This is a genomic window from Pseudomonas sp. SST3 (genome assembly GCF_003325755.1).
The window spans coordinates 55,766-166,920 of the sequence record NZ_QORI02000003.1 but is presented as its reverse complement, the minus strand read 5'-3'; the positions used below and the strand labels follow the sequence as shown (position 1 = coordinate 166,920).

The window sequence follows — 111,155 nt, the reverse complement described above, 5'->3', positions numbered from 1 at the left end:
CTGAGAAATATCGCCCTAGGTTTAGCGCGAAGCCATTGCTTTCAAGCTCAGCGATACTCAGAAGCACAGCAGTGCCGTCAACAGGTTCACGTCGCGAGTACTGCTCCTGGATCTGTCGGATACCTGCTTGCGTGAGCGTGTTGAGGCTTTTTTCAGATGTGTAGAGCTTGCTGCCATCTACAAGCAGTACCGAGAGGCTTTGTCGTGACGACTTGAAGACAAGGATCGCGAGCGGACGTACGTCACTGCGATAAAGTTTTGGCGGGAGATAAATCACAGCGTCCAGTAGATTGGCCTGAATGATGCCCCGTCTGATTTCAGCATCTTTACCCGCTCGCAGCAGTGCGGCCTGATCTACAACTGCAATTGCCAAGCCGTGGTCTGGGCGCATACACGCGAGCATGTGCTGTATGAACGGCCACTCACCTTTCCCTTTCGAGGCTACACCGTATCTGAACCGACCAAATGGATCCCTAACGCCAAGCTCTGGATCCCATGCCTCGGCACCACCTGACAGGTCAGAAACTACTGAATCAAAAGCCTGAAGACTTACCCCATCAACAGGTGGCGACTTCAAGGCGTCTGAGTTCGGGATTTTTCCAATCGATCAACCATACGGTCAGTGTGTTCTCACCTACTTCCGGCTTGATCTTCACTCCATAGCGCAGCAGCTCGTAAACCGCCTTGTTGCGGTCGTATAGCCCCTTCCCGGCGTCATTCGCGACTTTGTGCAACTCAAAAATTGCCCGGCTGGCCAGATGGGCCTCAATGCCTTGCTCAAACAACCAGCCTCGCAGCTGCTCTGCCTCGATATTGGCGTTGTTTGGGCGCTCGGCCCAGTCGCCCAAGTAGGCATAGCCTAGCTGTTGCTGGAAAAGCGCGACCAAGCGTTGCTGTGTTTTTTTTTCGATTTGGCCGACCGTAACAGTGCTCATCTATTTGCTTCCTTGTTGCTTCCAGCATGATAGGCCGACTTCGTCATGTACCCGGCTCCATCACTTCGGATTAAAGTCATCAGACGGTGCCAGCGGAATTAGGTAGATACTCTTTCAGGCGCTCAGGTGACCAGACTCGATTTACTAGTGCTTCAACCAGCTCACGGCGCTCAATCTGCTCCGCGCTTCCGAACGTGGCGTAGGCTTTGAAAGGTACCAGGCCAAGGCCTTCCCCGAGAAAGCACCGCTATACGCACAGCAGAACTTCTACGCCGCTACTCTCACCGATACGGCATACAAGAATCAGCCGAAGTTCGATGCTTTCCGCAAGGCGCAGCAGCTAAGGAAGAAGTGCCAGAGTCGTTTGATGACAGATTCTTTGACCGTGTTGCCTGGCAAGTCGGCGAGACCTCACAGTTGCTTGGCGATGCACTCCGCAAAAAGCTAGGGATCTACACGCTGGAGACCGGCTCGCTAGCCGCCCATCATGAGTATTTCCGTACGATTGCACGCGGATTAGCTGAGGAAGACTCGCTAAGACCAATGCTGCTGGAGATGCTCCTTCAAACGCTTGAAGCTGATGGCTCTTATGAGGGGACAAGGCCTTGCCCTGAGGAGCTAATCCAAGTGATCGCAGGCATCAGCCAGCAGGCTGGAGGGCGCTCTTACTACGACCCCCTCACCGCACTCAGTCCGGCGAGCTGCACAAAGCCATGAAGATGATTCTGCCCAATGCGGTGTTTATCGGCTTTACCGGTACGCCACTGCTCAAGGCCGACAAGCAGAAGAGCATCGAGGTGTTTGGCCGCTACATTCACACCTACAAATTCAACGAAGCCGTGGCTGATGGCGTGGTGCTAGACCTGCGCTACGAGGCTCGCGACATTGACCAGAACATCACCTCCCAGAAGAAGATTGATCAGTGGTTCGATGCCGAAACCAAGGCGTTGAATGATCTGGCCAAGGCTCAGCTTAAACAGCGCTGGGGCACCATGCAGAAGGTGCTGTCGAGCCAGTCGCGGCTTGAGAAGATCGTCGCCGATATCATGCTGGATATGGCCATCAAGCCGCGCTTAGCCGATGGCCGAGGCAACGCAATGCTGGTGACAAGCAGCATCTTCGAGGCCTGCAAGTGCTATGAGCTCTTCAGCAAACTGGGTATGGGTGATAAATGCGCCATCGTCACCAGCTATAAGCCATCTCCCGCTGACATCAAAGGCGAAGCAACCGGCCAAGGGCTGACCGAGAAGCTGCGCCAGTATGAAATTTACAATCAGATGCTGGGCGACAAAGACCCGGAAACTTTCGAGAAAGAGGTTAAGCAGCGCTTTATCAAAGAGCCGGGGCAGATGCGCCTGCTTATCGTGGTGGACAAGCTGCTGACCGGTTTCGACGCGCCGTCCGCTACCTACTTGTATATAGATAAACAAATGCGCGACCACGGTCTGTTTCAGGCTATCTGCCGGGTCAATCGCCTGCCGTGCTGGATAGCCGGCAGGATGACTGGCGTAGCAATGCCATGAAGATCAAGCGCGTACGTCTGGCGATCAAGCATGTGCTGGATCAGTGGGGTAAGGACGCCGCTGGGGCCTCGGGTGACAGTTCTGCAGGGCAGGACAACGAGCGGCTGGATGCCTTGCTGGAACTGGTCAAGCATCAGCATGAATACTGAGTCGCGCAACATTACGGTAAGCGGTTTGACAGTAGAGGTCGTCCGCAAGCCGATCAAAAACCTGCACTTGGGTGTGTACCCGCCGCAAGGGCGCATACGCGTGGCAGCTCCACTGGCCGTAGATGACGAAGCTGTACGTCTGGCCGTGGTGGGTAAGCTGGGATGGATCAAGCGGCAGCGGGCAAAATTCCAAGCCCAGCCCAGGCAATCCCAACGGCGCATGGTCAGTGGCGAAAGCCATTACTTCCTGGGGCAGCGCTATCGCCTGCGCGTTCACGAAACTACAGGTGCGCTGCGCATCGCCCTGCGCGGCAAAGCCACCATGGATCTGTTTGCTCGCCCCAATACCAGTACAGAGCGTCGCACAAAGGTTCTGCACGACTTCTACCGTGCAGAGCTGAGGCGCCTGCTGCCGGAGTTACTGGAAAAATGGCAGGCGAAGCTAGGGGTTGAAGTGCGCACGTGGGGCATCAAGCGGATGAAGACCAAATGGGGCACCTGCAACATCGAAGCCCGCCGTATCTGGCTCAATCTAGAGCTGGCTAAGAAGCCTGTGCAGTGTCTGGAATACATCCTGGTGCACGAGCTGACGCATCTGCTGGAACGCCATCACAACGAGCATTTTACCGGGTTGCTGGATCGCCATTTGCCGCAATGGCGAACGCTACGTGAGGAGCTAAATGGATCGGTTCTTACAGATTACTAGACGGATAGCTGTGCAGAATCTCTTATATGGACAGCTATTCTTGCCCTTTAATTAGTGGCAAGAAATAAATAGCATGACGTTGCGGTGTAACCAGAGGCTAGGAGAGGCCGAGCAATTGACAGGTATCATCAAGTTTCTATTATCTTCCGGAATCAGTTCGACGCAAATAACAAACAGGTCGACGCCCTATAGTTTGTATAAGCTATTTAAAGCCAAAGATAGTCAATGTCGTAGTGGATTTAGAGCTTTTGTAGATGAAGTTGCAGGCAGGCAGCCACTCCTTACGCCAGGATGTATTGTTGCATGTGATCTTATGGGAGGTATTGCTGATCACTCAGGGATCTATATTGGGAGGCGTAGAATAATTGAAAAGGACGGCACGGGACAAATAAAAAGAGTCTCGCTGCATGATTTCATGAGCTCGTCGCCGTTGCGCTCGGGAATTAACTTATTTGTAGCCTGTAGAAATGGAAAGCCGATTCGCAGGACTGAAATTAGTAAGCGAGCAAAGGAAATGGAGGGTGCAGGTCGAAAATACGACCTCTTAATAGACAACTGCCATAAGCTGACAGCTTACTGTGCCACCGGGAAAGTTGGCGAAAAAGATAATATATGGACTTTTGAAAGACTAGTCGATGCTCTTGAGGAAGAGTTTGGTGCAATTGAATGGAAGTCTGTTAGCTATAGAAATATATAGATGGCCTGCTTTATAGTCTTCTGGCTCAGCCCTCATTCCTTATAGCTGACAGCGAATAGACAGAGATAATAAGTGCGTCTTTGGAATTATCCGTTAGCATCTTTAATCAGCGCGTCATCAAAAAAACTCGGAGAAGAGCACAATGAGTGACAGTCTTCAATACGACGACTTCGACATTCGAAGATCAAGCAAGGCTTACATTGAGGCTGAAGAGCATTATATAGTTATTCATAACGGAACTGTGTATCTCCGTGTCGTTGGCCAAGAGGGCGCATACGCCGTCATGACAGCCACATCTGGTGAGGATATGGCCCCCGGCGCTGCCTACAGCGATCAGCAAGCTCTGAACGACGCCGCACGCGGGGTAGCGAAACTAGTTGGCTGCGTTCCAGAGCTCAAATATGATTATCACCATCGCCCCTACGTAAAAATTTGCGAATGCGAGTACTTGTCTGACGTATATCGTGCCGCTGCCGGACTTTTTCAGCTGTTGGCGGCGAGTCAGTCACAATCAAATCGGGTCTCAGCCACCCCTAGCAACCATGCTTGATATACGGACGTAATTCGCACACTTTTTAGATGGTTTCTCCACCGTCGGGTGCTTTCAGCCACATCGGGGGGCAATGTCTATCGCGTCAAGCGTCTGCTTCCGGCCGACAGTCGCCTATCTAATACACAGCTCGAAAATTATGGCCGTCAGCTTGTCTTAGCAACCGTGGCAGAACCCCAGTGACGATGCACTCGAAAAGGTACATTCCAGCAAGGCGTAGCCCTGAACTTAGGTAAACACACCATCCTGGAGCCGTCCTATTAGATCTAGGACTAAACGAAGCTCTGCATGGTTATTTGTCATATTCATGGGCTTGCGGCCATTCAGCGCCTTGGCAGGTTTGTTTAGCCAGTCAGTCGCGCTTTGCTCATCACCGGCAAATAGATCTGTTGCTGCCTTTCTGAGCTCTATCTCTATCTCTAGCGCTGATCTAACCATCATGAATCCCGCCTTAAGCATTTCCATCAGACAATGCAGCGCAAACGATAGCTAACGAGGTAGCACAACTCAGCTGAAAGTAGCACCGCTCAGCACCGTCAGCAGTGGCCATCGATCATGGATCCACTCATATTCGGCAGGTGGCGTCGTAGTCACGACATATACCCTTCGCTGCTCCCCTTCGCCAATGACCAGGCACTCTAGCGCGTATCCCGCCGGCACATCGAACCAGTGCGATGTCCGATTCTTCTCTCCCGGCCGACCTTCCTTCTCCATATACCTCTGTACCATGCCGAACCCACGGCGGGGTCTGTATTTCTCCCAGCCGCCAGATTGCACGGTGCTGAGCTTTGCCCAGCCGCCCTGTGGGCCGGTTCCTGGCTCCTCCTTTCTCCGTCCCCAATGAATCCAATCGAGCTGGCCGCTTTCCTCAAGCAGCACCGGCATGGCTGCCTTCGGATTGGGAAAATAGATCTTCCAGACCTTATCGGCCTCACGGGCCTCTACGCCTCCGCACATGCTTATTACCTCACACTGCTAACGCTGCCTTATGTTCTAGACTCTGCTCGCCAGGAAGGCATTCCCTCTCGAATGGAGTTCGAAGATGCGGTATCTCCCATACATCGCGATTGCCCTCGCTTCCTCTCTGCTCTCTGCTTCCGCCACGCTCTGGTACGCAGCGCCGATAACTGCCGAATCCTTTCACTCCGTCACACGTCCTCCGCTGAAGGTTGAGCATCAAGACGGGATCCTGCTGATTTGGGGGGGCTGGGAAACTACGAAGGGATACCAAGCCCCAGGTATCAACGCAGTAGAGATCCGTTGTGATACAGCCAGCTCCCGCTGCATCGAAGCCTATGCCTCGATCTTGCATCACACCGAGGGAGAGGATCTCGAAGCGCAGGTATTCGACTACGTGGTGCAAAACTGGACAGAAACCGAAATGCTTGCGGTGGCCGGGCAAGCGATGGGGTGTTTAGATCGGCGATTGATCGTTGATTTGGTTGCTCAGCAGGCTCGCCTGGAATGGAGTCCCAGCGCGGAAGCGGGCTGCGAAGGCGACATAGGTGCCGCTGTCCTAGGTGGAGACCCGTTGTAGATCCAGCCGCTTGTCCACCCTGATTGACCTCTCACAACGCTTCGCGAATACTGTTTACATATACAGTATTCTTTGGATGTTGCGATGTCATCTCTTTCGATACTGGCCCGGTGCGAACGTCTGCGCGAGCGTCTTCTCACCGATGTGGCCAACGGTCTGCGTATCACTGGCTTTCAGTCACCCGCCGAAGACGAAAAGGAGGATGGGCTTTCTCTCGACCTCCTCACCGGCCTGGGGGCGCCCCACGTTTGGGCTGTGCAAGTGCTGGACGATAGTTTGGTCGGCTTCGGCATATTCCGTGGTGATCGGCTGATCGTGAACCGTGCGGCCACTCACCTGGACGAAAGGCTGGTGGTGGTAGACCTTGCTGGAGACTACCGCGTGCGCCTTGTTCAGCGTGACTTGTTGGGGGGCCGCTGGCTGAAGGCAGCCGATCCTATCGTCCCGGACGTGCAGCTGGACGGCGAAGAGATCATCGAGGTTTGGGGTGTCGTGACCTGGGTGGTGAGTCGTGTGGCGATATGAGCGTACCGCCGAGAGTATTCGCGCTTATAGATTGCAACTCGTTTTACTGCAGCTGTGAGCGCATCTGTCAGCCGGAACTCAAACGTAAGCCAGTCGTAGTGCTATCCAACAATGACGGCTGCGTAATTGCTCGCACAGCCGAAGCCAAGGAGCTTGGTATTGGCATGGGTGCCCCCTACTACCAAGTGCGCGAGCAGATGCGCCGACAAGGAGTGGTGGCACGCTCCAGTAACTACACCCTCTATGCAGACATCAGCAATCGGGTAATGCGTGTGATGGCTGAGATGCTGCCAGGCATTGAGGTTTACTCTATCGATGAGGCTTGGGGCGACATGACCGGAGTTGCCGATCCAGCTGAGCTAGGCCGAAGCATTCGCAACCGTCTAGCCCATGAAATTGGGATGCCGGTCGGAGTAGGCATCAGCACCACCAAGACCTTGGCCAAGCTCGCGAATTGGGCAGCGAAGAAATGGAAGGCCACTGGTGGAGTGCTCGATCTGACCGACCCTGTCCGTCAAGAGAAATTGCTCCGGTTGGCGCCGGTGTCAGAGGTGTGGGGCGTGGGGCACCGCTCGGCTGCCAAGCTATCAGCTCTGAACATTTCTACCGCTTGGGAACTGGCTCAGTTCGATATCGGCACATTGCGAAAGTCCTTCGGTGTGACCATGGAGCGCACGGCGCGTGAACTTCGTGGTGTGAGCTGTATTGGCTTCAATGACGGCCCCCCGCCTAAGGAAGCCATCTGCTCGAGCAAGATGTTTGGAGCGCGTCAGAAAGATTTGCCGCCGATTCGGGAAGCACTAGCTGCCTACGTGGCTCGAGCAGCCGAAAAGCTGCGCGCCCAGAACTCGCTGTGTAGCACTATCCAAGTAGGGCTCCAGACCCAGCTGGCTGATCGCAATGGGCCACGTTACGCTGATGCCATCACCTTGGCCCTACCCACCCCAACAGACGATACCCGCGAAATTTTGGCTATGGCCCAGCGGGGCTTAGGGCAGATCTACCGTCCCGGCTACCTATTCTCCAAGTGTTCCATCTTGCTCATGAATTTAAGTCAACGCGGCGAGCTGACACCGGATCTATTTGCACCCAAACCACGCGATGGTGCCGAGCGGCTGATGGCAGTTATTGACCAGATTAACCGGAGAGAAGGAAGAGATACTGTGCGTATTGGGCGAGTGCCTGCGACGCCAGTTTGGGCTATGCGTCGGGAAATGCTAAGCCAGCGGTACACCACACGCTGGGATGAAATTATTGGTGTGCGAGGCTAGGTCATCGAGCTGGGGATCGGGCATAGACACTTCTCTTTCGAGCTTGTCGCCTCCCTTGCGATGGTGGCTGCCGGCTTGTCACTGGCCGTTCGCCAAACACGTCCAGGCCCTGCCGGTTCAGAAGAGCCTGACCAAGCCTCACCACAACGTCAGACATGGAATTCGCCTCACTTGCATAACTCGGTCTCATCCGGCTCATGCCGGGTAAATTCCTTTTGCTCACGGTCGTGATTGCTCAGAGTTTGTCTCCGTCAAGCATTGGATACCCCGCTGTTGCCGACTCGCTGCCCTGACGGATCATTAAAATGTTGCTCATCAAGCTCGCCACTATCGGCGCCATCAAGACTCGACTCTGTCCAAGTACGCAGTTCTACCAACGCAGGCAGCTTGTCCAATGCACCGGTGGGTTCAATACCAAGCTCCGCCAAGCGCTGGAGCAACTCGTCAAATATTTCTTCCTTATGCATGCTCCAGGACGAAGCGAAGCATCGCCAGAACGTCCATCCTGCGCGCTCGAGGATTCGCTGACGATTCATATCTGCTTCCCAACGATCCGGCCCATGGAAGGCGTCACCATCGCACTCGATAGCCAACCTATTATCGTTAGCGCCCTCTACCACCATATCGAGACGAAACGCACCGCTCTTCACTTGAGGGATAACGCGGAAACCGCGCTCGACAAGTCGGCTAAATACCTGCTCTTCAAAACCAGACTCACAAAGCTTTATCAATCCGTCCGGTTCAACCTGTTGATCGATGAGAGGCTTGCTGAAGTACTCCAGCAATGTGCACCGAAGGTCTTTAGGCGACAAATGCTCTAATGTCACAGACCGCACCAGATACATGCGGTCACGTGCGCGGCTCGCTGCCACGTTGAATCGTTGCTCCGCGCCAACACCCGACAACGGATGGCAGTTCTCTTGATCCGCTACCAGAGAGATGAAGATGATGTCGCGTTCGCTCCCCTGAAACGTACCCGCGTCTCCACATAAAAACTCACGGGCATGGAGCTCGGTGGCCGAACAACGTTCGCGCACGAGTGTGTCGATGTGCTTCGCTTGCTCCATGCCACCGAGCAGGGTTACCACACCGATTGTTCGATTTGCGTATTTCTCGTCGCTGATCAAAGCCTGAATTTCTTCAGCAATAGCCTGCGCTTCGAGCGCATTGCATCCTTTTTTGTTGCGAACCCCATCTTTCACATAGATGTCTACCAGCGGCGGTTCAAGCCTCTCGGACGGGCGAGGAATTCGCAGGGGCTGGATCGCCCCGTTATAGAACCGATTGGAGTAGGTGATGATTGGGGGCACACATCGGAAGTGCTCACGTAGCATGACCATCTGACCGGCAAATACTCTTGCCGCCAAGTCATACAGGGACTTGTCCGGCGTCATATCAGCGCCATAGGGTTGATCGCTTAAGTAGCGACTACGAAGCTCCCCGATACGCTTGCTCGATTTAAACCCGCCGTCTGGGGATACTTGTTTGTCATCCCCAACCACCAGTACCTTTTTGGCCCGGACGATGGCAGGAAGAGCCCATAGATCAGATTGGCTCGCCTCATCGACGATCACCAAATCGAAAGCACCAATATCTGCGGGCATCGATTCGGATACTTTGGCGTGACTCATGATCCAGCACGGTACGGCACCAGCCGCGTCCTGCATGCACTGCTGAGCGTCCCGACGATACCTTTCGGCATTCGGCCCTGTACCTTGACCAATCTTGCGCACTGCAGTCGAGTAACCAGCCAATGCCTGAAGTACCATCGGACTCGCGTTACTTTTGGTCGACAACCAAGCAGCACGGCTAACTACGTCCCGATACATCCTCGCTAGCCCCGACTCCAAATCGCTACGTTTGGCATTGAGCGCTACGAGCTCATGACGGGCCTCAATAGTTTCTAAGTGAGATCGGATTCGCGCATGCTGCCAAGCCTCCTTCCACGAAGACGGCATAGCGGTATCTTCCCCGCCATCTGGCACGGTTTCGGTCAGCACTCTTTGTGCTATTTTCTCGCCGCCAGCCATCCTCAACTGCTCTGCGCCGGCACGAACTTGGTTAGATAAATCAGCCAACCCTTCGATGCGATGCAGCTCAGCAAGAAGGTCGCTGTACGAAGTGACTAGTTGCTGAGTTTCCTGCTCCACATTACCCAGCTGCGCCTGAATGAAGGTGCGGAATTTCGCAGTGATCGGCCCGCCATGGTTCGCTATCTTAGCTTGGAGTATCGCCAGCGATGACATGGCCATATTCAAATCCAAACGCATCAGATGGTGGCGCACTTGATCACGAAACGCCTTTAACTCGGGCAGTTTCATCTGATGTAAGTGTGGTGGCTCATCCTTGAAAACGTGGCTGCAGAGCCCCATGACACGGTCGTTCAATCGGCTACACAGCTCGATAGCAATCTGCACAGTGGTGATAGTCAACTCAAGGTGGCGGAGATGAGCGATACCGCCTTGAAGTTTCGGAATATCCAGCAGCTCTGCAACCGGATTCCAACGAGATGTAAAGGTCTTCACATCTTGATGGAGCTGAAGGTATTCCGAGACAACGCCCCAATGCTCCGCAGTTTTGGGCGCAGAACCGTTTATTCTTATCAGACTGATGTTTGCTTTGGCTTCAGACGCTCCAAAGCTCATCAGGCCAAACGGCTTGCCAGATTTTGCTGCCCGTCCGATTGCTGTCGCAGTCTTCTCGCAATCTAACCCGGCCTGGGGAAACTCAACACTGTTTTCCAGCAGCTCCTTACGACGTTGCACCAGTTGCTGGGCACCGACAAGCATACTGGTCAGCACTGCCACCTCACTGTCGAAGCGCTTGCTGAATATCTTCGTTCGTAATTGAGATGACCATGCCACTTCGCTCTCGCCACCTTCGTGAAGCGCAACAAGCCCTTCCAGGCATGTATCAAGCTCAGCGTCCAATGCCCTTGCGGCAGCTAACACCGTATCGTCGTTCGATCTCAAAGCAAGGATGCCACCTTGATCAAAAGTTTGATCAAGAGCTTTCAGTTGGCAGAGTGAAGCGTGTAGTTTTCCGAGCTCTTCAATAGTTGGCAGCTGCGTAGAATCAGGAATGCTTGCAGTCACGTATACAAGGTCATCACCAAGTTCTCGGCGAGCCTCGCGGAGGGCTTTCCCGATTTCAGCATCAAAAGGCGCAGCGTGCTCGTCGGCTAGTGAGAGCTCATCATCAAACCAGTGATATTCGCTTCCACTTTCCATCAACAAGTTAGCAAGCTGCTCCGCTCGATACCGGACGCCATCTACTTGGATCTCGGTCAGCTGTTCGAGCGCAATCTCATTGACTCGACGATCGAGGCGTACGAGCTCGGAATGTGCAAGGTCTATTGACTGGTGCAGACGTTGAATTTCTGCGCGCGCCAAGGCGGGGGAGATTTGCGAGACCTGGTGCTGGATCGCCTCTATGGATCCTTGAAATTGTCGAATGCCTTCGCGGTCGTTAGTGAGTAGCGCCACCGTTAACGGTCGTACTTCTGCTGGGATTTTGGCCTGCAAGACCTTCAATGCTTGCTCACCGCGCGAGGTCACCAGAACCCGCTTACCTGTTGCTAGGTAGTGACAGATGATATTTGCGATAGTGTGCGTCTTCCCAGTTCCAGGAGGGCCCTGAACGGCTACGCCAGCTGAATGCTCAAGGCGCTGAACGATGGTCACCTGTTCATCGTTATAGGGAAGCGGAAAATAGAGCTCTTTAGGTTCGACCGTGGATCCACCCGTGCTTCGGCTAGACAACCCCCGAAAGATCACACTCTCACAGTCCACAGCGAAAGGGGACGGCGGAGTGACGAGTGCCAGAGGGCCTATTGGTATTTCTGCACAGACTTGGAGATTTTCACGAATCCTACGTAAATCGTTGATCAGCCAATTACTTGGCTTTGGCCGGGAGAACATGACCCAAGTGTCAGTGACCTGAAAAACCTCGCCTGCCTCGGGAATAGCTTGGCCAGAGGCCATGCACTGGATGTACTGACCGCGACTATCCAAATTACGAGCGGCAAGCTTCAGCACATCAGAGAAGCTGGAGGGCATAAACGGATTCATAGGTGAATCCGCGTTAAGTGTCAGATGGTCTCGAATGGATTTCTCACATTTACTCGCGCCAGGTATGCCCGCATTGACCATCGCATCGAATTCGATCTGCGGATGCGTGGCACGCGGACGCACCTCAAGAGCCATCGTTGACTCATTGAGACTAATGTCGGTGGCTTGAGTCAGCAAAGGGTAGTGAAAAGGTTGAGGGCCTTGGTCGATAGTGAGCATCCACGTACTAACACCAACCCCCCATACCAACTCGCGGGCAGCCTTACCTGTCTCCATCTCTTGCATGAGCGCAAAGAGATCGCCGTACAGGTCGATAGTCTTGCGACGGGGCTTCTCAACCTCAGCCCACAAATCCCACTGCACAAGGTACTCCGCAAGAGCTGCTCCAGCAGCATCACGGACTAGCTTCTCAACCTGCGCAGGTCTTCTTCGGGATCGCTATCTTTGCGCTCGCTAATACGCTGAAGCAGCGCTTGCTCGTTGATGGCCGGTGCTTTTCTTGGATTTTCGCTGAGCTTAATAAGCTCGTGATATTCCCCTTCAGAAGGCCTGGGGCTGCGAGTTTCCTCCAAGCGATCAATCTGAAGCCAGATACTATCCCCTGGGAGTTGTTGATCGAAGTGCAGCCCTGGAAGCACTGAGAGAAAATCGGGCGTGAAGACCTCATTTTTCGGGCTTGAAAGCTGATAGCGAGAAGGCTCTAGCTCCTTCAGGCTCTCTTCCGCATAGTCGAACAATCGGCAGAGGAGCTGGCTAGGCGTCCGTTGCATGTCACTCTCCCCTCTAGACTTAACGCGCGGGCACTACGCGCTAGATGATCTTGATAAGAATGCCACATCGGCCCGAGGCTGGCTGCCCCTAAAGACGTTTCATTTCCAGATGGGACAGACAACCGGGATCGGTAACCTGTTCGCGGATCTCTTCCGGATCAATGGACATCCTTCCACCCTCATGGACATGGAGCGTCTTGAGCGAGTTTACGGCGGCTATGAAATCTCGCTCCTGCTGCTGCACCCATGCCGGGCGTTTATCGGGGAAGAGCCGAAGCGATAGCCTTCTGATCCAAGACATCTGTACCTCCTCATGAGACGTTCTCCCTAGCGGGCTTCGGTAGACCGCCGGTGAGAATAGCAACCGTCGTATCTTAAGGGGACTTGGTTTTGAATAGAGCCTGTATCGCCGCGAGCTTTTCGTCGGTGGATCTACCGTCATTTGCTTCGACAATGCTCTGGATAGACTGGAGGGTAGCGGACGCATCTGGTTCTGCTTTCAGGATGTCTTGTATCTCAGCATCTTGTGTGAGGTGAATGTAAGTCGAGAGCGTACTCTTGGATGCGTGATATGAGTCCTTGCGAGCAATGGACATTGCTACATCTAGAATATTGGCCTTCGACATTTTTGAAAGCTTACTGATGTTCGTTGCGACCAATATAGTGAAGTAGCGGTGACGAAAATTATGGTAGGAAATGCCTTCAAGGAACTCTGCGTATTTTGAAGAGTTGATAACTGCCTTATAATAGGAGTTGAAGGTGCTTCGCGCCAAAGGGTATCCAGTTTCCTCACTGACGAAGATTTTGTCGTGAAGCTCGCTGTGAGGATGTTTAGTTCGAGTAAGTATAATGAATTTGTAAATTTCTAAAAGCTCTCCCTTGGGTATTTTAACTTGGCGTAAGCATCCCTTGTACTTGCCTTTTAAAACTGGGATGTTCCTTACGAGGTCATTATTCTTGAATGCATTAATAATTGAGCTTGCTGGGATGTTGATGACCTCTTCTATGCGGCTGCCAGTGTGTTCAAGTAAAGTGGCAAGAATGTACCATCTATCAATTATATACTGGTTGGAACTGTATTCATAAACGGCATCGTGCCATGCGTTTATCTCATTGTTTCGGATGAAGCTTACCGGCTCAGTCGGAGTGTCCTTTAGCTCATCTATGCATGGGTGGGTCAGAAATCGTAGTGGTGTTCGTCTGTTAAGTCTATAGTAATCTTCTGTGGCGTTTATTTGAAAGTTGTGCGCGCTAGGGTTGGTAGTAAGTAAGTTATGGAATTTATTCTCATTTTGTGTGTGCTCTAACAGGGCTAGTATGCGCCTTATGGTTCTTTTGATAGTGGTTGAATTTGCCGTTTTAGAGTCTTGTTTGTGCCTGACGAAATCGTACAGGGTCTCGTCAGTGACATCGAAAATAGTTAATTTGTGAAGTTCTATGTATTCCTGGAAGACATTTAGAGTGTGAGCATAGCTAAACACTGTTTTAACTGCGGGGCGGGCCCCATAACTATTGGCGCCGCCGCCAAAACTTGTAATAAAGCTATTGAGCTCCCAGCAAAAGTTTCCACGGGAATCAAATAGCATCGGAAGAGGCGGTGGCGTGGTGTGGCCGTGATTGAAAAGGAAGTCAAGGCGCGGAGCGTTCGCTACATGTATCATGGCTTCACCAAGCTGAGACGGGCTCTATCAAGTGCCTGAGTGTGGCTTCTTAGAACCTGCTGATATCTGAGATCCTGGCGAGTGTGCTCGTCCACTCTCGCAGTAAGTTGCATATACGCCCTATACATTTCAGCCAAAGTGTTCGTGAGATAGTCGATTTGACCTTTCAGAGTTGAGATTTCTTCTTGCTGTGAGCGCTGGGTTATTCGCTTTTGAGGTGGGGGCGGTACAGTGGCGGGAGTTTGATTGTTATATGCCTCTAGAGCGGCTGCCAGCTGGTCTGAGTATTCGATGTTGTAGGGTTCTCGCGATGTATTGTAAGAGCAGGAGGTGACTTCGAGCTCGGTGTCTTCCCAGGCGAGTGCCGCCTTGAATGGTATACCCCTCTTGCTCTTAAGTGCGTCCAGAGAAGGCAGTCTTTTATGATCTTCAATGGCTTTTCTTATCAGCAAGACTTTAGTCAGCAGGCTTTGTGTTTTGGCCTGCTTCTCCTGGAGCTTGGCTGCTGAGGTTTCACCCTTTGAATATCGGCTCATATTATTTGCTCGCGTAAATAAAGACTTTCTGATTGTTGATGATTTGAATTTTTATTTCCCGAAGGCTTGCCAATTCTTGAAGATGTTCAGACAGCAAAGTATGGTCACCAAGTTTGACTTCGAGCTCGCGCTCGGCAAAATCTTTCTCCAGATCTTCGTCGAGTAATACGTCTTTGCCAACATGACCCTCAAGGAAATCTGTTAAGAACTCTAGTGTGTCTCGCTCCCAATCAGGCTGATTTGCGATATTGGCGTAGTAAAGCGTCACGCTAGGTTCGATATGGCCCATCATCCACCGCAACGACTCAATTTCAGTGCTTCCGCTTAGGTAGAAGAAAAAGGCAGCGAAGAAACGCCTGAACTGATGGGGGCGCGCATACCACCTGGTTTCGCCTATTTTGGGTACTTGAATCCAATCAGAATATTGATCCAGTTTTTTACGGAGAGTCACCTCATTTCGGTCTTTCCCTTTATTTGCACCGGAGGGCCAGATGGAGGTCATGTTCGGGTGGCGACCCTCCATGAACTCAATGTACTCGTAAATGAAGTCCCAAATGACTTTAGGAATTGGGCGCTTGATCGTTTCAAGTTCATGGCTGTCACTGGTTTTTGGGATCTTAAGTTTTAAATCCCATAAGCCATCCAGCTTTGAAACTGTAAGACAGTTCGCATCAAGCAAGGCAGCACTCAATGCTCGGCATGCCGAAAAAGTGTGAATAAGGATGCGTGTTGTGATGGCGTAGAAGTCGATTAGCTCGTCAGTAGAGATGTGGTCGCGCATTACCGAGTTGCAATCTATTCCACCTCTGGTGCTGCCGCATTTACCATAGGTTTTGATATTGAGATGTCGCAGTGCCTTGGGGATTGCTACGGCTTCAAAAGTTTGTTTCTTGAAGATGTGTACATTTGATCTTATGGTGCTTGCAGCATATTTTGCGATGATTTCCTTGTTGTAGTAGTCATCGAGCTTTTGGATGTACTTGCGAATGTGTGGAGCATAGTCTCGATGGAAGACAATCGCGTTGCTAATGTAGTGGAAAGCTATGTTTGCAGGCATTAAGGGAGTTTGGTTTTTTTCGACAAAGCTCCCGGAGACGCTATTAAGTGCATCCGAAATTAAATGTGCTCCCACCTCGAAGCGGTGGGCTTGATGCTCTTTGGTGGCATGCAAGTAGGTTAAGTTTGTGCACTTGTTTTGAATTGTGGATATGCTGAGGTTGTCTGTTTTGTTATCCTCATCTGCAGTATAGGTGCAGGCGAACTCTCGGCAGTTGTCAGTGTTGCTTTTCAGTTTTTGAATTATAATTTTTTTAGTGATTGATGGGATCTGCATTTCTGAGATTAGAGGAACAATGTTACCGAAACCTCTAGATGCTGGGCCTAGTTTTGAGTGAAGTTCGGCGATATTTATGCCCATGAGCGTTAAGTCGTGAGCTTCCAGGAAGGTTTTGATATCTTCCAGCGTGATATCAGCCAAGGTGACGATCTTAGGAGCCTGGGCTGAGCGATGCCTCGCCTCATAAACATGGTCGGCAATTTCGAAAGCCGTTCTCACGAAGTGGACGAGAGCATGGGGGCGTCTTGACTTTGAGCTTTCGACCAGGGCAATAGCTGAAGCCTGTAAGTCCCGGATAAACAAATTCCACACGAGGTCTGCTGTGGAGGACTCGTCGAATAACTCATAGTCGAAGCTGATTTTTACATATTTAGCAGTGCTTGGTTTATCAGATGCAGAGACTTTTGTGCCGGTTTTAGGGACGTACCATTCCATTTCCGAGGAGGAAGGGTGAATCCAATTAGGGAGTACAGTTTGTGAAGCTGCTGCCGATGGCGTGAGGTTTTTTATTTTTTCATTATTCATGAGCGTTCACCTCAAGCAGATCGAAATTCATTAGCTTGGGAGGAGTGTCCGCAAGTAGCTTGATCATCTTTCGGCTACCTTCATCTTCGATCTTTGTGATGATTTTTTTGCAGGTTGAAATGAGTTCTTCTTTTGTCCCGTGTTTCGCGTAGGAGACGATAAGCTCGATGCCTTCTGGCGAGCAAAGGAAAGTAAGTTTTTGCTCTGGGTTATTAGTTTCTGATTTTTGGCTGATAGCCCTTAGATATTGTACAGCCTCAATTAACTGGCTCTTGGCGCGCTCGTAAGGCCAGCCTTTGTCATCGCTGGCAGGCGCTGTCAACTCTGCCGTGATGAGTAACTGGATGTTTTGATGGTCGCGGAGCCTCTTTCGGTAAACGAACTCTTGAATCGAAGGTGGGATATAGTTTCTCAATGCTGTCAGCAGAGAGTTACCCAGGTAAATCGTAGTTTCGAGAGTATCGCCACCACTTTCAATCCATTTCAACAGCCCGCGTGAGACTCTGATTTTTGGCATTGATGGCTCTGCCTTGCCCACCCACTCTGGCAGGGAGTCTATGATGGATTTGAAGGCGAGCTTCCTTCTGGTGTCCAAAATCCTGTATACCTCTTCCTCTCCAGCTCGAGTTTTACTCGATCCATCAAGTACGAATAAATAGTTGGATTTCAGTGCTTGGGCATGTCGCTCGCGCATTTGCAGGAGCATGCACAGAACTGTGTTAGCATCCAGAGTTTCTGCGCCATCTCGATCTGCTTTAGGAGCGTGCCGCTCTATCAATTTATTAGCTCTGGGCTTGAGCGTCGTAATTGTAACTCCACCATCTTCCCTGATGGTTACGAACTGTCCTTCTTTTGTTTTTTTGACTTTTGCATTGGCAAGGTCAGAGACGTTTATGCCAAGTTCATCAATGATGATGCACATTGCGGCGACCGCGAATTCGTCGGTTATTCCTAAGTGCTGCCTGACTTCATAAGCTGACCATGAATTTACATGATGAGCCCCAGGGAAAGAACGACGTGTATACAGCCCGTTCTGCTCTTCGGCCAGATACGCTACCGTATTAATAAAGCCTTTTGGGTGGCTTTTCGAAAAGAAACTAATACGCTGGCCACTTCTGAATGCTTTCTGTGTAGGGTCGAGATTGTCATCTGTCAGTCGCATGGCGTTCAGGTCGCTACTTAGGATCATGTCCTTAGTCTGCTTGAACTTGGTATATCCTTCAGTGACTATGCTTTGGCAACGCGTCAAAATCACTGATCTGTGCTTTTCGATTTGGTCTGAGATGTCGTTCAAAGCATCATCCATTGATGCGGCTTCAATGGCATGTTTTAGTGTCAAGTATCCGAGGATGTTGCATTCTTTTTCTGAGAATACATCTGACGAGTCTGGTATGGGCGGCAGAAGGGTGTTGCTCGGCAGCTTTTTTGCTTTTTGAAGTTTGTTTAAGTACAGGTGTACCGCACTGTAATCAGAGATAACAGTTACTTCTTTTACAGTTTTCCCGGTCTTTTCAGAAGTGGCATTACGTCGGTTTGACAGGAATTGACGACATGCATTTGTAATGACAACCGGTTTTCGGTGCCATTCTGGATCGAGTCCATGCGCAAGCATGAAAAAGTCGCGGATGTGCGGCGCCCGCCGACGCGGAGGATGCTGCTCTACGTAGGCGAGGATGTCCTTGGAGCAGCAGCTTCTGATACCATCAACGAAATTTTCTGATGTCCTGCTCATCTCGCGCCTATCTGAAATAGGTTCAGGTAGGGATCTTAGAGAGAAATCGAGCTTCCGCAAGGGTGAAAGGTATGAGCGGCATGGTTTTGCAGCGCTTTGGTTTCGTAGGCACCTGCCTATGTGAACCCGTGTCCGTACTGCTTCCCGTCCAGGCGCGTCTGATGTCGCAAGCGCTGCGTAAGATCACCGGTAATATCAAGAATGCTAACTGCCTGGTGATCTTCATTAACCAGATCCGTATGAAGATCGGCGTGATGTTCGGCAGCCCCGAAACCACCACTGGCGGTAACGCGTTGAAATTCTACGCCTCGGTTCGTCTCGACATCCGCCGTACCGGTGCGGTGAAGGAAGGCGACGAAGTGGTCGGCAGCGAAACCCGCGTCAAGGTCGTCAAGAACAAGGTGGCGCCGCCGTTCCGTCAGGCCGAATTCCAGATTCTCTATGGCAAGGGCATCTACCGCAATGGCGAGGTTATCGACCTCGGTGTGCAGCAGGGCTTGGTCGAAAAGTCTGGCGCCTGGTACGCCTACAAAGGCAGCAAGATCGGTCAGGGCAAGGCTAATGCCGCCAAATATCTGGAAGAGAACCCAGAAATCGGCCGCGAGATCGAACAGCAGATTCGCGACAAGTTGCTGGTAGTTGCGCCGAACACCAAGGCAAACCCGGTTGCTGAAGACCTGGTCGAAGCCGATCTCTGATTCATATGCCGGTTGTGCTCGATAGTCCCGCTGCCGTGCGGCGGGCAGCCATGGATCTTCTGGCCCGTCGCGAGCACGGGCGCATTGAGCTGAGCCGTAAGTTGCGCTTGCGCGGTGCGCCAGCCGAGTTGATCGAGCCGGCGCTGGATCGTCTGGCCGAGGAGGGGCTTCTTAGCGAGGCCCGCTACCTCGAGAGCTTCGTGCGTATGCGCGCCAATGCGGGCTACGGCCCGTTGCGAATCCGCGAGGAGCTGGCTCAACGAGGATTGGCCCGTGAGGTTATCGAGCAGGCCCTGCGCGACAGTGGTTTTGATTGGAATGCGCAACTCCATGAGGTATGGCTGCGTAAGTTCGGAGAATTGCCGGGTGACCAGCGAGAAAAGGCCCGTCAGGGTCGCTTTCTGAGTTACCGAGGCTATCCCCTGGAAATGATCGGAAGGCTATTGCGAGGTGGCTCGTTCGATTAGCCTCCCGCAGGCACAGTTTCTACTGACTTCTCCTTTAGGCTCGCCAGTTGCACTGGGAGTTGATGAAGTCGGTCAGCTCGCGTAGACGACCATGGTCACGGCCGTTGAAAACGAAGCTAAGCCGGGGTAGCGATTGCAGTTCCGGCTCGTCCAGTTCCATTTCGCAGCAGGCTTGTTGTTCGAACTGGCCTTTCAGACAGAGATCGGAAAACTCATCATTCAAGTAAGCAAGAGCGTCCTCTGTCAGGCCATGGTTCATGCGCATGACGAAGCGATCTTTTAGCCACCGGCTTGAATGGAAGTTGCTATAGAAATTGTCGATCTCAGCTGCAGCATCCTCTGCATTATCTACCAGTCGCATCAAGCGCATATCGGTCGGCAGAATGTAGCGATTACCCTCTAGCTGGTGACGCATAAAGCTTAGCGCGTCTTTCCAGAACGAGCCGTTGGGCTCATCCAGCAGCACGACCGGCACCAGCGGGCTCTTTCCGGTCTGTATCAGCGTCAGTACCTCCAGCGTCTCATCCAAGGTTCCGAAACCGCCCGGGCAAAGCACCAGTGCGTCAGCTTCCTTAATGAAGAACAGCTTGCGTACGAAGAAGAAGTGAAAGGATAACAGGTGGTCGGTACCGTCCACCGTGGGATTGGCATGCTGTTCGAAGGGCAGGGTGATGTTCAGTCCGAGGCTGTTATCCGTACCGGCGCCTTCGTGTGCGGCGGCCATGATGCCGCCGCCAGCGCCTGTAATAACCATCAGGTCATAACGGGCCAGTGTTTCGCCGAGCTCCCGTGCAAGTGCATAAAGGGGGTGCTCGATAGGCGTTCGGGCCGAACCGAAGACAGTGACCTTGCGGCGGCGCTTGAACTGGTCGAGCCGGCTGAAGGCATGCTCCATCTCTCGCATCGTCTGCAGCAGGATCTTCGCATCCCAGCGGCTTCGGTCGGCCTGTGCCATGCGTAGAGTGGTGACAAGCATTTCCCTGTACAACGGCAGGTTCTGGCTGGCGGGTGGGACGGCTAGCGCCACCAGCTCGTCAATTTTTTTCGACAGCTCAGTGCCGCTGGTCTTGAAATGTCGCGACAGGTAATCATCCGGTTCGAAAGGCATACACGTCTCCCTTGTAATGGAACCTGAAGTGCCGCCCGGCGCCGCGCGTGCATTGTTCGGCCGGGTCTGGTGCGAACTGTTTTCGCCCCGGCACTCAAGCCTAACATTAGTTCATGAACATGCCGGAATGCGGCGCTACGCGTCCTAGAACAGATTCGGTCGGAAGATCGAGTGCGATCCGGTCACCTAGGCGCAGGCCGAGCAGCTCGCAAAAGATGGCGCAATCATTGTGGCTGAACGGGTCGGAACCAGCACGATCCTTTGGATTGCAAACGGTAGCTATCAGCTGACTGAAATGCAGCGCACCGCCGCTCGTTTGGATGAGGCTGATGTCGCCTATCGTCTGGTTTATATGCAGGAGCCGGGGCGGTTCCGGGCGCCGCGCGATCAATGGGAAGTAGATGCGCTTGCGGCGGATGGTGGCCGAGCGGCTATTTCCCGAGCGGATGGAAATGCGCGTGTTGCTTACCCACATGCGGCCTGAGGTGGCGCGCGGCCACCTTTGGCCTATCTTGCCGGGCGTGCGGCGCAACGCGGACCTGGGCTATCGCAATCGCGGGGGCACCCTGGGTGAAGCTGGCATGCAGTTCGCGAATCGGGCGTCCTGGGCCAATGTGCTCGCGGCGTGCGCGCGGCTGCTCAACCTGCCGCGAACGGCGCTCCTCAAACCTGACGAAGCGGCTGCGGTGGCGGGCAAGGGAGACCCGCGTGTGTTGCGCTAGGAGGAGTCGTCGGAGGTAGCACTGCTGCTGCCTTGGCGAGAGCAAGCCAGGTTCAGCAGTCGCTGGAGCGATACCGTTCGGTGGTGATTGGCTTCTTGCTTTGATATTCGCTGAACTCGAAGCGCAACACCGCTCCCTGGTTCATCAGCTGACGCAGGCCCTCGTTACTGCAAACACTTGCAGCCAGCTGGGTGCGGACTTGCTGTGGGTTGTCCCGCATCTGTGCGGCATGGCGGGGCTGTACGCTCAGGTGGTTGACCAGCTCGTTGCCGTCGACGCTGTAGCCTTCGTCTAGGAGGTCTGAATTGATTGCGCGCGGGGTGCCGACGCTGCTTTCGCGGGCGACCTTTTCGAGCAGCTGGCCGAGCGCTTGATCCTGTGCAGAAGCGGTATGGGCGAATGGCAGGGCGAGGCAAAGCGTGAATAGAGTGGTCAAACGGTGCATGGTGATCTCCTGGTGACTGCCGTCGTTCGACCGATGTCCGTCTGCACGGTTCAGCGGCGCCATCGATTACAGCCGGGCTGGTAGACTGCCGCCCCACCCGAATCGGTCGAAATCCTAATGCCACATGCCGTAGCCCGTTTGCGCGAGGCGCGCCTGGCTCGTAGCGCCAAGCCTTTTATTGCGCGGGGTTCGCGTACGCCCCGCTGCGTACGCTGTCGCATCACGACCAGCCACTGTCTCTGCGATTGGCTTCCGCGCGTGCGGTCCAGCAGCGCGGTGTGCCTGATCATGCACGACATCGAGCCGTTGAAACCGAGCAACACCGGGTGGTTAATTGCCGACGTCGTGACTGACACGTACGCTTTCACCTGGCAGCGGACTGGCGTGGATCCGGCCTTGCTGGAGCTGCTCGCTGATTCTCGATATCAGCCGTTCGTGGTATTCCCGGGCGAGTATGCCGAGCCGGACCGGGTGGTGTCGGGAGTCGAGACGGTTGCAGGCAAGCGCCCATTGTTCATATTGCTCGATGCGACCTGGACCGAAGCGCGAAAGATGTTTCGCAAGAGCCCTTATCTGAATCACATACCGGTGTTGAGTCTGCATGCTGAGGTGTTGTCACGTTATCGCCTGCGTCGCTCCACGCGTAGCGAGCACCTGTGCACCGCCGAGGTCGCTGCGCTGTGCCTGGGATTGGCAGGCGATGACAAGGCGGCGGAGGCGCTCGATACCTGGCTCGATGCATTCACCGATCACTATCTGGCTGCCAAACAGCACCGTACGCCGGATCCCGAAGACGTTACCCACCGCGCGCTAGCGTCGCACTGTCGCCGCTAGCTAAAAGTTTCAGTCAGTGCATGGCCGTTTGCCGAACCTCGGCGCCGGCTATTACTGGCGGTGTCTTGCGTGGCCAGAGCTGCGCGGCGAGCATGCCGACGAACATCAGCGCGCAACCAAAGTAGCCGCGCAGGCTGAGACTTTCTTCGAGAAACAGCGCGCCGGCAATAGCGGCAAATACCGCTTCGAGCGAGAGGATGATGGCCGCATGGGAGGCGATCGCATGCTTCTGCGCAACGACCTGCAAGGTGTAGCCCACGCCAACCGCGAACATGCCGCCATAGATCAATGCCGGAGCCGCCAGCCAGATACTGTTTAGACTGGCTTCTTCAAACAGACCGGCCAGCACCAGGCTAACCATCGCGCAGGTGACAAACTGCAGAAACGCCAGGCGAATGGCGTCGTGGCGGCCAACGAAGAAGCTCACCAGCAATACATGCACGCCCCATACGAAGGCGCCGGCCAGCTGTATCCAGTCTCCGGAGGCAACCTGGAAGTTCTCGTCGATACTGAGGAGGGCCATACCAAACACCGCCAGAATCGCTCCCAGCCAGGTGCCCATTCCGGTTTTCTGGCCAATAATCAACCCCAGCAGGGGCACGACTATCACGTAGAGACCCGTGATGAATCCGGAGTTGGTGACGCTAGTGAAAAGAAGGCCGACCTGCTGCAGGTTGATCCCCAAGGTCAGCGCAAGCCCCATGCTGAGGCCCCCGAGCAGCAAGCCTCGCTGCAGGAAAGGTTCATGTCGGGCCGCACCGCGGCCTTGGTATAGGACCAGCGGCAGCAGCACGATCGCACCCAATGCGAAGCGCAGACCGGTGAAGAGGAACGGGCCGATGTTATCCATCCCGACTCGCTGAGCGACGAATGCGCTTCCCCAGATCATCGCCGTGATAAGCATCAGAAAATCGGCTCGGAGGGCTTGGTTACGCATGTTCGGGCTCACGTGAGAAAGCCGCAGACTTTGCATCAAAGCGATGTATTTCGCCACTGATTCACGTTCGGCTCGCCGGTATGCCTGATTAAATGCGGAACGGGAATCGAATTTCCAGTGGTGGCGCGATATCATCACCCCGGTCCATCCCCGAGCAATATCCGGGTTCATGTCGGCCTGATGTCGGCAACCGGCTTCAGGCCGGTGAAGCGCCAATAAAAACTATAGGTCTGCCATGGCTGCTTACGAAATCCTTATCGCCGATGATCATCCGCTGTTTCGCAGTGCCCTTCAGCAAGCGTTAACGCTTGGTCTGGGCGACGACCTGCGGCTTTCCGAAGCGGCGAGCATCGCTGAACTGGAAGCCCAGCTGACGCGAACCTCTGACTGGGATCTGGTATTGCTCGATCTGAACATGCCAGGCGCTTACGGCTTCTCGGGCCTCGTGCTGCTTCGTGGGCAGTACCCTCAGTTGCCGGTGGTGATGATTTCCGCCCAGGAAGATGCGGCAGTAGTCGCCCGTTCACGCGAGTTTGGCGCCAGCGGCTTCATTCCAAAGTCCAGCTCGTTGGAAACCATTCAGCAAGCGGTGCGAGTTGTGCTGGACGGCGACGTCTGGTGGCCCAGTAATATTCAGGATGTCGCCCATGTCAGCCCGGAAGCCAAGGCGGCCAGCGAAGGCCTTGCCAGCCTCACGCCCCAGCAGTTCCGGGTGCTGACCATGGTATGTGACGGCTTGCTGAACAAGCAGATTGCTTACGAACTCAGCGTTTCCGAGGCGACCATCAAAGCTCACGTCACCGCGATCTTCCGCAAGCTGGGCGTCCGTACCCGAACCCAGGCGGCTTTGCTGCTGCAACAGATGGGGTCGATTCCGAGCAACTGACGAAGGCGTCGCGCGCTGGATAGGTGAAAAGCGATACCAGATTGCTTCATGCGTCTGTTCGGCCAGGCGTTTCCCTTCGATGTGGCCGATCACGCACGCTGATCAGGCGATAGTCGGCAGCACGATCTCATCACTGCGCCGGATTCCCGCGGTCAACGCGCGGCATTGCTCGATGAACTCGCGCATTGCCGCGGTCTGGTACTTCAGCGAATGCCAGATGAAGTAAAACTGTCGGGCCAGATCCAGCTCAGGGGTTTCCACAGCAATCAGGCTGCCACGGCGAAACGCATCGCGCAGCGCAAGTCGCGAAATGCAGCCGATTCCCAAGCCCGACTCGACGGCTCGCTTGATCGCTTCGGTATGTGCCAGTTCGAGTCGGATGTTCAATTTTGCCGGATGGTGGCGCATGGCGTGGTCGAAAGTAAGGCGCGTCCCAGAACCCTGCTCGCGGAGAATCCAGGCTTCGCGTGAAAGCTCATCCAGGCTCACTTCGGCACGTCCCGCCAGGGCATGCTGGGGCGCGCAGAACACTACCAGTTCATCCTCCACCCACGGCAGCACCTCGATATCGGGGTGCTGACAATCGCCTTCGATCAAACCTAGATCAAGTTCATGCTGTGCGACCTGCTGGACAATATGTGCCGTGTTCTGCACGTGCAGCTTTACCCGACATTCAGGATGCCGCTGCATGAAGCTGCCAATCAGCAGCGTGGCCAGATAATTGCCAATCGTCAGCGTTGCCCCGACATTGAGTGAGCCGAAGCCGGTCTTGCCAGCCAGTAGATCCTCGATGGCCTTGGCCTGATCGAGCAGGCTCACCGCTTGCGGCAGAAGCTGGCGGCCCAGCGCGTTCAGCCACAAGCGCTTGCCGGCGCGGTCGAATAACTGGCAGCCAGACTGCCTTTCCAGTTCAGCTAATGAGGTGCTGGTGGCCGATTGCGATAACGCCAGGCTCTCGGCGGCACGAGAAACGCTTTCCTGGCGGGCGACCGAGACGAATACCTGAAGTTGTCGGAGCGTAAAATGCATATCTATATAACCGATAAGATATATCGTTAATATTGGTTTAACGAATACTAACGGTGTCGGTAGACTTTCGTAAATTATCGAAGCGCCCATCGCGCTAGAAGGGGAATCCGTACATGAGCAACCTGAACGTCGAGCGAGTCCTCAGTGTGCATCACTGGAACGACACGTTGTTCAGTTTCAAAACCACCCGGAATCCAGGGTTGCGCTTTGAAAATGGCCAGTTCGTGATGATTGGCCTGGAGGTAGAAGGCCGGCCGTTGATGCGTGCCTACAGCATCGCCAGCCCCAACTACGAAGAGCACCTGGAATTCTTCAGCATCAAAGTACCGGACGGCCCGCTGACGTCGCGCCTGCAGCACCTGAAAGAAGGTGACTCGCTGATGATCAGCCGCAAGCCTACCGGCACGCTGGTGTTGGACGATCTACTTCCCGCCAAGCATCTCTACCTGTTGAGCACGGGTACCGGTCTGGCGCCGTTCATGAGCGTGATTCAGGACCCCGAAACCTACGAGCGTTTCGAGAAGGTAATCCTGATCCATGGCGTGCGATACGTGAACGAGGTTGCCTACCGGGAATTCATCACCGAGCATCTCCCACAGAACGAGTTCTTCGGCGAAGCGCTTAAAGAAAAGCTGATCTACTACCCGACCGTGACCCGCGAGCCGTTCGAAAACCAGGGGCGTTTGACCGATCTGATGCGTAGCGGCAAGCTGTTCCGTGACATCGGCCTGCCGCCAATTAATCCCGAGGACGATCGTGCAATGATCTGTGGTAGCCCGAGCATGCTGGCCGAAACCAGCGAAGTCCTGGATAGCTTCGGCCTCAAGGCATCGCCGCGTATGGGTGATCCGGGGCACTATCTGATCGAGCGCGCGTTCGTCGAGAAATAAGCGCTCAATGACGCAAATAAAGGCCGGCCGGTGCGATGCACGTGCCGGCTTTTTTATTCGCAAGCACTACAGATAGGCGGCGCAGCATTTTTTGAATTTCTGTTCGCTGCCGCACGGGCAGGGATCGTTACGGCCGGCTTTGAGCGGGACGGTCGGATCGATGAAGTACCACTTGCCGTCATGCTGAACGAAAGCCGAGCGCTCATGCTGAGCATGTTCGCCGGCCAGGTCGTGCCAGCGAGCGGTGAAACTTACCCGCGCATGTTCCGGCTGGCCGCCGATAAGCTGACTTTCTTCAACTTCGAGTCCCAGCCAGGTGCTGCCAGCGCTCCAGTCGCTCATCGACTGGAGGTCCAGCGACCCCTGCTGGGCGGGCAGTGTCGTGGCTTTCAGGTAGTCGATGAGCCCGAGCACATAAGCGCTGTAGCGCGATCGCATAAGCCGTTCCGCGCTGGGGGCCGATAGTCCGCGGTGATAGCGTCCACAGCATTCACCGAGCATATCGCCGCTACCGCAGGGGCAATTGGCGTCGCGTTGAGAATCATCGGTCATCATTTACTACCACCAATATTTGCCAAACATCTGCGGATTGGCCCAGAACTTCGCGTTTAACCAATCCGGAACCTGCTTGTAATCAAGCAGGTCGTAGGTGAGGAGGGTCAGGGTCTGCCCGTCCCGTTCGAAGCGGCCGCTGACCTGCAGCGCGAGGGCAAAGAAGTCGGACATCCGCCAGTCGCATGCATTCAAATCAACCAAAACCGCGACACGGCTGGCATTGAGATTACGGATGCCGCCGAGCAGTTGTAGGCCGTCCTGTTTGGGTAGATATTCCAGGCAATCGGCGATGAGTGCCAGGTCATACCGGCGACCGGCCAGTTCTTCGGTTAGAAACGCGGCCGGGGCGCGTTCGACGTAGCTATTTTCGTGACTGCGGCTAAACGCTTCGACTGCAGGCATATCGCTACGGCCGACATGCAGCAGCCGCGTCGGAGCATGGTGTTCGAGCAGTGCGGCCAATGCCTGTTGCGGCGTTTGTGATGAGCTGGATACGGTCAATCCGAGGATCCTCGATGTCAGGCGTTACAGATCGCAGGGCGGCAGCTTACGCGATCTGTCAAAGCGTAAAGACTAGCGCGGTGGCACATGCCGTCCTAGTCTCGTTACAACTGGAGTCGCTTATGCCGTCTGCATGGCGCTCTGGCCGATCCCAAACTAGGAGGTTCAACCAATGAGTAGCTTACGGACAGCAGTACCCGTGATTGTAATGACCACCTTCCTGGCTGGCTGCGCAGGGGTGCAGAAGCAGGATTGGCCCAGCTGTGCGGCTGTCGGCGGCGTCACCGGTGCTGCGCTGGGTGCGATAGAAAGCAGTACCTATGCAGGATATGGGGCCCTTATCGGTGGCGGTATGGCGGCAGCTTATTGCTGGGCCAACGGCACCGAGCAGGAGACCGTCGCGATGGTTGAAACCGTCGAGCCGACTCCAACACCGGTCACCGAGCCCGAGCCTGTGGCCGAGCCCGTTCGTGTGGAGCTGGACGTCAAGTTCGACTTCGATCGTGCTGAAGTCAAACAGGACAGCATGGACGATATCCGAGACCTGGCAGACTTCATGAAACAGTATGGTCAAACCTCGACCGTCGTCGAAGGGCATACCGACTCAGTGGGTACCGACGCGTATAACCAGCGCCTGTCCGAGCGCCGCGCGAACGCCGTACGCGACGTACTGGTCAATCAGCATGGTCTGGACAGCAGCCGGGTCGATGCGGTTGGCTACGGTGAATCCCGTCCGGTTGCCGATAACTCCACAGACGCAGGTCGCGCCATCAACCGTCGTGTAGAGGCTGAGGTTGAAGCGCGCCCCTGAAGCGACATTGCAATAAATAAAGGAGCCGGGCATCTCGCCCGGCTTTTTCATGGATGATCAGTCAGTTCGACTCGCCGCCAGGTCAGAACAATGGACGCGCGCTGGCCAGCGCCACGACCAGAAGCCCCAGTAGCAGATTGATGCCCACCAGTCGACGGATCTTTCCCAGGGCCGCGCCACCTTCCGGCCAGTTCTGTGCGGCGATGGCGCGCTTGAGCTCTGGCAGTTGCAGCAGTTGGATACGCAGGAACAGCGCCAGCATCACCAGGAACAGGCCAGTCATGATGTGCACATAACGGGGCGCTCCCTCCAGCCCGTCGAAGCGCATATGCCACATGCCGATACCGCTGATCGGCAAAACCAGTACCGTGACCCACACCCATTTGAAAAAACGGCGAAACACCTCGGTCCATAATTTTAGTCGCTCGGGCGCCTGTAGCTCGGACACGGCGGCGGGGCGCAGCACCATCCAGGCGAAGAACATGCCTCCGACCCAGATCACGGCGGCCAGAACATGGAGCAGATAGGGCAGGGCAAAAGCGGTCATGGGGAAATCTCCGGTGGCGATTGAGGAAACGCGCGCTATCATAGCCACCCACTCGAAATACTGAAAATATATACAGCTCCGCGCCCATGCTCAGCACCGAACTCAAGTCCCAGATTCAGGGCGCCTACTCCCGCTTTCTCGAAGCCAAAGGGCTTAAGCCCCGCTACGGTCAACGTCTGATGATCGCCGAAGTGGCGAAGGTCCTCGGCGCGATCAAGACCGATGACGAAGGTCGTCGGGATGGCGAGCCGGCAGTCGTTGCGGTCGAGGCTGGGACCGGTACCGGCAAGACGGTCGCCTATAGTCTGGCGGCCATTCCTACCGCGAAGGCCGCAGGCAAGCGTTTGGTGATCGCGACCGCGACTGTCGCGCTGCAGGAGCAAATCGTGCACAAGGACCTGCCGGACCTGATGCGCAACAGTGGCCTGAGTTTTTCATTCGCCCTGGCTAAGGGCCGTGGCCGGTACCTGTGCCTCTCCAAACTGGACGTGCTGCTGCAAGAAGGCCAGGCGCAAAGCGCCACCGCCCAGTTGTTCGAGGAAGAGGGCTTTCGCATCGACGTGGACGAGCGCAGCGAGAAGCTGTTCGGCAGCATGATCGAGAAGCTGGCCGGCAACCGTTGGGATGGTGACCGCGACAGCTGGCCGGAAGAACTTGCCGATCCCGATTGGGCCCGCCTGACCACCGATCACAGCCAGTGCACCGGTCGTCACTGTCCCAACTTCCAGCAGTGCGCCTTCTACAAGGCACGTGAAGGCATGACCAAGGTCGACGTCATCGTTACTAACCACGACATGGTGCTCGCCGACTTGGCGCTGGGTGGAGGTGCGGTGCTGCCGGACCCGCGTGACACGCTTTATGTCTTCGATGAAGGTCATCATCTGCCAGACAAGGCGATCGGCCATTTCGCCCATTTCACCCGTCTGCGCTCTACGGCCGACTGGCTTGCCCAAGTTGAGAAAAACCTGACCAAGCTGCTCGCTCAGCATCCACTACCGGGCGATCTCGGTCGCTTGATCGAAGCGGTACCTGAAATTGCCCGTGACCTGCGCAGCCAGCAGCAATTCATGTTCAGCGCCTGCGAGCAGCTCGCCGATTTCAGGGCCGGCGAAGACATGGAGGGCCGCGAGCGGCCACGGCACCGTTTTGTCGGCGGCGTGGTACCTGAACATCTGATCGAGCTAGGCCTCGAGCTGAAAAAAGGCTTCGCCAAGCTAAACGATCTGTTCACCCGCCTGACCGAGTTGCTGAAAGAAGCGATGGATGGCGAGACGGGTGTCGGTATTGCCAGTCATCAGGCGGAAGAATGGTACCCGTTGTTTGGCAGCCTGCTGACCCGGGCTCAGGGCAACTGGGAGTTGTGGACGGCCTTTACCGTGGACGATCCGCAGGACAGCCCGCCAATGGCGCGCTGGCTGACGCTGGCCGAAGGCGGCGCGCTGTTCGATATCGAGGTCAATGCCAGTCCGATTCTCGCGGCCGAAACCTTGCGGCGCAATCTGTGGAATGTCTGCTACGGCGCGCTGGTCACCTCGGCCACGCTCACCGCGCTGAACAGCTTCGATCGCTATCGCATGCGCGCCGGGCTGCCGCGCTGCGCCGTGACTGCGGTAGTGCCTAGCCCGTTTCATCATGCCGACGCCGGTGTGCTGCGCGTACCCGATCTCAAGGCCGATCCGCGCGATGCGGCCGCGCATACTGCAGCAATCGTGCGCGACCTGCCGGAGCTGGTAGAGGCTTCGCAGGGCACGCTGGTGCTGTTCTCATCGCGCAAACAGATGCAGGACGTATTCGACGGGCTGGAGCGTGACTGGCGTCGGCGGGTGCTGATTCAGGGCAACCTGTCCAAGCAGGAAACGCTGAACAAGCACAAGGCGCGCGTGGATGACGGCGAAAAGAGCGTGCTGTTCGGACTCGCCAGCTTCGCCGAAGGTGTCGATCTGCCGGGCGCCTACTGCGAGCACGTGGTTATCGCCAAGATCCCCTTCGCGGTACCCGACGATCCGGTGGAAGCAGCGCTGGCTGAATGGATCGAGGCGAGGGGCGGCAATCCCTTCATGGAAATCGCCGTACCCGACGCATCATTGCGTCTGGTTCAGGCCTGTGGGCGACTGCTACGTACCGAGGAGGATCGCGGCACCATCACCTTGCTCGATCGCCGGGTCGTCACTCAGCGCTACGGCAAAGCCATTCTCAACGCGCTGCCGCCATTCCGCCGCGAAATTGGCTAACGGGTTTCACACCGCCCGGTAGACCGTATGCACTGTCATTCAAAGCGCTGATGGGCCGGTAATCGTCGTCGAGTCTGTTTCATTGATCCGGTGCGGCTGAAACAATGGATCGATTACATATACAACCAGAGGGCGCGAGCGTGCAGATCCAGGGATATTTCGATCTTCGTTTCGAGGCGGTTAGAGACGCGTTCAGTAATCTGTTCGAGCAGACCCAGCAGCGTGGCGCCGCGGTCTGTGTGAAAGTTGGTGGCGAAACCGTCGTCGACCTTTGGGCAGGCGTGGCCGATAACGCCGGAGAGTTCGCCTGGCAAAGCGACACCCTGGTCAACCTGTTCTCCTGCACCAAGACCTTCACCGCCGTGGCTGCGCTGCAACTGGTCGGTGAGGGCAAGCTACAGCTGGACGAGCCGGTGGCGCGGCTCTGGCCAGAATTCGCTGCCAATGGCAAGCAGGGCATTACGCTGCGGCAGCTGCTCTGCCATCAGGCCGGGCTGCCTGCCATTCGCCAGCCGCTCCCCCCCGAAGCCTTGTACGACTGGGATACGATGACAGCGGCGCTGGCGGCCGAGAGCCCCTGGTGGACACCCGGTGAGGGACATGGCTATGCAGCGATTACCTACGGCTGGCTGCTTGGCGAGCTGATCCGTCGCGCCGATGGCCGTGAGCCCGGCGAAGCGATCGTCGCGCGTACCGCTCGGCCGCTGGAGCTGGACTTCCATATCGGCTTGGCAGATGCCGAATTCGATCGTGTCGGTTACCTGACCCGACAGAAGAATAACTTCGGTGATGCCGCGGCCCAGCGCGTATTCAAGGCGCTGACAGGTGATCCGCAGTCGCTCACGGCTCGTGCGTTCACTAACCCGCCTTCGATCATGAACAGCTCCAATAAGCCCGAGTGGCGCCGGATGTCGCAGCCCGCCGCCAACGGGCATGGAAACGCGCGGGCGCTGGCGGGATTCTATGACGGGCTGCTGCGAGGGGAACTTCTCGATTATGAGCAGTTGGCCGAGATGACTCGCGAGCATTGCGTTGGGGAGGACCGCACCCTACTGAGCCGTACACGCTTCGCATTGGGCTGCTGGCTGGATCAACCGGATGTGGAGAACGCTACCTTTGGTATGGGCCCCGGCGCGTTCGGTCATCCTGGCGCGGGCGGCTGCATTGGTTTTGCCGATCCGCAGCGCGACGTGGCGTTCGGCTATGTCACCAATACGCTCGGCCCCTATGTGCTGATGGATCCTCGCGCGCAGGCGCTGGCGCGCACCGTAAATGCTTGCCTGGGTTGAACCGCTCGTCTGCTCGCTAAGGGTGGACTTTTCATAACAATGACCTGCGTCCACAATTTGAGACAGATCCTTGCTTAAGCTGCGCGCTCATCTCGCGCGGCTTGTATTCGCAAATTCATCTTTCACGGAACCTGGCTCATGAACCTGCTGAAAAGCGCCTCCCTCATTCTCTGCATGGCTATTGCCGGCTGTAGCTCCAACGGCGACAAGCCGGCCGAGATGGCCGCTGCGCCGGATCCTGTGATTGACCCAGCCTGGCTGGATGGCTATGAGTCGCGGTTGCGCGATGCGTTGAAAGACAGTCACTTCGAACTCGAGCGTCGCGAGGGCGTGCTGGTGGTCACTGCACCGGTCGATGCGTCGTTCAATCCCGACCGGCCCGGCATGTTGTTGCCCGTTACCCTCGGGCCGATCAGTCGGGTGGCGAAGCTGGTAGAAGGCGATGAGAAAACCGCCGTCGTCGTGCTGGGTCATGCCGACAGCACCGGGTCGGCCGAGATCAACCGCGACATCAGTCGCAAGCGTGCCGGCGCGATTGCTGCGATCTTCCGTCTCAGCGGGTTGAAACACGACCGGCTGCGCATTCGCGGGCTGGGCTCGGACATGCCACGTGCTTCCAACGAGAACAAAGAAGGCCGTGCTCTGAATCGTCGCGTCGAAATGATGCTGGTGCCTCAGCCGACGCTGTTGGCATTGATCGCCCAGTACAGCGCGACACAGGTGGCGGCGGCAGCGGTAAGCAAGGCCAAGTGAGGTTCGCGGCGCTTGCCGTAACGGGCGCCTCGTTTGGCCCGGTTTTGCGTTGGGTCAAGCGGGCTTGGTAGCAAATCGGTAAGCTTTGGCTTCGACTGTTCCACGGAGCTCTGTAATGACCCAGACCCTGGCCGATATGCGCCGCGACTACACCCGTGAAGGCCTCAGCGAAGCGAATGCGCCAGACGAACCCTTCGCGCTCTTTCGCCGATGGTTCGATGATGCGGTGCAGACCGAGCAGCTGCCGGTGGAGCCGAACGCCATGACACTGGCGACAGTAGATGCCGACGGCCGTCCGCATTGTCGGGTGCTGTTGCTCAAGGCATTGGATGACCGCGGCTTCACGTTCTTTACCAACTACGATAGTGCTAAGGCTGAGCAGCTGGCGGCCCGTCCGTTTGCTGCGATGACCTTCTTCTGGCCAAGCCTGGAACGTCAGGTGCGAATCGAGGGGCGGGTCGAGAAGGTCAGCGCTGCCGAGTCGGATGCCTATTATCAGGTACGCCCGCTGGGCAGTCGGCTAGGCGCTTGGGCTTCACCACAAAGCCGGGTGATTCAGAATCGTGGCGAACTCGAACGGCTACTCGCCGAGACCGAGCAGCGCTTTCTGACGCAGGCCCCTCATTGCCCGGCTCACTGGGGTGGCTACCGCTTGCTGCCGGAGCGGATGGAATTCTGGCAGGGACGTCCCAGCCGCCTTCATGATCGGCTCAACTACCGATACGTCGCCAGCACGTGGCAGCGAGAGCGCCTGGCGCCCTGATTCGCTGACTGCCGCTGGGTTGGCAGGCGTCAGGGAGGTGGGCCGGGAGCTGGCGGTCTCTACTCAATCATTCAGTGCTGTAGCGCTCCAGTTCCCGCTCCAGCCAGGTCTGCAAGTTCTTTCTCTTCACGCCAGCGTCTTTCGCCGCTGCGAGCCGTTGCAGTGCCCAGTCACGTTTTTTTGGATCGTTGCCCGCCAGAGATAGCGCCAGGTCCCGGTCGGCCCAGCGTCTGAAACGGATGAACAGCCAGGCGTGGAAAACCAGGCCGGCCAGGGTTACAACGGTGATGATGAAGTAGTCCATGGGTCGTCTCGTGATACTGCTTGGGCGAGCGCCATGCATGCGGGGCGGGATCGCCTCGGGTAAAGTGCGGTCCTAACTGGCACGAATGCTGAGTCAGGTCAGGTCCGCTGCCAAGCGTCTCTCGCCGCAGGCACCTGCTCAATGCGGTCGGGGATGAACATCTGTTTCCCAGGAGAGTACATCATGCGCAACTCCATTTTTGTGGCTTCCTTTACCGCTATGGCCTTGGCCGTAGGCGGCTGCACATCCAACCTCACCGGAGACTCCTATTCTCGTGACGAGGCGCGAACGGTGCAGACCGTCCGTTACGGAACCATCGAGTCGCTACGTCCGGTCAAGCTCGAGGGTACGAAGACGCCGATTGGCAGTGGTGCAGGCGCGGTGGTGGGCGGTATCGCCGGTAGTGGCGTCGGTGGCGGACGTGGTAGTGCGGTCGCAGCCGTGATCGGCGCTGTTGCAGGTGGCATGCTCGGCGCAGCGGCAGAAGAGGGCATCACGCGTGCACAGGGCGTCGAAATCACCGTGCGTGAGGACGACGGCAACATGCGCGCCTATGTTCAAGAGGTCGAGCCGAACCAGGTCTTTCGGGTCGGTCAGCGCGTACGCATCATGACAGTCAATGGCACCAGTCGCATTGCACCCTGAAATGGCTCGCTGCGGTAGGCCAACGACAGGTCTGTGATCTGAGGTCTTGCAATTATCGGCAAGTTGTTACGGTGAGCAAACGCAGGCGGCTGGTTGCACCGCTGCGTAGTGGTATAGGCGTGGCCTGAGTACCGTCTGTTACGGTGGTTGGCTGCGCCTTTTGTTTTTCGAAATACATGAATTCATGACGTCGCTGCTATCGGTATGGATAATCGGCGCACACCGCCATGCCTGCTGGGGCTGAGATCCGGTCGATCAAAGGATATAACCGCTGCGCGGCTGCGCGGCTCAAGGGGTTTTTGCTCATGGCGCTTGCGCTGATAATCGCTTTGCCATTTCTAGGAATTTGCCTACCGCTACTGTTCGAACGCTATGGCAGATCCGCTTGTGCGTTCGGCGCCGGGGTGGCTCCCTTGCTGGCGCTGGTGCTGCTGTTATCCAAGCGTGCCGCCGTGTTTGCTGGCGAAACGGAAGTGCTGACGCTGCCCTGGCTCCCCGAGCTGGGTTTGAGTCTCAGCCTCAGGCTCGACGGCCTGGGTTTCCTGTTTGCGTTGCTGATCCTCGGGATCGGCCTGCTGGTCATTCTCTACGCGCGCTATTACCTCGCGAAAAGCGAGCCCATGGGGCGCTTCTTCAGCTTCTTCCTGCTGTTCATGGGTGCCATGCTCGGTGTGGTATTGGCTGAAAACCTTCTTTTGATGCTGATGTTCTGGGAACTGACCAGCCTCTCGTCGTTTCTGCTGATTGGCTACTGGAATCATCGTTCCGATGCGCGTCAGGGCGCCCGCATGGCGCTCGTTGTGACAGGTGGTGGCGGCCTCGCGCTGCTGGCCGGCATCCTGTTGATTGGTCATATCGTTGGTAGTTACGAGTTGAGCGTGGTGCTGGCATCTGGCGATCTGATCCGGGCCAATGCGCTGTATCCACTGACCTTGATCCTGATCCTGCTCGGCGTATTCACCAAGTCGGCGCAATTTCCCTTTCATTTCTGGTTGCCACAGGCGATGGCAGCGCCGACTCCGGTGTCGGCCTTTCTGCACTCGGCGACCATGGTCAAGGCCGGCGTGTTCTTGCTGGCGCGCTTGTATCCTGCCCTTTCGGATTCGGAGTGGTGGTTCTATCTGGTCAGCCTGACAGGTTTGGCGACCCTGTTGATCGGTGCAGTGATGGCGCTGTTTCAGCACGATCTGAAGGGGCTTCTGGCCTACTCGACCATCAGTCATCTGGGGCTGATCACATTGTTGTTCGGCCTCGACTCGCGCCTGGGACCGGTGGCGGCAATCTTTCACATCATTAACCATGCGACGTTCAAGGCCTCGCTGTTCATGGCCGCAGGGATCATCGATCACGAGACCGGGACGCGGGACATGCGGCGTATCAACGGCATGCTGAAATACATGCCACACACGGCGGCGCTGGCGATGGTCGCGTCGCTGGCGATGGCCGGCGTGCCGCTGCTCAATGGCTTCCTCAGCAAGGAGATGTTCTTCGCCGAGACCCTCGACCAGCATCTGCTGGGGAGTTTCTACTGGACTATTCCGGCCCTGGCGACCCTGGCGAGTGCCTTCTCGGTCGCCTACTCGCTGCGTTTCGTGCATGACGTCTTCTTCAATGGTGAGCCGATCGATCTGCCGAAATATCCGCCGCACGAGCCGGCGCGATACATGAAGATTCCGGTCGAGATCCTCGTGCTGCTCTGCCTGCTGGTCGGCATGCTGCCGGCCTATACCGTTGCGCCGCTGTTGGCTGCGGCGGTGGCCGGCAGTCTGGGGGGCGATGTGCCCGAGTACAGCCTGGCGATATGGCACGGCTTGAATCTTCCGCTGGCGATGAGCTTCGTGGCGCTGGGCGGCGGCCTGCTGATCTACTCGATGCGCAAGTGGGCGTTTCGCTGGTACGAGGGGCTCCCAAGGGTCGACTCTCTGCAGGTTTTTGCGCGGGTGGTCAACGACATCGCCGGAACGGCGCGCTGGATCACCGAACGGATGGAGAGCGGGTCGCTGCAACGCTATCTGGCGTTGATGCTGTTCAGTTCGCTGCTGGTGGTGGTGTATGCGTTGACACCGTTGCAGTCGCTGCGCGGGCCAGTGCCGCTGACACCACTGGACGGCATTACGGTGCTCGGACTGGTGATTCTGGGCCTGGCCTCGGTCATGACCGTGGTTTTCCATCGCAGGCGCCTCATGGCGCTGATGGTGCTGAGCGTGGTCGGGCTGATGGTTGCCCTGGCGTTTGCCCGCTACTCGGCTCCTGACCTGGCGTTGACACAGATTTCGGTCGAGGTGGTGACGATCATCCTGCTGATTCTGGCGCTGTTCTTCATGCCCGACCGGACGCCGGTAGAGTCGAGCAGCCTGCGCAGTTTCCGCGATCTGATCCTCGCCGCCTCCTTCGGAACCATGATCGCTTTGCTCGCCTATGCCGTGCTGACGCGTCCCTATGACAGCATCGCGTCGTTCTTCCTCGAGAACAGCCTCCCGAGGGGCGGCGGGACCAATGTCGTCAATGTGATTCTGGTGGATTTCCGTGGCTTCGATACGCTCGGCGAGATCGCCGTGCTGGCTATTGCCGCGGTCGGTATCTACGGCCTGCTTCACGGGTTGCGCCTGCCGCATCCGATTCGCGACTACGGCGGCCGGTTATGGTCGACCGACCGGCATCCGATGGTGCTGGATACGCTGTCGCGTGTGCTCTTGCCAATGGCGCTGCTGGTGTCGGTATTTATTTTCCTGCGTGGCCACAATCTTCCCGGTGGCGGCTTCATTGCTGGCTTGATCACGGCGGTCGCGCTGATCCTGCAATACATCTCGCACGGGGTGGTCTGGGCGCAGCAACGCCAGCCGTTCAGCTATCACGCCATTGCGGGACTCGGCGTACTGATCGCGGGCCTGACCGGACTCGGTAGCTGGCTGTTCGGCAGGCCATTCCTGACCTCTGCCTTTGACCATTTCCATTTGCCGCTGATCGGCGATTTCGAGCTGGCAACGGCGATGCTGTTTGATCTTGGTGTGTATCTGGCAGTCGTTGGAGCAACCCTGCTGATTCTTTCCAATATCGGTCATGTCAGTCAGGACGAGTCGTGCAAGGAGGTGCTTTGATGGAAATTGTCTTCGCGATCACGCTTGGCGTGATGATGACCAGTGGCGTGTACCTGTTGCTGCGCGCCCGCATATTTCCGGTAGTCATGGGGCTGACGCTGATTTCCTATGCGGTGAATCTTTTCATTTTCGCCATGGGACGTCTTGCGACGGGCGTTCCGGCCATTATCGGGGAGAGCGCGGAGTATGGTGATCCATTGCCGCAGGCGTTGGTGCTGACCGCCATCGTCATTGGTTTTGCAATGACCGCCTTTGTCGTGGTACTGGCGCTTCGCGGCCTCGGTGAGCTGCGTACCGACCATGTTGACGGCCGGGAGCCGCGCGAATGAATCATGCGTTGATCCTTCCGATTCTGCTGCCGTTATTGACCGGTTGCATTCTGCTGGTCGCCCATCGACAAGCTGCGCCGTTCAAACGGCTGGTATCTGTCACGGCGACCTGGTTGCTGCTGCCGCTGGCTCTGTGGCTGCTTGCGCAGGCGGATAGCGGCGAGCTGTCGGTGTATCGTCTCGGTGACTGGCAACCACCGTTCGGCATCATGTTGCTGCTTGATCGCCTGAGCGCGCTGATGCTGTTGGTCACCGCGGTGCTTGCGGGCTTCTCGGTGCTTTACGCTGCACGGGGCGACGACGAGCGTGGCCCTAATTTTCATGCGCTGTTCCAGTTCCAGCTGGTAGGCATAAACGGTGCCTTTCTGACCGGGGATCTGTTCAACCTCTTCGTGTTCTTCGAGGTTCTGCTGATCTCGTCCTACGCGTTGCTGCTTCATGGCCAAGGCGCCAAGCGTGTTCAGGCCGGTATCCACTACGTCGTGCTGAATCTGTTGGGGTCATCCCTGTTTCTGATCGGCGTCAGCATGCTCTACGGTCTCACTGGAACCTTGAACATGGCTGATCTGGCGGGGCGGGTGGCCGCTGCCGAGCCGGCCGATGCGCCTCTTCTGGCTGCCGCGGGCTATCTGTTGCTAGTGGTGTTCGCCCTGAAAGCGGCCATCCTGCCGCTTTATTTCTGGTTGCCGCGTGCCTATGCCTCAGCGACCGCGCCGGTCGCGGCGCTGTTCGCGATCATGACCAAGCTTGGTCTTTACGCCATCGTGCGGGTGTTCACGCTGATCTTTGGCAGCGAAGCGGGTGTGCTGAGCAATATGGTGCTCGACTGGCTGTGGCCGCTGTCGATGCTCACCCTTGCCGGTGGTGTGCTGGGCGCGTTGGCGGCGCGCAATCTGCAGATTCTGCTGGCCTACCTGGTAGTGGTTTCGGTGGGGACCCTTTTGGCCGGTATCGCGCTGGGAACGGAGGCGGGGATGGGCGCGGCGCTGTACTATCTGGTGCATAGCACCTTGGTGTCTGGCGGCCTGTTCCTGCTCGCCGACATCATCGCTCGACAACGCGGCGATACGGCATCCGAGCTAATCTCGGCGCCGGCGCTGAAGCAGCCGTTGATGCTGGGCGCGTTGTTCTTCGCAGGCGCGATTTCCATTGCCGGCCTGCCTCCTTTTTCAGGCTTTCTAGGCAAGGTGATGTTGCTGCGTGCCGTTCCTCCAGGCTTTGATGCCTCGATCTTGTGGCCCGTGGTACTGATTGGAGGGTTGGGGATGGTGATCGCGTTGAGTCGGGCAGGGAGCATGGTCTTCTGGCGTCCGAGCGAGGCGGTCAGTGTCGGTCGGCGGGCGGATACGACGCGCCTCGTCGCTACCTTCGGCCTATTGCTGGGCAGTGTGCTGCTGGTCGTGGCGGCGCAGCCGATCCAGGCATATGTACAGGCGACCGCAGCACAACTGTTCGATCTCGCGCCCTATCTGCAGATCATTCAGGGAGGTGATGCATGAGGTCCCGTATGCTGCCCAATCCGCCGCTGACCTTGGCGCTGGCGGTCCTTTGGCTGATGCTAAATAACACGCTGAGCGTGGGGCATCTGTTGCTAGGGCTCGTGCTCGGTTGGGTGATTCCGTTGTTGGTAAAAGAATTCCTGATCGATGTGCCGAAAGTTCGCCGGCCGCTGAAGCTTTGCCTGTTTTGTCTCAAGGTTTTCTATGACATCGTCGTCGCCAACCTGCACGTGGCCAAGCTGGTGCTCGGGCCGCGCGGGCGCCTGCAGCCAGCGTTCGTCGAGGTTCCGATGGCGATCGAGCATTCTTTTGTTCTTGCCGTACTGACCAGCATCATTTCGCTCACGCCCGGGACGGTATCGGCCGCGTTGCGGCCTGATCACAAGGTGCTGCTGATTCACGCGCTGGATGCGCCGGATATCGAGGCGCTGGTCGCCGAGGTGAAAAGTCGTTATGAAGCGCCGTTGTTGGAGATATTCGAATGCTCACGTATGTGATTCCGCTGTGCTTGGCGGTCCTCGGGGTCGCAGCAATCCTTAATGTGGTGCGCCTGGTTCAAGGACCGGACATGCCCGACCGGGTGCTCGCGCTCGATACGCTGTATATCAATGCGCTGGCACTGATTGTCCTGTTCGGTATCTGGCTGGCCTCCGATCTGTTTTTCGAAGCGGCCTTGCTTATCGCTGTGATGGGCTTCGTCAGTACCGTTGCGGTGGGCAAGCATCTGCTGCATGGCGAGATCATCGACTGAGGAGTCTGCATGCCTTTCTGGATCGAACTGTTGGTAAGCGCTTTTTTGATACTCGGCAGCGCCTTCGCATTGGTGGGCGCGATCGGTTTATATCGCTTGCCGGATTTCTTCACTCGACTGCACGGGCCCACCAAGGCAACTACGCTGGGCGTGGGCGGCATCGTGGTCGCGTCGATGATTTTTTTCAGTAATCAGGGCGACGGCCTTAGCATGCACGAAATACTGATTACTCTGTTTCTGTTTCTGACTGCGCCGGTCAGTGCGCATGTGCTGGCTAAGGCCGCGCTGCAGCAGAAGTTGCCCTATACGGCCAGGACGCGCGGCAAGCCTTGGGATTGAATACAAAGCCCTAATGCCCGCTACTGCTGGCGTATTGGCTCCGGCGTCGGGCGGTGCTAGATGACGATGCTGCTCGGGGAGGGCTGATGCTCGTTATCCTGAGACAGCTGTTTGATCATCGCCTGCTGCAGCCGCATGCACAGCTGCGGATCGGACAATGGCTCGTTGTCCGCGTTGGTAACGAAGAAAACGTCTTCCACACGCTCACCGAGCGTGGCGATCTTGGCGTTCTGCACTGACAGATCGAAGTCCAGGAACAGCTGGCCAATTCGCGCGAGAAGCCCGGGGCGGTCGGGCGCGACGACTTCGATGATCGTCTGCGGGCGCTGCATGTCGTTGTGGATGGTTACTTGGGGTGGAAAAGCGAAGTGCTTGAGCTGCCGGGGCACGCGTCTCTGAATGATCGTCAGGTAGTCGTCCGGGTTGCGTAGCGCATCGATCAGACCTTGGCGGATTTCCTCCGTGCGCTCGGGGTCGTTGCCGATGGGGGTGCCGTCGGCATCCAGGACGATGTAGGTGTCCAGCGTGAACTGGCTGCTCGAGGTAATGATCCGGGCGTCATGAATGTTCAGGTTCAACTGGTCCATTGCCGCCACGGTCACGGCGAAAAAGTCGTGCTGATCCGGCGCGTAGATGAAAATCTGCGTGCCGCCTTCGAACTCGCGCTGAGTCGTTTCCTTGATCAGAACCAGCGGACCGCCATCGCTCGGATGCTCGATGATGGCTTCGGTGTGCCAGGCGACGTCAATGGAGCTGTGGCGCATGAAGTAATCATCACCCAGCTGCGACCATAGCTGCTCGGCATCGTCCGGATCGGTGCCGTTGCGCACCAGGTTGTCGAGCGCCGCCCGTTGCGTTTGGCGAATCTGCTCTTCACGTCCCAGCGGGTTTTCCAGGCCACGTTTGAGTGCCCGTTTGGTTTCGGTGTACAGCTGACGCAGCAGGCTGGCCCGCCAGGAGTTCCAGAGGGTCGGGTTGGTCGCGTTTATATCCGCCACGGTCAGCACATAGAGATAGTCGAGGTGGGTCTCGTCACCGACCTGCTGGGCGAAATCGTTAATTACCTGCGGATCGGAGAGATCCTTGCGCTGTGCCGTGGTGGACATCACCAAGTGATTCTCCACCAGCCAGACCACCAGACGCGTGTCCCACGCAGGAAGCTTGTGGCGTGAGCAGAACTCGTGGGCATCCACCGCGCCCAGCTCCGAATGATCTCCGCCGCGGCCCTTGGCGATATCGTGATAAAGCCCTGCGATGTAGATTAGTTCGGGCTTGGGCAATCGCTCCACCAGCTTGCTGGCTAGCGGGTACTTCTCGGCGACGCCGGGCTTGCTCAGCTTGCGCAGGTACTTGATGACATTGAGCGTGTGGGCGTCGACGGTGTAGATATGAAAAAGATCATGCTGCATCTGCCCGACGATATGGCCGAACTCCGGTAGGTAGCGTCCAAGAATACCGTAGCGGTTCATGCGTCGCAGGTTGCGGTGAATGCCTTCCTTGCACTTGAACAGTTCGATGAACAGGCTGGTGTTGCGAATGTCGCTGCGGAACTCGTTGTCGATGAGGTGGCGGTGGTCGCGCAGCAGTCGAATGGTCTCCGCTCGTACGCCCTGGATTTCAGGGTGTTGCGCCAGCAGCACGAAGATTTCCAAGATCGCGAAGGGCCTGTGTCTGAATACCGAATCATCGGCCACCTCTAAATAACCGTCGCGTACAACGAAGCGGCTATTGAGCGGCACGGCTTCGCCGCTGTCACCCTCCCAAAGAATGACCTCGGCAAAGTGCTGGCCCACGAGATCACTGAGTTCGGAAATGCTCATGACGACGCGGTAGTACTTTTGCATGAAGCGTTCGATCGCCAGTTTGGCGTCGCTGTCTTCATAGCCGAGCAGGGCCGCCAGGCTGCGCTGATGGTCGAACAGCAGGCGATCTTCGGCACGACCGGCGAGCATATGCAGCCCGTAACGCACGCGCCAGATGAACTCCTGGCTCGATACCAGCAATGAGTACTCGCCTTCTGTCAGAAAGCCTTGATCGACAATCGCGCTCAGATTCAGGCTGCCGAGCTGCCGTCGTGCGATCCAAAGGATTGTCTGAATGTCGCGCAGCCCGCCGGGCGAGCCTTTGACGTTCGGCTCCAGGTTGTATTCCGTGTTGTTGTATTTCGAATGACGTGCCGCTTGCTCGTTACGTTTGGCGAGAAAGAATTCCTTGCTCGGCCACATTTCCGATGGGCTGGTGACCTTCAGCATGTTCTGCCGCAGGCGCTCAGGGCCGGCAATTGTCCGGCTTTCCATCAGGTTGGTAATAACTGTCAGGTCCGCACGTGCCTCTTCGGCGCATTCTTTGACCGAGCGCACGCTCTGGCCAACCTCCAGGCCGATATCCCAGAGCAGTGTCAGGAATCCCTCGATGGAATCGCGGAACTTCTCGTGATCGCTGTTCTCTAGCAGGATCAGCAAGTCGATATCGGAGTAGGGGTGCAGCTCGCCGCGACCATAGCCGCCGACAGCTACCAGCGCGATTGCGGCGTCGCTGTTCCAATCGAAGCGACCCCAGGCGGCTCGCAGAATCTGGTCGACAAACCAGGCGCGGTCTTCGATCAGGCGGCGGATGTCACGGCCCGCCAGGAAGCGTGCATCGAGCACTTCGCGCGCCTTGCGGATAACCTTTTTGAAGGCGGCGATGGGGCTGGCCTTGAGAGCCAGCTCGGCCTGGAACTGGCTGCGGTCGAACAGTTCGGGATCAACCTGAGGCATGCCATCGCCCTCCGTCAGAGCGTCAATAGGGGTAAACGATCACGGCGAGGTGCGGGCGATGGTGTCATCGCTGCGCAGGGTGAAGATTTCGTAGCCGTCAGCGGTGACCACGATCGTGTGTTCCCATTGTGCCGATAGCTTGCGGTCCTTGGTGATGGCGGTCCAGCCATCACCAAGCAGACGGGTTTCCGAGCGGCCCTGGTTGATCATCGGTTCGATGGTAAATGTCATGCCTTCCTTCAGCTCCAGGCCGGTGCCTGCCCGGCCGTAGTGAAGTACCTGGGGTTCTTCGTGGAATACCTTGCCGATTCCATGTCCGCAGTATTCACGAACGACCGAAAAGCCATTCTTTTCCGCATGCTTCTGGATCACTTCGCCGATATCACCGAGGCGGGTGCCGGGGCGGACGATCTCGATACCTTTATAGAGGCATTCCTGGGTGATCTTGCAAAGGCGTTCGGCCCATTCCGGTGCGTTGCCGACGAGGAACATTCGGCTGGTATCGCCGTGGTAGCCGTCCTTGATGACGGTGATGTCGATATTGAGAATATCGCCATCCTTCAGTGGCTTGTCGTTGGGGATGCCATGGCAGACGACATGGTTGATCGAGGTGCAAATCGACTTTGGGAATCCCTTGTAATTGAGCGGCGCGGGTATGGCCTGTTGCACGTTGACGATATGGTCATGGCAGAGACGGTCCAGCTCTTCGGTGGTGACGCCCGGCTTGACGTGTTCGGCAATCATTTCCAGTACTTCGGCGGCCAGGCGGCCAGCAATGCGCATCTTCTCGATATCTTCAGGCGTCTTGATGGAAACAGTCATGCAACCCTCTTGGCGCCAAGAGGCGCAGGCGGAAATATTTGAAGGTGCAAATGATAAACCAAAGAACCCCGGCCTGCAGGCGGGGCTGAAGCGCTATCGGCGCCCGGGGGCGCTTTGCTTGCCATGATGAATTTGAGCCTGCGCTAGCCTCTGGTGCTCCTGTGTGCTATAAAACGCGCCGCTCTGCGGGAGTACCTGCCGAGCCTGACCCCACACACGTGTCGACACGGTATCCTGGGTGCTCGCAAGAGTTGGATATCGGGACGCGTGGAGGCCTAACCCGACTTATCTGAGGAAGTCCCATGTCTCAAGTCACTATGCGCGATATGTTGAAGGCCGGTGTGCACTTCGGCCACCAGACCCGTTACTGGAATCCGAAGATGGATAAATACATCTTTGGCGCGCGCAACAAGATTCACATCATCAACCTCGAAAAAACCCTGCCGATGTTCAACGACGCACTGCGTTTCGTTGAAAAGCTGGCAGCGGGCAAGAACAAGATTCTGTTCGTCGGCACCAAGCGTTCCGCTGGCAAGATCGTTCGTGAAGAGGCTGCTCGTTGCGGTTCGCCGTACGTCGATCATCGCTGGTTGGGCGGCATGCTGACCAACTACAAGACCATCCGCGCCTCGATCAAGCGCCTGCGTGAACTGGAAACTCAGTCGCAGGACGGCACTTTCGAGAAGCTGACCAAGAAAGAAGCCCTGATGCGCACCCGTGATCTGGAGAAGCTGGACCGCAGCCTGGGTGGTATCAAGGACATGGGCGGCCTGCCAGACGCGATGTTCGTTGTCGACGTCGACCACGAGCGCATTGCGATCTCCGAAGCCAACAAGCTGGGCATTCCGGTTATCGGTATCGTCGATACCAACAGCAGCCCGGAAGGTGTCGACTACATCATTCCTGGTAATGATGATGCCATCCGTGCCGTGCAACTCTATCTGGGCTCCATGGCAGATGCTGTGCTGCGCGGTCGCCAGAATGGCGCTGGTGGTGCTGATGAGTTCGTCGAAGAAGTCGCCCCTGAGGCAGCTCAAGGCTGAGCGCGACTGTCGCATAGCTGATACCCGTTGAACAGAAAGGGGGCTATGCCCCCTTTTTGCCAATTCCGAATTGATCGCCCGAGTTGAGGGCATGATCGAAAATCGAATCGAGAGGATTTGCGAACATGGCAGAGATCACTGCAGCCCTGGTTAAAGAACTGCGCGAGCGCACTGGCCAAGGCATGATGGATTGCAAAAAGGCGCTCACCGCTGCTGGCGGCGACATCGAGAAAGCCATCGATGACATGCGTGCTGCTGGCGCCATCAAGGCAGCCAAGAAAGCAGGCAATATCGCTGCTGAAGGCGCTATTGCGGTCAAGGTTGCCGACGATAACAAGCGTGCCGTGATTATCGAAGTCAACTCGCAGACCGACTTCCTGGCCCTGCAGGACGACTTCAAGAATTTCGTCAGCAGCAGCGTTGAGAAGGCCTTCGCCGAGAAGATGACCGATGCCGCTCCGCTGATCGCCGCTCAGGAATCCGATCGTGAAGCGCTGGTCGCCAAGTGCGGCGAGAACGTAAACATCCGTCGCCTGACCTCCGTCGAGGCTGATCTGGTAGGTTCCTACCTGCACGGTCATCGTATCGGTGTTCTGGTAGCCCTGAAGGGTGGTAGCGTCGAGCTGGCGAAAGAAATTGCCATGCACGTAGCGGCCAGCAATCCTCAGTTCCTCGATCCATCGCAGGTTTCCGAGGAAGCGGTTGCCAAGGAGAAAGAGATCTTCCTGGCGCTGAACGAAGACAAGATCAAGGGCAAGCCTGCCGAAATCGTCGAAAAGATGGTGGCTGGTCGCATCAGCAAGTTCCTTGCAGAGGCAAGCCTGGTCGAGCAGGCATTCGTCAAGGATCCGGACGTCAAGGTTGGCGATCTGGCGAAGAAGGCCGGCGCTGAAATCGTTTCCTTCGTTCGTTACGAAGTAGGTGAAGGCATCGAGCGCGGTGAGGTCGACTTCGCTGCTGAAGTTGCCGCTCAGGTCGCCGCCACCAAGCAATAAGACGCTTCTGCTGTCCTCGAAGAGGCTGCCCGCTCACGCGTGCGGCCTCTTTGTCGGACTGGAGGGCGGAAATGTTTTTTTGCCACGCTATAGTCACCGCCTGGCACCAACTCGTGACTGCGCTGTCATAGCGCAGTATTTTCTGGCCGCAACGCCAGCTTAGTCATACAAACGCCGCAGGAGAGACAACGCCAATGGCTCAGCAGATGAGTGCACGCAATCCCCGCTATAAACGCATTCTGCTCAAATTAAGTGGCGAAGCCCTGATGGGGTCGGAAGACTTCGGTATCGATCCTAAAGTACTGGATCGGATGGCCTTGGAAGTCGGGCAGTTGGTAGGGATAGGTGTGGAGGTTGGCCTGGTCATTGGCGGCGGTAACCTGTTCCGCGGGGCGGCGCTTTCTGCAGCCGGTATGGATCGGGTCACTGGCGACCATATGGGTATGCTGGCGACCGTCATGAACTCGCTGGCCATGCGCGACGCCCTGGAGCGCTCGAATATTCCTGCGCTTGTCATGTCGGCAATTTCCATGGTCGGCGTGACTGACCATTACGATCGTCGCAAGGCGATGCGTCACCTCAAGAGCGGTGAAGTGGTGATCTTTTCCGCTGGTACCGGCAACCCGTTCTTCACTACCGATTCGGCTGCGTGCCTGCGCGCCATCGAGATTCATGCTGACGTCGTGCTCAAGGCCACCAAGGTTGATGGCGTCTACACCGCAGACCCATTCAAGGATCCAAATGCCGAGAAGTTCGAGCAGTTGACCTATGATGACGTGCTTGACCGCAAGCTGGGCGTCATGGATCTGACCGCCATCTGTCTGTGTCGCGACCACAACATGCCGCTGCGGGTGTTCAACATGAACAAGCCCGGTGCCCTGCTCAATATCGTGCTCGGCGGCGCTGAAGGAACCCTGATCGAGGAACAGAACCAATGATCAACGAGATCAAACAAGACGCCCAGGAGCGCATGAAGAAAACCCTGGAATCCCTGGGGCATGCATTCGCCAAGATTCGTACAGGCCGCGCCCATCCAAGCATTCTCGATGGTGTGATGGTCTCCTATTACGGTAGCGACACTCCGCTGCGTCAGATCGCCAACGTGGTCGCGGAAGACTCGCGCACCCTGGCGTTGACGGTATTCGATAAAGGCATGATCCAGGCGGTGGAAAAAGCCATCATGACCTCTGATTTGGGCCTGAATCCGGCTACTGCCGGCACCACTATCCGCGTTCCGATGCCGGCGCTTACCGAGGAAACACGCAAGGGCTACACCAAGCAGGCGCGTGCCGAAGCCGAAAATGCTCGTGTCGCGGTGCGTAACATCCGCCGCGATGCCATTGCGCAACTCAAGGACCTGGTCAAGGAAAAGGAAATCAGCGAGGACGAGGAACGCCGTGGCCAGGACGACGTTCAAAAGCTGACCGATAAGTACGTTGCGGAAATCGACAAGGCGCTTGAAGGCAAGGAAAGCGATCTGATGGCCGTTTGATGGTGCTGTACCGGACTTCGTCCGTACTGCTCACGTCGGAGTGCGCCGATCCTGCTGGGACCGAGGCGCGAGGGGCTAACCAGTCGTACCCCCGGGAATTGCTGTCGGCAGTTTCTCCCATTGTTCGCAGCGTGATTGAGCGCAGGTAGAGTCGTTTCATGGAAAAGGTCAGGCAGATCGCCGGAGGGAATGTACCCCGTCATGTCGCAGTCATCATGGATGGCAACAACCGCTGGGCAAAACGGCGTCTTTTGCCTGGTGTCGCCGGGCACAAGGCGGGTGTCGATGCGGTGCGAGCTGTCATCGAGGTTTGTGCCGAGGCGGGTGTAGAGGTATTGACGCTGTTCGCGTTCTCCAGTGAGAACTGGCAGAGGCCGGCCGAGGAGGTCGGTGCGCTGATGGAATTGTTCCTGACCGCGCTGCGTCGAGAGGCGCGTAAGCTCAACGAGAACGGCATCAGCTTGCGAATCATCGGTGATCGTTCGCGCTTCCATCCGGAGCTGCAAGCCGCGATGCTCGAGGCCGAAGGAATGACGGCAGGAGCCGGCCGTTTTGTGCTTCAGGTTGCCGCCAACTACGGCGGTCAATGGGACATTGTCCAGGCTGCGCAGCGGATGGCTCGCGAGGCGCACAGCGGCCGCCTCAATCCTGACGAGATTACACCGGCACTATTCCAGAGCTACCTCGCCACTGGCGATATGCCGTTACCGGATCTTTGCATTCGTACCGGTGGCGAGCGCCGCATCAGTAATTTCCTACTGTGGCAGCTGGCCTATGCCGAGCTGTATTTTTCTGACCTGTTCTGGCCGGATTTCAAGCACGACGCCATGCGCACCGCTCTGGCCGATTTCGCCAAGCGGCAACGGCGTTTCGGCAAAACGGGTGACCAGGTCGAGACAGAGGTTCGTGCCGAATGTTGAAACAACGAATCATCACCGCCGCCATTCTGTTGCCGATAGCGCTGATCGGCTTTTTTCTTCTCGAAGGTCTCGCATTCGCCATCTTCATTGGCATTGTGGTGGTTCTGGGCGGCTGGGAATGGGCGCGCCTGGCCGGGTTTGCCGGTCAGTTCGCGCGAGTCGGCTATGCGCTGATCATCGCCCTGCTGCTAGCGACGCTGTATCGACTGCCCGTACTTACCGCCTGGGTGCTCCCGCTCAGTGTCGTTTGGTGGTTGGCAGCAACGGCGCTGGTGCTCGGTTATCCAGGCAGTCAGCGGCATTGGGGTGGGCGCCTGGGCAGCCTGGTCATCGGTCTGTTAATACTGCTTCCTGCCTGGCAGGCATTGGTGATGCTCAAGCAGTGGCCCGAAGGCAACTGGCTGATCGTTGCGGTCATGGTGCTGGTCTGGGCTGCCGATATTGGTGCCTACTTTTCTGGCAAGGCCTTGGGTCGCCGCAAATTGGCGCCTCAAGTCAGTCCGGGCAAGAGCTGGGAGGGTCTGATTGGTGGTCTGATTACCAGCCTGCTGATTACCCTTGGCGTCGGCATCTACCGAGGATGGTCGCCACGGGAGCTGGTACTGGCGCTTTTCGGCGCCGCGCTGGTCGTGGTGATTTCGGTCGTGGGAGACCTCACCGAGAGCATGTTCAAACGCAGTTCGGGCATCAAGGACAGCAGCCAATTGCTGCCTGGGCATGGTGGTGTGATGGATCGTATAGATAGCCTGACTGCTGCGGTGCCTGTGTTCACCGTTCTGCTGTGGCTCGCCGGTTGGGGTAGTTGGTGAGCAGCCCTTTGCAGATAACGGTCCTTGGCGCGACCGGTTCCATTGGTTTGAGTACGCTGGACGTCATTGCTCGCCATCCCGAGCGATACCAGGCCTTCGCGCTCACGGCACATAGTCGAATTGCGGAGTTGCGCGCTCTTTGTCGCTTGCATCGTCCCCGTTACGCCGTGGTGGCTGATAGCGACAGGGCGCACGAGCTTCAATACCAGCTTGACGGCGATGGGGTCAAAACGCGCGTGCTGGTCGGTGAGGGTGGGTTGAGCGAGGTCTCGGCTCACCCCGAAGTCGATGTGGTCATGGCGGCGATCGTCGGTGCTGCGGGGTTGCGTCCGACCTTGGCGGCCGTCCAGGCCAGCAAGCGTGTGTTGCTGGCTAACAAAGAAGCGTTGGTCATGTCCGGCGCGTTGTTCATGCAGGCGCTGCGTGACAGCGAGGCGGTGTTGCTGCCCATCGACAGCGAGCACAACGCGATATTTCAGTGCTTGCCTGGTAACTATTCGCAGGGGCTCGGCAGCGTAGGGGTCAGGCGAATTCTCCTTACAGCCTCCGGCGGGCCATTCCGTCAGATGCCGTTGGAACAGCTCTCAACCGTGTCTCCCGATCAGGCCTGCGCGCACCCGAACTGGTCCATGGGGCGCAAGATATCCGTTGATTCAGCCAGCATGATGAACAAGGGGCTCGAGCTCATCGAGGCGTGCTGGCTGTTCGATGCGCGTCCGGACCAGGTCGAGGTGGTCATTCACCCACAGAGCGTCATCCACTCCATGGTCGACTACATCGATGGTTCGGTTCTGGCGCAGCTGGGCAACCCCGACATGCGCACCCCGATTGCGCATGCGCTGGCCTGGCCGGAGCGAATCGATTCCGGGGTATCGGCGCTCGATCTGTTGCAAACGGGGCGCCTCGATTTCGAAGCGCCTGACCAGCAGAGGTTTCCCTGTCTTCGCATTGCCCGGCAGGCTGCTCAAGACGGCGGGACAGCCCCGGCAATGCTCAACGCGGCCAACGAGGTGGCGGTGGATGCGTTCCTCTCTGGTCGCATCCGCTTCACCGAAATCGCGAGTATCATCGAGGACGTTCTGGATCAGGAAGCATCGGTTCCTGCGCGTTGCCTGGCAGATGTGCTGGCCGCCGATTCGCAGGCTCGCACGCTGGCGTCGCGCTGGTTACACCATCGCGATCGCTAGCGGCTTGATGGTACGAGGCTTCAGGGTCGTCGGTGTCGGCTTCCCCTAAACAGGCCTTTCGGGGCAGAGGAATATATGGGCGCGCTGTACATGATCATCGGCACCCTCGTGGCGCTGGGTGTGTTGGTAACCTTTCACGAGTATGGCCATTTCTGGGTCGCGCGCCGTTGTGGTGTCAAGGTGCTGCGCTTCTCTGTAGGCTTCGGGCGTCCATTGTTGCGCTGGCATGATCGCCAAGGCACCGAATTCGTCCTTGCTGCGATCCCGCTCGGTGGCTACGTGAAAATGCTCGATGAGCGTGAGGGGGATGTCCCGCCGGCATTGCTGGAGCAGGCATTCAATCGCAAGTCGGTCAAGCAGCGCTTCGCCATCGTGTCTGCCGGGCCACTGGCCAACTTCCTTCTTGCTCTGGTGTTCTTCTGGGCACTGGCGATGCTTGGCACTGATCAGGTCCGGCCTGTGGTTGGCGCCGTCGAGGCTGGTAGCCTCGCCGAGCGCGCCGGGCTGATGGCGGGGCAGGAAATCGTCGAGATCAACGGCAAGCCCACATCTGGTTGGGCAGAGGTCAATCTTCAGCTGATCAGACGTCTTGGCGAAAGTGGCTCGCTCGAAATGCTCGTGCGCGAAGGTGACGGTGATCAGGTTCAGCGGCTGCAGCTGGAGCTGAACGATTGGCTGAAAGGTGCCGAAGAGCCGGACCCGATCGGCTCTCTGGGTATTCGACCCTGGCGCCCGGAAATCGCCCCGATCGTCGCACAGTTGGACCCGGAGGGGCCTGCTCAGGCTGCGGGCGTACGTCTTGGTGATCGTTTGGTCAGCCTCGATGGCGAGCCGCTGAACGAATGGCAGGAAGTCATTGATCGTGTCAGGCCACTGGGCGGCCAGTCTGTACCGCTGGAAGTCGAGCGTGATGGGCAGATTATTCAGTTGCCTGTGACCCTGGCCCAACGTGGCGACGGCAATCAGCGTCGGGGGTATCTGGGGGCGGGGGTCGCGGGCGCCGAATGGCCGGAAGAAATGCTTCGAAATGTCAGCTACGGGCCGGTTGAGGCTGTCGGCGAAGGGCTCCGTCGCACCTGGACGATGAGCGTTCTGACGCTCGATTCATTAAGAAAAATGCTCTTCGGTGAGCTCTCGGTAAAAAACTTGAGCGGCCCGATAACCATTGCTAAAGTGGCGGGCGCTTCTGCACAGTCCGGCGTGGGCGACTTTCTCAACTTCCTCGCCTACCTGAGCATTAGCCTTGGAGTACTCAATCTATTGCCTATCCCGGTCCTGGATGGTGGGCATCTGCTCTTCTATTTGGTCGAGTGGGTCCGTGGACGTCCCTTGTCGGACAGGGTCCAGGGCTGGGGAGTACAGATCGGTATCAGCCTGGTTGTTGGGGTGATGCTGCTTGCGTTGGTCAACGACCTTGGCCGCCTTTAATCGCCATATACCTTGATGTCGCCGCGCCAAGCGCAGGTTCAATTATCAGGTTTGAAAAGAAAGGACTTCATGAAACGTCTGCTGCTACCTGCGGTGATTTCCGCACTGATGATTGCCGAAGTTCACGCCGAGTCCTTCACCATCTCCGATATACGAGTCAATGGCCTGCAACGCGTTTCAGCGGGCAGCGTCTTTGGCGCCTTACCGTTGAATGTCGGGCAGGCAGCCGATGACAGCCGTCTGGTAGACGCGACCCGTGCCCTGTTCCGCACCGGTTTCTTCGAGGACATTCAGCTCGGTCGCGAAGGCGATGTGCTGGTGATCAACGTGGTCGAACGCCCGTCGATTTCCGGGATCGAGATCGATGGCAACAAGGCAATCAAGACCGAAGATCTGCTCTCCGGTCTGCAGCAGTCGGGTCTCGCCGAGGGTGAGATCTTCCAGAGGGCCACACTCGAAGGTGTGCGTAATGAGCTGCAGCGCCAGTACGTCGCGCAGGGTCGTTACTCTGCGACCATCGAAACCGAGGTGGTTCCTCAGCCGCGCAACCGTGTCGCGCTGAAGATCAATATCAACGAAGGTTCCGTTGCGTCGATCAAGCACATCAATGTCGTCGGCAATTCTGTCTTCCCGGACGAAGACCTGACCGATCTGTTCGAGTTGAAGACCAGCAATTGGCTGTCATTCTTTCGTAACGATGATAAGTACGCTCGCGAAAAGCTGTCCGGTGACCTTGAGCGCCTGCGCTCTTACTATCTGGATCGCGGCTACATCAACATGGATATCACCTCCACCCAGGTATCCATCACGCCGGACAAGAAGGACGTCTACGTCACGGTCAATATTGCCGAGGGCGATCGTTACACCGTCAGCGAAGTCAAACTGAGCGGTGATCTGAAAGTGCCACAGGAAGAGCTGCAGTCGTTGCTACTGGCGAAAGAAGGTCAGGTTTTTTCACGCAAGGTCATGACCACTACCTCGGAACTGATCACCCGGCGTCTGGGCAATGAGGGTTACACCTTCGCCAACGTCAACGGCGTGCCGGAAACCAACGACGAAGACAACACCGTTGCGATCACCTTCGTGGTCGATCCGGGCAAGCGGGCCTATGTCAATCGCATCAACTTCCGCGGCAATACCAAGACTGAAGACGAAGTGCTACGTCGGGAGATGCGGCAGATGGAGGGTGGCTGGGCATCGACCTATCTGATCGACCAGTCCAAGACCCGCCTCGAGCGTCTGGGTTTCTTCAAGGAAGTGAACGTCGAAACCCCGCAGGTGCCCGGCACCGACGACCAGATCGACGTGAATTACAGTGTCGAGGAGCAACCGTCCGGTTCAATCATGGCGAGCATTGGCTTCGCCCAGAACGCTGGTCTGATTCTCGGTGGCTCGATCAGTCAGAACAATTTTCTGGGGACCGGTAACCGTGTCAGCCTGGGATTGACTCGCAGCGAATACCAGTCACGTTACAACTTTGGTTTCGTCGATCCCTACTGGACCGAAGACGGTGTCAGTCTGGGCTACAACGCCTTCTATCGCACCACCGATTACGATGAGCTCGACTATGACGTGTCCAGTTATTCGGTCGATAGTCTGGGTGGTGGCGTCAACATCGGCTATCCGATCAGCGAGACGTCGCGGCTGTCGTTTGGCTTGTCCGCTCAACAGGACACCATCGACAGTGGTCGCTATACGGTCGATGAGATCTTCGATTTCATGGAGGAGGAGGGCGACAGTTATCTCAAACTTCAAAGCCTCTGTGGGCTGGTCGGAATCCACCTTGAACCGTGGGGTACTGGCGACGCGCGGGCACTCGCAAAGCCTTTCATTTGAAACCACTATTCCGGGCAGCGACCTGTCGTTCTACAAGCTCGACTACAACGCGCAGCTATTCGTGCCGGTAACCAAGAGCTACACCATGCGCCTGCATACTCAGCTGGGCTATGGTGATGCCTACGGTTCGACCTCCCGACTGCCTTTTTACGAGCATTACTATGCGGGCGGTTTCAACTCGGTGCGCGGTTTTGAAGACAGCAGCCTTGGGCCGCGTAGTACACCGAGTCGCGGCGAGTCGGTTACAGGCAATGAGGGAACCATTGCAGATCCAGATCAGGATGCGTTGCCTTATGGTGGTAACGTGTTGATCCAGGGTGGGGTCGAGCTGCTGTTCCCGATGCCGTTCGTCAAGGACCAGCGTTCGCTGCGCACTTCGGTGTTCTGGGATGTCGGTAACGTCTACGATACGAACTGCCCTCCGGAATCGGACAAGTGCAGCGATATCGATATCGGCGACGTGGCCAGCTCGGTTGGTGTCGGCCTGACCTGGATCACAGCCATGGGGCCCTTGAGTTTCAGCCTGGCGATGCCGGTCGTGAAACCGGACGAGGCAGATACCCAGGTCTTCCAGTTCTCGCTGGGCCAAACTTTTTAATCATCTGGGGCGATGCTCCAGCGCATTCCTGAAGAGTGGTATATACCGTGCGTAAGTTGACTCAATTGCTTGTTGTTGCCGCTGCTCTAGTGGCGACCCCCGCGTTCGCTGAAATGAAGATCGCGGTAATGAACTATCAAATGGCGCTGCTCGAATCAGACGCCGCCAAGCGTTACTCAGTCGATGCGGAGAAGAAGTTCGGTCCGCAGCTGGAGAAACTCAAAGGGCTTGAGAGCGACGCCAAGCGCATCCAGGACCGTCTGGGCAAGGACGGCGATAAGATGCAGCAGGCCGAGCGCGAGCGTCTCGAGCTGGAATTCAAACAGAAGGCTCGCGACTTCCAGTTTCTGTCCAAGGAACTCAACGAGTCCAAGGCTGCGGCTGATCGCGACATGCTCAAGCAGCTCAAGCCCAAGCTGGACAAGTCCGTGGAAGACGTCATCAAGAAGGGTGACTACGATCTGGTGCTCGAGCGCGGCGCGGTGGTTGATGTCAAGCCGCAATACGACATCACCCGCCAGGTCATCGAGCGCATGAATCAGCAACGCTGATGAGCAGCGTTGTCTACACGCTCGGCGATCTCGCCGAGCAGCTAGGGGCTGAGCTGCGCGGTGATTCCGCGATGCGGGTGTCCGGGCTGGCAACGCTTCAGGATGCCGGTCCTGAGCAGCTGAGCTTCCTGGCCAATGCTCAATATCGAAAATTCCTCGCTACCACGCAGGCCGGCGGTGTCCTGCTTACGGCCAAGGATGCCGAGGGCTATGCGGGCACTGCGCTGGTCGTTGCCAATCCCTATCTCGCCTATGCGCGTCTCTCGCATCTGTTCGAGACGCGGCCGCGGGCACCCATCGGTATTCATCCCAGCGCCATCGTTGACCCCAGTGCCGAGATCGATCCCAGCGCCAGGATCGGCGCTCAGGTGGTAATCGAGGCTGGCGCCTGGATTGGTCCCGATGTGGAAGTCGGCGCTCAATCCGTAGTCGGCGCGCGAAGCCGTGTCGGTGCTGGCGGCCGATTGGCGGCTCGCGTGACGCTGTGCCATGACGTGGTCATCGGTGAGCGCGTAGTCATTCAGCCCGGTGCGGTGATCGGCGGCGAGGGCTTCGGTTTCGCCAACGAGCAGGGCAGTTGGGAAAAGATTGCTCAGCTCGGCGGTGTGCGCATAGGTGACGACGTCGAGATTGGCGCCAACACCACTATCGATCGTGGTGCGATATCCGACACGGTGATCGGGAACGGCGTGAAGCTGGATAATCAGATCATGATCGCCCACAACGTTCAGATCGGTGATAACACCGCCATGGCCGGTTGTTCGGGGGTTTCCGGCAGTACCAAGATCGGCCGCAACTGCATGATTGCCGGCGGCGCCGGGCTCGTTGGTCATATTGAGCTCTGCGATAACGTATTCGTTACCGGGATGACTATGGTCACCAGATCGATCACCGAGCCGGGTAGCTATTCTTCGGGGACGGCCATGCAGCCTGCTGCAGAATGGCGCAAGAGTGCGGCTCGGATTCGTCACCTCGACGATATGGCTCGTCGCCTACAGCAAGTGGAAAAACGCCTGGCTTCCGTGACCCCATGCGGGGATACGTCTTCTGATGCCTGACCCTATCGTCTGATTGCCCTGCTAGAGGCGTCACCATCGGGTTGCGCGGTGTGATGCCGTGTTGGCTCTCATAATCCTTACGGGCTTTTTCTTCATATGATGGACATCAACGAGATTCGCGAGTACCTGCCCCACCGCTATCCTTTCCTGCTGGTGGACCGGGTGGTGGAGCTGGATACGGAAGCCAAGCGAGTTCGCGCCTATAAGAACGTCACGATCAACGAGCCGTTCTTCAATGGTCATTTCCCACAGCACCCGATCATGCCAGGCGTCTTGATCATCGAAGCCATGGCACAGGCGGCCGGGCTGCTCGGTTTCAAGATGATGGGTGCAAAGCCAGCCGATGGGACGCTCTATTATTTCGTCGGATCGGACAAGCTGCGCTTCCGTCAGCCGGTCGTGCCGGGGGATCAGTTGATTCTCGAGGCCTCGTTCATCAGCGCCAAACGTGGAATCTGGAAGTTCGATTGCCGCGCAACGGTCGATGGCAAGCCGGTGTGCTCTGCCGAAATTATTTGTGCGGAACAGAAGATATGAATTTGATCGACCCTCGCGCCATCGTCGATCCGGCGGCCCGGCTGGCGGATGACGTCCAGGTCGGACCCTGGTCGATCATCGGCCCGGACGTCGAGATAGCCGAGGGAACGGTGATCGCGTCTCACGTGGTCATCAAGGGGCCGACCCGCATCGGCCGGCACAATCGAATTTTCCAATTCTCGTCGGTGGGCGAGGATACGCCGGACCTCAAGTACAAGGGTGAGCCGACGCGCCTGGTGATCGGCGACCATAACGTGATCCGCGAAGGGGTGACCATTCATCGCGGTACCGTGCAGGACCGAAGTGAGACCACCATTGGTGACCACAACCTGATCATGGCCTATGCACATATCGGTCACGACAGCGTAATCGCCAACCATTGCATCCTGGTGAACAACACTGCGCTGGCGGGGCACGTGCACGTTGGCGATTGGGCGATCCTGTCGGGCTATACCCTGGTCCATCAGTATTGCCACATCGGTGCGTACAGCTTTTCGGGGATGGGGACCGCCATCGGCAAGGACGTCCCAGCGTTCGTCACGGTGTTCGGCAACCCGGCCGAGGCACGCAGCATGAACTTCGAAGGCATGCGCCGTCGTGGCTTCAGTGACAAAGCCATTTTGGCCCTGCGCAACGCCTACAAAATCGTCTATCGCAAGGGTCTGACAGTCGAGGCCGCCCTGGCTGCACTCGCCGCCGATGCTCAGGTATTCCCAGAAGTGGCACTGTTCCGGGACTCGGTGCAGGCGTCGAACCGCGGTATCACGCGCTGATATGTCCAGGCCGCTGATAGTCGCGCTGGTGGCCGGTGAAGCGTCCGGCGATATCCTCGGTTCAGGATTGATGCAGGCGCTCAGGGCGCAGCATCCCGATGTCGAGTTCATCGGCGTTGGTGGTTCCCGAATGGAGCAGCAAGGCCTCAAATCCTATTTCCCGCTGGAGCGTCTTGCGGTGATGGGGCTGGTAGAAGTACTCGGTCGACTGCCGGAGCTTCTGGCCCGCCGCAAGCGATTGCTCAAAGCCTTGCTCGATGTCCGTCCCGACGTTTTCATCGGCATCGACGCGCCGGATTTCAATCTGGACCTGGCGCTCAAGCTACGGCGCAACGGTATCAAGACCGTGCACTACGTCAGCCCCTCGGTGTGGGCCTGGCGGCAGAAGCGCGTACTGAAGATCCGTGACGCCTGCGACCTGATGCTCACGCTGTTTCCCTTCGAGGCGAAATTCTACGATGCCCACCGGGTGGCGGTGCGTTTCGTTGGCCATCCGCTGGCCGATACCATCCCGCTGGAGCCTGATCGTGCCGCGGCACGGACTGCGCTGGACCTGCCGCAGGACGGTTTGATCGTGGCGCTGATGCCGGGCAGCCGGGGAGGTGAAGTGGGCCGTCTTGGCGAGCTCTTTTTAGCCGCTGCCGATCGGCTGCGTTCGATGCGCCCGGGCATTCGTTTCGTCGTGCCCTGCGCCAGCCCGGAACGCCGCGCGCAGCTGGAGCAGATGCTGGTGGGACGGGATCTGCCGCTGACACTGCTCGACGGACGTTCCCATGAGGCGCTGGCTGCCTGTAATGCGGTGCTGATTGCCTCCGGCACCGCGACGCTCGAGGCCCTGCTGTACAAGCGGCCGATGGTCGTGGCCTATAGCGTCGCGCCGCTGACCTTCCGTATCCTCAAGCGTATGGTGAAAAGTCCATACGTGGCCCTGCCCAATCTGCTCGCCCAGCGCCTGCTGGTGCCGGAGCTTCTGCAGGACGCGGCGACTCCGGAGGCGATGGCGCAGCTGCTGTCGCCCCTGCTGGACAATGGCGATATTCAGACCGAGGGCTTCGATGCTATTCATCGAACCCTGCGCTGTGATGCGTCGAGTCAGGCCGCCAGCGCGGTACTCGAATTGGTTGGGGCGAACTGATGCAGATGGGACTGGATTTCAACCTGGTTGAAGAGCTGGTTGCCGGAGTCGATGAGGTCGGTCGCGGACCGCTTTGCGGACCTGTGGTCACGGCTGCGGTGATTCTTGATCCGCGACGTCCCATCGAAGGGCTCAATGACTCGAAGAAACTGACCGAAGCCCGGCGTGATGCCTTGTTCGATGAAATCTGCGAGAAGGCGCTGGCCTGGTGCATCGCTCGCGCCGAGGTGCACGAGATCGACCAGCTGAACATTCTGCACGCTACCATGCTGGCGATGCAGCGTGCGGTTGAAGGCCTGGGCGTGACGCCGCGGCTGGCGCTGATTGATGGTAATCGCTGCCCGCAGCTCGCGGTGCCTAGCGCTCCGGTGATCCAGGGAGATGGTCAGGTGCCGGCAATCGCCGCCGCGTCGATCCTGGCCAAGGTTAGCCGTGACCGGGAGATGTGTGCCCTGGATCTGTGCTATCCCGGTTACGGCCTCGCGGCGCACAAGGGTTATCCAACGCCGAATCATCTGGAAGCGCTGCAGCGCCTTGGCCCAACGATCATCCACCGTCGGTCGTTTGCCCCAGTCCGCAATCTGCTGGAACAGGCCGCCCTGACCGACTCGGTCAGCGTCACGGTTGCCTTACCGGTCTGAATCAGCGCGCCCCATTTTCAGGTGACGCAACCCACAACCGGCTGCCTTAATCACCCAGGCTTTCCGGTACAATTGCCGGCTTGTCGTTTCGCCAGCCCAAGGTTCGTTCATGCCCGTCTCCTTCGTCCATCTCCGCCTGCATACCGAATATTCCCTGGTCGACGGGCTGGTGCGCGTCAAGCCTCTGGTCAAATCGGTTGCAAGTGCAGGCATGCCGGCGGTGGCTGTCACGGATCAGAGCAACATGTGCTCGCTGGTCAAGTTCTATAAGGCCGCTCAGGGAGCCGGGATCAAGCCGATCTGTGGGGCCGATATCTGGCTCGCCAGTCGTGACGAAGATGGCCCGCTCAGCCGCATGACGCTTCTGGCGATGAACAGCAAGGGTTACCGGAATCTCACCGAGTTGGTGTCGCGTGGCTGGACCGAGGGGCAGCGCAACGACCAGATCATCATCGAGCGTGACTGGGTCAAGGGCGCTGCCGAAGGCCTGATCGCGCTATCCGGCGCCAAGGAAGGAGAGATTGGTCATGCGCTGCTCGACGGCGAAGAAGCGCTGGCCGATGCGTTGCTGGACGAGTGGCAGACGGTCTTCCCGCAACGCTTCTATCTCGAAGTGCAACGTACCAGCCGCGTCAATGACGAAGAGCATCTGCATGCCGCCGTCGCGCTGGCGCAACGTTGCGGCGTCCCGTTGGTTGCGACCAACGACGTGCGTTTCATCAAGCAGGAGGATTTCGAAGCTCACGAAACCCGTGTCTGCATTGGTGAAAGCCGGACCCTCGACGACTCGCGGCGGCCGCGCAACTATTCCGATCAGCAATATCTGAAGACGCCGGAGGAAATGTGGGAGCTGTTCAGCGACCTCCCCGAGGCGCTGGAAAACACCGTCGAGATCGCCCGGCGCTGCAACATCGAAGTGCAGTTGGGTACCTACTTCCTGCCCGATTTCCCAGTGCCAGACGGCATGACCATGGACGAGTACTTCCGCAAGGTCTCGTTCGACGGGCTCGAGGAGCGGCTCGAGGTATTGCTGCCCAAGGACACGCCCGACTATGAGGCGAAGAAGCAGGTCTATGTCGACCGGCTGAATTTCGAGCTCGATATCATCATTCAGATGGGCTTCCCCGGTTACTTCCTGATCGTTATGGACTTCATCCAGTGGGCGAAGAACAACGGGGTTCCGGTGGGGCCGGGACGGGGATCGGGTGCCGGTTCGCTGGTGGCCTACGTGCAGAAGATCACCGATCTCGACCCACTGGCCTATGACCTGCTGTTCGAACGCTTCCTCAACCCGGAACGGGTCTCCATGCCCGACTTTGACGTCGACTTTTGCATGGACGGCCGCGATCGCGTCATCGATTACGTCGCCGAGAAGTACGGCCGCAACGCGGTCAGCCAGATCATCACCTTCGGCACCATGGCGGCCAAGGCGGTGGTACGAGACGTGGCGCGGGTGCAGGGCAAGTCCTATGGGCTCGCCGATCGGCTGTCGAAGATGATTCCGTTCGAAGTCGGCATGACCCTGGAAAAAGCTTATGAGATGGAAGAACCGTTGCGGGACTTCCTGGCGGTCGACGAAGACGCCAGGGAAATCTGGGACATGGCGCTCAAGCTCGAAGGCATCACCCGAGGAACGGGCAAGCACGCCGGCGGTGTGGTAATCGCGCCGACCAAGCTGACCGATTTCGCGCCGATTGCCTGCGATGACGAGGGCGGCAGCCTGGTTACCCAGTTCGACAAGGACGACGTTGAACAGGCTGGCCTGGTCAAGTTCGACTTCCTCGGTTTGCGTACCCTGACCATCATCAAGTGGGCGCTGGAAACCATCAACCGGGAGCAGGCGCGCAAGGGCCTAGAACCGGTCAACATCGATTTCATCCCGCTGGATGACAAGGCGACCTATTCGCTGCTGCAGAAAGCCGAGACCACGGCGGTCTTTCAGCTTGAATCGCGCGGTATGAAGGAGCTGATCAAGAAGCTCAAGCCGGACTGTCTGGAAGACCTCATCGCTCTGGTGGCGCTGTTCCGTCCCGGCCCGCTGCAGTCGGGCATGGTGGATGACTTCATCAACCGAAAGCACGGTCGCGCGGAAATTTCCTATCCGCACTCAGACTACCAGTACGAAGGCCTGAAGCCGGTCCTGGCGCCGACCTACGGCATCATCCTGTATCAGGAACAGGTGATGCAGATCGCTCAGGTAATGGGCGGTTATACCCTTGGCCAGGCAGACATGCTGCGCCGCGCCATGGGTAAGAAGAAGCCTGAGGAGATGGCCAAGCAGCGCGGCGGCTTCATCGAGGGCTGTGCCAACAACGGTATCGATGCCGACCTGGCGGGTAACATTTTCGACCTGGTGGAAAAGTTTGCCGGTTATGGCTTCAACAAGTCTCACTCGGCTGCCTACGGCCTGGTGTCCTACCAGACCGCCTGGCTCAAGGCGCATCACCCGTCGCCCTTTATGGCTGCGGTGTTATCGGCGGATATGCATAACACCGATAAGGTGGTCACGCTGATCGAAGAATGCCGCAGCATGAAGCTGCGCATTGATGCGCCAGACGTGAACAACTCCGAGTTCAAGTTCACCGTGAGTGACGAAGGCCGGATCATCTATGGCCTCGGTGCAATCAAGGGCGTGGGCGAGGGGCCGGTGGAGGCTATCTGCGAATGCCGCAACGAGGGTGGGCCGTTCAAGGACCTGTTCGATTTCTGCAGCCGCGTCGACCTCAAGCGAATCAACAAGCGCACCCTGGAAGCTTTGATCCGCGGCGGTGCGCTGGACCGCCTTGGCCCTTATTTTTCCGACGAGCCCAAGGCCTATCAGGCCAACATCGATCGCAACCGAGCGGTGCTGCTATCGGCTATGGAAGAGGCCATCCAGGCGGCCGAGCAGACCGCTCGCAGCCTCGATAGTGGTCACGCGGATCTGTTCGGTGGGTTGTTCGCCGAGCCGGAAGCCGACGTCTACGCCAACCACCGCAAGGCGCGGGAGTTGTCACTGAAAGAGCGCCTCAAGGGTGAGAAGGACACCCTTGGGCTTTACCTGACCGGCCACCCGATCGATGAATATGAAGGTGAAGTACGCCGCTTCGCCCGTCAGAGGATCATCGATCTGCGCCCAGCACGAGGCGAGCAGACCATCGCGGGGCTTATCGTCAATCTCCGTGTTATGAAGAATAAGAAAGGCGACAAGATGGGCTTCATTACTCTGGATGACCGCTCCGGGCGAATCGAGGCGTCGCTGTTTGCCGAAGCGTTCAATAGTGCACAAGCGCTACTGCAGACCGATGCACTCGTGGTGGTGGAAGGCGAGGTTAGCAACGATGATTTTTCGGGTGGCCTGCGCTTGCGTGCCAAACGGGTGATGAGTCTCGAAGAGGCGCGCACCGGGCTGGCTGAAAGCCTGCGAGTGAAGGTCGCTGGGGAAGCGTTGAAAGGTGATCGGGTACGCTGGCTGGCCGATGTTTGTGGGCGCCACCGTGGCGCCTGCCCAATCACGCTGGAATATACCGGCAGCGACGCGCGGGCCTTGCTGCAGTTCGGCGAGAGCTGGCGGATCGATCCGGCCGATAACTTGATTCAGGCATTGCGTGACCAGTTCGGGCGCGACAACGTCTTTCTGCAATACCGATAGCGGGACGTAGCGGATATTCGCCAATGACGGCGTAGTCCGATGACGCCCCGAACTGGCCCGATCTTGGATCGGGCCGTGATTGCGAACATTTTGTTCGACCTGAATGCGTCCGTCCCGTAAGGTAGGGCGCAAAAAACGGAACAGCTTCCCGGCCGCCTGGCCGTCGACGCATGACGGATGCCTATGAACCCGAATTTTCTCGATTTCGAACAGCCGATCGCCGACCTGCAAGCCAAGATCGAAGAATTGCGCCTGGTTGGTAACGACAACTCGCTGAATATTGGCGATGAAATTGCTCGCCTGCAGGACAAGAGCGAGTCGCTCACCGAGAGCATCTTCGGCAATCTCACCAGCTGGCAGATCGCCCGCCTGGCTCGCCACCCGCAGCGCCCCTACACACTGGACTACATCAACCATCTGTTCACCGAATTCGAAGAACTGCATGGCGACCGCCACTTCTCCGATGATGCCGCGATCGTTGGTGGTACGGCTCGCCTGAATGGTGAGCCGGTCATGGTGATCGGTCATCAGAAGGGCCGCGAAGTCCGCGAAAAGGTTCGCCGTAACTTCGGCATGCCGCGCCCGGAAGGCTACCGCAAGGCTTGCCGTCTGATGGAAATGGCCGAACGTTTCAAGATGCCGATCCTCACCTTCATCGATACCCCCGGCGCCTATCCGGGCATCGATGCAGAAGAGCGCAATCAGAGCGAGGCGATCGCCTGGAACTTGCGTGTCATGGCGCGCCTGAAGACGCCGATCATTGCCACGGTAATTGGTGAGGGCGGGTCGGGTGGTGCGTTGGCCATCGGCGTCTGCGATCAGCTGAACATGCTTCAATATTCCACCTACGCGGTAATTTCGCCGGAAGGCTGCGCCTCGATTCTCTGGCGTACTGCGGACAAGGCGCCGGAAGCGGCCGAGGCCATGGGCGTTACGGCCGAGCGCCTGAAAGATCTTGGCATCGTTGACAAGGTGATTTCCGAGCCGCTGGGCGGAGCTCACCGCAACCCGGCGGTGACCGCTGCCTCTTTGCGCGACGAGTTGACCGCTCAACTCGACATGCTCAAGGGGCTCGATACCGACGCCTTGCTCACACGTCGCTATGAGCGCCTGATGAGTTACGGCATCGCCTGATATCTCGTCTGGGCCATAAAAACGGCGGACCTCCGCCGTTTTTTGTGCTTGTAGAAAAGGCGCGTTAACGACAGTTCTATGAAGTCTTCAGGTGGGTGCTGGGATCGATCTGCTTGCGCCTGTCGTTCCGGTTTATGCTGATGTTCGTATTTTCGGAGCTGCTGACCGATGTCCCTCGAGTCTCGCCTGCTTGACGCGTTGCAACCCTGGCGTACCGCGCCGCGCTGGCGCGTGGCATTTTCCGGGGGGCTCGACTCGACGGTGCTACTGCATCTGTTGGCGCGGCTATCGGCTTGCGAGCCACTCCCACCGATAAGTGCGATCCATGTTCATCACGGGCTGCAGTCTGTTGCTGACAGCTGGCCAGCACATTGTCGGTCTGTCTGCGAAGGGCTGGGCATCGAGCTGCAAGTCGTGCGCGCTCAAGTCGAACCTGGATCTAGCCTCGAGCGCGCGGCCCGAGAGGCTCGTTATGCCGCATTCATCGAGCAGCTGAGCGCCGCTGAGGTGCTGCTCACTGCCCAGCATCGAGACGATCAGGCTGAAACCTTGCTCTTTCGTCTGCTGCGCGGCGCAGGCGTGCGCGGGCTTACCGGCATGCCTGAAGCGCGAGCGCTGGGCGGAGGCTGGCTGGTTCGACCTCTGCTGGATGCCGGGCGCGAAGAATTGGATGCCTATGCCCACGAGCAGGGGCTGGTCTGGATAGACGATCCGAGCAATCAGTGCACCGATCACGCGCGAAACTACCTTCGGCATCGGGTCATGCCGGTACTGCAGCACCGCTGGCCGAGAGCCTCGGGCAACATGGCACGCGCGGCTGCGCACCTTGGGGAGGCGCAGCACTTGCTGAGCGAGCTGGCCGAGATGGATCTTCGGCAAGCACAGTCGGGAGGTCGTCATCCCTGGCTAGCCCTGCCGAGCCTTTCCCTGCCTTCATTGAAGGCGCTCAGTCCCGCCCGCCAACGCAATGCTTTGCGGCATTGGCTGGCAGATTGGACGATGCTTCCCGATAGCGATCATTGGGCCGGCTGGGAAGTGTTGCGTGACGCTGCCACTGATGCCGCGCCGGTCTGGCGGTTGGCTGCTGGCGAGCTGCATCGGGCCGATGAGCTCATCTGGTGGCTGTCCGGGCCCTGGCTGGTGGCCCCCGAAGCAATGGTCGACTGGCTGCGGCCGGATAGCGACCTGCAGCTGCCGGGAAATGGCAGCCTGCGCCTGACGGGCTCTGCCGGTGAGGGTCCGCTGCAAGTGCGTTATCGCCGGGGTGGAGAGTTGCTGAAACTGCCTGGGCGCGGGAAGCGCGATCTCAAACGATTGCTCAACGAGGCGAGAGTCCCGGGCTTCGTCCGCTCACGCCTGCCGTTGCTCTACCGTGATGGCGAACTCATTGCCGTGGCCAATCTACCTCAGCTGAATGTCCAGGCATTGTCACTGATCTGGACGCCGCCGGCCGACGCCAGGTTTGAGCTGGAGGGGTCTTTCAAGTAGACTACGCTCCCGTCCCAATACAGCTTCTGCGGCTTTCTTCGAAAACCGTGGCAGTTACGCTATTGCCGCCTTAGGCGCGATGGCACCTTCGCTTTTCCCCGGCGGCGCTGGCCGCTTAACGCAGACTTCTAGGGTTTTTCATGACGCGCTACATCTTCGTCACGGGTGGTGTTGTTTCTTCATTGGGGAAAGGCATCGCCTCGGCTTCATTGGCGGCCATCCTGGAGGCGCGGGGCCTGAAGGTCACGATGCTCAAGCTGGACCCTTATATCAACGTCGATCCGGGCACTATGAGTCCGTTCCAGCACGGTGAGGTGTTCGTCACCCATGACGGCGCCGAAACCGATCTCGACTTGGGTCATTACGAGCGGTTCATCCGCACACGTATGACCCAGAACAACAATTTCACCACCGGTCGCGTCTACGAGGACGTGCTGCGTCGCGAGCGACGTGGCGATTACCTGGGTGCGACCATTCAGGTCATTCCGCACATTACCGATGAGATCAAGCGCCGGATCATCAAGGGCGCCGGCGATGCCGACGTGGCGCTGGTCGAAGTGGGCGGTACCGTTGGCGATATCGAATCGCAACCCTTCCTCGAGGCGATTCGCCAGCTGCGGGTGGAAGTGGGCGCCAAGCGCGCCATGCTGATGCATCTGACACTGGTGCCCTACATCGCCACCGCCGGCGAGACCAAGACCAAGCCGACCCAGCATTCGGTGAAGGAGCTGCGCTCCATCGGCCTGCAGCCCGATGTGCTGGTATGCCGCTCCGACCGGTCGATCGATGTTTCCTCGCGGCGCAAGATCGCGCTGTTCACCAACGTCGAAGAGCGGGCAGTGATCAGCCTGCCGGATGCCGATACCATCTACAAGATCCCCGGCATTCTGCATGCGCAAGGGCTGGACGATTATGTTGTCGAGCGATTCGGACTGGAGTGTGGCGGTGCCGATCTTTCCGAGTGGGATCGGGTGGTCGATGCCAAGCTGAATCCTGAGAAAGAAGTCAATATCGCCATGGTCGGCAAGTACATGGAACTTCTGGATGCTTATAAATCTCTCATCGAGGCAATGAGCCACGCTGGCATCCAGAGCCGTACCAAAGTGAACCTTCGCTATATCGACTCCGAAGACATCGAAAATCAGGGCACCGGTCTGTTGGAAGGCATGGACGCGATCCTGGTTCCAGGTGGTTTCGGACTGCGCGGCGTGGAAGGCAAGATCGCAACCGTCAAGTACGCCCGCGAACACAAGATCCCTTACCTGGGTATCTGCCTCGGCATGCAGGTTGCGGTGATTGAGTTCGCACGTGATGTGCTCGGCTGGACGGATGCCAACTCCACCGAGTTCGACAAGGACAGCACGCATCCGGTCGTCGGTCTGATCACCGAGTGGGCGGATGCCGCCGGCACCGTTGAAACCCGTACCGATACCTCCGATCTAGGCGGCACCATGCGTCTTGGCGCGCAGGAGTGTGGGCTCGAGGCGGGCTCCAACGTATTCGCTTGCTACGGCAAGGAGCGCATCGTCGAGCGCCACCGTCATCGTTACGAGGTGAATAATACCCTGCTGCCACAGCTGCAGGCCGCCGGCCTGAAGATTACGGGTCGCTCTGGCGATGGCGCATTGGTTGAAGTAGTCGAGGCGCCGGATCATCCGTGGTTCGTGGCTTGTCAGTTCCATCCCGAATTCACCTCCACACCGCGCGACGGGCATCCGCTGTTCAGCGGTTTCGTCAAGGCGGCGTTGGACCACAAGGCGAGCAAGGCATGAGCCAGAAGACCATCCGCGTCGGCAATATCGAGATCGCCAATGACAAGCCGTTCGTGCTCTTTGGTGGCATGAATGTGCTGGAGTCCCGCGACCTCGCGCTGCAGATCTGCGAAACCTACGTGAAGGTCACCGAGAAGCTGGGGATTCCGTACATCTTCAAGGCCAGCTTCGACAAGGCCAATCGCTCCTCGATCAACTCCTTCCGCGGCCCAGGCCTGGAAGAGGGCATGCGTATCTTCGAAGAGGTGAAGAAGACCTTTGGCGTGCCGGTGATCACGGACGTGCACGAACCCTATCAGGCGCAGCCGGTCGCCGAAGTCTGCGACATCATTCAGCTGCCGGCTTTCCTGTCGCGCCAGACCGATCTGGTGGTGGCCATGGCCAAGACCGGTGCGGTGATCAACATCAAGAAAGCCCAGTTCCTCGCACCGCAGGAAATGAAGCATATCCTCGCCAAGTGCGAAGAAGCCGGCAACGATCAGCTGATTCTTTGCGAGCGCGGTTCATCCTTCGGTTACAACAATCTGGTTGTCGACATGCTCGGCTTCGACATCATGAAGCGCATGCAATACCCGGTGATCTTCGACGTTACTCATGCGCTGCAGATGCCTGGTGGTCGTGCCGATTCGGCTGGCGGTCGCCGCGCTCAGGTCACAGACTTGGCCAAGGCCGGCCTCAGTCAGGGACTAGCGGGGCTGTTCCTCGAAGCACACCCTGATCCGGACAACGCCAAGTGCGATGGCCCTTGCGCCTTGCGTCTGGACAAGCTCGAACCTTTCCTCACCCAGCTCAAGCAGCTGGATGATCTGATCAAGAATTTTTCGCCAATCGAAACTGCTTGAAGCCTTGAAGCTATCTACGGAGTGTTAATAAAAATGGCAAAGATCGTCGACATCAAAGGGCGTGAGGTTCTGGATTCCCGTGGCAACCCCACCGTGGAAGCGGACGTTATCCTGGATAACGGCATCATCGGCAGCGCCTGCGCGCCGTCCGGTGCTTCCACCGGTTCCCGCGAGGCGCTGGAACTGCGCGATGGCGACAAGAGCCGTTACATGGGCAAGGGTGTGCTGAAAGCTGTCAGCAACATCAACGGCCCGATCCGTGATTTGCTGCTGGGCAAAGACCCGCTGGATCAGAAGGCGCTGGACCGCGCCATGATCGAGTTGGATGGCACCGAAAACAAGGCGTCGCTCGGTGCCAATGCGATTCTCGCCGTGTCCCTTGCGGCTGCCAAAGCCGCCGCACAGGATCAGGATCTGCCGCTGTACGCACACATCGCCAACCTCAACGGCACGCCCGGTCAGTACTCCATGCCAGTACCGATGATGAATATCATCAATGGCGGCGAGCACGCCGACAACAACGTCGACATCCAGGAGTTCATGGTGCAGCCGGTCGGCGCCAAGACGTTCGCCGATGCCCTGCGCATGGGCGCCGAGATCTTTCATCACCTCAAGGCTGTGCTTAAGGCGCGTGGCCTGAGCACCTCGGTGGGTGACGAAGGTGGTTTCGCACCGAACCTGGCATCCAACGAAGACGCCTTGGCGGCCATTGCTGAAGCCGTAGCCAATGCTGGCTACAAGCTCGGCGACGACGTCACCCTGGCACTCGATTGCGCCTCCAGCGAATTCTTCGAGAACGGCAAGTACGATCTGGCCGGCGAAGGCAAAGTGTTCGATGCCGCCGGTTTTGCCGATTACCTGGCCGGGTTGTCCGAGCGCTACCCGATCATTTCCATCGAAGACGGCATGGACGAGTCCGACTGGGACGGTTGGAAGGTCCTGACCGACAAGATCGGCAGCAAGGTTCAGCTGGTTGGCGATGACCTGTTCGTGACCAACACCAAGATTCTCAAAGAAGGTATCGAAAAGGGCATCGGTAACTCGATCCTGATCAAGTTCAATCAGATCGGTTCGCTGACCGAAACTCTGGAAGCCATCCAGATGGCCAAGGCGGCTGGCTACACGGCGGTGATTTCGCACCGTTCCGGCGAAACCGAAGACAACACCATCGCCGACCTGGCGGTCGGTACCGCCGCAGGCCAGATCAAGACTGGCTCGCTGTGCCGCTCGGATCGCGTCTCCAAGTACAACCAGCTGCTGCGCATCGAAGAGCAGCTCGGCGGGAAAGCAGCCTACAACGGCCGTGCCGAGTTTCGCGGCTGATACCAGGCATGCTAGAAAGGGGCGGCGGTAGTCGCCCTTTTTTGTGGATAAGCGTCGGCGCTGTTAAGGTCGCCACAGACATCCGGCGAATCAGCCAGCAGGAACAACCGAAGCATGTTGTTGACCGCCGCGTATACGCCTTCAATAGAAACCAACCGAATTCGCTTCATGCCTTCCATGCGCAGTCCTCACTGGTTGTTCGTCGTTCTGATCCTGCTGCTGGGTGGCCTGCAGTATCGCCTGTGGGTGGGCGAGGGAAGTCTCGCTCAGGTCAGTGGGTTGAACAAACAGATTGCTGAGCAAAGGGGCGAGAACCAGCGCCTTCTCGAGCGCAACCGGATTCTCGAAGCCGAAGTCATGGAGCTCAAACAGGGCATGGAGACCGTCGAGGAACGTGCTCGTCATGAGCTCGGTATGGTCAAAGAGGGCGAGACTCTCTACCAGCTCACCGAGTGAGCGTGGCTATGCTCCCTTCATTCTGGGTCGTCATTCCGGCTGCTGGTATCGGCAGCCGCATGCAGGCCGATCGACCCAAGCAGTACCTGCTTCTAGCCGGCAAAACCATTATCGAACATACCCTCGACTGCTTTCTCGATCACTCGGGGCTGCAGGGGCTGGTGGTGAGTTTGGCCGCTGGAGATCCCTACTGGCCTGAACTAGGTTGCGCCAACGACCCGCGTGTTCGGCGTGCCGATGGCGGTGCCGAGCGCGCCGATTCGGTGCTCGCTGGGCTGATCCGGCTATCAGAACTGGGCGCGCGAAAAGACGATTGGGTGTTGGTGCACGATGCGGCGCGGCCCAATCTTTCTCGTGCAGACCTAGACCGACTGTTGGTCGAATTGATGGACGATCAGGTCGGTGGTCTGCTCGCGGTGCCTGCTCGGGACACGCTCAAGCGAGCTGATCCCGAGGGTCGCGTTCAGGAAACCATCGATCGCAGTGTGATCTGGCAGGCATTCACTCCGCAGATGTTTCGTCTCGGAGCCTTGCGCGATGCGCTTGCTGACGCGCTCGCGGCGGGCGCGGCCATTACCGATGAAGCGTCGGCAATGGAGTGGGCGGGGCATAATCCAAGGCTGATCGAGGGGCGTGCGGATAACCTGAAAGTGACTCGCCCGGAAGACTTGCAATGGCTGGAGCAGCGCCGGCGGTCCTGACGGCAGGCGCTGTGTTGCGTGGCCAGATCAAGGCGGGAGATCCGGTGCGTTGCTCCCGCCAGGTCGTTGCTGATTGACTAGTAGCGATAGATCGCAGCGGCGCCGCTCTGGGTTGGCATGCGTTCGGTGGGCACCGAGATTACCTCGCCGCCTTGCTCTAGGGTCCAGATAGTCAATTCATCGAGCAGATCGGGCGTCGTCGCCGAACCGTCATCGACCGCCATCGCTTTGCCCTGCTGCTTATTCGCTACACCTGGAATTTGCCGTTCGGCTTCCACCAGCAGCGTCGCTACGCGTCCTTCGATCGTCGCCTGGCCGATCTGCTCCAGCTGGTCGGTGGCGAGGCCCTGGCCACGCGATTCTCCGTATTGGTTGATGAAGCCTTCGAGGCGCTTGATATAGCGCGGCTGCATGACCAGCCAGCTCTTTTCTCGTAGCTCATCGTGACTGAGTAGCGATGCATCGTTCTCGATGCCCTCCGGCAACAGGAACTCGTTGTGGCTGAGTTTGCGGAAATGGAACTGGTGTTCTGGAAGCGCTGCAAGAATCAAGGGCAGCCGGGACTTGCGGCTATGGTGCTCGAGAATGGCGCGGTCCACCTCTCGGAAGAATCGCTCGCGATCCCTGTCGATTTCATCCTGCCGGCCGGCGCCGCCGCTTTCCATCTGCATCGGGTCGCCCCGCTCGCTGGCTCGACTGAAGCCCTGAGGGAAACCGGTCTGGCCCTTTTCCGTCAGCTCGCGGCCAAGCGCTTCTTCAACGGTCTTCGGAACGCCATCGGCGAGCTGCACTTCGTCGATGCCGTCACGGTTGCCCTCGAACAGGCGTACCGAATCCAGGGTAATCGCGAGGATCTGGTAGCGGTCGGCGGACTGGGCGATACGCAGCAACGGCTTGAGATGCATTCGATCGTTGGCGACTGCCAGTTCCGGCACGCTGCGCTGCAGGCGGAACACTTCGAAATAATCGGCGGCGCCAAATACGGCAAGCCCGTCACGGTTAAAGTTCCAGAAATCGACGTCATCGATCAATGCGTAAAACGGCTTGAGAAGCGTCTTGGCCTGATCGGCACGGCCTTGCTGCTTAAGTGAATCCTCCAGTTCCCGCACCAGATGCTTGAAGCGGATAGGGTCTTGCTGGCGTTCGGGAAAGCTGCGATGGGTCGGCTGGTAAAGCGACAGGCAAGGGGCTTCGCGTTTTGCCAGCAGTTGGGACATGGTTTCACGATCGAGCAATCTGTTCATGCACGGCCTCACTGTAATCGGTTGATTCGGTCCCTCGTGGTATGGACGGCCTGGTTCGGCAGGTCGTTAGCGGGTCGCTGTCAGTGATGGTTGAGTTTATCCAGCGCATGCGCCAAAGCATGGCTGAGCTTCTCGGCGGCGCCGTCGATGGCGAGCGTCAGGGAGTCCGCCTTATGGGTCGTTGAGATCGGTTCGTGGCCTTTGACCCTGGCTTCCATCTGACAGCGCTTATCCTGAGGGCCGCTTTTTCCGCTGTTCTCGTCGTTGAGATGAACTTCGACCCGGGTCAGCTGATCATCGAAACGTTCCAGCTCACTCTCCACCGTTGCCTTTACGTGCTCCTCGAGGTTGCTGGTCACGTTGACGCTGTGATTGCTGTTCACCAGAATCTGCATGATGTCCTCCTGATTGAATCGCCGGGTAGCTCCAGGCAAATGGCAAAGGGCACCGGCTACAGGAATATCGACGTGGCCTTCATACGCGGGTTCCACCTGAGTTCGGCAGTCGGACGCGCGGCGCAGCTGCAATTCAATCGCATTGCCTGTGATACTCGGATCGTTTAGCAAGCCCTTCCTTAAGCGCCTGGATCAGAAGACGGACTTTCGGTAGCGGATAGCGGCGTTGCGGATAGACGGCCCAGACTGCCGTATTCGGTGGTTGGTTGGCTTCCAGTAGCGAAACCAGCTCACCTCGACGCAGCGGCTCCTGCACGTAGTAATCCGGCAGCTGGCAGAGGCCGAAACCACGAAGCGCGGCGTCGAGCACCGCCTGGCCGCTGTTACAGCGCCAGTTGCCGGAGGGTTTGAATGGCTGCTCGCGCCCATCTACCTGAAGCATCCAGGTGTCACCCGTGCCCACCAGGCAGTTATGCCGCGCCAGTTCCGACAGCGTATGCGGTCGCCCGTAGCGCTCGAGGTAAGCCGGCGCCGCGCAAAGATACATGGCTCGTGGAGCGATGCGCGTCGCGACCAGGCGTGACTCGCTGAGTCGGCCCAGACGTATCGCCAGATCGTAGCCCTCCTGAACCAGATCCAGGGTGCGGTTGGAGAGATCTATCTCGACTCGCAGCTGCGGGTGCTGCGCCATGAACTCGTTCACCAGCGGTACGATGAAACGCTCGCCATAGGCGACTGCTGCAGTCATGCGCAGCAGGCCGGTTGGCGCAGCGTGCAAATCGCTGATTGCGTGAAAGGCTTCGTCCCGCTCTTCGACGAGGCGCTGGCAGCGCGCCAGAAAGGTATGACCGGCCTCGGTCAGCGAGACACGTCGCGTAGTGCGGTAGAGCAGGCGGGCCTGTAGCCGCTCTTCGAGCCGCGCCACTTGCCGGCTGACGTGCGAGGAAGACACCCGCAGCTGCTCGGCGGCGCGCATGAAGTTTCCGCACTCGGCTACGGCGACAAACTCGTCCAGGCCTTCCCAGCGACTCACGATCCGCCTCCTCATGAAAAGCACGATTCGCCCCATGGCGAAGCACTGGATTATCCCTATGCAGCAACAATGTTTCCACAGAAGGCTCATTAAACCTATTAGCCAAGCAAACTACACTGCGTGGCACTTCAACGTCACGAGTAAAGCTGATGACTATCAAATCCCGCGCCGCAGTTGCCTTCGCCCCAAACCAGCCCTTGCAGGTCGTAGAAGTGGATGTCGAGCCGCCTAAGGCCGGCGAGGTATTGGTCCGCATCGTCGCCACAGGCGTCTGCCATACCGACGCTTACACGCTTTCCGGTGAAGACTCCGAAGGAGTATTTCCCTGTATTCTCGGTCATGAGGGCGGCGGTATCGTCGAGGCCGTGGGCGAGGGGGTGACCTCGTTGGCCGTTGGCGATCACGTGATCCCCCTGTACACCGCCGAGTGCCGTCAGTGCAAATTCTGCAAATCCGGTAAGACCAACCTCTGCAGCTCGGTGCGCGCCACCCAGGGCAAAGGCCTGATGCCGGATGGCACCACACGGTTCTCCTACAAAGGCGAGCCGATATACCACTACATGGGCACCTCGACCTTTTCCGAATACACCGTACTGCCAGAAGTCTCCGTGGCGAAGATTCCCAAGGAAGCGCCGTTGGACAAGGTCTGTCTGCTGGGTTGCGGCGTGACCACCGGCATCGGTGCGGTGCTTAACACTGCGAAGGTAGAAGAAGGTGCGACCGTGGCGATATTCGGCCTCGGCGGCATCGGTCTGGCGGCGATCATCGGCGCGAAGATGGCCAAGGCGAGCCGGATCATCGCCATCGACATCAACCCGTCCAAGTTCGCCATCGCCGAAGAGCTGGGAGCCACCGACTTCGTCAACCCGAAGGACCATGACAAGCCGATCCAGGAAGTTATCGTCGAGATGACCGATGGTGGTGTGGATTATTCCTTCGAGTGCGTTGGCAACGTCCAGCTGATGCGGGCTGCCCTGGAGTGTGCGCACAAGGGTTGGGGCGAGTCGGTGATCATTGGCGTCGCCGGCGCCGGTCAGGAAATCAGCACGCGCCCGTTCCAGCTGGTGACCGGCCGGGTCTGGCGTGGCAGTGCCTTCGGTGGCGTCAAGGGTCGTACCGAATTGCCGAGCTATGTAGAAAAGGCGCAAGCCGGTGAGATTCCGCTGGACACCTTCATCACGCACAACATGGGGCTGGATGAGATTAATCAGGCCTTTGACCTGATGCATGAAGGCAAGAGCATTCGGACCGTCATCCATTTCTGATAGCCGCAAGCGACACGTTCCAAGCTTCAAGTGGCCAGGCGTTGCTTGCCGCTTGTGGCTTGCTGCTTGGCGCTGCCCGGAGGGCCTATGAGTCTCGAGAATATTTCCTGCCAAAAGAGCTTCGGCGGTTGGCATAAGCGCTATCGACATCGCTCGACCAGTTTGAGCTGCGACATGGTCTTCGCGGTGTATCTGCCGCCCCAGGCCGAGCAGGGCGAGAAACTGCCGGTGCTGTACTGGCTGTCCGGCCTGACCTGTACCGACGAGAACTTCATGCAGAAAGCCGGCGCCCATCGATTGGCCGCCGAGCTTGGCTTGATCATCGTCGCGCCCGATACCAGTCCGCGTGGCCCAGACGTACCCGACGACCCCAATGCAGCCTATGATTTCGGCCTCGGTGCAGGGTTCTACCTCAACGCCACGCAAGAGCCCTGGGCCCAGCATTACCGCATGCACGACTATGTAGTGGATGAGTTGCCGGCGCTGATCGAGGCGAACTTTCCGGTATCGGACAAGCGAGGCATCAGTGGGCACTCCATGGGTGGGCATGGGGCTCTGGTTTGCGCGTTGAGAAACCCCGGGCGTTACCAGTCGCTTTCGGCGTTCGCGCCGATCACCAACCCGGCCGACTGCCCCTGGGGTGAAAAGGCCTTCTCCGGTTACCTCGGCGGTGATCGTTCACGCTGGCGGGAGTGGGACGCCTGTTCGCTGCTCGCCAAAGCGGAAGAGAAACTGCCGATCCTGGTAGATCAGGGCGATCGCGACGACTTCATGGCCAATCAGCTTAAGCCTGAAGCGCTCGAGGCGGCCGCCAAGGCCGCAGAGCACCCGCTGACGCTGCGCATTCAGCCTGGTTACGACCACAGCTACTACTTCATCAGCAGCTTTATCGATGACCATCTGCGACACCATGCGCAGGCGTTGAAAGTCTGAGAGCGGTGGCCTGTTTATAGGGGCCAGCAAGCTGGCGCCTGCAAGAGCGGGTTAAGGGTGGTTCTTCGAAGATTACGCACATGACAGTGCATCTGTCGGTGCTGATCCGAGACGGTTGAACCAAAAAAAGGCCCGACCGGAGCTTCCGGTCGGGCCTTTCCATCGCAAGGAGCTAGAGCGATGGATAATCGGTGTAGCCTTCGGCCCCTTTCGCGTAGAACAGCTCAGGGCGAGGGTCGTTGAGCGGCGCGTCCTGGCGTAGGCGCTGGACCAGATCCGGGTTGGCGATGTAGGGGATGCCGAAGGCCACGGCATCGGCCTTGCCTTCCGCCAGCCAGGTGTCCGCCTGGTCCTTGGTAAAGCGTTCATTGGCGATGTAGACGCCGCCGAAAATCTGCTTCAGTTGCGGACCGAGGCTGTCTTCGCCGGCCTTCTCGCGCGTGCAGATAAAGGCGATCCCACGCTTGCCCAGTTCACGGGCGACATAGCCAAAGGTCTCAGCGCGGTTTGAATCGCCCATGTCATGGGAATCGGCTCGCGGTGCCAGATGCACCCCAACACGGCCGGCGCCCCAGATGCTGATCGCGGCATCGGTTACTTCCAGCAGTAGACGCGCTCGGTTCTCCAGGGAGCCACCGTACTGGTCGGTTCGCTGGTTAGTGCTGTCCTGCAGGAACTGGTCGAGCAGGTAGCCATTGGCACCATGAATCTCGAGGCCGTCGAAACCGGCTTCACGCGCATTTTCGGCGCCTTTGCGATAGGCCTCGACGATGCCCGCGATTTCGTCGGTCTCCAGCGCGCGCGGCGTTTCGTAGCTCTTCATCGGGCGAACCAGGCTGACGTGTCCGGCTGGTTTGATGGCGCTCGGTGCGACTGGAAGCTGGCCGTCGAGGTAGATCGGATCGGAAATCCGGCCGACATGCCAGAGTTGCAGAACTATCTTGCCGCCTTTGGCATGTACCGCGTCGGTAACCTTCTTCCAGCCTTGGACTTGCTCGGAAGACCAGATGCCTGGCGTGTCCGGATAGCCGACACCCATCGGCGTGACCGAGGTGGCTTCGCTGATGATCAGGCCGGCATCGGCGCGCTGGGCGTAGTACTCGGCGATCAGGTCACCGGGCACGCGGCCTGGCTCGGCGCGGCAGCGCGTCAGGGGGGCCATGATGATGCGGTTGGCCAGTTCGAATTCGCCGATCTTGATCGGGTCGAAAAGTGTGGGCATAGCGATGCTGCTCCTGTTTCAGTACGGGGCGGTAAGACGCTCAAAGTTGCTCGGCGAGACGAGCCAGAAAGGTGGCGATGACCGGCTCGTTGCGCTTGAAGAAATGCCACTGACCGACCTTGCGATTGGTGATCAGCCCAGCCCTTTGCAAGGTCGCCAGGTGCGCCGAGACGGTCGATTGCGACAGCCCGGCGCGTTGGTCGATCTGTCCGGCACAAACGCCGTTTTCCAACGAATGGTGCTGCTCGGGAAAATAGCGCTGCGGCTCTTTCAGCCACTGCAGGATTTCCCGGCGCAGGGGATGGGCAAGTGCCTTGATGATGTCGTCGAGTTCGTCGGGCATGGTTCGTCTGTTTCGGCATATCGCGATGGGGCGAACTATATATCGGGATTTTCCGATGCATGATCGAATCGGTTGATGGTGCCCATTACCGGTATCGATCCTTCGAAAAGCATGTTGGCTGCCATCTGGCTTCAACCTGCCGCCGCGTCCTGTAGAATCCCGAGCTGATCTTTTTCAGGGTATTCAGACTATGCGTATCGGCCACGGCTATGACGTGCACCGCTTCGGCGAGGGCGAGTTCGTTACCCTCGGCGGGGTGCGGATTCCTCACAGGTTCGGTCTGCTGGCTCATTCGGACGGCGACGTGGTGCTGCATGCCTTGAGCGATGCGCTGCTCGGCGCCGCGGCGCTGGGAGACATCGGCAAGCACTTCCCGGATACCGACCCGCAATTCAAGGGCGCCGACAGCCGGGCGCTGCTGCGGCACGTGCTCAAGCAGGTGCAGGGCAAGGGCTGGAAGGTCGGTAATGTTGATGCCACGATCGTCGCGCAGGCGCCGAAAATGGCTCCCCACATCGAAACGATGCGCGGGCATATCGCTGAAGACCTGCAAGTCGATCTGGATCAGGTCAACGTCAAAGCCACTACTACCGAGAAGCTTGGCTTCGCCGGGCGTGAAGAAGGCATCGCCGTGCATGCCGTCGCGCTGCTGGTCAAGGCATGACGGAAGATCAGTTGCTTGGCCCCAGGGCCCATGGCGGACCCTGTGGCACTGCAGTTCTCAAGGCGGTCGCCGAGGATTTCCAGGTCGACGAGGTATTGAATATTCCCTTGTCCGGCACCGGTGAGCACCTCTGGCTCTGGGTAGAAAAGCGCAACCTCAATACCGAGGAGGCGGCCCGCAGGATCGCCCGAGCGGCCGGCGTGCCGGCACGGAATATCAGCTATGCCGGCTTGAAGGATCGTCAGGCGCTGACCCGCCAGTGGTTCAGTCTGCATCTGCCTGGCAAGGCCGATCCGCAGCTGGACAGGGCCGAAGACGAAACGCTGAAGATCCTCAGTGCGGGTCGCCATCAGCGCAAGCTGCAGCGCGGTGCCCATTCGGCCAACGGTTTCACCCTGCGCCTGACCGAGCTACGGGCGGATCGAACAGCGCTGGATGCTCGCCTCGAACGAATCAGGACCCACGGCGTGCCCAACTATTTCGGCCTGCAACGGTTTGGCTTCGAGGGCGGCAATGTCCATGGCGCACGTGAATATGCCGCGCGCCAGGAACTGCCGGTTCAACGCAATCTGCGCTCGCGTTTGCTCTCGGCGGGGCGCAGCTATCTGTTCAACCGGCTCCTGGCCGAGCGGGTTGCTGCGGGTAGCTGGGATCAGGCGCAGGTCGGCGATCTGCTGGCATTCACCGATAGCCGCAGTTTTTTTCCGGCCGGCGAAGCCGAGTGCAACGATCCACGGCTGGCGGTGCTCGATCTGCACCCGACCGGCCCGCTATGGGGCGCTGGGGACTCACCCGCAGCCGGCGTAATACGGGCGGCGGAGACGGCTATCGCCGAAGCGGAACCGTCAATCGCCAAATGGCTCGCAGAAGCCGGCATGAAGCATGAACGGCGCATTCTTCGCCTCCCCATCGGCGGCTTGTCGTGGCATTATCCCGAGCCTGACATTCTGCAACTTGAATTCGTCCTGCCGACCGGATGCTTCGCCACTGCTGTGGTGCGCGAGCTGGTCAGCCTGGCAGGGCAGACGGACATCTGATGCGTATTTTGATCGCCAACGACGACGGGGTGTATGCACCTGGGCTCGCCGCGCTTTATGACGCGCTGGCGGATTACGCCGAGTGCAAGGTAGTTGCCCCTATCCAGGATATGAGCGGCGCTAGTAGTTCGCTGACGCTGGATCGCCCGCTTCATCCTACGACCATGCCGAATGGTTTCATCGGTGTGAACGGTACGCCTACCGATTGCGTTCACCTGGGAATCAACGGGCTGCTCGACGAGGCGCCCGACATGGTGGTTTCCGGCATCAATATGGGCGCCAACCTGGGGGACGACGTGCTGTATTCCGGTACCGTGGCGGCGGCCATCGAGGGGCGCTTCACCGGCAAGCCCGCCTTTGCCTTCTCGTTGGTCTCCCGGCTGCCCGACAATCTGCCGACGGCCGCCTATGTGGCGCGCAAGCTGATTGAGCACCAAGAGACGCTCGACTTGCCGCCTCGCACCGTGCTCAGTGTCAACGTACCCAACCTGCCGTTGGATCACATCCGCGGCATTCAACTGACCCGGCTCGGGCATCGCAGCCGGGCCAAGCCGCCAGTCAAGCAGGCGAACCCGCGGGGCAAAGAAGGCTATTGGATTTCGGTCGCCGGTGACGTCGAGGACGGTGGGCCGGGGACCGATTTCCATGCGGTGATGCAGGGCTACGTGTCGATCACTCCATTGCAGCTCGATCGGACCTTCCATGAGGCGTTCAAGGGGCTCGATAACTGGCTGGAGGGCGTGCTTTGAACCATCGCGGACAAGATGACCTGCTGCGCCATGGCACCGGCATGACTTCGCAGCGCACTCGTGACCGCCTGATCCAGCGGCTGTACGAGGAGGGCCTGTCGGATCCTCGGGTGCTCGAAGTCATCAGGCGAACGCCGCGCCATCTCTTCGTCGACGAGGCACTGTCGCATCGCGCCTATGAAGACACCGCATTGCCCATCGGCCACAACCAGACCATTTCGCAGCCATTCATGGTTGCTCGCATGAGCGAGTTATTGCTGGCCGATGGACCGCTGGACAAGGTGCTGGAGATCGGCACAGGTTCCGGTTATCAGACCGCCGTGCTGGCGCAACTGGTCGAGCGGGTGTTTTCAGTCGAGCGCATCCAGGCGCTGCAGGACCGGGCAAAAGAGCGTCTGGTCGAACTCAGGTTGCGTAATGTGGTCTTTCGCTGGGGTGATGGCTGGGAAGGGTGGCCTGCATTGGCTCCCTACAACGGCATCATCGTTACCGCGGCGGCAGCTGACGTGCCACAGGCCCTGCTCGATCAACTGGCACCCGGCGGGCGGCTGGTTATTCCGGTGGGGGTTGGCGAAGTCCAGCAGCTGATGCTGATCGTTCGTGAGGAAGATGGTTTTTCCCGCCATCTGCTGGATACCGTACGCTTCGTGCCGCTGCTCAATGGACCTGTAGTTTGATCTCAGCGGAAGGAAGCATGAAAAACGCGTTGATGTTGTACGCCAAGGGCATGGCCATGGGCGCAGCGGATGTGGTTCCTGGCGTGTCGGGCGGAACGGTGGCCTTTATTACCGGTATCTATGATGAACTGTTGCGCTCCATCGGCGCTGTGCCGAGCGCGATAGGTCCGTTGCTACGCGGCCGTGTGGCCGAGGCGTGGCGCATCGCCAACGCAAATTTTCTGCTGGTTCTGTTTGCTGGCATCCTCACCAGCGTGCTCAGCCTGGCCAAGCTGATCACCTATCTGCTGGAACAGCATCCTATTCCGGTCTGGTCTTTCTTCTTCGGTTTGATCCTGGTTTCCGTGCACCTGATCGGCAAGGAGATCCAGCGACGCAACCTGTCTCGCCTGGCCTGTCTTTGTCTAGGTATCGGTTTTGCTTATTGGATCACCGTCGCCGCGCCCGTGCAGTGGAGCGCGAGCGGCATCAGCCTGTTCTTTGCCGGAGCCATCGCGATTTGCGCAATGATTCTGCCAGGTATATCCGGCAGCTTTATTCTGGTGCTGCTTGGTTTATACCCGGTCGTCCTCGGGGCCGTTAAGGCCTTGGATCTAGGGATCATGCTGACCTTTGCGGCGGGTTGTCTGGTCGGCCTGCTGAGTTTCGCCCGGCTGCTGAGCTGGGTGTTGCGTCGCTGGCGTGACCTGACGCTGGCCTTCCTGACCGGACTGATGCTGGGCTCGCTGAACAAGGTATGGCCGTGGAAGGAAACTCTGACCTGGCGAATCGATTCCCATGGCGAACGGGTACCTCTGATCGAGCAAAACCTGCTGCCCGGTGCCTATGGCGATCTGACAGGACAAGACCCCCAACTGGCGCTGGCCATCGTGCTGGCGATTGCCGGCATCTTCCTGGTGCTCGGACTCGAATGGTTCGCCGGCCGGCGACAGCCGTTGGCGGAAACAGTCTGAACAGCCTTGTCGAAAGGGAGCGAGCAGTGAAGCTCACAGCCAGCATACGATGGATATTTATCTCGTCCGTCCGTTGCGCGCTTGCCGCAATGCTCGCGGGCGCTTTGCTCGCCGGCTGTGCCAGCCCGCCATCCGGCGGCGTGCATGTGGTCGATCGCAACAGCCGCGACCGGGTTACCAGCGGGCAGTACATCGTTCGACGCGGTGACTCCCTGTGGTCGATCGCCTTTCGCTTTGGTTGGGATTGGCGAGACCTGGCGCGCGTCAACAACATCCCACCGCCGCATGTGATCTACCCCGGCCAGACGATTCGCTTCACCCGGCAGGTACCGAGGGCAGTCACCGCTCGTCCGACGCCACCCCCCGCTCCACCAGCCACGACTACGCCACCGGTCGTTGCGACGCCGGTACCCACTCCGCCACCGCTGACCAAGCCCGGCGTAGCGGCCTCCAAGGCCCCGGCAGCGAAGACTCCGGTCAAGCCGGTGACGCGTTCCGCGAGCGGCTGGGCCTGGCCTGCAGGGGGAACGGTCATCGGTCGGTTTTCCTCAAACGGCAGTTTGAATAAAGGCATTGATATCGCCGGGGAATTAGGACAGCCTGTTTTAGCTGCTTCTGATGGGGCTGTTGTGTACGCCGGCAGTGGTTTACGGGGTTACGGCGAACTTGTGATCATCAAGCACAGCGATACCTATGTAAGTGCCTACGGCCACAACCGCAGGCTGCTGGTTCAGGAGGGTCAACAAGTCAAAGCTGGGCAGACCATTGCCGAGATGGGATCGACTGGAACCGACCGGGTGAAGCTGCATTTCGAGATTCGCCGCCAAGGCAAGCCTGTTGATCCTATGCAATACCTGCCAAAGCGTTGATTTGCCACTACCTGTTCCGGCACTAGGAGGGGCTTGAGCGTTACCAGGGAGTGCGTGCCGCCCGAGCCTGTTGTCGAACTCAGAACAGGAAAACAATAATGGCTCTCAAAAAAGAAGTGCCGGAGTTTGACGTAGACGATGCCGTTCTACTCATGGAACCATCCGCGGCCGCTGATCCAGTCAGCGATATATCCCGCGCCGGTTCAACGGGCACCCGATCCAAGACCGCAACCGCCAAGCAACACAAGTTCATTGATTACACCCGGGCGCTGGACGCCACTCAGCTGTACCTCAACGAAATCGGATTTTCTCCCCTCCTGACACCTGAGCAAGAAGTGCACTACGCACGTCTGGCGCAAAAGGGCGATCCGGCGGGGCGCAAGCGCATGATCGAAAGTAACCTGCGGCTGGTGGTTAAGATTGCCCGACGCTACGTCAACCGTGGGCTGTCTTTGCTGGATCTGGTCGAGGAGGGCAATCTCGGGCTGATACGGGCTGTGGAAAAATTCGACCCCGAGCGCGGTTTCCGTTTTTCCACCTACGCGACCTGGTGGATTCGGCAGACCATCGAGCGGGCGATCATGAATCAGACCCGCACGATCCGCCTGCCGATACACGTGGTCAAAGAGCTGAACGTCTACCTCCGTGCGGCGCGTGAATTGACTCAGAAGCTCGACCACGAGCCCAGCCCCGAGGAAATCGCCAATCTGCTTGAGAAGCCGGTGGCCGAGGTCAAACGGATGCTGGGGTTGAACGAGCGTGTGACCTCGGTGGATGTGTCCCTGGGGCCAGATACCGACAAGACTTTGCTCGATACCCTCACCGATGACCGGCCGAGCGATCCCTGCGATCTCTTGCTCGACGATGACCTGTCGGAGAGCATTGATCAGTGGTTATCCGATCTGACCGAGAAGCAGCGCGAAGTAGTCATCCGGCGCTTCGGTCTACGTGGCCATGAAAGCTGCACCCTGGAGGAGGTCGGTCAGGAGATCGGGCTAACCCGTGAGCGGGTGCGGCAGATTCAGGTCGAGGCGCTCAAGCGCCTGCGCGAGATACTCGAGCGTAACGGCCTGTCGAGCGAATCCCTGTTTCGCTGATGCCCGGCGCCCTTTACTGCAAGGAAGGGGCGCCACTCCCTTTTTCTCGATCAGCTTTTCCTGAGGCTCAGGCTCAGGCTCAGGCTCAGGCTCTGCTGTGCCGCCTTCTGATTGCGGCGCTTGGGCGGGCCATCGATAGGGTTAACTCTTGCTCTCTCATTTTTCCTTCGAAGCTCGAATGCATGTAAGCATTTGCTTACATGCGCTGTAAGCAAAGCTTGAACAACTGCCCAAGACGATCGCCTTTTCGAGAGGTTGTCTTCCATAACCATTTGTTAATGAAGGAATTTATAAAATAGAAACATAAAGACCCAGAGCGCCATCATGCATTTTCCCGGCTTGCTGTGGTCGCCCAAAGCCTTAATATCGCACCTGTGCTTAAGGACAAGCACAGCCGGCATGGAAGTCGGTCGGGAACAGCCACTGGATGTGGTTCATCAGGACGATGAGCAGGAAATAAAAGGAAGTAGGGAAGGAGGCGGGCGGGGCTTAAGCCCCGCCCCTTTTTTTGCCTGCAATTTGAGTAATCGTCGAGCTGCTTGCCGAACGACTGCTCTGCTGGATGGCCTAACGTTCGTGACACAACTCAGAGGAGTTCATCATGAACGGTAACGACCCGAATGCACCTATCCAACCGGGGCAGGATCAGGAAGATCAGATCAAACGCCGTCCAGACGAGGCTGATGAGGATCACCTGGACGAGGCGCTCGAAGAGACTTTCCCGGCAAGTGACCCCATTTCCCCGTAGCCCGACCGGCTCTGATAGCGTTTCAACCTTCGGCGGCTAGCCGCCGAAGTAACGCAGGGAGCACCTGTTCATGCAGCAATGGGGCCAGATGATCCTGCTGTTGCGTATTCAGTTCCAGCCAGGCAAGCGCCTCGATTTCCGCTTGAGCTTTCACCTCGCCTGCCAGGCGACCCATGAAGACATCCGCTTCGACCCAATGATCCGGCTCATTGGCCGCACGCGACTTGAAATGCCCGAGCAGTTGCAGCTGCGAACTCTCAATCCTTAGACCAATCTCCTCATGAAGCTCGCGGCTGAGCGCCTGCCGTGGCGTCTCTCCGACTTCAAGCTTGCCGCCGGGCAACATGAATAGGCTCGTGCCGCGTTTGCGCACGACCAACAGCCTGCCGGCTCCGTCGAGCAGACAGGCTGTGGCGATTCTCAGAACGGTAGGGGACATACGGCTCTCTTGTTCTCGTGCCATAGCGCCACGAGCGTCTTGTTTCGGTTGTAGCGCTGCAGGCGGGCCGCTAACGACTCCGGCAGCGTGGCAGGTTCGCTGAAGCCCAGCCGTTGGTAAAAAAGGATCAGCTTCGGCTCACAGAACAGCCAGACAGCTCCTTCGCCAGCGGCTAGTGCCCGCCCCACCAAACGCGTTGCCAGACCTTGGTTGCGCTGATTCGGCGCGACCAGCAATCCGGTTAGCCAGCGGCCCTCGGCGATACGGGCCACGCAGAGTCCCGCAGCGATTTCGGTATTTTCCGCGACCCAGCAACATGCTCCGGCCGGCACCCGCATATGGCTGCGGTGGGCTCGGTAGAACTTGTTGAGAAGAGGCCGGCATTCGACCGGTAGCTGACGCAGATGGAATTCGGGCATGAGCGATACCTGACGGCGCGCCGCGCATGGTAACTGATCTGGCCGCAGCTGCGTTCGTAGGCGGCGATGGGGTGCTTTCGCCCGTTCATCCGAACGCTGCAATCTTTGGCCGTTGCGCAGGTTCTCAGCTAGAACAGCCCTTCCAACAAAGGACAAAACAATATGTTGGATCTACTGATAGTGGTGGCTTTCATCCTATACGGTCTGGGTTCCGGTCTGCGCGCACGCGGCAAGGCCTCTCAGAGTCTCGATGAGTATTTTCTTGCGGGCAGGACCATAAAGGGCTGGAAGGCTGGTTTTTCCATGGGCGCGACCCAGTTCGCCGCTGATACGCCACTTTTGGTGACCGGTCTGGTTGCGACGGCAGGCATCTTCGCGCTCTGGCGACTGTGGATCTATGGTCTTGCATTTTTGCTGATGGCGTTCGTGTTTGCGGTGGGCTGGCGCCGCGCCGGAGTGTTGACCGATGCCGAGCTGACTCGTGTGCGCTATAGCGGCAAGGGCGTCACGCCGTTGCGTTTACTCAAGGCCATCTACTACGGCACAGTGATCAATTGCGTTGTGCTCGCCATGGTGCTGGTAGCCGCTATTCGCATCGCCGAGGTATTTCTGCCCTGGCATCTATGGCTGCCCGCCGGTCTGTACGAACCGATCGTGGGGTTCATCGCCAGCACAGGAATCCAACTCGGCGAGAGTATCACTGGGCTGGAGCCGGCGATGATGAGCGCCAACAACCTCATATCGATCCTGCTGATCCTTGCGTTTACCGCAATGTATTCAATCACCGGAGGGCTGCGGGCGGTGGTGCAGACGGATGTCGTGCAGTTCAGTCTGGCCATGATCGGCACGCTGCTCTATGCCTGGTTCGTCGTCGATGCGGCCGGCGGTCTGGGCGGACTGACCGATCGCATCGTCGAACTCTACGGTGTCGATCAGGCCAGCAAAATGCTCTCGTTCGCGCCTCCTGCGAACGCTGGGGAAGCGCTGATGCCCTTTCTCGTGATCGTTGGTTTGCAATGGTTCTTCCAGATGAACTCCGACGGCACCGGCTATCTTGCGCAACGCAGCATGGCCTGCCCGACTGACCGCGACGCCAGGATCGCCGGGCTGGTGTTTGCCTGGCTGCAAATTTTCCTGCGCAGTTTGTTCTGGATGGCGATTGCGGTCGGGCTATTGGTGCTTTACCCGTTCACGCCTGCCGAGATGGCTGGCGATGGTTTTACCGCCGGACGGGAAGCATTATTCGTGCAGGGCATCGAGGACCTGTTGCCTCCGGGTGTGCGCGGGCTGATGCTGGTTGGCCTGCTGGCAGCCTTGGCCTCGACAGTCGATACACATCTCAACTGGGGCGCATCCTACTGGAGCAACGATGTGTATGGCGGCGTGTTTGCGCCGCATGTACTCAAACGCAAGCCAAGGGACCGGGAACTGGTGGTCGTGGCACGGTTGTCAAACGTGCTGATTCTTGCGATTGCGATGATCATTATGGCCAACCTGGGCTCGATCCAGACGGCCTGGTTCATTTCCCTTCTATTCGGCGCGGGCATGGGGTCGGTGCTGGTACTGCGCTGGCTCTGGGAGCGTATCAATCTATATTCCGAGCTGACCGCAATGGGCGCCTCGCTGATCACCGCTCCTCTGCTGCTCTACTATCTGGGGACCGATCCGGAAGGCGAGTGGATACGCCTTGGCATAATGGCGCTGGTTACCACCTCGGCAGCCATTCTGGTTACCTTCATCACGCCAGCAACCGACGATGCCACGCTAAAGCGCTTCTACCGCCGTGTGCGACCGTTCGGCTTCTGGCGGCACGCCGCGATGCTCAACGGCATAGGCGCGGCGGTATCAATCAAAGCGCTCGGCAGCCGTCTGTTTGCCGTAGCCGTGACAGCGGTTTCGCTTTTTTCGCTGCTGGTTGGTGTGGGCCGCTTGTTGTTCCCTCCACCGGGCGGTAGCTCAACCATCAGCTGGGTGTGTCTGGCGGTGGGCTTGTTATTGATACCGATATGGTTGCGGATCGCGATGGGGCGAGACTTCGATACGGATCCTGAAGACGAGCTGTTGCCGGAGCAGGCAGGGACCAGCCAAGGTAGTTCTGCCTGATTATTCGGAAGGGAGCCGTTTCGCTGGTTATTTAGTAGCAAAGATCCGGTTTATGCGCTGCATCCTTGCGATCCAATACTTCGTGTTGGAGCTAACTAGCGAAGCGGTATTCGAATAAAAAGTCTTTTGAAAATAAGCGATTGCTCGATATACCTAAAATAAAGTGAACAGTATCGGCGTGCTCCGGTCACTACTAATGCGCATCGCGTAAGTTGCGTATTCCGCCAGTAAGAACAAGAGGTGTTGTCATGAACAAACTTTTCAAAACTTCCCTCCTGGTCGCCGCCATGCTTCCCGCGTTTGCAGTTGCCGCTCCGGTGGCAGGCGACCGCGAAGTAACGTTGGGCGGTGCGGGCAGTAGTGACAAGGACTTCGACGATACAGTGTTCTCTCTACAGGGTAGTTGGGGCACCTATCTGGACGAGTCCTCGATGTGGGGCGTCCGGCAAACAGTCAATGCCCGTGATTCAGAGGGCGAGAGTGTGCAGTTCGACGGTTCCACCCGCGTGTTCTATGACTACCATTTCGGTAGCGGCAATACCCGTCCGTTTGTGGGGCTCAGTGTCGGCGGCATCTATGGCGAGGAGGTCGATGAGACCTTCATGGCGGGGCCGGAAGTCGGTCTGAAGTACTGGGTGCAGGACAAGACGTTCATCACCGCGATGGCGGAATATCAGTTCCTGTTCAAGAGTGGAAGCGATGCGCGTGATCGCTACGATGATGGGGCTTTCTTCTACAGCGTTGGCATCGGCTACAACTACTGAGGCCAGGAAGTGCGATGTCCAATGGCATCGCACTTATTTGCGCTTCGCCTGATTGGCTAGATGTCGCGCAACAGCGAAAGCGGCTGATCAGTCCTCCACGAGTTCCTTTAGAAAGTTCTGCAGCGCCAGTCCTGGCTCATCATCTTCTGATGTAATCATTCGAATACCCCATTGGCTGAGGATTTCTTCCTGAACCGGGTTTGGTTTGTGTGAAAAGACATACGAGATCGGTCGGACCCCAAGGGTCTCGTGTTCATTCCACATTTTCGAGAGCTTGTAGAACAACAACCGAATATTGGTATCGGAGAGGCTGTAACCGATAAACAGTACCGCTTTACTCAACGTATCGGCGCGCAACTTGATATCAAGCGGCGTTTCGAACTGCAGCCGCTCGTAATAGCTGGTTTCGTCTAGCACGATCGAGTCGTCATCATCAAAATCACCATGAAACTTGACGATCTGCCGGACGCCGTCGCGGGCTTTTACCAGATCGCTGGCATTGGCGATCTTGATGTAGCTGACGCCGTGCGCGTCATGGGCATTTTCCAGCCAGCGATCGTAGTTGGTCGTGTAGATGGCGGGGAAGCGTCCCTGCACGATCAACCGGTGAATTTCCGAATCGCGAATTTCGATATCTCTGTGCCACTCGCGGTCCATCCAGCTGCGCAGTGGTCCGATGTTGCCCTTCTTGATGCGGTAATACTCTGCGAGCGAGAGGAAATTGCCGTAGGTATCGAAAACGTCAGGGTCGTAATCGAGCTGTAGCGCAATCTCGTCGATCAAGTTGCGCCACGGTGGCAGTCCGATGTTGGCCGATACGCCAGAGCCCACGAAAAGAATCAGGCGGTTGTGCCGGTACGCCTCCAAAAGCTTCTGCATCGACTACCTCTCTCAGGCCCCACGGAGGTGTGTGACGAAGGCCTCCAGGGCCCGTTTGCGCATGGACAAATCATTATGGATGCCCCCTAGCTCGGCGAAGGTGCAGGAGTAGCCGTCGGGAATGAATACATTGTCCCACTCGAAGCCTTCATCGCCCGCCGGCTCGCGAGAAATCCGGCCGGCGACCTCGCCCTCGAAAAAATGCCGCTTGCGGCCATCACAGTAGCCGATCAGGGTGCGTGCTACTGCCGTGGGATCGTCCAGGCTGCCGATCAGCTCGGAGAAGCGCACCGCGTGTAGGCGGTCCCAGAAGACTTGCGTAAGGCCGCCGGGGAAGCCGTTCAGGCTATTGATAAACAGGCCGGAATGCTCGACGAATACCGGTTTGCCGATCAGCTTGAAAGCATCCAACAGTTTTTCGCTGACCAGCTGATGCAGGTCTTCGGTCTGGGTCTCGACGATGCGCACCGGGAAATTGATGATCTCGATGCCGCTCTTCGCGAGAAACTCACCTGCATCGCGAATCTTCTGCTCGTTGACCGAGGCAAAGCGGATCTTCATGGGACTCACCTGACTGCGCTGTTCGAACCGAGGATCGCAGGGCGCGCATCGTGCCCCCGCAATGGGTATGACGCAGCGATCAGCTCAGGGTTCGGCCGCTCAGCCCATGGTGAGCCGAACCAGACTAGTGTGGGTGCGCCGGGCAGGCCCGTTGTCCTGCTTGGAGAATACGTTCCGCCGGCACGCGCAGCTGCGCCAACAGGTAGTTGGCGAAGTCCGCCGGATAGCGCTGCCTGGCAATGGCTTGAGCCATGCATTCGAGCCAGGCGTCTCGCTCGGCCTCTCCCACTTTCCAGCGCGTGTGGAATTGCGGAATGCTGATGCTGCCGAACTTCTCAGCGTAGCGGCGAGGTCCGCCCAGCCAGCCACAGAGAAAGGCCACCAGCCGTTCGCGCGATTTGCAAAGGTCTTGCGGATACAGCTGTCGCACGCAAGCGGCAGCTTCGGTCTCGTCCATGATCCGATAGAAGTCTGCGACCAGACGTTCGATGCCTGTCTCGCCTCCAGCTGCCTGAAATGAGGCATCAGCGATGCCATACGGAACTGCGCTAAATGTATTCATGAGCTGGCCTTGAAATGGAGGCGTTTTACAAAGTATTGATCCAGAGCAACCGATCCGATCCTGGCGATCGGACGTGGTTGGGTGTTGGTCTATGCTGTATCCAACAATCGACGGAGACCCTCAATGCGCAATATTCTTCTAGCTTACGACGGTTCGGACAATGCCAAACGAGCACTGCAATACATCATCGATTTCGCCGCCGACGCACCTAAGCGGCTTCAGGTACATGTGTTGAACGTGCAGCAGGAACCGGTGCTATACGGCGAATTCGTCACTGCAAACGCGGTTGAAGAGCTGAACAAGAGCTTCCTCGATAAATCGCATCGGACAATCGAAGAAGCCGCTACAGCGCTGCAAACGGCCGGAGTCGCGCATCAGTCCCACGCGATTCTGGGTAACGTGGCGGAGCAGGTGAACGCTGCGGTGCAGCAATTCGGCTGTGACACCGTGGTGATGGGTACGCGTGGGCTCGGGAGTTTCACCGGCATGCTGCTCGGTTCGGTTGCCAATCGGGTGGTTCATGAGGTTTCGGTACCGGTACTGCTGGTGAAGTAACCGGCACCGAGGCGACCGGGCTGGGATCAGTCCGGCTTGCTCTTGAGTAGATCGCCCAGCCCGGCGAACGCCTTGAACGTCTCCTTCGGGCCAAGATCGCCGCCCGGTTTGGCTTCGGCGTGATATTGGTTGTCCGTGTAGCGTGAATGCTCGTTGTCATGGCAATACAGACAGAGCAGTTCCCAATTGGAGCCGTCCTCGGGATTGTTGTCGTGGTTGTGATCCTTGTGGTGGACCGTCAACTCGCTCAGCCGCTTGCCAGAGAACTCCCGGGCGCAGCGTCCGCAGACCCAGGGGTACATTTTCAGTGCCTTCTCACGGTAACCCTGTTCGCGCTGGGCATAGGGTATGTTCGGCTTGTTGGTGCTCATTGCCTTGCCTCTTTCTGATTCAGGTCCGAACTGATCGCTGTCAGCCCGCCAGACCGACGTAGACATTTTGCACATCGTCGTGGGCATCGATGGCGTTGAGGAAGGCTTCGACTTCCTCGAGCTGCGCGTCGGTCAGGCTCGTGACCGGGTTCTTCGGTCGATAGCCGAGCTGTGCCGACTGCACGGTGAAGCCCTGTTCCGGCAGCGCACGGCAAACCATGTCCAGGTCGGTCACGTCACTGATGAACAGCGTTGCGCCATCTTCGGCTGCCTCGAAATCTTGCGCACCGGCTTCAATAGCAGCCAGTTCGGGGTCGGCATCGGTGGTGGTCGGTGCCGCTTCGATCATGCCGCAATGATCGAAGTCCCACGCCACCGAGCCGGACGCGCCGAGCTGACCCTTGCGGAACAGCACGCGGATTTCGGCAACGGTGCGGTTGACGTTGTCGGTCAGGCACTCGACGATCAGCGGCACCTGATGAGGAGCGAACCCTTCATAGGTGGTGCGCTCGTAGTGGACGCTTTCGCCGAGCAGACCCGCGCCTTTCTTGATGGCGCGTTCCAGGGTTTCGCGCGGCATCGAAGCCTTCTTGGCTTGCTCCACCACCAGACGCAGGCGAGGGTTCATGTCCGGGTCGGCGCCGCTGCGGGCCGCGATCATGATTTCCTTCGACAGCTTGCCGAAAGTACGTCCCTTGGCATTGGCTGCCGCTTCCTTATGTTTCGCTTTCCACTGTGCGCCCATGGTTACTCTCGTGATTATGTGGAACGGGTGGTGTTTATCGATTGACGTCGATTCTAGCCCTTGCAGCTGATACAGGCACGGCCTGAGCCATATAGTCCGACAGAGAAGTGCGACGATGCTGCGGGGCACCGCCGACTGTATCGTCGTTTTGCCTGTTCGCTGTATGAGTGCGTCGACGCCGTGCGCAGGCTTTAATGAAGTCTTTGCTTGTGGAGAAACTGCCATGGCGCCCAAGAACCTGCTGCTGGCGCTGGTCGTGATCATCGTCTGGGGCATGAACTTCGTTGTGATCAAGATCGGCCTGGATGACATCCCGCCGATGCTGCTCGGCGGGCTTCGATTCACGCTCGCGGCTTTTCCCGCCATCCTCTTCATCAAGAGACCGCAGATCCCGCTACGCTGGCTGCTGGCTTACGGCGCGACCATTTCGCTGGGCCAGTTCGCTTTTCTGTTCTCCGCCATGAAAGTTGGCATGCCGGCGGGGCTGGCCTCGCTGGTGCTGCAGTCGCAGGCGTTCTTCACCTTGTTCTTCGCTGCTTTGTTTCTCGGTGAGCGATTACGTGCGACCAATCTGATCGGATTGCTGATCGCCGCCGGAGGGCTGCTGCTGATCGGCATGCAAGGTGACCGTAGCATGACGCTGGCCGGCTTCTTACTGACCATCTGCGCGGCGTCGATGTGGGCGTTGGGCAACATCGTCACGCGTAAGGTGGGTAAGGTGAATCTGGTTGGATTGGTGGTCTGGGGCAGCCTGATTCCGCCGATTCCGTTCTTTGCCTTGTCCTGGTTGATGGAAGGGCCAGAGGTGATAGAGAGTGCGCTGCGCGGGATAGGACTGAGCTCGACTCTGGTGCTGGTCTATCTGGCGTTCGGCGCCACCATCCTTGGCTACAGTCTATGGAGTCGCCTGTTGTCGCGGTATCCGGCCAATACTGTGGCACCGTTCTCCCTGCTGGTGCCAGTAGTGGGGCTGACTTCGGCCGCGTTGCTGCTGGGCGAGCATCTGGGCATGCTGCAGGCCGTCGGTGCGCTGTTGGTAATGCTGGGGTTGATGATCAACGTCGGCGGGGGCTGGGTGGTGGGCCGTCTGCGCTCGGCATTCGGAGGTTCGCCGGCCTGATAACAACGCGCCCCGCACCGGGAGCCGGGCGGGGCGCTGCAACTGGAGCATGTCAGCGGGCGGCGTGGCTGCCCAGTAGCGGTGTCGCTCCGTTGGCTTTCTCTCGTTTGGCCGCGCGCTTTTCCTGCGCGGTCTTTAGCGGTTTCTTTTTCGCATTCTTCTTTGTATCCATACCTTTGCTCATGATGTCGCCTCGCGGATTGATGGCTGGGTTGTGCATCCCTGCGTCGGTCTGCTCTGTGCCAGTGCACCTCGGAGTGAGCCTAGGAGATTTGAGATAGGACGTCGTTGAGATTACGCCTGATTCTCGGGGCTGGATAGCACCGCTTTACGCCGCGGCCACGCCCTTTGGAGCGGGCGCCGTTAGTCCCTGAACCGGCTGATCAGCATCTGAAATTCATTATCCAGGCGAGGCAGGATGCCTGCTTCGAAAAACGGTGAGGCTCAAACATTTTGGAGGCGGGCCAGTTCGCGGCGAACCATCGCGGCGTATTCCGGTGGGCTGAGCTGATACAGCTCCGTGGCGACCCAGGCCAGCCAGCGCGGACCTAGTGCCGATTGCTGTTCGAGCAGCCGTCGCGCTTCGGCCGTCGCACGTTCGGCATGTTGCTGGTGATATTCGGACCGGTTCATGTGGCTTCGCTCCTGGCTGGTCGGCGAAGTCTAATCGACCAAGCCCGGCGTAACGTACGCGGTCTTGGTAAAGCCGGCGGGCCGCGCTAGGCTCGCGATTCTTTCACCAGCGAGCGCAACTCATGCCCCGGCCTGTCAATTTCAAGGACAAGATCTCCCGTCAGCGACCCTATGGGCGCATGGAGCCTGGGCTGAAGGCGTCTGAGGGTGATCTGTCGCTGGTCATTGATCAATTCGAAAGCGACCGTGGGCGCATCATCAACTCCGCTGCAGTGCGTCGGCTGCAGCAGAAGACTCAGGTGTTTCCGCTGGAGCGCAATGCGGCGGTACGCAGCCGTTTGACTCACTCGCTGGAAGTGCAGCAGACCGGTCGTTTCATCGTTCGCACGCTATACAAACAGCTCGGCAGCAGGGCTGGGGAGTATGGTCTTGATGGGCTCGAGGGCGCGATGGAGAGCCTGGTAGAGATGACTTGCTTGATGCATGACATCGGCAATCCACCCTTCGGCCATTTTGGCGAGTTCGCCATCGGTGAATGGTTCGGCGGCAAACTGGAGGGCTTGTTCGAGGTTGCCGTACCGGCAGGGCAGGGCGATGCAGCGCTACGCAAACGCATGCTGGCCGATCTTAAGCAATTTGAAGGCAACGCCCAGGCTATTCGCCTGGTGGTCAGCCTGTTGCGGCTGAACCTGACTTATACCCAGACGGCTGGCCTGCTCAAGTACGTTCGTGCGGCCTATGCGCCGAAGCCGGAAAAAGGCACGGCTGGCGCCTACCTGCACAAGAAACCCGGTTTCTATCTATCCGAGGAGTCTTTCGTCGCGGACCTGCGAACGGCATTGGATCTGCAGCCCGGTACTCGCCATCCGGTTGCTTACATCATGGAAGCGGCCGACGACATCGCCTACTGCCTGGCGGATATCGAGGACTCGGTGGAGAAGGGTATCTTCACTATCGAACAACTGTCGCAACTGTTGAAGGCCAAGTTCGCCGAGCACGGTTCGCCAGACGAGCCGATCGCGGCAACCGGCCGCAGCTTTCGCAGCATGGTTGACTATGCCGAATCGCGCGCGCAGAAGGAGTCGATCAACAAGGTTGGCGAGTTCTTCATTTGGTTGCGGGTGAATCTCGTCCACCCGCTGGTGCAGCACGCGGCGCAGCAGTTCATCGAAAACATCGAGGCGGTGTATCACGGCACCCTGGACCGGGCATTGCTCGAAGATGCCAGCCTACCCAACGCCATCGTGCAGACGTTCAAGGATGTGGCGATGGACCGAGTCTTCTGCCATCGCGAAGTGGAAACGTTGCAGCTGCAGGGATACCGAATCCTGCAGGGATTGCTGGATACCTACGCACCGCTGCTGCGCGTGGCTCCGGCAACGTTCCAGGCCTTGACCGAAGCGTGTTGTCGTAGCGAGCCACACCTGCAGATGCTTGCCCGGCGGCTGCCTAGCCAGCTGATCAAGGCGTACCACGAGGCGATGAACGGGCACGCTGAGGGCACGCCCGACTGGCCGCTGTGGGAGTTCTATTACCGTTGTCGAATGCTGCAGGACTTCGTCAGCGGTATGACCGATCAGCTGGCCCAGGACGAGTTCCGCACCTTGTCGGCGCTGTAGTCGAATTTCCGGGCGCTTTTCTACAGCGCGCTGTTTCGCTTCTGCAGGGCAGGTGCCGTCGAGGTCTGCCTGCGCGCAATTGGCTCTTTGATGTCGCATGCGGTGCGATCGCTGATCGAGTCGAACTCGTCCTGGCTCAGTCCGTCACGGTTTCGAGGTGCCGTAGGCGCGCATGAAGAGTGCGATGCAGTCCTGCACGTGTCTGGCCGATTCTTCGGGATCGGGTAGCTCCGCGTAGCCGATGAGCAGGCGGAAGTGCGCGGCGCCCTTGATCAACGAGCAGAAGTGCTCGGCCGCGCGCATGGGCTCATCCGCGCTCAGCATGCCGTGCTGATTCGCCTGGACGATCAGTTGCTCGAGATCCAGCAGCAGGCGCTGCGGACCGGCATCGAAAAACATGCGTGAAAGCGCCGGGTTCTGCGTCGCCATGGCCACCATGACGCGGTGTAGACCGATGGACTCCGGACTGTTGACCAGCGCCTGGAACGCATGGCCGATGCCCAGCAGCACCTCCGAGATCGAGCAGCCATCTTCGAGCACGAACAGCTTACGCGGCAGTCGTGTTTCGCAGGTGGTCTTCACCGCCTCGCCGAACAGCGCCTCCTTGTCCTTGAAGTGGCTATACAGCGTGAGCTTCGAGACACCAGCTTCGGCCGCGATGGCATCCATGCTGCTGCCTTCGTAACCATTGTTGAGAAACAACACCTGAGCGGCCATCAGGATGGCCTCGCGCTTGGCGGGATCCTTCGGACGGCCTGGGCCAGAGGGTGCGGGTGGGTTCTTTGCCATGTGCGTTTTAATACTAGACTGGTGAGTTCGGTATTTTTACTATACCGCGCAGTATAAGTATTAGAACCCATCCTGCGACAGAGAGAGATTCGAACGTGTTCCGACATGCCCTGCCTTTCTTCGGTGCCATTGGTCTCGCCCTGCTTGCTGGCTGCGGCAATGGCGAGCCCGCGCAGGTCTCGGATAGGCCCGTGATGGTCGTTCAGCCGCAGCCGGCAAGCGAGGCGTTCGAGAGCTATCCGGGAGAAGTGCATGCGCGTTACGAACCCGAGCTGGCGTTCCGAATCGGCGGGAAGGTAGCCGAGCGCATGGTCGAAGCCGGTGAGCGAGTACGCAAGGATCAACCGTTGGCCAAGCTCGACCCTCAGGACGTGCGGCTACAGCTCGAGGGTATCCGTGCTCAGGTGACGGCTGCCGAAGCCAACCTGCGGGTCGCCCGGGCTGAGCATGAGCGTTACAAGACGCTGATGGATCGACAACTGGTCAGCCGTTCGCAGTTCGATTCCTCTGAAAACGCCTTTCGCTCGGCCCAGGCGCGTCTGAAGCAAGCGCGCGCCGAGTTCGATGTGGCGAACAACCAGGTCGACTACGCCATTCTGCGCGCCACTCACGAAGGGGTGATCGCCCAGCGCCGTGTCGAGGTGGGGCAGGTAGTTGCCGCCGGCCAGACCGCGTTCGTGTTGGCCGCCGATGGTGAACGCGAGGTGGCGATCAACTTGCCGGAACAGGCGCTGGACCGCTATTCGGTCGGCCAAAAGGTCTCGGTGGAAATCTGGTCCCATCCGGGCAAGCAGTACCCCGGTCACATTCGCGAGCTGTCGCCGGCTGCCGATCCGCAGTCACGCACCTATTCGGCACGTGTCGCATTTGCCGATACCGATGTGCCTGCCGAGCTGGGTCAGAGCGCCCTGGTGTCGATCCGCAGCAACGGCGAGGTGCCCCTGGCCGTGCCGCTTTCCGCTGTCACCGCTGAGCAGGGCAATGCCTACGTCTGGCGTGTGAAGGCTGATTCCACATTGGAGCGCGTTACCGTGCAAACCGGTGCCTTTGGCGAAACACTGGTGCCCATCCTCAAAGGCTTGCAAGCCGATGATTGGGTCGTTCTGGCCGGTGTGCAGATGCTCCACGAAAACCAGCCAGTGAGGGCGGTCGATCGCGACAACCGTTCGGTTGTGCTGGCAGCTCAGGAGTAATCGGGATGCGCTTCAATCTCTCCGCCTGGGCGCTGGGCAACCGGCAGATCGTTCTTTATCTGATGCTGCTGATGGCAGTGGTGGGTGCGCTTTCGTACAGCAAGCTTGGTCAGAGTGAGGACCCACCGTTTACCTTCAAGGCCATGGTCATTCAGACCCAGTGGCCCGGCGCGACCGCCGAGGAAGTCTCCCGGCAGGTCACCGAACGCATCGAAAAGAAGCTGATGGAAACCGGCGAATACGAGCGCATCGTCTCCTTCTCGCGGCCGGGCGAATCGAACGTGACCTTCATGGCGCGCGATTCGATGCGCTCCGAGCAGATACCCGATCTTTGGTATCAGATTCGCAAGAAGATCGGCGATATTCGCCACACGCTTCCCGCAGGCGTCCAGGGACCGTTCTTCAATGACGAATTCGGTACCACCTTCGGCAACATCTACGCCCTGACCGGGCAGGGCTTCGATTACGCGGTGCTCAAGGATTACGCCGACCGCATCCAGTTGCAGCTGCAGCGGGTCAAGAACGTTGGCAAGGTCGAGCTGATCGGCCTACAGGACGAAAAGATCTGGATCGAGCTATCCAACGTCAAACTGGCGAATCTGGGCGTGCCGCTTGAGGCGGTCAAGCAGGCTCTCGAAGCGCAGAACACGGTGATGTCCGCCGGCTTCGTCGAAACCGCCAGCGATCGCGTGCAACTGCGTGTCACCGGCAGCTTCGAGACGGTCAAGGAGATCCGCGACTTCCCCATCCGAGTTGCCGGCAGCACCTTCCGTATTGGCGACGTCGCGGACGTCTATCATGGCTTCAACGATCCGCCGGCGCCGCGCATGCGCTTCATGGGTGAGCCGGCGATTGGTCTGGCGGTGTCGATGAAGGCCGGCGGTGACATCCTCATGCTGGGGGATGCGCTGCAAGGCGAGTTCGCCCGGCTGCAGCAGGAACTGCCGGCTGGCATGGAGTTGCGTAAGGTCTCCGATCAGCCTGCGGCAGTGAAAACCAGTGTCGGTGAATTCGTGCGGGTGCTGATTGAGGCGCTGGCAATCGTTCTGCTGGTGAGCTTTTTCTCGCTCGGTGTGCGCACTGGACTGGTGGTCGCCTTGTCGATTCCGTTGGTCCTGGCGATGACTTTCGCGACCATGCACTACCTCGACATCGGCCTGCACAAGATATCGCTGGGCGCGCTGGTGCTGGCGCTCGGGCTGATGGTGGATGATGCCATCATCGCGGTGGAGATGATGGCGATCAAGATGGAGCAGGGCTTCGATCGGCTCAAGGCCGCCAGCTACGCCTGGACCAGTACGGCCTTTCCGATGCTCACCGGTACGCTCATCACCGCCGCCGGTTTTTTGCCGATCGCCACTGCGCAGTCGAGCACCGGCGAGTACACCCGTTCGATCTTTCAGGTGGTGACCATCGCGCTGGTGGCCTCCTGGATCGCGGCGGTCGTGTTCGTTCCTCTTCTGGGCGAGAAATTGCTGCCGGATCTGGCCAAGCGTCACGCGCTGAAGCACGGCGGTAGCGACCAAGGTCACGACCCTTATTCGACCCCGTTCTACCAGCGCGTGCGCCGCGTGATTCGCTGGTGTGTGCTCCGGCGCAAGACGGTGATCGTGTTGACGCTGCTGCTCTTCGTCGGCGCGATCGGGCTGTTCCGTATCGTCCCGCAGCAGTTCTTTCCGGCCTCAGGTCGCCTGGAGCTGATGGTCGACCTGAAGCTGGCCGAAGGCGTATCACTCAAGGCCACTGAAGCCGAGGTGCACCGCCTCGAGAAAATGCTCGAGAAGCGCGCCGGCATCGACAATTACGTCGCCTATGTCGGCAGCGGTTCGCCGCGTTTCTATCTACCGCTGGATCAGCAGCTGCCTGCCACCAGCTTCGCCCAGATCGTGGTGCTGGCTAAGAGTATCGAAGAGCGCGAAGCCCTGCGCAGCTGGCTGATCGAACGGCTGAGAGATGACTTTCCTACATTGCGTGGGCGCGTCAGCCGGCTGGAAAATGGTCCGCCGGTGGGCTATCCGGTGCAGTTCCGCGTGACCGGCGAGCACATCGATGTGGTACGCAATCTGGCACGTCAGGTGGCGGCCAAAGTGCGCGAGAACCCTTATGTGGTCAACGTCCATCTCGACTGGCAGGAACCGAGCAAGGTCGTCTGGCTGAACGTCGATCAGGACCGCGCACGCGCCCTCGGGGTGAGCACGGTCGAACTGTCCCAATTCCTCAAGCGCACCTTTACCGGCACCACCGCCGGCCAATTCCGTGAGGATAACGAGCTGATCGAGATCCTGCTGCGCGGCACGGCCCGCGAGCGGGAGATGCTGTCGATGCTGCCGAGCCTGGCAATTCCCACCGCCAGCGGCCGCAGCGTGCCGTTGTCGCAGGTCGCAACCCTGGAGTACGGCTTCGAGGAGGGCGTGATCTGGCATCGCAATCGTCTGCCAACCGTGACGGTGCGTGCTGACATCTATGGCGAGCAGCAGCCGGCTTCGCTGGTGCAGCAGATCGAGCCGACGCTGAGCGAAATTCGTGATGCGCTGCCCAGCGGTTATCTGCTGGAAGTCGGCGGCACCGTGGAAGACTCCAGCCGGGGGCAGGCCTCGGTGAATGCCGGCATGCCGCTGTTCGTAATCGTCGTGGTCAGCCTGCTAATGCTGCAACTCAAGAGCTTCTCGCGCTCGGCCATGGTGTTTCTCACCGCGCCGTTGGGACTGATTGGCGTTGCGCTGTTCCTGCTGCTGTTCGGCAAGCCGTTCGGTTTCGTCGCGATGCTCGGCACCATTGCGCTATCAGGAATGATCATGCGCAACTCGGTGATTCTGGTGGATCAGATCGAGCAGGACATCGGCGCCGGGCAGGATCGTTTCAACGCCATCATCGACGCCACGGTACGTCGCTTCCGGCCAATCGTGCTGACCGCCCTGGCTTCGGTGCTGGCGATGATTCCACTGTCGCGTAGCGTGTTCTTCGGACCGATGGCGGTGGCGATCATGGGCGGCCTGATCGTCGCGACCGCATTGACGCTGTTGTTCCTGCCGGCGCTTTATGCAGCCTGGTTCCGCGTGAAGGAAGAGCGCGCGGCTTAACGACACATCGCCGGCATCTCTCAGATGCCGGCGGCTTGCAGTAATTTGTCCGCGGCCGCCTTGGCCAGCTGCGCCTGATCGGCAGGCCCCTCGATGTGCGCCATGCTCAGCGCACCCTCGATCAGAAATTGCAATTGCCGTGCAAGTTGCGCTGGCTGCGGTGCGCCGAGCGCTTCGAGCAGTTCGCGCAGGTGGGTCTGAAACTGCGCCTTGTAAGTAGCCGACCGCTGATGAATCGGGTGATCACGGTCGTGATATTCCGCGGCGGCATTGATGAACAGACAGCCACAGAACGCACCGGGACTGTGAATCATATTGTTCAATCCGTCGAAAACGCCGAGCAGCGCCTTGCGTGGTGGCAGCTTGTCGCGCGCCTCACGTAGGCGCTCGAGCATCGGCTGCTGTCGAGCGTCCAGTACCGCCAGGATCAGCTCTTCCTTGGATCGGAAGTGTTTGTATAGCGTCATCTTGGCCACGCCGGATTCGCTGAGAATCCGATCGATGCCCGTGGCGTGATAGCCCTCTGTGTAGAACAGCCGCTCGGCAGTGCTGAGCAGCAGATCGCGCTTGTTCGTTGCCATGTAGGTCTCCTCAGACGGCCATTATGCGGGAGCGGCTCTGTTCCCACCAATCGCCATCTAGGCAAAAAATTGTGCTTGAAGTGTACAGACAGGTCTGTCTATTATCTAGTCGTACCTCACCCAACTCCTATCCTTTAAAAGGAGCGACACGATGAAACTTTATGATCTGACCCTGTCCGGTAACTGCTACAAGGCGCGCCTGTTTCTCAGCCTGATCGGCCAAGCGGCTGAGGTGGTTCCGGTGAACCTACTGAAGGGTGAGCACAAGCAACCGCCGTTTCTAGCGATCAATCCGCGCGGGCAGGTGCCGGTGCTTGAGGATGGGGATGTGCGGGTGATCGACTCGCAGGCCATTCTTGTCTATCTGGCGCGGCGTTATGCCGATGAGGCCTGGTTTGCGTTGGATGCGCAGACGCAGGCGCGCATCATTGGTTGGCTAAGTTTCGCCGCCAATGAGATGCAACATGGCCCGTCCATGGCTCGAGTGGGGCGCTTGTTCGGTCGGCCGATCGACGAAGCGTTGACATCGGACCGTGCGCTGGCCGCCATGCAGTTGCTCGAGCAGCAGCTCATCGAACACACCTGGCTGGCTGAAACCAAGACGCCAACCATCGCCGACATCGCCGTATATCCCTACGCGGCATTGGCGCCGGAAGGTGGTATCGATCTGGCGCCTTACCCGGCAGTACGGGCGTGGTGTTCACGCATTCGCGAGCTGCCGGGTTACATCGGCATGCCGGGCCTGGAATAGGAGCGGCCGTCATGAGCAGTCCCTTCCATGCCGGTGAGCAATGGGTGCAGAGCCGTGCCGGCGTGCGTGAAAAAGCCGAGCAGATCGGCAGCCGGGTGATCCGCTCGTTCATGCCCGATCAACATCGTGAATTCTTCGCTCAGTTGCCTGCGCTGCTGGTCGCGGCGGTGGACAGGGAAGGGCAGCCTCATGCATCGGTGCTCTGGGGGACGACCGGGTTCGCTTGGTCGCCACACCCTGAGCTGCTTTGCGTCGGTCCCAACGCGCAGGCTGACGATCCGATTGCGCCATTGTTACGTCCGAGCGCCATGGTCGGTTTGCTGGGGTTGGAGTGGCCGACCCGCCGGCGCAACCGGATGAACGGGCGAATCGTCGAAAGCGATGGCCAGGGCTTCAGTGTTGCGGTGGTGCAGTCATTCGGCAATTGCCCGAAGTACATCCAGGCGCGAGATTGGCAGCCAGCCTCCCGTCAGCCAGGGCCCATGCTAGAAGGCGATGGGCTGGACGATGAATTGCGGTCGCTGCTGCAGATTGCCGACACGCTGTTCATCGCCAGTCACAGCCTGGATCCGCAGGGCGGGGGCGTCGATATATCCCACCGTGGCGGCCCGGAGGGTTTCGTCGAAATCGGCTGGGACGGCCGCCTCTGGTTGCCGGATTACAGTGGCAACCGGTTATTCAACACCCTTGGCAATCTGGTTCGTGAGCCGCGTTGCGGGCTGCTGTTCGTAGATTTCGCCAGCGGCGATCTGCTCCAGATGCAGGCGCTGGCGGAGCTGGTCTGGCCCGAGCAGTACGCCGCATTGGGAATTACCGCGCCGCCTGGCGCCGAGCGCATGCTCGCACTGACGCCGGGTCGTTGGGTTTTGCGGCGTTCACGTCTGCCCCTGGCATTCGCAGCGCCGGACAAATCGCCGTTTCTTCCCGGAGTAGGAGCGTGAGCCATGCGCCGCTTGAGGATGATTGGAATGTCTCTGGTGCTGTTAGCCGCGGGTGTGGATGCAGCGGAACTGCGGTTCAGCCTGGTCCGTACCGGGCAAACCCTGTCCAGTGGTGAGTTTGCCTGGCGTGATGGCGGCTGGGTCCAACCGCCACCGATCAATCACATCGCTGTGCTGATCGAGCATCGGGGCAGCCGGCTACTGTTCGGTACCGGCCTGGGGCGGCAGATCGATGCGCAGCTGGACAGCGAAATTCCATGGCGCGAAAAGCGCTACGGCACCGTGCAGCCGGTTCGTGACCAACTTGATCGCGACGGCCTTGTGATCGACCGGGTCGTATTGGGGTGTGCCCGCTGGGAGTATGCCTCCGGGTTGGCCGATTTTTCCGAGGTGCCGGTTCTGGCCAGTCCCGAGGGCATCGACTACGCGCACAACGCGACGCCTCCTGCGGTCCTTCCGGCGCAATTCGCCCATGGCGTCAGATGGCAGCCGCTGCGCTTCGAACGACGCTCGTTCTACGGGTTCCGGGAAAGCCTAGACCTGGTCGGCGACGAACGGCTAGTACTGGTAAAACTGCCCGGGCACGGTGCTCTGGGCCTGTTTCTAACCCTGGATGACGGTCGACGTTTCTTTTTCCGGGGGGACGCGGCAGCCGTTGAAAGTGACCCGAAGCCGCTGCCTGCCGAGGTCAAGCAGATGCAAGGCATCCAGGCGCAGGCGCAACTCGGTTTCTATCCGCGCTGGATCGAGTGAATCGGGCAGTTGCTGGCACCGATCGTTTCGCTTCCAACCCGCCAGTTTGAGCGCTTCCGTTCGTCTGCTTGCCCACGCTGAACGAAGCGCCTCCAGCTAAGCTTAAGCCTGTGATTTTCTTACAAAGCCAGGCCGGAAAAGATGGGCGCAGTATGGCGGACCGATACATCCCGGGCGGGTGGCAGCAAGCGCATGCCGTCCACCAGCAAGCCGGGTAGGACACCCTCGCACGGCAGCCGTCTGGCGCGCCGCATGAGTGTGTTGCTGGGCGTCTCATTGCTGGCCGGCGGAGGCTATGCCGCCTGGCATGAGATGCACACTTCGAAGCTGCAGGCCCTTTGGCTGAGCCGCTACGCGCAGGATCTCGACTATCAGATCGAATCAGGTGCCAGTAACAGTATTAAGTTTCCCGAGGCCGGGCCCTTTGACCGGCGCCTTGGCTACGCGGCCCTGCCGACATTTCTCGAGCGGCTGACCGAGCGTGGGTTCGATATTCAGCAGCAGGTGCGCTTTTCGCCGGCCCTGCAGCGGTACGTCAGCCATGGCTTTTTCGTACCTTATCCGGAGAAATCCCAGGCCGGGCTGACCATCGATGATTGTCGCGGTGAGCCCCTGTACGCCAACAGCTACCCGCACCAATACTACGAAACCTTCGACGATGTGCCGCCCGTCATTGCGATGAGCCTGTTGTTCATCGAGGACCGCGGTCTGCTAAACACGGAGCGCCCCCGCGCCAACCCGGCCGTGGATTGGCCTCGTTTCACCATGGCAGCGGTGAGTCAGGTGGAAAAGAAGCTGGGCCTGCCGGTCCAGGCCGCCGGCGGCAGCACGCTCGCCACCCAGGTGGAGAAGTATCGCCATTCGCCTGAAGGACGAACCGGAAGCGCAGAAGAAAAGATTCGGCAGATGATTTCCGCGAGCGTGCGTACCTACCGCGAAGGTCAGCAGACATTGTCCACGCGCAAACGCATCGTCCGCGACTATCTCAACAGCGTGCCGCTCTCGGCCGCTTATGGTCATGGCGAGGTGCATGGCATCGCCGATGGACTGCGTCTCTGGTTCGGCGCCGACTTCGCTGAGGTCAACCGCCTGCTCGATTCACGTCGGAACGCCGGCACCAGCTTTGAAGCGCAAGGTCTGGCGCTGCGTCAGGTGCTTTCGCTGCTGATTGCCCAACGTCGACCGTCCTATTACCTGGGAGCGGGGCGCGAGGATATGGCGCAACTGACCGACAGCCATATCCGCCTACTGGCCAATGGGGGCGTGATTGGCACCCGGTTGCGCAATGCTGCGCTGCAACAGAAAGTCGTGTTCCGCGACCTGCGTGTCGAATCGGGCGTTCGCGAAGTACCGTCGAGCAAAGGCATCACAGCCGCTCGCATGCGCCTGAGCAGCCTGCTTGGCGTGTCGCTGTACCAGCTGGATCGCCTCGATCTGGCCGCGACGACGCCGTTACACGGTGAATTGCAGACGCAGGTCAGTGAGTACCTGCATCGCCTGGCGAATCCTGAGTTTGCCGGTGAAGTCGGCTTGTTCGGCGAGCGCATGCTGTCTCCGGAGCGCACCGCGGACGTCCGTTACAGCTTCACGTTGTTCGAGCGTGGCGAGCAGGGATTCCGCGTGCGCGTGCAGACGGACAATACCAATCAGCCGTTCGACATTAATGAAGGCAGTAAGCTGGAGCTGGGCTCCACGGCCAAGCTGCGTGTGTTGACCACCTATCTCGAAGTTATCGCCGAGCTACATGACCGTTATGCACAGCGCGACGTCAGTGAATTGCGCAAGGCTGAGGCAGTCGATCCCCTGACGCGCTGGGCATTGGGTTATCTGATCCAGAACGAGGACCGCAACCTACCGGCAATGCTCGATGCGGCGCTGGAGCGGCGCTACTCGGCCAGCCCGAACGAGCGTTTCTTTACCGGTGCCGGTATGCATCGTTTCGGTAACTTCAGCCGTGAGGACGACGGCCGGCTGCCGACCATGCGCGAAGCCTTGCAGGAGTCGATCAATCTGCCTTTCGTGCGGCTGATGCGCGATCTGGTGAGTTACAGCACCTACCAGACATCCAACGGTGCCGAGTTGTTGAAGAGTGACGACAATCCGGAGCGGCGTGAGTACCTGAGGCGTTTCGCCGACCGAGAAGGCTCCGTTTTCATCCAGCGATTCTGGAAAAAGTACCGTGGCAAGACCGCCGAACAACGCATCGAAGTGCTGCTGGATGGTATGCGGCCGACGCCGCCACGGCTGGCCGCCGTGCATCGTTATCTGATGCCGGACGCCGATCGGGCGACCTTTGATCGTTTTCTCAAGGTGAACCTGCCCGAGATCCAGCTCAGCGACAAGGCGCTTGATTCGCTGTACAGCCGCTACGCGCCGGGTTCCTACAGCCTGCCGGACCAGGGCTATATCGCCCGCGTTCATCCGCTCGACCTCTGGCTACTGGGTTACCTGACCAAGCATCCCGAGGCTGGTATCTCCGAGGTGATCGCCGCCAGCACCGCCGAGCGTCAGGAAGTCTATGGCTGGCTGTTCCGCAGCCGGCACAAGAGCGCTCGCGACAGCCGTATCCGCATTATGTTGGAGGTGGAAGCGTTCACCGACATCCATCGTCGCTGGCAACGCCTGGGTTATCCCTTCGATCATCTGGTGCCGTCGCTGGCGACCGCACTCGGCAGCTCAGGTGACCGTCCGGCTGCGCTGGCTGAGTTGATGGGCATCATCGTCAACGACGGCATTCGATTACCCAGCGTACGCATTGATAGCCTGCATTTCGCCAGCGAAACACCTTACGAAACCCGATTGGGCATTAGGCCGGACGCGGGCGTCCGAGTGCTGCACAGCGAAGTGGCTGCGACCCTGCGCCAAGCGCTGGCCAAGGTGGTTGAAGACGGCACGGCGCGGCGTCTGCGCGGGAGTTTCCTGCAGGCTGACGGTGAGCCGCTACAGGTTGGCGGCAAGACCGGAACCGGCGATAACCGCATTCAGACCATAGGTGCTGGTGGGCGGCTGATCAGTTCGCTGGCGCTCAACCGCACCGCCACCTTCGTCTTCTACCTTGGCCCGAACCACTTCGGCACGCTGACCGCCTATGTTCCGGGGCGCGGCGCAGATAGCTTCCGCTTCACTTCAGCGCTGCCGGTGCAGGTCCTCAAGGGCATGGCGCCCATCCTTCAGAACTATTTGCAGGTCGGCGCGCAGACGCAGTGCCAGCCGCTGGCGGGGCCGATTCAGCCCACGCTCACCGCCGGCACGGCTTCGAGGTCCTGAATCCGTCAGCGGCGTGTACGTCGCTGGCGGTTATCTCATTCCAGACATTGCCGGGCGCCAGTTGCTCAGCGAGACTGCTCGTTCAGAGCGCCTGTGGCGGGCGCCGTGCGAAGGAATGGCGAGCATGAAATTACCGATCCACCAGATCGACGCGTTCACTCACGAGCGATTCAAGGGTAACTCCGCCGCTGTGGTGCCGCTGGAGCGTTGGCTGAGCGACGCGCAGATGCAGGCGATCGCCATGGAGAACAACCTGTCGGAGACCGCCTTCCTCCTCCGTGAGCCGGACGGAGCCTTTCATGTCCGCTGGTTTTCGCCACTGACGGAGATCGATTTTTGTGGCCACGCTACGCTTGCCAGTGCCTTCGTTCTGCTCGATCAGGGAATGGCGAGCTCGCCGCTGACCTTCCGGGCTGCGGCGGTGGGCGATATCAGCGTCGCGCAGCTGGACGATGGTCGGCTGGAGATGAACTTCCCCAATCGTGAACCCGAACGCGTAGAGAACCCACCAGCGGCGTTGCTCGAAGGGTTGAGCGTTGTGCCTCGGGCGGTCTTGAGAAACGGCCAGGCTTGGTTCGCTGTGTACGAAGATGAGGATCAAGTACGTCGATCGATGCCCGACCTCGCGGCCCTCAAGTCGCTGGCGCCTCTAGATGTCGTCATCACCGCGCCGGGCCGCGAGCAGGACTTCGTCTCGCGGTACTTCTGGCCGGCCAACGGCGGCGATGAGGACCCTGTCACCGGATCGATCCATGCCGGCCTCGCGCCTTACTGGGCCAAACGCCTGGGCAAGTCGTCGCTGGTCGCGTTGCAGGCCTCGCGTCGCAGCGGCCTGCTGTACTGCCGGGTGGAAGGCGAGCGGATCTTCGTTGCGGGGCATGCGGTGCGGTACCTGCAAGGCACGATCGAAATCTAGCGCCGCTCCGGTGCTAAGTGTTGCGGTCGTTTCAGTACGATTTGATCATCCATCCAAGCAATTCCATGGCCTTCTCGCTGCGCTCATCCCAGGGATGGCCGTGGTTCAGCCGCGCACAGTTTCGGAAGCGCTGGGTTGCCGAGAAGATCGGGCCGGGTGCGAGGCTGATCCCTTGGGCAAGGGCGAGCTGGAGCAGTTGTAGCGAGTCCACCTGCTCGGGGAACTCGAACCAGAGGAAATAGCCACCGCTGGGGCGTGTCACGCGCGTGCTGGCGGGGAAATGACGCGCGGCGGACGAGAGCATCGCGCTTTGCTGCATTTCCAGCGCGTGACGCAGCTTGCGCAGGTGACGATCGTAGCCACCATGCTGCAGGTAATCGGCGATGGCCGCCTGGGCCGGCACTGAAGGTGAAATCGTGGTCATCAGCTTGAGTCGGCTGATCTTCTCGGCGTAGCGCCCGCCCGCGACCCAGCCGACCCGGTAGCCTGGGGCGAGGCTTTTCGAGAATGACCCGCAATGCATCACCAGGCCGTCGCGGTCATGGCTTTTGACCGGCTTGGGTGGTTCTCGCGTGAAGTAGAGCTCGGCGTAGACGTCATCCTCGATCAACGGTATCTGGTGCTGTCGCAGCAGATCGTAGAGCTGCTGCTTCTTCACCTCGCCCATGCTTGCACCGAGTGGATTCTGCAGGCTGCTCATGAACCAGCAGGCTTTGATCGGCAGACTGGCGAGGCTCTCTGCGAGTGTTTCCAGATCGATGCCGTCGCGCGGGTGTACCGGGATTTCCACCGCCTTGAGCTTCAGGCGTTCCAGTACCTGTAGCGTGGCATAGAAGGCTGGCGCCTCGATGGCGACCAGATCACCTGGCTCGGTCACCACCTGCAGACAGAGATTAAGCGCCTCCATGGCCCCGGTTGTGATCACTAATTCTTCCATCGGCAGCATCACGCCGCTGACCATATAGCGCAATGCGAGCTGACGGCGCAGGTCTGGATTGCCGGCGGTCATCTCGGCGATCACTTGACGAGCCGGCATGTCGCGCACGCTCTGCGCCATGGAGCGCGCGAGGCGCTGAAGCGGGAACAGCTCCGGACTGGGAAAGGCCGAGCCGAAGGGCACGGTGTCCGGATCGCGTAGTGAGGCGAGCACCGAGAACACCAGCTCGCTGACGCCGACCTCGGTGGTTTCAGCGCTGCGCCGAGCGATCTCGGGCTCTGGAAGTAGGCGTTGGGCGTGTTTGCGGACGAAATAGCCCGAACGAGGTCGGGCCTGAATCAGGCCATGGTCTTCGAGCAGATAGTAAGCCTGGAAGACCGTGGACGGGCTGACACCATAGGTGCGGCTGGCATGCCGCACCGAAGGGATCTTTTCGCCCGGTGCGAGGACTCCGGTGCGAATCAGCTCGGCGATTTCTTCAGCGAATTTCTCGTAACGCTTCATTTTGTCCAGGCTCATTCGCGTTCCACCAAAGACGGCTCGCCGCCCATCCTACCGAACCCTGGGGGAGATGAAGGTGCTCGGCGCGCTCACGTGCCTTACCGGGTCGCTCGAGTCGCTGACCGCGAAGCGCAGCTCGCGGGTGGAGGCGCCATTGTTTTCGACCAGCGCTACGCTGACCGGCAGGTCGACGATCTCGCCGGGTGCCAGGCTGATCTCACCCGGACCATGCAGTTCGAACGGCCCCTCGCCAAGGGTAATCATGTAGTCGCGGCGCTGCTGAGTCTTGTTGATGATCTTGAGGCTGTACATGTTTTCGATCTGGCCCTGCATGTTTTCGCGGTACAGCGTGCGGTCTCTGGTCACGTCCAGCGACAGCATCGGCCGGGCGTCCAGCGCCCAGGCGAAGGCGCCCACCATCATCAGCAGCGCCGCGGCGTAGCCGATCAGGCGCGGACGCAGCAGCCGGGTCTTGCCCCCTTCCAGGGCGCGCTCGGAGGTATAGCGCACCAATCCGCGGGCGTAGCCCATCTTGTCCATCACGCTGTTGCAGATGTCGATGCAGGCACCACAGCTGATGCAATCGAGCTGCAGGCCGTCGCGGATGTCGATGCCGGTGGGGCAGACCTGCACACATAGTGTGCAGTCGATGCAATCGCCGAGGCCTTGCGACCGCGGATCGTTGTCCTTGCGACGCGCACCACGGCTTTCGCCACGGGTGGCATCGTAGGAGACGACCAGGGTGTCGGCGTCGAACATCACGCTCTGAAAGCGCGAGTATGGGCACATGTGCAGGCACACCTGCTCGCGCAACCAGCCGGCGTTGATATAGGTGGCGGCAGTGAAAAAGAACAACCAGAAGCCGGTGGTCGAGCCCAGTTTCAGCGTGAGCAGGTCGCCTATCAGTTCCCTTACCGGGGTGAAGTAGCCGACGAAGGCGATCGCCGTTGCGAGGCTCACCAGCAGCCACAACGTATGTTTGGCGCTGCGACGCAGCAGTTTGCTCAATGACCAGGGCGCGGCGTCCAGCTTGATACGCTGACCGCGATCGCCTTCAGTGGTTTTTTCCGCCCACATGAAGAGCCAGGTCCAGATGCTCTGCGGGCAGGCGTAGCCGCACCAGACGCGACCGGCCAGGACGGTGATGAAGAACAGGCCGAAGGCGGCGATGATCAGCAGCGCTGACAGCAGGATGAAGTCCTGCGGCCAGAAAGTGCTGCCGAAGATATGAAACTGCTGTTTGCCCAGGTCCCAGAGCACAGCCTGGCGACCCTCCCAATTCAACCACTGGGTGCCGAAGTAGAGCAGGAGCAGTAGCCCGGCACCGATCAGTCGCAGATTGCGGAACAGCCCGGCGAAACTGCGGGTGTGGATTGGGCCTCCGGCCTGTGCAGGTGTCAGGCGTATTGGTTTGCTTGAATCAACGGTCTGGAGGATCGTTGCAGGAATTCGCTCGGTCATTTCACGCCCCATCAGGCTTATCAGGCGGGGCAGATCATCGGATCGGTGTCCTATGCGTAACAGACCCAGGTAGGGCGTAAAAAAACGGATCAGATCTATCGTCGGCGCGTTTCCGGGGCCCGATTGGTGGGAAGCCGTGCGTTGTGCCGTGCTACGCGGGGACTTGGCGTAACCTCGCTGCGGTGCATCGCTTCGGCGTGCTCCAGGCCTGCGACGTCGGGTCACAGCCGGTTAGATCCCTGATGCGCTTTTTTCAAGCGCATCTGCACCTGTTGTCTTGCCGTTGCGCCACGCCATAGTCCTGGCTTTTACTGTGCGGCCCCGCGCGGCCATGGGACCGATGCCGTCGAGGCAGGCATGGCCAGTGCGCGGCCCCATCCGTTCCGCCCGTCGAAAAAGGAAACCCGATGATTCTCAAAGGCCTGACCTGGCTGGTCGTGCTGCAGTTGCTTGGCAGCGTCATCCATCTTTCGCTGTTGCCCGCTTTGCCGGGGCCGATCATCGGCATGGTGTTGCTTTTCGGCGTGCTGCTGCTACGTCGAGGCATCCCTGAACCCCTGGAAAAGACCGCGGCGCTGCTGCTGCAGTATTTGCCGCTGCTGCTGATCGTGCCGGCTGCCGGGATCATGACCAGCAGCGATGCCCTGCTGGCAGACCTGCCGGCCATTGCGGCCGGGCTGGTCCTGTCGCTGATGGTAACCGTGCCCTTTTGCGGGTGGCTGATGCAGCGGCTCATCCGACGCATGGACCGGCGACAGGACGATCAGGCATGAGTGGACACGACTGGCACAGCGTGTGGTCCATGACGCTGGATCACCCGCTCTTTTCCGTTGCACTGACGCTGATCGCCTTCCAGCTGGCCCTTGCGCTCTACCGGCGTAGCGGCTGGCTGGTGCTGCAACCCGTGATGGTGGGCATGCTGTTGGTCGTCGGCACGCTTTACCTGTGTGGTATCGATTATCCGAGCTACCAGGCCGATGCCTCGATGATCGCGGTACTGGTCGGCCCCGCAACTGTGGCGCTAGCGGTCCCGCTGTATCGCCATATCCGACGTATCCAGCAACTGTTCTGGCCGATCCTCATCACCTTGGTTAGCGGTGG

Annotated in this window: 109 protein-coding genes and 5 pseudogenes (2 of these 114 running past the window's edge); 74 read left to right on the top strand and 40 right to left on the bottom strand. The window is 58.7% G+C overall.

Features of this window, described 5'->3' with window-relative positions; all coding sequences use genetic code 11:
* Positions 1-577: the 5' portion of an N-6 DNA methylase gene (locus DQ405_RS04425; RefSeq protein ID WP_158525227.1), read on the bottom strand. The gene continues 122 nt to the left of window position 1, outside the view; the window shows 577 of its 699 coding nt (coding positions 1-577); its start codon is at positions 575-577; the stop codon falls past the left edge of the window.
* Positions 558-935, bottom strand: coding sequence for a type I restriction endonuclease (locus tag DQ405_RS04420; RefSeq protein ID WP_041014169.1), 378 nt, complete (start codon positions 933-935; stop codon positions 558-560). The genes DQ405_RS04425 and DQ405_RS04420 overlap by 20 nt, the downstream gene beginning before the upstream one ends.
* Positions 936-1,627: 692 nt before the next feature.
* On the opposite strand from DQ405_RS04420, the pseudogene DQ405_RS28440 reads away from it, so the two are divergent.
* The 6 genes and pseudogenes from DQ405_RS28440 to DQ405_RS04395 form a co-directional block, all read left to right on the top strand.
* Positions 1,628-1,882 (top strand): annotated as a pseudogene (locus DQ405_RS28440) (hypothetical protein); the annotation flags it as partial.
* Positions 1,883-1,927: 45 nt separating this feature from the next.
* Positions 1,928-2,458: a type I restriction enzyme subunit R domain-containing protein gene (locus tag DQ405_RS28435; RefSeq protein ID WP_414718132.1), complete on the top strand. Its 531-nt coding sequence runs from the start codon at positions 1,928-1,930 to the stop codon at positions 2,456-2,458.
* On the top strand, positions 2,455-2,607 hold the full coding sequence (locus tag DQ405_RS04410) for a hypothetical protein (protein ID WP_158525228.1): 153 nt from the start codon (positions 2,455-2,457) through the stop codon (positions 2,605-2,607). Before DQ405_RS28435 ends, DQ405_RS04410 begins: the two co-directional genes overlap by 4 nt.
* On the top strand, positions 2,597-3,313 hold the full coding sequence (locus DQ405_RS04405) for a M48 family metallopeptidase (RefSeq protein WP_041014172.1): 717 nt from the start codon (positions 2,597-2,599) through the stop codon (positions 3,311-3,313). Before DQ405_RS04410 ends, DQ405_RS04405 begins: the two co-directional genes overlap by 11 nt.
* Positions 3,314-3,428: 115 nt before the next feature.
* Positions 3,429-4,010: a lecithin retinol acyltransferase family protein gene (locus DQ405_RS04400; protein ID WP_158525229.1), complete on the top strand. Its 582-nt coding sequence runs from the start codon at positions 3,429-3,431 to the stop codon at positions 4,008-4,010.
* 142 nt (positions 4,011-4,152) lie between these two features.
* Entirely contained in the window at positions 4,153-4,560 is a 408-nt protein-coding gene (locus tag DQ405_RS04395) for a hypothetical protein (RefSeq protein WP_041014173.1), read from the top strand.
* Between the two features lie 228 nt (positions 4,561-4,788).
* Here the strand turns inward: DQ405_RS04395 and DQ405_RS04390 are convergent, their stop codons facing one another.
* Positions 4,789-5,025, bottom strand: coding sequence for an antitoxin Xre/MbcA/ParS toxin-binding domain-containing protein (locus DQ405_RS04390; protein WP_238144094.1), 237 nt, complete (start codon positions 5,023-5,025; stop codon positions 4,789-4,791).
* 42 nt (positions 5,026-5,067) lie between these two features.
* The gene (locus DQ405_RS27170) at positions 5,068-5,517 is read right to left on the bottom strand and encodes a hypothetical protein (RefSeq protein ID WP_041014174.1); all 450 of its coding nucleotides are present in this window, start codon (positions 5,515-5,517) and stop codon (positions 5,068-5,070) included.
* An 85-nt stretch (positions 5,518-5,602) separates the two neighbouring features.
* Between DQ405_RS27170 and DQ405_RS04375 the strand changes: the two genes are divergently transcribed.
* The 3 genes from DQ405_RS04375 to umuC all read left to right on the top strand — a co-directional run bounded on the left by DQ405_RS04375 (position 5,603) and on the right by umuC (position 7,893).
* Positions 5,603-6,097, top strand: a complete 495-nt coding sequence (locus DQ405_RS04375; RefSeq protein ID WP_052462855.1) for a hypothetical protein — start codon at positions 5,603-5,605, stop codon at positions 6,095-6,097.
* Positions 6,098-6,181: 84 nt separating this feature from the next.
* Positions 6,182-6,622: a LexA family protein gene (locus DQ405_RS04370; RefSeq protein ID WP_041014175.1), complete on the top strand. Its 441-nt coding sequence runs from the start codon at positions 6,182-6,184 to the stop codon at positions 6,620-6,622.
* Positions 6,619-7,893, top strand: coding sequence for a translesion error-prone DNA polymerase V subunit UmuC (gene umuC, locus DQ405_RS04365; RefSeq protein WP_168423112.1), 1,275 nt, complete (start codon positions 6,619-6,621; stop codon positions 7,891-7,893). The genes DQ405_RS04370 and umuC overlap by 4 nt, the downstream gene beginning before the upstream one ends.
* Positions 7,894-8,144: 251 nt before the next feature.
* On the opposite strand, the gene DQ405_RS04360 is transcribed toward umuC, so the two are convergent.
* The 7 genes from DQ405_RS04360 to DQ405_RS04330 form a co-directional block, all read right to left on the bottom strand.
* Entirely contained in the window at positions 8,145-12,326 is a 4,182-nt protein-coding gene (locus tag DQ405_RS04360; RefSeq protein WP_168423111.1) for an AAA domain-containing protein, read from the bottom strand.
* 38 nt (positions 12,327-12,364) lie between these two features.
* Positions 12,365-12,733 (bottom strand): hypothetical protein, encoded by a 369-nt coding sequence (locus DQ405_RS04355; RefSeq protein WP_168423110.1) that lies wholly within the window; start codon positions 12,731-12,733, stop codon positions 12,365-12,367.
* A gap of 88 nt (positions 12,734-12,821) precedes the next feature.
* Positions 12,822-13,034: a hypothetical protein gene (locus tag DQ405_RS04350; RefSeq protein ID WP_168423109.1), complete on the bottom strand. Its 213-nt coding sequence runs from the start codon at positions 13,032-13,034 to the stop codon at positions 12,822-12,824.
* A 73-nt stretch (positions 13,035-13,107) separates the two neighbouring features.
* Entirely contained in the window at positions 13,108-14,394 is a 1,287-nt protein-coding gene (locus tag DQ405_RS04345) for a tyrosine-type recombinase/integrase (RefSeq protein ID WP_168423108.1), read from the bottom strand.
* Complete coding sequence (locus DQ405_RS04340) at positions 14,391-14,930, bottom strand: hypothetical protein (RefSeq protein ID WP_168423107.1); 540 nt, start codon at positions 14,928-14,930, stop codon at positions 14,391-14,393. Before DQ405_RS04340 ends, DQ405_RS04345 begins: the two co-directional genes overlap by 4 nt.
* A gap of 1 nt (position 14,931) precedes the next feature.
* Entirely contained in the window at positions 14,932-16,791 is a 1,860-nt protein-coding gene (locus DQ405_RS04335; protein ID WP_168423106.1) for a hypothetical protein, read from the bottom strand.
* Positions 16,784-18,523 carry a hypothetical protein gene (locus DQ405_RS04330; RefSeq protein ID WP_168423105.1) on the bottom strand — a complete coding sequence of 580 codons (1,740 nt, stop codon included), beginning with the start codon at positions 18,521-18,523 and terminating at the stop codon, positions 16,784-16,786. The genes DQ405_RS04335 and DQ405_RS04330 overlap by 8 nt, the downstream gene beginning before the upstream one ends.
* A gap of 146 nt (positions 18,524-18,669) precedes the next feature.
* Between DQ405_RS04330 and DQ405_RS04325 the strand changes: the two are divergent.
* Positions 18,670-19,221 (top strand): annotated as a pseudogene (locus tag DQ405_RS04325) (recombinase RecA); the annotation flags it as partial.
* Between the two features lie 5 nt (positions 19,222-19,226).
* Positions 19,227-19,688 (top strand): recombination regulator RecX, encoded by a 462-nt coding sequence (recX, locus tag DQ405_RS04320; protein WP_168423103.1) that lies wholly within the window; start codon positions 19,227-19,229, stop codon positions 19,686-19,688.
* A 34-nt stretch (positions 19,689-19,722) separates the two neighbouring features.
* Here the strand turns inward: recX and DQ405_RS04315 are convergent, their stop codons facing one another.
* Entirely contained in the window at positions 19,723-20,796 is a 1,074-nt protein-coding gene (locus DQ405_RS04315) for an LOG family protein (RefSeq protein WP_168423102.1), read from the bottom strand.
* 193 nt (positions 20,797-20,989) lie between these two features.
* Here DQ405_RS04315 and DQ405_RS04310 point away from each other — a divergent pair.
* Positions 20,990-21,518: pseudogene (locus DQ405_RS04310) on the top strand (xylulose 5-phosphate 3-epimerase); the annotation flags it as partial.
* Between the two features lie 52 nt (positions 21,519-21,570).
* Here DQ405_RS04310 and DQ405_RS04305 read toward each other — a convergent pair.
* Positions 21,571-21,963: a PA3611 family quorum-sensing-regulated virulence factor gene (locus tag DQ405_RS04305; RefSeq protein ID WP_168423101.1), complete on the bottom strand. Its 393-nt coding sequence runs from the start codon at positions 21,961-21,963 to the stop codon at positions 21,571-21,573.
* A 117-nt stretch (positions 21,964-22,080) separates the two neighbouring features.
* On the opposite strand from DQ405_RS04305, the gene DQ405_RS04300 reads away from it, so the two are divergent.
* Positions 22,081-22,797 (top strand): tRNA-uridine aminocarboxypropyltransferase, encoded by a 717-nt coding sequence (locus tag DQ405_RS04300; protein ID WP_168423100.1) that lies wholly within the window; start codon positions 22,081-22,083, stop codon positions 22,795-22,797.
* Positions 22,798-22,810: 13 nt separating this feature from the next.
* Here DQ405_RS04300 and DQ405_RS04295 read toward each other — a convergent pair whose 3' ends face one another.
* Entirely contained in the window at positions 22,811-23,734 is a 924-nt protein-coding gene (locus DQ405_RS04295; RefSeq protein WP_168423099.1) for a DMT family transporter, read from the bottom strand.
* A 235-nt stretch (positions 23,735-23,969) separates the two neighbouring features.
* Here DQ405_RS04295 and erdR point away from each other — a divergent pair, with 235 nt between their 5' ends.
* Positions 23,970-24,620 (top strand): response regulator transcription factor ErdR, encoded by a 651-nt coding sequence (gene erdR, locus DQ405_RS04290; RefSeq protein WP_168423098.1) that lies wholly within the window; start codon positions 23,970-23,972, stop codon positions 24,618-24,620.
* Between the two features lie 102 nt (positions 24,621-24,722).
* Here erdR and DQ405_RS04285 read toward each other — a convergent pair whose 3' ends face one another.
* A complete protein-coding gene (locus tag DQ405_RS04285) occupies positions 24,723-25,649 on the bottom strand; it encodes a LysR family transcriptional regulator (RefSeq protein ID WP_168423097.1) in 927 nt (308 codons plus the stop codon).
* Between the two features lie 113 nt (positions 25,650-25,762).
* Between DQ405_RS04285 and fpr the strand changes: the two genes are divergently transcribed.
* Entirely contained in the window at positions 25,763-26,539 is a 777-nt protein-coding gene (gene fpr / locus DQ405_RS04280; RefSeq protein ID WP_168423096.1) for a ferredoxin-NADP reductase, read from the top strand.
* Positions 26,540-26,605: 66 nt separating this feature from the next.
* Here fpr and DQ405_RS04275 read toward each other — a convergent pair whose 3' ends face one another.
* Positions 26,606-27,091: a YchJ family protein gene (locus DQ405_RS04275; RefSeq protein ID WP_168423207.1), complete on the bottom strand. Its 486-nt coding sequence runs from the start codon at positions 27,089-27,091 to the stop codon at positions 26,606-26,608.
* A gap of 6 nt (positions 27,092-27,097) precedes the next feature.
* The gene (locus DQ405_RS04270) at positions 27,098-27,595 is read right to left on the bottom strand and encodes a DUF6231 family protein (protein ID WP_168423095.1); all 498 of its coding nucleotides are present in this window, start codon (positions 27,593-27,595) and stop codon (positions 27,098-27,100) included.
* A 208-nt stretch (positions 27,596-27,803) separates the two neighbouring features.
* Here DQ405_RS04270 and DQ405_RS28430 point away from each other — a divergent pair, with 208 nt between their 5' ends.
* Complete coding sequence (locus DQ405_RS28430; RefSeq protein WP_168423206.1) at positions 27,804-28,406, top strand: OmpA family protein; 603 nt, start codon at positions 27,804-27,806, stop codon at positions 28,404-28,406.
* Positions 28,407-28,488: 82 nt separating this feature from the next.
* Here the strand turns inward: DQ405_RS28430 and DQ405_RS04260 are convergent, their stop codons facing one another.
* Positions 28,489-28,953: a CopD family protein gene (locus DQ405_RS04260; RefSeq protein WP_168423094.1), complete on the bottom strand. Its 465-nt coding sequence runs from the start codon at positions 28,951-28,953 to the stop codon at positions 28,489-28,491.
* A gap of 86 nt (positions 28,954-29,039) precedes the next feature.
* Here DQ405_RS04260 and dinG point away from each other — a divergent pair, with 86 nt between their 5' ends.
* The 4 genes from dinG to pdxH all read left to right on the top strand — a co-directional run bounded on the left by dinG (position 29,040) and on the right by pdxH (position 33,989).
* A complete protein-coding gene (dinG, locus tag DQ405_RS04255) occupies positions 29,040-31,184 on the top strand; it encodes an ATP-dependent DNA helicase DinG (protein ID WP_168423093.1) in 2,145 nt (714 codons plus the stop codon).
* A 140-nt stretch (positions 31,185-31,324) separates the two neighbouring features.
* Positions 31,325-32,473: a serine hydrolase gene (locus tag DQ405_RS04250; protein ID WP_168423205.1), complete on the top strand. Its 1,149-nt coding sequence runs from the start codon at positions 31,325-31,327 to the stop codon at positions 32,471-32,473.
* A 138-nt stretch (positions 32,474-32,611) separates the two neighbouring features.
* Complete coding sequence (locus DQ405_RS04245; protein WP_168423092.1) at positions 32,612-33,226, top strand: OmpA family protein; 615 nt, start codon at positions 32,612-32,614, stop codon at positions 33,224-33,226.
* Positions 33,227-33,341: 115 nt separating this feature from the next.
* Positions 33,342-33,989, top strand: coding sequence for a pyridoxamine 5'-phosphate oxidase (gene pdxH, locus DQ405_RS04240; RefSeq protein ID WP_168423091.1), 648 nt, complete (start codon positions 33,342-33,344; stop codon positions 33,987-33,989).
* A gap of 67 nt (positions 33,990-34,056) precedes the next feature.
* On the opposite strand, the gene DQ405_RS04235 is transcribed toward pdxH, so the two are convergent.
* A complete protein-coding gene (locus DQ405_RS04235; RefSeq protein WP_168423090.1) occupies positions 34,057-34,293 on the bottom strand; it encodes a hypothetical protein in 237 nt (78 codons plus the stop codon).
* Positions 34,294-34,476: 183 nt separating this feature from the next.
* Here DQ405_RS04235 and DQ405_RS04230 point away from each other — a divergent pair, with 183 nt between their 5' ends.
* The 7 genes from DQ405_RS04230 to DQ405_RS04200 all read left to right on the top strand — a co-directional run bounded on the left by DQ405_RS04230 (position 34,477) and on the right by DQ405_RS04200 (position 40,954).
* Positions 34,477-34,938 carry a glycine zipper domain-containing protein gene (locus tag DQ405_RS04230; RefSeq protein ID WP_168423089.1) on the top strand — a complete coding sequence of 154 codons (462 nt, stop codon included), beginning with the start codon at positions 34,477-34,479 and terminating at the stop codon, positions 34,936-34,938.
* A 305-nt stretch (positions 34,939-35,243) separates the two neighbouring features.
* The gene (locus tag DQ405_RS04225) at positions 35,244-38,036 is read left to right on the top strand and encodes a monovalent cation/H+ antiporter subunit A (RefSeq protein WP_168423088.1); all 2,793 of its coding nucleotides are present in this window, start codon (positions 35,244-35,246) and stop codon (positions 38,034-38,036) included.
* Positions 38,036-38,365, top strand: coding sequence for a Na+/H+ antiporter subunit C (locus DQ405_RS04220; RefSeq protein WP_168423087.1), 330 nt, complete (start codon positions 38,036-38,038; stop codon positions 38,363-38,365). Before DQ405_RS04225 ends, DQ405_RS04220 begins: the two co-directional genes overlap by 1 nt.
* The gene (locus tag DQ405_RS04215) at positions 38,362-39,864 is read left to right on the top strand and encodes a monovalent cation/H+ antiporter subunit D (protein ID WP_168423086.1); all 1,503 of its coding nucleotides are present in this window, start codon (positions 38,362-38,364) and stop codon (positions 39,862-39,864) included. Before DQ405_RS04220 ends, DQ405_RS04215 begins: the two co-directional genes overlap by 4 nt.
* Positions 39,861-40,361: a Na+/H+ antiporter subunit E gene (locus tag DQ405_RS04210; protein WP_168423085.1), complete on the top strand. Its 501-nt coding sequence runs from the start codon at positions 39,861-39,863 to the stop codon at positions 40,359-40,361. The genes DQ405_RS04215 and DQ405_RS04210 overlap by 4 nt, the downstream gene beginning before the upstream one ends.
* The gene (locus DQ405_RS04205) at positions 40,346-40,615 is read left to right on the top strand and encodes a K+/H+ antiporter subunit F (RefSeq protein WP_168423084.1); all 270 of its coding nucleotides are present in this window, start codon (positions 40,346-40,348) and stop codon (positions 40,613-40,615) included. The genes DQ405_RS04210 and DQ405_RS04205 overlap by 16 nt, the downstream gene beginning before the upstream one ends.
* Positions 40,616-40,624: 9 nt before the next feature.
* Complete coding sequence (locus DQ405_RS04200; RefSeq protein ID WP_168423083.1) at positions 40,625-40,954, top strand: Na+/H+ antiporter subunit G; 330 nt, start codon at positions 40,625-40,627, stop codon at positions 40,952-40,954.
* A 56-nt stretch (positions 40,955-41,010) separates the two neighbouring features.
* On the opposite strand, the gene DQ405_RS04195 is transcribed toward DQ405_RS04200, so the two are convergent.
* Complete coding sequence (locus DQ405_RS04195) at positions 41,011-43,713, bottom strand: [protein-PII] uridylyltransferase (RefSeq protein ID WP_168423082.1); 2,703 nt, start codon at positions 43,711-43,713, stop codon at positions 41,011-41,013.
* A gap of 39 nt (positions 43,714-43,752) precedes the next feature.
* A complete protein-coding gene (map, locus tag DQ405_RS04190; RefSeq protein ID WP_168423081.1) occupies positions 43,753-44,535 on the bottom strand; it encodes a type I methionyl aminopeptidase in 783 nt (260 codons plus the stop codon).
* A 302-nt stretch (positions 44,536-44,837) separates the two neighbouring features.
* On the opposite strand from map, the gene rpsB reads away from it, so the two are divergent.
* The 21 genes and pseudogenes from rpsB to eno all read left to right on the top strand — a co-directional run bounded on the left by rpsB (position 44,838) and on the right by eno (position 69,728).
* The gene (gene rpsB / locus DQ405_RS04185; protein WP_168423080.1) at positions 44,838-45,578 is read left to right on the top strand and encodes a 30S ribosomal protein S2; all 741 of its coding nucleotides are present in this window, start codon (positions 44,838-44,840) and stop codon (positions 45,576-45,578) included.
* Between the two features lie 125 nt (positions 45,579-45,703).
* Positions 45,704-46,573, top strand: coding sequence for a translation elongation factor Ts (gene tsf, locus DQ405_RS04180; protein WP_168423079.1), 870 nt, complete (start codon positions 45,704-45,706; stop codon positions 46,571-46,573).
* Positions 46,574-46,767: 194 nt separating this feature from the next.
* Positions 46,768-47,511: a UMP kinase gene (pyrH, locus tag DQ405_RS04175; RefSeq protein WP_019342381.1), complete on the top strand. Its 744-nt coding sequence runs from the start codon at positions 46,768-46,770 to the stop codon at positions 47,509-47,511.
* Positions 47,508-48,065, top strand: a complete 558-nt coding sequence (frr, locus tag DQ405_RS04170) for a ribosome recycling factor (protein ID WP_168423078.1) — start codon at positions 47,508-47,510, stop codon at positions 48,063-48,065. Before pyrH ends, frr begins: the two co-directional genes overlap by 4 nt.
* Positions 48,066-48,223: 158 nt before the next feature.
* Positions 48,224-48,985: a polyprenyl diphosphate synthase gene (gene uppS, locus DQ405_RS04165; protein ID WP_168423077.1), complete on the top strand. Its 762-nt coding sequence runs from the start codon at positions 48,224-48,226 to the stop codon at positions 48,983-48,985.
* A complete protein-coding gene (locus DQ405_RS04160; RefSeq protein ID WP_168423076.1) occupies positions 48,979-49,794 on the top strand; it encodes a phosphatidate cytidylyltransferase in 816 nt (271 codons plus the stop codon). Before uppS ends, DQ405_RS04160 begins: the two co-directional genes overlap by 7 nt.
* Complete coding sequence (gene ispC, locus DQ405_RS04155) at positions 49,791-50,981, top strand: 1-deoxy-D-xylulose-5-phosphate reductoisomerase (RefSeq protein WP_174824647.1); 1,191 nt, start codon at positions 49,791-49,793, stop codon at positions 50,979-50,981. The genes DQ405_RS04160 and ispC overlap by 4 nt, the downstream gene beginning before the upstream one ends.
* Positions 50,982-51,056: 75 nt before the next feature.
* On the top strand, positions 51,057-52,409 hold the full coding sequence (gene rseP, locus DQ405_RS04150; RefSeq protein WP_168423075.1) for an RIP metalloprotease RseP: 1,353 nt from the start codon (positions 51,057-51,059) through the stop codon (positions 52,407-52,409).
* A gap of 69 nt (positions 52,410-52,478) precedes the next feature.
* Positions 52,479-54,843, top strand: a pseudogene (gene bamA / locus DQ405_RS04145) (outer membrane protein assembly factor BamA).
* Between the two features lie 47 nt (positions 54,844-54,890).
* Positions 54,891-55,394: an OmpH family outer membrane protein gene (locus DQ405_RS04140; protein WP_158189454.1), complete on the top strand. Its 504-nt coding sequence runs from the start codon at positions 54,891-54,893 to the stop codon at positions 55,392-55,394.
* Positions 55,391-56,452, top strand: a complete 1,062-nt coding sequence (lpxD, locus tag DQ405_RS04135) for a UDP-3-O-(3-hydroxymyristoyl)glucosamine N-acyltransferase (protein ID WP_168423203.1) — start codon at positions 55,391-55,393, stop codon at positions 56,450-56,452. The genes DQ405_RS04140 and lpxD overlap by 4 nt, the downstream gene beginning before the upstream one ends.
* Positions 56,453-56,548: 96 nt before the next feature.
* Positions 56,549-56,989 carry a 3-hydroxyacyl-ACP dehydratase FabZ gene (gene fabZ, locus DQ405_RS04130; RefSeq protein ID WP_168423074.1) on the top strand — a complete coding sequence of 147 codons (441 nt, stop codon included), beginning with the start codon at positions 56,549-56,551 and terminating at the stop codon, positions 56,987-56,989.
* On the top strand, positions 56,986-57,762 hold the full coding sequence (lpxA, locus tag DQ405_RS04125) for an acyl-ACP--UDP-N-acetylglucosamine O-acyltransferase (protein ID WP_168423073.1): 777 nt from the start codon (positions 56,986-56,988) through the stop codon (positions 57,760-57,762). Before fabZ ends, lpxA begins: the two co-directional genes overlap by 4 nt.
* Before the next feature lies 1 nt (position 57,763).
* A complete protein-coding gene (lpxB, locus tag DQ405_RS04120) occupies positions 57,764-58,897 on the top strand; it encodes a lipid-A-disaccharide synthase (RefSeq protein ID WP_168423072.1) in 1,134 nt (377 codons plus the stop codon).
* On the top strand, positions 58,897-59,538 hold the full coding sequence (gene rnhB, locus DQ405_RS04115; protein WP_168423071.1) for a ribonuclease HII: 642 nt from the start codon (positions 58,897-58,899) through the stop codon (positions 59,536-59,538). Before lpxB ends, rnhB begins: the two co-directional genes overlap by 1 nt.
* A 109-nt stretch (positions 59,539-59,647) precedes the next feature.
* A complete protein-coding gene (gene dnaE / locus DQ405_RS04110) occupies positions 59,648-63,169 on the top strand; it encodes a DNA polymerase III subunit alpha (protein ID WP_168423070.1) in 3,522 nt (1,173 codons plus the stop codon).
* 183 nt (positions 63,170-63,352) lie between these two features.
* Positions 63,353-64,303, top strand: a complete 951-nt coding sequence (locus tag DQ405_RS04105) for an acetyl-CoA carboxylase carboxyltransferase subunit alpha (protein WP_168423069.1) — start codon at positions 63,353-63,355, stop codon at positions 64,301-64,303.
* Positions 64,304-64,471: 168 nt separating this feature from the next.
* Complete coding sequence (gene tilS, locus DQ405_RS04100) at positions 64,472-65,791, top strand: tRNA lysidine(34) synthetase TilS (RefSeq protein ID WP_168423068.1); 1,320 nt, start codon at positions 64,472-64,474, stop codon at positions 65,789-65,791.
* Between the two features lie 140 nt (positions 65,792-65,931).
* A complete protein-coding gene (locus DQ405_RS04095; protein ID WP_168423067.1) occupies positions 65,932-67,563 on the top strand; it encodes a CTP synthase in 1,632 nt (543 codons plus the stop codon).
* Complete coding sequence (kdsA, locus tag DQ405_RS04090) at positions 67,560-68,405, top strand: 3-deoxy-8-phosphooctulonate synthase (RefSeq protein WP_045161301.1); 846 nt, start codon at positions 67,560-67,562, stop codon at positions 68,403-68,405. The genes DQ405_RS04095 and kdsA overlap by 4 nt, the downstream gene beginning before the upstream one ends.
* Positions 68,406-68,438: 33 nt before the next feature.
* Complete coding sequence (gene eno / locus DQ405_RS04085; RefSeq protein WP_168423066.1) at positions 68,439-69,728, top strand: phosphopyruvate hydratase; 1,290 nt, start codon at positions 68,439-68,441, stop codon at positions 69,726-69,728.
* An 11-nt stretch (positions 69,729-69,739) separates the two neighbouring features.
* Here the strand turns inward: eno and DQ405_RS04080 are convergent, their stop codons facing one another.
* Positions 69,740-69,907 carry a hypothetical protein gene (locus tag DQ405_RS04080; RefSeq protein WP_168423065.1) on the bottom strand — a complete coding sequence of 56 codons (168 nt, stop codon included), beginning with the start codon at positions 69,905-69,907 and terminating at the stop codon, positions 69,740-69,742.
* On the opposite strand from DQ405_RS04080, the gene ftsB reads away from it, so the two are divergent.
* Entirely contained in the window at positions 69,906-70,184 is a 279-nt protein-coding gene (gene ftsB, locus DQ405_RS04075; RefSeq protein ID WP_168423202.1) for a cell division protein FtsB, read from the top strand. The genes DQ405_RS04080 and ftsB overlap by 2 nt on opposite strands.
* Positions 70,185-70,192: 8 nt before the next feature.
* Complete coding sequence (ispD, locus tag DQ405_RS04070; protein WP_168423064.1) at positions 70,193-70,885, top strand: 2-C-methyl-D-erythritol 4-phosphate cytidylyltransferase; 693 nt, start codon at positions 70,193-70,195, stop codon at positions 70,883-70,885.
* 77 nt (positions 70,886-70,962) lie between these two features.
* Here the strand turns inward: ispD and DQ405_RS04065 are convergent, their stop codons facing one another.
* The 3 genes and pseudogenes from DQ405_RS04065 to DQ405_RS04055 all read right to left on the bottom strand — a co-directional run bounded on the left by DQ405_RS04065 (position 70,963) and on the right by DQ405_RS04055 (position 73,557).
* A complete protein-coding gene (locus DQ405_RS04065) occupies positions 70,963-72,129 on the bottom strand; it encodes a baeRF3 domain-containing protein (RefSeq protein WP_168423063.1) in 1,167 nt (388 codons plus the stop codon).
* A gap of 92 nt (positions 72,130-72,221) precedes the next feature.
* Positions 72,222-72,524, bottom strand: a pseudogene (gene hpf, locus DQ405_RS04060) (ribosome hibernation-promoting factor, HPF/YfiA family); the annotation flags it as partial.
* 133 nt (positions 72,525-72,657) lie between these two features.
* Positions 72,658-73,557: a LysR substrate-binding domain-containing protein gene (locus tag DQ405_RS04055; RefSeq protein WP_168423061.1), complete on the bottom strand. Its 900-nt coding sequence runs from the start codon at positions 73,555-73,557 to the stop codon at positions 72,658-72,660.
* 149 nt (positions 73,558-73,706) lie between these two features.
* Here DQ405_RS04055 and DQ405_RS04050 point away from each other — a divergent pair, with 149 nt between their 5' ends.
* Positions 73,707-74,822 carry an S-(hydroxymethyl)glutathione dehydrogenase/class III alcohol dehydrogenase gene (locus tag DQ405_RS04050; RefSeq protein ID WP_168423060.1) on the top strand — a complete coding sequence of 372 codons (1,116 nt, stop codon included), beginning with the start codon at positions 73,707-73,709 and terminating at the stop codon, positions 74,820-74,822.
* Between the two features lie 87 nt (positions 74,823-74,909).
* Positions 74,910-75,755 carry an S-formylglutathione hydrolase gene (gene fghA, locus DQ405_RS04045; protein ID WP_168423059.1) on the top strand — a complete coding sequence of 282 codons (846 nt, stop codon included), beginning with the start codon at positions 74,910-74,912 and terminating at the stop codon, positions 75,753-75,755.
* Between the two features lie 172 nt (positions 75,756-75,927).
* Here the strand turns inward: fghA and DQ405_RS04040 are convergent, their stop codons facing one another.
* Entirely contained in the window at positions 75,928-76,977 is a 1,050-nt protein-coding gene (locus DQ405_RS04040; protein WP_168423058.1) for an alkene reductase, read from the bottom strand.
* Between the two features lie 40 nt (positions 76,978-77,017).
* The gene (locus DQ405_RS04035) at positions 77,018-77,320 is read right to left on the bottom strand and encodes an ArsR/SmtB family transcription factor (RefSeq protein WP_168423057.1); all 303 of its coding nucleotides are present in this window, start codon (positions 77,318-77,320) and stop codon (positions 77,018-77,020) included.
* 190 nt (positions 77,321-77,510) lie between these two features.
* Between DQ405_RS04035 and ispF the strand changes: the two genes are divergently transcribed.
* The 8 genes from ispF to DQ405_RS03995 all read left to right on the top strand — a co-directional run bounded on the left by ispF (position 77,511) and on the right by DQ405_RS03995 (position 84,114).
* Entirely contained in the window at positions 77,511-77,984 is a 474-nt protein-coding gene (gene ispF, locus DQ405_RS04030; RefSeq protein WP_168423056.1) for a 2-C-methyl-D-erythritol 2,4-cyclodiphosphate synthase, read from the top strand.
* On the top strand, positions 77,981-79,021 hold the full coding sequence (gene truD, locus DQ405_RS04025; protein ID WP_168423055.1) for a tRNA pseudouridine(13) synthase TruD: 1,041 nt from the start codon (positions 77,981-77,983) through the stop codon (positions 79,019-79,021). Before ispF ends, truD begins: the two co-directional genes overlap by 4 nt.
* On the top strand, positions 79,021-79,770 hold the full coding sequence (gene surE, locus DQ405_RS04020; RefSeq protein ID WP_168423054.1) for a 5'/3'-nucleotidase SurE: 750 nt from the start codon (positions 79,021-79,023) through the stop codon (positions 79,768-79,770). Before truD ends, surE begins: the two co-directional genes overlap by 1 nt.
* Positions 79,771-79,811: 41 nt before the next feature.
* Entirely contained in the window at positions 79,812-80,447 is a 636-nt protein-coding gene (locus DQ405_RS04015; RefSeq protein WP_168423201.1) for a protein-L-isoaspartate(D-aspartate) O-methyltransferase, read from the top strand.
* Between the two features lie 17 nt (positions 80,448-80,464).
* Positions 80,465-81,400 carry a DUF368 domain-containing protein gene (locus DQ405_RS04010; RefSeq protein WP_168423053.1) on the top strand — a complete coding sequence of 312 codons (936 nt, stop codon included), beginning with the start codon at positions 80,465-80,467 and terminating at the stop codon, positions 81,398-81,400.
* A 26-nt stretch (positions 81,401-81,426) separates the two neighbouring features.
* Positions 81,427-82,269, top strand: a complete 843-nt coding sequence (locus DQ405_RS04005; protein ID WP_446730860.1) for a peptidoglycan DD-metalloendopeptidase family protein — start codon at positions 81,427-81,429, stop codon at positions 82,267-82,269.
* Positions 82,270-82,367: 98 nt separating this feature from the next.
* Complete coding sequence (rpoS, locus tag DQ405_RS04000; protein WP_168423052.1) at positions 82,368-83,366, top strand: RNA polymerase sigma factor RpoS; 999 nt, start codon at positions 82,368-82,370, stop codon at positions 83,364-83,366.
* Between the two features lie 601 nt (positions 83,367-83,967).
* A complete protein-coding gene (locus tag DQ405_RS03995) occupies positions 83,968-84,114 on the top strand; it encodes a hypothetical protein (protein WP_168422980.1) in 147 nt (48 codons plus the stop codon).
* 22 nt (positions 84,115-84,136) lie between these two features.
* On the opposite strand, the gene DQ405_RS27405 is transcribed toward DQ405_RS03995, so the two are convergent.
* Together DQ405_RS27405 and DQ405_RS27400 are read right to left on the bottom strand one after the other, a co-directional pair.
* Positions 84,137-84,553 (bottom strand): NUDIX hydrolase, encoded by a 417-nt coding sequence (locus DQ405_RS27405; RefSeq protein ID WP_168423051.1) that lies wholly within the window; start codon positions 84,551-84,553, stop codon positions 84,137-84,139.
* Positions 84,535-84,972, bottom strand: a complete 438-nt coding sequence (locus tag DQ405_RS27400) for a GNAT family N-acetyltransferase (RefSeq protein WP_168423050.1) — start codon at positions 84,970-84,972, stop codon at positions 84,535-84,537. Before DQ405_RS27400 ends, DQ405_RS27405 begins: the two co-directional genes overlap by 19 nt.
* Positions 84,973-85,134: 162 nt before the next feature.
* On the opposite strand from DQ405_RS27400, the gene DQ405_RS03980 reads away from it, so the two are divergent.
* The gene (locus tag DQ405_RS03980; protein WP_168423049.1) at positions 85,135-87,075 is read left to right on the top strand and encodes a sodium:solute symporter family protein; all 1,941 of its coding nucleotides are present in this window, start codon (positions 85,135-85,137) and stop codon (positions 87,073-87,075) included.
* 248 nt (positions 87,076-87,323) lie between these two features.
* The gene (locus DQ405_RS03975; RefSeq protein WP_168423048.1) at positions 87,324-87,839 is read left to right on the top strand and encodes a hypothetical protein; all 516 of its coding nucleotides are present in this window, start codon (positions 87,324-87,326) and stop codon (positions 87,837-87,839) included.
* A gap of 87 nt (positions 87,840-87,926) precedes the next feature.
* Here DQ405_RS03975 and DQ405_RS03970 read toward each other — a convergent pair whose 3' ends face one another.
* From DQ405_RS03970 to DQ405_RS03960, 3 genes are all read right to left on the bottom strand, one after another.
* Positions 87,927-88,718 (bottom strand): SIR2 family protein, encoded by a 792-nt coding sequence (locus DQ405_RS03970; protein ID WP_168423047.1) that lies wholly within the window; start codon positions 88,716-88,718, stop codon positions 87,927-87,929.
* A gap of 12 nt (positions 88,719-88,730) precedes the next feature.
* Positions 88,731-89,279, bottom strand: a complete 549-nt coding sequence (locus DQ405_RS03965) for a non-canonical purine NTP pyrophosphatase (protein WP_168423046.1) — start codon at positions 89,277-89,279, stop codon at positions 88,731-88,733.
* A gap of 124 nt (positions 89,280-89,403) precedes the next feature.
* Positions 89,404-89,841 (bottom strand): group II truncated hemoglobin, encoded by a 438-nt coding sequence (locus DQ405_RS03960; protein WP_168423045.1) that lies wholly within the window; start codon positions 89,839-89,841, stop codon positions 89,404-89,406.
* 123 nt (positions 89,842-89,964) lie between these two features.
* Between DQ405_RS03960 and DQ405_RS03955 the strand changes: the two genes are divergently transcribed.
* Positions 89,965-90,396 carry a universal stress protein gene (locus DQ405_RS03955; protein ID WP_168423044.1) on the top strand — a complete coding sequence of 144 codons (432 nt, stop codon included), beginning with the start codon at positions 89,965-89,967 and terminating at the stop codon, positions 90,394-90,396.
* A gap of 26 nt (positions 90,397-90,422) precedes the next feature.
* On the opposite strand, the gene DQ405_RS03950 is transcribed toward DQ405_RS03955, so the two are convergent.
* Both DQ405_RS03950 and DQ405_RS03945 read right to left on the bottom strand, forming a co-directional pair.
* The gene (locus DQ405_RS03950) at positions 90,423-90,767 is read right to left on the bottom strand and encodes a YajD family HNH nuclease (RefSeq protein WP_168423043.1); all 345 of its coding nucleotides are present in this window, start codon (positions 90,765-90,767) and stop codon (positions 90,423-90,425) included.
* A 40-nt stretch (positions 90,768-90,807) separates the two neighbouring features.
* Entirely contained in the window at positions 90,808-91,512 is a 705-nt protein-coding gene (locus tag DQ405_RS03945) for a YebC/PmpR family DNA-binding transcriptional regulator (RefSeq protein WP_168423042.1), read from the bottom strand.
* Between the two features lie 223 nt (positions 91,513-91,735).
* On the opposite strand from DQ405_RS03945, the gene DQ405_RS03940 reads away from it, so the two are divergent.
* Positions 91,736-92,632: an EamA family transporter gene (locus DQ405_RS03940; protein WP_168423041.1), complete on the top strand. Its 897-nt coding sequence runs from the start codon at positions 91,736-91,738 to the stop codon at positions 92,630-92,632.
* A gap of 52 nt (positions 92,633-92,684) precedes the next feature.
* On the opposite strand, the gene DQ405_RS28065 is transcribed toward DQ405_RS03940, so the two are convergent.
* Positions 92,685-92,816, bottom strand: a complete 132-nt coding sequence (locus DQ405_RS28065; RefSeq protein WP_274597406.1) for a hypothetical protein — start codon at positions 92,814-92,816, stop codon at positions 92,685-92,687.
* Between the two features lie 260 nt (positions 92,817-93,076).
* The gene (locus DQ405_RS03935; protein ID WP_168423040.1) at positions 93,077-93,265 is read right to left on the bottom strand and encodes a hypothetical protein; all 189 of its coding nucleotides are present in this window, start codon (positions 93,263-93,265) and stop codon (positions 93,077-93,079) included.
* Between the two features lie 122 nt (positions 93,266-93,387).
* On the opposite strand from DQ405_RS03935, the gene dgt reads away from it, so the two are divergent.
* Positions 93,388-94,884 carry a dGTPase gene (dgt, locus tag DQ405_RS03930; RefSeq protein WP_168423039.1) on the top strand — a complete coding sequence of 499 codons (1,497 nt, stop codon included), beginning with the start codon at positions 93,388-93,390 and terminating at the stop codon, positions 94,882-94,884.
* A gap of 144 nt (positions 94,885-95,028) precedes the next feature.
* Here the strand turns inward: dgt and DQ405_RS03925 are convergent, their stop codons facing one another.
* On the bottom strand, positions 95,029-95,673 hold the full coding sequence (locus DQ405_RS03925; RefSeq protein WP_168423038.1) for a TetR/AcrR family transcriptional regulator: 645 nt from the start codon (positions 95,671-95,673) through the stop codon (positions 95,029-95,031).
* A gap of 95 nt (positions 95,674-95,768) precedes the next feature.
* Between DQ405_RS03925 and DQ405_RS03920 the strand changes: the two genes are divergently transcribed.
* Together DQ405_RS03920 and DQ405_RS03915 are read left to right on the top strand one after the other, a co-directional pair.
* Positions 95,769-96,866, top strand: a complete 1,098-nt coding sequence (locus DQ405_RS03920) for an efflux RND transporter periplasmic adaptor subunit (protein WP_168423037.1) — start codon at positions 95,769-95,771, stop codon at positions 96,864-96,866.
* Between the two features lie 5 nt (positions 96,867-96,871).
* Complete coding sequence (locus tag DQ405_RS03915; RefSeq protein ID WP_168423036.1) at positions 96,872-99,946, top strand: efflux RND transporter permease subunit; 3,075 nt, start codon at positions 96,872-96,874, stop codon at positions 99,944-99,946.
* Between the two features lie 20 nt (positions 99,947-99,966).
* On the opposite strand, the gene DQ405_RS03910 is transcribed toward DQ405_RS03915, so the two are convergent.
* Complete coding sequence (locus tag DQ405_RS03910) at positions 99,967-100,527, bottom strand: TetR/AcrR family transcriptional regulator (protein ID WP_168423035.1); 561 nt, start codon at positions 100,525-100,527, stop codon at positions 99,967-99,969.
* Between the two features lie 151 nt (positions 100,528-100,678).
* On the opposite strand from DQ405_RS03910, the gene DQ405_RS03905 reads away from it, so the two are divergent.
* The 5 genes from DQ405_RS03905 to DQ405_RS03885 all read left to right on the top strand — a co-directional run bounded on the left by DQ405_RS03905 (position 100,679) and on the right by DQ405_RS03885 (position 107,155).
* Positions 100,679-101,278, top strand: a complete 600-nt coding sequence (locus DQ405_RS03905; RefSeq protein ID WP_168423034.1) for a glutathione S-transferase family protein — start codon at positions 100,679-100,681, stop codon at positions 101,276-101,278.
* An 11-nt stretch (positions 101,279-101,289) separates the two neighbouring features.
* Complete coding sequence (locus DQ405_RS03900; protein ID WP_168423033.1) at positions 101,290-102,219, top strand: pyridoxamine 5'-phosphate oxidase family protein; 930 nt, start codon at positions 101,290-101,292, stop codon at positions 102,217-102,219.
* Positions 102,220-102,246: 27 nt separating this feature from the next.
* Complete coding sequence (locus tag DQ405_RS03895; RefSeq protein ID WP_446730859.1) at positions 102,247-102,972, top strand: Zn-dependent hydrolase; 726 nt, start codon at positions 102,247-102,249, stop codon at positions 102,970-102,972.
* 141 nt (positions 102,973-103,113) lie between these two features.
* On the top strand, positions 103,114-106,239 hold the full coding sequence (locus DQ405_RS03890) for a transglycosylase domain-containing protein (protein WP_168423031.1): 3,126 nt from the start codon (positions 103,114-103,116) through the stop codon (positions 106,237-106,239).
* A 136-nt stretch (positions 106,240-106,375) separates the two neighbouring features.
* Positions 106,376-107,155, top strand: a complete 780-nt coding sequence (locus DQ405_RS03885; protein ID WP_342030396.1) for a PhzF family phenazine biosynthesis protein — start codon at positions 106,376-106,378, stop codon at positions 107,153-107,155.
* A 31-nt stretch (positions 107,156-107,186) separates the two neighbouring features.
* Here the strand turns inward: DQ405_RS03885 and mapR are convergent, their stop codons facing one another.
* Both mapR and ccoG read right to left on the bottom strand, forming a co-directional pair.
* Positions 107,187-108,596, bottom strand: coding sequence for a GntR family transcriptional regulator MpaR (gene mapR, locus DQ405_RS03880; protein WP_168423199.1), 1,410 nt, complete (start codon positions 108,594-108,596; stop codon positions 107,187-107,189).
* Positions 108,597-108,644: 48 nt separating this feature from the next.
* Positions 108,645-110,054 carry a cytochrome c oxidase accessory protein CcoG gene (ccoG, locus tag DQ405_RS03875; RefSeq protein WP_168423029.1) on the bottom strand — a complete coding sequence of 470 codons (1,410 nt, stop codon included), beginning with the start codon at positions 110,052-110,054 and terminating at the stop codon, positions 108,645-108,647.
* A 407-nt stretch (positions 110,055-110,461) separates the two neighbouring features.
* Here ccoG and DQ405_RS03870 point away from each other — a divergent pair, with 407 nt between their 5' ends.
* Both DQ405_RS03870 and DQ405_RS03865 read left to right on the top strand, forming a co-directional pair.
* Positions 110,462-110,827: a CidA/LrgA family protein gene (locus DQ405_RS03870; RefSeq protein WP_168423028.1), complete on the top strand. Its 366-nt coding sequence runs from the start codon at positions 110,462-110,464 to the stop codon at positions 110,825-110,827.
* Positions 110,824-111,155: the beginning of an LrgB family protein gene (locus DQ405_RS03865; RefSeq protein ID WP_168423027.1), read on the top strand. It continues 379 nt past the right edge of the window; the window shows 332 of its 711 coding nt (coding positions 1-332); it begins with the start codon at positions 110,824-110,826; its stop codon lies off the right edge, out of view. The genes DQ405_RS03870 and DQ405_RS03865 overlap by 4 nt, the downstream gene beginning before the upstream one ends.

What these genes read in the sequence shown, in the direction of transcription:
- DQ405_RS04420 (WP_041014169.1), bottom strand. Translation starts at nt 935, where the DNA reads ATGAGCACTGTTACGGTCGGCCAAATCGAAAAAAAAACACAGCAACGC.
- DQ405_RS28435 (WP_414718132.1), top strand. Translation starts at nt 1,928, where the DNA reads ATGCAGAAGGTGCTGTCGAGCCAGTCGCGGCTTGAGAAGATCGTCGCC.
- DQ405_RS04410 (WP_158525228.1), top strand. Translation starts at nt 2,455, where the DNA reads ATGAAGATCAAGCGCGTACGTCTGGCGATCAAGCATGTGCTGGATCAG.
- DQ405_RS04405 (WP_041014172.1), top strand. Translation starts at nt 2,597, where the DNA reads ATGAATACTGAGTCGCGCAACATTACGGTAAGCGGTTTGACAGTAGAG.
- DQ405_RS04395 (WP_041014173.1), top strand. Translation starts at nt 4,153, where the DNA reads ATGAGTGACAGTCTTCAATACGACGACTTCGACATTCGAAGATCAAGC.
- DQ405_RS04390 (WP_238144094.1), bottom strand. Translation starts at nt 5,025, where the DNA reads ATGGAAATGCTTAAGGCGGGATTCATGATGGTTAGATCAGCGCTAGAG.
- DQ405_RS27170 (WP_041014174.1), bottom strand. Translation starts at nt 5,517, where the DNA reads ATGTGCGGAGGCGTAGAGGCCCGTGAGGCCGATAAGGTCTGGAAGATC.
- DQ405_RS04375 (WP_052462855.1), top strand. Translation starts at nt 5,603, where the DNA reads ATGCGGTATCTCCCATACATCGCGATTGCCCTCGCTTCCTCTCTGCTC.
- DQ405_RS04370 (WP_041014175.1), top strand. Translation starts at nt 6,182, where the DNA reads ATGTCATCTCTTTCGATACTGGCCCGGTGCGAACGTCTGCGCGAGCGT.
- umuC (WP_168423112.1), top strand. Translation starts at nt 6,619, where the DNA reads ATGAGCGTACCGCCGAGAGTATTCGCGCTTATAGATTGCAACTCGTTT.
- DQ405_RS04355 (WP_168423110.1), bottom strand. Translation starts at nt 12,733, where the DNA reads ATGCAACGGACGCCTAGCCAGCTCCTCTGCCGATTGTTCGACTATGCG.
- DQ405_RS04350 (WP_168423109.1), bottom strand. Translation starts at nt 13,034, where the DNA reads ATGTCTTGGATCAGAAGGCTATCGCTTCGGCTCTTCCCCGATAAACGC.
- DQ405_RS04345 (WP_168423108.1), bottom strand. Translation starts at nt 14,394, where the DNA reads ATGATACATGTAGCGAACGCTCCGCGCCTTGACTTCCTTTTCAATCAC.
- DQ405_RS04340 (WP_168423107.1), bottom strand. Translation starts at nt 14,930, where the DNA reads ATGAGCCGATATTCAAAGGGTGAAACCTCAGCAGCCAAGCTCCAGGAG.
- DQ405_RS04335 (WP_168423106.1), bottom strand. Translation starts at nt 16,791, where the DNA reads ATGAATAATGAAAAAATAAAAAACCTCACGCCATCGGCAGCAGCTTCA.
- DQ405_RS04330 (WP_168423105.1), bottom strand. Translation starts at nt 18,523, where the DNA reads ATGAGCAGGACATCAGAAAATTTCGTTGATGGTATCAGAAGCTGCTGC.
- recX (WP_168423103.1), top strand. Translation starts at nt 19,227, where the DNA reads ATGCCGGTTGTGCTCGATAGTCCCGCTGCCGTGCGGCGGGCAGCCATG.
- DQ405_RS04315 (WP_168423102.1), bottom strand. Translation starts at nt 20,796, where the DNA reads ATGCCTTTCGAACCGGATGATTACCTGTCGCGACATTTCAAGACCAGC.
- DQ405_RS04305 (WP_168423101.1), bottom strand. Translation starts at nt 21,963, where the DNA reads ATGCACCGTTTGACCACTCTATTCACGCTTTGCCTCGCCCTGCCATTC.
- DQ405_RS04300 (WP_168423100.1), top strand. Translation starts at nt 22,081, where the DNA reads ATGCCACATGCCGTAGCCCGTTTGCGCGAGGCGCGCCTGGCTCGTAGC.
- DQ405_RS04295 (WP_168423099.1), bottom strand. Translation starts at nt 23,734, where the DNA reads ATGCGTAACCAAGCCCTCCGAGCCGATTTTCTGATGCTTATCACGGCG.
- erdR (WP_168423098.1), top strand. Translation starts at nt 23,970, where the DNA reads ATGGCTGCTTACGAAATCCTTATCGCCGATGATCATCCGCTGTTTCGC.
- DQ405_RS04285 (WP_168423097.1), bottom strand. Translation starts at nt 25,649, where the DNA reads ATGCATTTTACGCTCCGACAACTTCAGGTATTCGTCTCGGTCGCCCGC.
- fpr (WP_168423096.1), top strand. Translation starts at nt 25,763, where the DNA reads ATGAGCAACCTGAACGTCGAGCGAGTCCTCAGTGTGCATCACTGGAAC.
- DQ405_RS04275 (WP_168423207.1), bottom strand. Translation starts at nt 27,091, where the DNA reads ATGACCGATGATTCTCAACGCGACGCCAATTGCCCCTGCGGTAGCGGC.
- DQ405_RS28430 (WP_168423206.1), top strand. Translation starts at nt 27,804, where the DNA reads ATGACCACCTTCCTGGCTGGCTGCGCAGGGGTGCAGAAGCAGGATTGG.
- DQ405_RS04260 (WP_168423094.1), bottom strand. Translation starts at nt 28,953, where the DNA reads ATGACCGCTTTTGCCCTGCCCTATCTGCTCCATGTTCTGGCCGCCGTG.
- dinG (WP_168423093.1), top strand. Translation starts at nt 29,040, where the DNA reads ATGCTCAGCACCGAACTCAAGTCCCAGATTCAGGGCGCCTACTCCCGC.
- DQ405_RS04245 (WP_168423092.1), top strand. Translation starts at nt 32,612, where the DNA reads ATGAACCTGCTGAAAAGCGCCTCCCTCATTCTCTGCATGGCTATTGCC.
- pdxH (WP_168423091.1), top strand. Translation starts at nt 33,342, where the DNA reads ATGACCCAGACCCTGGCCGATATGCGCCGCGACTACACCCGTGAAGGC.
- DQ405_RS04235 (WP_168423090.1), bottom strand. Translation starts at nt 34,293, where the DNA reads ATGGACTACTTCATCATCACCGTTGTAACCCTGGCCGGCCTGGTTTTC.
- DQ405_RS04230 (WP_168423089.1), top strand. Translation starts at nt 34,477, where the DNA reads ATGCGCAACTCCATTTTTGTGGCTTCCTTTACCGCTATGGCCTTGGCC.
- DQ405_RS04225 (WP_168423088.1), top strand. Translation starts at nt 35,244, where the DNA reads ATGGCGCTTGCGCTGATAATCGCTTTGCCATTTCTAGGAATTTGCCTA.
- DQ405_RS04220 (WP_168423087.1), top strand. Translation starts at nt 38,036, where the DNA reads ATGGAAATTGTCTTCGCGATCACGCTTGGCGTGATGATGACCAGTGGC.
- DQ405_RS04215 (WP_168423086.1), top strand. Translation starts at nt 38,362, where the DNA reads ATGAATCATGCGTTGATCCTTCCGATTCTGCTGCCGTTATTGACCGGT.
- DQ405_RS04210 (WP_168423085.1), top strand. Translation starts at nt 39,861, where the DNA reads ATGAGGTCCCGTATGCTGCCCAATCCGCCGCTGACCTTGGCGCTGGCG.
- DQ405_RS04205 (WP_168423084.1), top strand. Translation starts at nt 40,346, where the DNA reads ATGCTCACGTATGTGATTCCGCTGTGCTTGGCGGTCCTCGGGGTCGCA.
- DQ405_RS04200 (WP_168423083.1), top strand. Translation starts at nt 40,625, where the DNA reads ATGCCTTTCTGGATCGAACTGTTGGTAAGCGCTTTTTTGATACTCGGC.
- DQ405_RS04195 (WP_168423082.1), bottom strand. Translation starts at nt 43,713, where the DNA reads ATGCCTCAGGTTGATCCCGAACTGTTCGACCGCAGCCAGTTCCAGGCC.
- map (WP_168423081.1), bottom strand. Translation starts at nt 44,535, where the DNA reads ATGACTGTTTCCATCAAGACGCCTGAAGATATCGAGAAGATGCGCATT.
- rpsB (WP_168423080.1), top strand. Translation starts at nt 44,838, where the DNA reads ATGTCTCAAGTCACTATGCGCGATATGTTGAAGGCCGGTGTGCACTTC.
- tsf (WP_168423079.1), top strand. Translation starts at nt 45,704, where the DNA reads ATGGCAGAGATCACTGCAGCCCTGGTTAAAGAACTGCGCGAGCGCACT.
- pyrH (WP_019342381.1), top strand. Translation starts at nt 46,768, where the DNA reads ATGGCTCAGCAGATGAGTGCACGCAATCCCCGCTATAAACGCATTCTG.
- frr (WP_168423078.1), top strand. Translation starts at nt 47,508, where the DNA reads ATGATCAACGAGATCAAACAAGACGCCCAGGAGCGCATGAAGAAAACC.
- uppS (WP_168423077.1), top strand. Translation starts at nt 48,224, where the DNA reads ATGGAAAAGGTCAGGCAGATCGCCGGAGGGAATGTACCCCGTCATGTC.
- DQ405_RS04160 (WP_168423076.1), top strand. Translation starts at nt 48,979, where the DNA reads ATGTTGAAACAACGAATCATCACCGCCGCCATTCTGTTGCCGATAGCG.
- rseP (WP_168423075.1), top strand. Translation starts at nt 51,057, where the DNA reads ATGGGCGCGCTGTACATGATCATCGGCACCCTCGTGGCGCTGGGTGTG.
- fabZ (WP_168423074.1), top strand. Translation starts at nt 56,549, where the DNA reads ATGATGGACATCAACGAGATTCGCGAGTACCTGCCCCACCGCTATCCT.
- lpxA (WP_168423073.1), top strand. Translation starts at nt 56,986, where the DNA reads ATGAATTTGATCGACCCTCGCGCCATCGTCGATCCGGCGGCCCGGCTG.
- lpxB (WP_168423072.1), top strand. Translation starts at nt 57,764, where the DNA reads ATGTCCAGGCCGCTGATAGTCGCGCTGGTGGCCGGTGAAGCGTCCGGC.
- rnhB (WP_168423071.1), top strand. Translation starts at nt 58,897, where the DNA reads ATGCAGATGGGACTGGATTTCAACCTGGTTGAAGAGCTGGTTGCCGGA.
- dnaE (WP_168423070.1), top strand. Translation starts at nt 59,648, where the DNA reads ATGCCCGTCTCCTTCGTCCATCTCCGCCTGCATACCGAATATTCCCTG.
- DQ405_RS04105 (WP_168423069.1), top strand. Translation starts at nt 63,353, where the DNA reads ATGAACCCGAATTTTCTCGATTTCGAACAGCCGATCGCCGACCTGCAA.
- tilS (WP_168423068.1), top strand. Translation starts at nt 64,472, where the DNA reads ATGTCCCTCGAGTCTCGCCTGCTTGACGCGTTGCAACCCTGGCGTACC.
- DQ405_RS04095 (WP_168423067.1), top strand. Translation starts at nt 65,932, where the DNA reads ATGACGCGCTACATCTTCGTCACGGGTGGTGTTGTTTCTTCATTGGGG.
- kdsA (WP_045161301.1), top strand. Translation starts at nt 67,560, where the DNA reads ATGAGCCAGAAGACCATCCGCGTCGGCAATATCGAGATCGCCAATGAC.
- eno (WP_168423066.1), top strand. Translation starts at nt 68,439, where the DNA reads ATGGCAAAGATCGTCGACATCAAAGGGCGTGAGGTTCTGGATTCCCGT.
- ftsB (WP_168423202.1), top strand. Translation starts at nt 69,906, where the DNA reads ATGCGCAGTCCTCACTGGTTGTTCGTCGTTCTGATCCTGCTGCTGGGT.
- DQ405_RS04080 (WP_168423065.1), bottom strand. Translation starts at nt 69,907, where the DNA reads ATGGAAGGCATGAAGCGAATTCGGTTGGTTTCTATTGAAGGCGTATAC.
- ispD (WP_168423064.1), top strand. Translation starts at nt 70,193, where the DNA reads ATGCTCCCTTCATTCTGGGTCGTCATTCCGGCTGCTGGTATCGGCAGC.
- DQ405_RS04065 (WP_168423063.1), bottom strand. Translation starts at nt 72,129, where the DNA reads ATGAACAGATTGCTCGATCGTGAAACCATGTCCCAACTGCTGGCAAAA.
- DQ405_RS04050 (WP_168423060.1), top strand. Translation starts at nt 73,707, where the DNA reads ATGACTATCAAATCCCGCGCCGCAGTTGCCTTCGCCCCAAACCAGCCC.
- fghA (WP_168423059.1), top strand. Translation starts at nt 74,910, where the DNA reads ATGAGTCTCGAGAATATTTCCTGCCAAAAGAGCTTCGGCGGTTGGCAT.
- DQ405_RS04040 (WP_168423058.1), bottom strand. Translation starts at nt 76,977, where the DNA reads ATGCCCACACTTTTCGACCCGATCAAGATCGGCGAATTCGAACTGGCC.
- DQ405_RS04035 (WP_168423057.1), bottom strand. Translation starts at nt 77,320, where the DNA reads ATGCCCGACGAACTCGACGACATCATCAAGGCACTTGCCCATCCCCTG.
- ispF (WP_168423056.1), top strand. Translation starts at nt 77,511, where the DNA reads ATGCGTATCGGCCACGGCTATGACGTGCACCGCTTCGGCGAGGGCGAG.
- truD (WP_168423055.1), top strand. Translation starts at nt 77,981, where the DNA reads ATGACGGAAGATCAGTTGCTTGGCCCCAGGGCCCATGGCGGACCCTGT.
- surE (WP_168423054.1), top strand. Translation starts at nt 79,021, where the DNA reads ATGCGTATTTTGATCGCCAACGACGACGGGGTGTATGCACCTGGGCTC.
- DQ405_RS04015 (WP_168423201.1), top strand. Translation starts at nt 79,812, where the DNA reads ATGACTTCGCAGCGCACTCGTGACCGCCTGATCCAGCGGCTGTACGAG.
- DQ405_RS04010 (WP_168423053.1), top strand. Translation starts at nt 80,465, where the DNA reads ATGAAAAACGCGTTGATGTTGTACGCCAAGGGCATGGCCATGGGCGCA.
- rpoS (WP_168423052.1), top strand. Translation starts at nt 82,368, where the DNA reads ATGGCTCTCAAAAAAGAAGTGCCGGAGTTTGACGTAGACGATGCCGTT.
- DQ405_RS03995 (WP_168422980.1), top strand. Translation starts at nt 83,968, where the DNA reads ATGAACGGTAACGACCCGAATGCACCTATCCAACCGGGGCAGGATCAG.
- DQ405_RS27405 (WP_168423051.1), bottom strand. Translation starts at nt 84,553, where the DNA reads ATGTCCCCTACCGTTCTGAGAATCGCCACAGCCTGTCTGCTCGACGGA.
- DQ405_RS27400 (WP_168423050.1), bottom strand. Translation starts at nt 84,972, where the DNA reads ATGCCCGAATTCCATCTGCGTCAGCTACCGGTCGAATGCCGGCCTCTT.
- DQ405_RS03980 (WP_168423049.1), top strand. Translation starts at nt 85,135, where the DNA reads ATGTTGGATCTACTGATAGTGGTGGCTTTCATCCTATACGGTCTGGGT.
- DQ405_RS03975 (WP_168423048.1), top strand. Translation starts at nt 87,324, where the DNA reads ATGAACAAACTTTTCAAAACTTCCCTCCTGGTCGCCGCCATGCTTCCC.
- DQ405_RS03970 (WP_168423047.1), bottom strand. Translation starts at nt 88,718, where the DNA reads ATGCAGAAGCTTTTGGAGGCGTACCGGCACAACCGCCTGATTCTTTTC.
- DQ405_RS03965 (WP_168423046.1), bottom strand. Translation starts at nt 89,279, where the DNA reads ATGAAGATCCGCTTTGCCTCGGTCAACGAGCAGAAGATTCGCGATGCA.
- DQ405_RS03960 (WP_168423045.1), bottom strand. Translation starts at nt 89,841, where the DNA reads ATGAATACATTTAGCGCAGTTCCGTATGGCATCGCTGATGCCTCATTT.
- DQ405_RS03955 (WP_168423044.1), top strand. Translation starts at nt 89,965, where the DNA reads ATGCGCAATATTCTTCTAGCTTACGACGGTTCGGACAATGCCAAACGA.
- DQ405_RS03950 (WP_168423043.1), bottom strand. Translation starts at nt 90,767, where the DNA reads ATGAGCACCAACAAGCCGAACATACCCTATGCCCAGCGCGAACAGGGT.
- DQ405_RS03945 (WP_168423042.1), bottom strand. Translation starts at nt 91,512, where the DNA reads ATGGGCGCACAGTGGAAAGCGAAACATAAGGAAGCGGCAGCCAATGCC.
- DQ405_RS03940 (WP_168423041.1), top strand. Translation starts at nt 91,736, where the DNA reads ATGGCGCCCAAGAACCTGCTGCTGGCGCTGGTCGTGATCATCGTCTGG.
- DQ405_RS28065 (WP_274597406.1), bottom strand. Translation starts at nt 92,816, where the DNA reads ATGAGCAAAGGTATGGATACAAAGAAGAATGCGAAAAAGAAACCGCTA.
- DQ405_RS03935 (WP_168423040.1), bottom strand. Translation starts at nt 93,265, where the DNA reads ATGAACCGGTCCGAATATCACCAGCAACATGCCGAACGTGCGACGGCC.
- dgt (WP_168423039.1), top strand. Translation starts at nt 93,388, where the DNA reads ATGCCCCGGCCTGTCAATTTCAAGGACAAGATCTCCCGTCAGCGACCC.
- DQ405_RS03925 (WP_168423038.1), bottom strand. Translation starts at nt 95,673, where the DNA reads ATGGCAAAGAACCCACCCGCACCCTCTGGCCCAGGCCGTCCGAAGGAT.
- DQ405_RS03915 (WP_168423036.1), top strand. Translation starts at nt 96,872, where the DNA reads ATGCGCTTCAATCTCTCCGCCTGGGCGCTGGGCAACCGGCAGATCGTT.
- DQ405_RS03910 (WP_168423035.1), bottom strand. Translation starts at nt 100,527, where the DNA reads ATGGCAACGAACAAGCGCGATCTGCTGCTCAGCACTGCCGAGCGGCTG.
- DQ405_RS03905 (WP_168423034.1), top strand. Translation starts at nt 100,679, where the DNA reads ATGAAACTTTATGATCTGACCCTGTCCGGTAACTGCTACAAGGCGCGC.
- DQ405_RS03900 (WP_168423033.1), top strand. Translation starts at nt 101,290, where the DNA reads ATGAGCAGTCCCTTCCATGCCGGTGAGCAATGGGTGCAGAGCCGTGCC.
- DQ405_RS03895 (WP_446730859.1), top strand. Translation starts at nt 102,247, where the DNA reads ATGTCTCTGGTGCTGTTAGCCGCGGGTGTGGATGCAGCGGAACTGCGG.
- DQ405_RS03890 (WP_168423031.1), top strand. Translation starts at nt 103,114, where the DNA reads ATGGGCGCAGTATGGCGGACCGATACATCCCGGGCGGGTGGCAGCAAG.
- mapR (WP_168423199.1), bottom strand. Translation starts at nt 108,596, where the DNA reads ATGAAGCGTTACGAGAAATTCGCTGAAGAAATCGCCGAGCTGATTCGC.
- ccoG (WP_168423029.1), bottom strand. Translation starts at nt 110,054, where the DNA reads ATGACCGAGCGAATTCCTGCAACGATCCTCCAGACCGTTGATTCAAGC.
- DQ405_RS03870 (WP_168423028.1), top strand. Translation starts at nt 110,462, where the DNA reads ATGATTCTCAAAGGCCTGACCTGGCTGGTCGTGCTGCAGTTGCTTGGC.